This is a genomic window from Pseudomonas extremorientalis (assembly GCF_024584605.1).
Classification (GTDB): Bacteria; Pseudomonadota; Gammaproteobacteria; order Pseudomonadales; family Pseudomonadaceae; genus Aquipseudomonas; species Aquipseudomonas extremorientalis.
The window spans coordinates 1,086,210-1,201,552 of record NZ_CP089519.1 but is presented as its reverse complement, the minus strand read 5'-3'; the positions used below and the strand labels follow the sequence as shown (position 1 = coordinate 1,201,552).

At 60.1% G+C, this 115,343-nt stretch carries 84 protein-coding genes, 1 other RNA gene, 2 pseudogenes and 1 riboswitch (2 of these 88 cut by a window edge); of the genes and pseudogenes, 45 read left to right on the top strand and 42 right to left on the bottom strand.

Annotated elements, in window-relative coordinates; all coding sequences use genetic code 11:
• The 3 genes in view from LUU92_RS05215 to LUU92_RS05205 are tightly spaced (at most 23 nt apart) and all read left to right on the top strand, a layout consistent with a single transcriptional unit that may run on beyond the window.
• Positions 1 to 66: the 3' portion of a VOC family protein gene (locus tag LUU92_RS05215; RefSeq protein ID WP_257103256.1), read on the top strand. 348 nt of this gene lie to the left of the window's left edge; the window shows 66 of its 414 coding nt (coding positions 349-414); the start codon falls outside the window, past its left edge; its stop codon occupies positions 64 to 66.
• A 23-nt stretch (positions 67 to 89) separates the two neighbouring features.
• Complete coding sequence (locus tag LUU92_RS05210; RefSeq protein WP_257103255.1) at positions 90 to 1,241, top strand: efflux RND transporter periplasmic adaptor subunit; 1,152 nt, start codon at positions 90 to 92, stop codon at positions 1,239 to 1,241.
• The gene (locus LUU92_RS05205) at positions 1,238 to 4,300 is read left to right on the top strand and encodes a MexW/MexI family multidrug efflux RND transporter permease subunit (RefSeq protein WP_257103254.1); all 3,063 of its coding nucleotides are present in this window, start codon (positions 1,238 to 1,240) and stop codon (positions 4,298 to 4,300) included. The genes LUU92_RS05210 and LUU92_RS05205 overlap by 4 nt, the downstream gene beginning before the upstream one ends.
• A 51-nt stretch (positions 4,301 to 4,351) precedes the next feature.
• Here the strand turns inward: LUU92_RS05205 and LUU92_RS05200 are convergent, their stop codons facing one another.
• Entirely contained in the window at positions 4,352 to 5,746 is a 1,395-nt protein-coding gene (locus LUU92_RS05200) for a PhoH family protein (RefSeq protein WP_071488573.1), read from the bottom strand.
• A gap of 339 nt (positions 5,747 to 6,085) precedes the next feature.
• On the bottom strand, positions 6,086 to 7,210 hold the full coding sequence (locus LUU92_RS05195; protein WP_071488572.1) for a polysaccharide deacetylase family protein: 1,125 nt from the start codon (positions 7,208 to 7,210) through the stop codon (positions 6,086 to 6,088).
• Positions 7,211 to 7,329: 119 nt separating this feature from the next.
• Here LUU92_RS05195 and yaaA point away from each other — a divergent pair, with 119 nt between their 5' ends.
• The 13 genes from yaaA to LUU92_RS05130 all read left to right on the top strand — a co-directional run bounded on the left by yaaA (position 7,330) and on the right by LUU92_RS05130 (position 25,275).
• The gene (gene yaaA, locus LUU92_RS05190) at positions 7,330 to 8,109 is read left to right on the top strand and encodes a peroxide stress protein YaaA (RefSeq protein ID WP_257103253.1); all 780 of its coding nucleotides are present in this window, start codon (positions 7,330 to 7,332) and stop codon (positions 8,107 to 8,109) included.
• Between the two features lie 888 nt (positions 8,110 to 8,997).
• Entirely contained in the window at positions 8,998 to 10,314 is a 1,317-nt protein-coding gene (locus LUU92_RS05185; RefSeq protein ID WP_071488570.1) for a nucleotide sugar dehydrogenase, read from the top strand.
• A gap of 83 nt (positions 10,315 to 10,397) precedes the next feature.
• On the top strand, positions 10,398 to 11,879 hold the full coding sequence (gene alg8 / locus LUU92_RS05180) for a mannuronan synthase (protein WP_162276396.1): 1,482 nt from the start codon (positions 10,398 to 10,400) through the stop codon (positions 11,877 to 11,879).
• 38 nt (positions 11,880 to 11,917) lie between these two features.
• Positions 11,918 to 13,084 (top strand): alginate biosynthesis protein Alg44, encoded by a 1,167-nt coding sequence (locus LUU92_RS05175; protein WP_071488569.1) that lies wholly within the window; start codon positions 11,918 to 11,920, stop codon positions 13,082 to 13,084.
• Positions 13,085 to 13,086: 2 nt separating this feature from the next.
• A complete protein-coding gene (gene algK / locus LUU92_RS05170) occupies positions 13,087 to 14,481 on the top strand; it encodes an alginate biosynthesis TPR repeat lipoprotein AlgK (RefSeq protein ID WP_071488568.1) in 1,395 nt (464 codons plus the stop codon).
• Positions 14,478 to 15,965, top strand: coding sequence for an alginate export family protein (locus LUU92_RS05165; RefSeq protein ID WP_071488567.1), 1,488 nt, complete (start codon positions 14,478 to 14,480; stop codon positions 15,963 to 15,965). Before algK ends, LUU92_RS05165 begins: the two co-directional genes overlap by 4 nt.
• Positions 15,965 to 17,533: a mannuronan 5-epimerase AlgG gene (gene algG / locus LUU92_RS05160; RefSeq protein WP_222541018.1), complete on the top strand. Its 1,569-nt coding sequence runs from the start codon at positions 15,965 to 15,967 to the stop codon at positions 17,531 to 17,533. The genes LUU92_RS05165 and algG overlap by 1 nt, the downstream gene beginning before the upstream one ends.
• 11 nt (positions 17,534 to 17,544) lie before the next feature.
• The gene (locus LUU92_RS05155; protein ID WP_257103252.1) at positions 17,545 to 18,993 is read left to right on the top strand and encodes an alginate O-acetyltransferase; all 1,449 of its coding nucleotides are present in this window, start codon (positions 17,545 to 17,547) and stop codon (positions 18,991 to 18,993) included.
• A gap of 8 nt (positions 18,994 to 19,001) precedes the next feature.
• A complete protein-coding gene (locus LUU92_RS05150) occupies positions 19,002 to 20,111 on the top strand; it encodes a mannuronate-specific alginate lyase (protein WP_092240845.1) in 1,110 nt (369 codons plus the stop codon).
• 219 nt (positions 20,112 to 20,330) lie between these two features.
• On the top strand, positions 20,331 to 21,863 hold the full coding sequence (locus tag LUU92_RS05145; protein WP_034118206.1) for an MBOAT family O-acyltransferase: 1,533 nt from the start codon (positions 20,331 to 20,333) through the stop codon (positions 21,861 to 21,863).
• Positions 21,864 to 21,874: 11 nt separating this feature from the next.
• Positions 21,875 to 23,044 (top strand): alginate O-acetyltransferase, encoded by a 1,170-nt coding sequence (locus LUU92_RS05140; protein WP_071488564.1) that lies wholly within the window; start codon positions 21,875 to 21,877, stop codon positions 23,042 to 23,044.
• 16 nt (positions 23,045 to 23,060) lie between these two features.
• Entirely contained in the window at positions 23,061 to 23,717 is a 657-nt protein-coding gene (locus tag LUU92_RS05135) for an alginate O-acetyltransferase AlgF (protein WP_058422926.1), read from the top strand.
• A gap of 106 nt (positions 23,718 to 23,823) precedes the next feature.
• Positions 23,824 to 25,275: a mannose-1-phosphate guanylyltransferase/mannose-6-phosphate isomerase gene (locus LUU92_RS05130; RefSeq protein WP_071488563.1), complete on the top strand. Its 1,452-nt coding sequence runs from the start codon at positions 23,824 to 23,826 to the stop codon at positions 25,273 to 25,275.
• A 96-nt stretch (positions 25,276 to 25,371) separates the two neighbouring features.
• Here LUU92_RS05130 and LUU92_RS05125 read toward each other — a convergent pair whose 3' ends face one another.
• The gene (locus LUU92_RS05125; protein ID WP_257103251.1) at positions 25,372 to 25,860 is read right to left on the bottom strand and encodes a hypothetical protein; all 489 of its coding nucleotides are present in this window, start codon (positions 25,858 to 25,860) and stop codon (positions 25,372 to 25,374) included.
• Between the two features lie 133 nt (positions 25,861 to 25,993).
• Positions 25,994 to 26,428, bottom strand: coding sequence for a hypothetical protein (locus LUU92_RS05120; RefSeq protein ID WP_257103250.1), 435 nt, complete (start codon positions 26,426 to 26,428; stop codon positions 25,994 to 25,996).
• A gap of 177 nt (positions 26,429 to 26,605) precedes the next feature.
• Here LUU92_RS05120 and LUU92_RS05115 point away from each other — a divergent pair, with 177 nt between their 5' ends.
• Positions 26,606 to 27,070: a multidrug transporter gene (locus LUU92_RS05115; protein WP_257103249.1), complete on the top strand. Its 465-nt coding sequence runs from the start codon at positions 26,606 to 26,608 to the stop codon at positions 27,068 to 27,070.
• A 60-nt stretch (positions 27,071 to 27,130) separates the two neighbouring features.
• Here LUU92_RS05115 and LUU92_RS28995 read toward each other — a convergent pair whose 3' ends face one another.
• From LUU92_RS28995 to LUU92_RS05095, 3 genes are read right to left on the bottom strand one after another with little or no spacing between them, the layout of a single operon-like run.
• Positions 27,131 to 34,477: a SpvB/TcaC N-terminal domain-containing protein gene (locus tag LUU92_RS28995; RefSeq protein ID WP_306459260.1), complete on the bottom strand. Its 7,347-nt coding sequence runs from the start codon at positions 34,475 to 34,477 to the stop codon at positions 27,131 to 27,133.
• Between the two features lie 5 nt (positions 34,478 to 34,482).
• Positions 34,483 to 39,279: a Tc toxin subunit A-related protein gene (locus LUU92_RS05100; RefSeq protein WP_257103248.1), complete on the bottom strand. Its 4,797-nt coding sequence runs from the start codon at positions 39,277 to 39,279 to the stop codon at positions 34,483 to 34,485.
• A gap of 10 nt (positions 39,280 to 39,289) precedes the next feature.
• On the bottom strand, positions 39,290 to 43,324 hold the full coding sequence (locus LUU92_RS05095; RefSeq protein ID WP_257103247.1) for a Tc toxin subunit A: 4,035 nt from the start codon (positions 43,322 to 43,324) through the stop codon (positions 39,290 to 39,292).
• 191 nt (positions 43,325 to 43,515) lie between these two features.
• Between LUU92_RS05095 and LUU92_RS05090 the strand changes: the two genes are divergently transcribed.
• Positions 43,516 to 44,328, top strand: a complete 813-nt coding sequence (locus LUU92_RS05090; protein ID WP_071488556.1) for an SDR family oxidoreductase — start codon at positions 43,516 to 43,518, stop codon at positions 44,326 to 44,328.
• On the opposite strand, the gene LUU92_RS05085 is transcribed toward LUU92_RS05090, so the two are convergent.
• Positions 44,325 to 45,182, bottom strand: coding sequence for a LysR family transcriptional regulator (locus tag LUU92_RS05085; protein ID WP_257103246.1), 858 nt, complete (start codon positions 45,180 to 45,182; stop codon positions 44,325 to 44,327). The genes LUU92_RS05090 and LUU92_RS05085 overlap by 4 nt on opposite strands.
• A gap of 111 nt (positions 45,183 to 45,293) precedes the next feature.
• On the opposite strand from LUU92_RS05085, the gene LUU92_RS05080 reads away from it, so the two are divergent.
• The 4 genes from LUU92_RS05080 (at position 45,294) to LUU92_RS05065 (ending at position 48,372) form a co-directional block, all read left to right on the top strand.
• Positions 45,294 to 46,493, top strand: coding sequence for an MFS transporter (locus tag LUU92_RS05080; protein WP_257103245.1), 1,200 nt, complete (start codon positions 45,294 to 45,296; stop codon positions 46,491 to 46,493).
• Complete coding sequence (locus LUU92_RS05075; RefSeq protein WP_071488553.1) at positions 46,490 to 46,891, top strand: DUF4440 domain-containing protein; 402 nt, start codon at positions 46,490 to 46,492, stop codon at positions 46,889 to 46,891. The genes LUU92_RS05080 and LUU92_RS05075 overlap by 4 nt, the downstream gene beginning before the upstream one ends.
• 106 nt (positions 46,892 to 46,997) lie before the next feature.
• Positions 46,998 to 47,924, top strand: coding sequence for an Ssp4 family T6SS effector (ssp4, locus tag LUU92_RS05070; RefSeq protein ID WP_257103244.1), 927 nt, complete (start codon positions 46,998 to 47,000; stop codon positions 47,922 to 47,924).
• Positions 47,914 to 48,372: a hypothetical protein gene (locus tag LUU92_RS05065; RefSeq protein ID WP_257103243.1), complete on the top strand. Its 459-nt coding sequence runs from the start codon at positions 47,914 to 47,916 to the stop codon at positions 48,370 to 48,372. The genes ssp4 and LUU92_RS05065 overlap by 11 nt, the downstream gene beginning before the upstream one ends.
• A gap of 6 nt (positions 48,373 to 48,378) precedes the next feature.
• Here the strand turns inward: LUU92_RS05065 and LUU92_RS05060 are convergent, their stop codons facing one another.
• From LUU92_RS05060 to LUU92_RS05045, 4 genes are read right to left on the bottom strand one after another with little or no spacing between them, the layout of a single operon-like run.
• Positions 48,379 to 49,242 (bottom strand): efflux RND transporter periplasmic adaptor subunit, encoded by an 864-nt coding sequence (locus tag LUU92_RS05060; RefSeq protein WP_071488551.1) that lies wholly within the window; start codon positions 49,240 to 49,242, stop codon positions 48,379 to 48,381.
• A gap of 10 nt (positions 49,243 to 49,252) precedes the next feature.
• A complete protein-coding gene (locus LUU92_RS05055) occupies positions 49,253 to 49,453 on the bottom strand; it encodes a DUF1656 domain-containing protein (protein ID WP_071488550.1) in 201 nt (66 codons plus the stop codon).
• The gene (locus LUU92_RS05050) at positions 49,443 to 51,620 is read right to left on the bottom strand and encodes an FUSC family protein (protein WP_257103242.1); all 2,178 of its coding nucleotides are present in this window, start codon (positions 51,618 to 51,620) and stop codon (positions 49,443 to 49,445) included. The genes LUU92_RS05055 and LUU92_RS05050 overlap by 11 nt, the downstream gene beginning before the upstream one ends.
• Before the next feature lie 10 nt (positions 51,621 to 51,630).
• The gene (locus LUU92_RS05045; RefSeq protein ID WP_071488548.1) at positions 51,631 to 53,142 is read right to left on the bottom strand and encodes an efflux transporter outer membrane subunit; all 1,512 of its coding nucleotides are present in this window, start codon (positions 53,140 to 53,142) and stop codon (positions 51,631 to 51,633) included.
• 488 nt (positions 53,143 to 53,630) lie between these two features.
• Here LUU92_RS05045 and LUU92_RS05040 point away from each other — a divergent pair, with 488 nt between their 5' ends.
• The 8 genes and pseudogenes from LUU92_RS05040 (at position 53,631) to LUU92_RS05005 (ending at position 63,441) form a co-directional block, all read left to right on the top strand.
• Complete coding sequence (locus LUU92_RS05040) at positions 53,631 to 55,574, top strand: hypothetical protein (RefSeq protein WP_257103241.1); 1,944 nt, start codon at positions 53,631 to 53,633, stop codon at positions 55,572 to 55,574.
• A 97-nt stretch (positions 55,575 to 55,671) separates the two neighbouring features.
• Complete coding sequence (locus LUU92_RS05035) at positions 55,672 to 56,640, top strand: LysR family transcriptional regulator (RefSeq protein ID WP_058422937.1); 969 nt, start codon at positions 55,672 to 55,674, stop codon at positions 56,638 to 56,640.
• 295 nt (positions 56,641 to 56,935) lie between these two features.
• On the top strand, positions 56,936 to 59,257 hold the full coding sequence (locus LUU92_RS05030; RefSeq protein ID WP_071488546.1) for a YncE family protein: 2,322 nt from the start codon (positions 56,936 to 56,938) through the stop codon (positions 59,255 to 59,257).
• A gap of 211 nt (positions 59,258 to 59,468) precedes the next feature.
• Positions 59,469 to 59,930: pseudogene (locus LUU92_RS05025) on the top strand (LysR substrate-binding domain-containing protein); the annotation flags it as partial.
• A gap of 216 nt (positions 59,931 to 60,146) precedes the next feature.
• A complete protein-coding gene (locus LUU92_RS05020; protein ID WP_071491201.1) occupies positions 60,147 to 61,121 on the top strand; it encodes a 2-hydroxyacid dehydrogenase in 975 nt (324 codons plus the stop codon).
• Between the two features lie 86 nt (positions 61,122 to 61,207).
• The gene (locus LUU92_RS05015; protein ID WP_257103240.1) at positions 61,208 to 62,110 is read left to right on the top strand and encodes a chemotaxis protein CheV; all 903 of its coding nucleotides are present in this window, start codon (positions 61,208 to 61,210) and stop codon (positions 62,108 to 62,110) included.
• Entirely contained in the window at positions 62,107 to 62,589 is a 483-nt protein-coding gene (locus LUU92_RS05010; protein ID WP_257103239.1) for a GNAT family N-acetyltransferase, read from the top strand. Before LUU92_RS05015 ends, LUU92_RS05010 begins: the two co-directional genes overlap by 4 nt.
• 108 nt (positions 62,590 to 62,697) lie before the next feature.
• Positions 62,698 to 63,441, top strand: a complete 744-nt coding sequence (locus tag LUU92_RS05005) for a YkgJ family cysteine cluster protein (RefSeq protein WP_071491198.1) — start codon at positions 62,698 to 62,700, stop codon at positions 63,439 to 63,441.
• Here the strand turns inward: LUU92_RS05005 and LUU92_RS05000 are convergent.
• The 4 genes and pseudogenes from LUU92_RS05000 to LUU92_RS04990 all read right to left on the bottom strand — a co-directional run bounded on the left by LUU92_RS05000 (position 63,419) and on the right by LUU92_RS04990 (position 66,279).
• The gene (locus tag LUU92_RS05000; RefSeq protein WP_371322046.1) at positions 63,419 to 64,525 is read right to left on the bottom strand and encodes a methyl-accepting chemotaxis protein; all 1,107 of its coding nucleotides are present in this window, start codon (positions 64,523 to 64,525) and stop codon (positions 63,419 to 63,421) included. The genes LUU92_RS05005 and LUU92_RS05000 overlap by 23 nt on opposite strands.
• A 195-nt stretch (positions 64,526 to 64,720) precedes the next feature.
• Positions 64,721 to 65,002 (bottom strand): annotated as a pseudogene (locus LUU92_RS29130) (PAS domain-containing protein); the annotation flags it as partial.
• Between the two features lie 107 nt (positions 65,003 to 65,109).
• Positions 65,110 to 65,880, bottom strand: a complete 771-nt coding sequence (locus tag LUU92_RS04995) for a transporter substrate-binding domain-containing protein (RefSeq protein ID WP_222541005.1) — start codon at positions 65,878 to 65,880, stop codon at positions 65,110 to 65,112.
• A gap of 165 nt (positions 65,881 to 66,045) precedes the next feature.
• On the bottom strand, positions 66,046 to 66,279 hold the full coding sequence (locus tag LUU92_RS04990; protein WP_071491195.1) for a hypothetical protein: 234 nt from the start codon (positions 66,277 to 66,279) through the stop codon (positions 66,046 to 66,048).
• A 214-nt stretch (positions 66,280 to 66,493) separates the two neighbouring features.
• Here LUU92_RS04990 and LUU92_RS04985 point away from each other — a divergent pair, with 214 nt between their 5' ends.
• The 6 genes from LUU92_RS04985 to LUU92_RS04960 all read left to right on the top strand — a co-directional run bounded on the left by LUU92_RS04985 (position 66,494) and on the right by LUU92_RS04960 (position 75,975).
• Positions 66,494 to 67,660, top strand: a complete 1,167-nt coding sequence (locus tag LUU92_RS04985; protein ID WP_071491194.1) for an efflux RND transporter periplasmic adaptor subunit — start codon at positions 66,494 to 66,496, stop codon at positions 67,658 to 67,660.
• Positions 67,657 to 70,746, top strand: a complete 3,090-nt coding sequence (locus LUU92_RS04980) for a multidrug efflux RND transporter permease subunit (protein ID WP_071491193.1) — start codon at positions 67,657 to 67,659, stop codon at positions 70,744 to 70,746. Before LUU92_RS04985 ends, LUU92_RS04980 begins: the two co-directional genes overlap by 4 nt.
• A 25-nt stretch (positions 70,747 to 70,771) precedes the next feature.
• Positions 70,772 to 71,449 carry a heavy metal response regulator transcription factor gene (locus LUU92_RS04975; protein ID WP_222541004.1) on the top strand — a complete coding sequence of 226 codons (678 nt, stop codon included), beginning with the start codon at positions 70,772 to 70,774 and terminating at the stop codon, positions 71,447 to 71,449.
• Complete coding sequence (locus LUU92_RS04970) at positions 71,439 to 72,803, top strand: heavy metal sensor histidine kinase (protein ID WP_092240792.1); 1,365 nt, start codon at positions 71,439 to 71,441, stop codon at positions 72,801 to 72,803. The genes LUU92_RS04975 and LUU92_RS04970 overlap by 11 nt, the downstream gene beginning before the upstream one ends.
• A gap of 269 nt (positions 72,804 to 73,072) precedes the next feature.
• A complete protein-coding gene (locus LUU92_RS04965; protein ID WP_257103237.1) occupies positions 73,073 to 74,395 on the top strand; it encodes an OprD family porin in 1,323 nt (440 codons plus the stop codon).
• Between the two features lie 86 nt (positions 74,396 to 74,481).
• Complete coding sequence (locus tag LUU92_RS04960) at positions 74,482 to 75,975, top strand: GGDEF domain-containing protein (RefSeq protein ID WP_071491189.1); 1,494 nt, start codon at positions 74,482 to 74,484, stop codon at positions 75,973 to 75,975.
• Between the two features lie 134 nt (positions 75,976 to 76,109).
• Here the strand turns inward: LUU92_RS04960 and lpxC are convergent, their stop codons facing one another.
• From lpxC to rsmI, 18 genes are all read right to left on the bottom strand, one after another.
• Entirely contained in the window at positions 76,110 to 77,021 is a 912-nt protein-coding gene (gene lpxC, locus LUU92_RS04955) for a UDP-3-O-acyl-N-acetylglucosamine deacetylase (RefSeq protein ID WP_003171886.1), read from the bottom strand.
• Between the two features lie 112 nt (positions 77,022 to 77,133).
• Positions 77,134 to 78,339 carry a cell division protein FtsZ gene (ftsZ, locus tag LUU92_RS04950; protein WP_017526184.1) on the bottom strand — a complete coding sequence of 402 codons (1,206 nt, stop codon included), beginning with the start codon at positions 78,337 to 78,339 and terminating at the stop codon, positions 77,134 to 77,136.
• Positions 78,340 to 78,412: 73 nt separating this feature from the next.
• Positions 78,413 to 79,675, bottom strand: coding sequence for a cell division protein FtsA (ftsA, locus tag LUU92_RS04945; RefSeq protein ID WP_010213031.1), 1,263 nt, complete (start codon positions 79,673 to 79,675; stop codon positions 78,413 to 78,415).
• Between the two features lie 15 nt (positions 79,676 to 79,690).
• Positions 79,691 to 80,560, bottom strand: a complete 870-nt coding sequence (locus tag LUU92_RS04940; RefSeq protein WP_058422950.1) for a cell division protein FtsQ/DivIB — start codon at positions 80,558 to 80,560, stop codon at positions 79,691 to 79,693.
• A gap of 4 nt (positions 80,561 to 80,564) precedes the next feature.
• Positions 80,565 to 81,521, bottom strand: a complete 957-nt coding sequence (locus tag LUU92_RS04935) for a D-alanine--D-alanine ligase (RefSeq protein ID WP_071491187.1) — start codon at positions 81,519 to 81,521, stop codon at positions 80,565 to 80,567.
• The gene (gene murC / locus LUU92_RS04930) at positions 81,518 to 82,963 is read right to left on the bottom strand and encodes a UDP-N-acetylmuramate--L-alanine ligase (protein ID WP_071491186.1); all 1,446 of its coding nucleotides are present in this window, start codon (positions 82,961 to 82,963) and stop codon (positions 81,518 to 81,520) included. Before murC ends, LUU92_RS04935 begins: the two co-directional genes overlap by 4 nt.
• The gene (murG, locus tag LUU92_RS04925; protein ID WP_257103236.1) at positions 82,956 to 84,026 is read right to left on the bottom strand and encodes an undecaprenyldiphospho-muramoylpentapeptide beta-N-acetylglucosaminyltransferase; all 1,071 of its coding nucleotides are present in this window, start codon (positions 84,024 to 84,026) and stop codon (positions 82,956 to 82,958) included. Before murG ends, murC begins: the two co-directional genes overlap by 8 nt.
• Positions 84,016 to 85,233, bottom strand: coding sequence for a putative lipid II flippase FtsW (gene ftsW / locus LUU92_RS04920; protein ID WP_053254470.1), 1,218 nt, complete (start codon positions 85,231 to 85,233; stop codon positions 84,016 to 84,018). The genes murG and ftsW overlap by 11 nt, the downstream gene beginning before the upstream one ends.
• Positions 85,230 to 86,576 (bottom strand): UDP-N-acetylmuramoyl-L-alanine--D-glutamate ligase, encoded by a 1,347-nt coding sequence (murD, locus tag LUU92_RS04915; protein WP_257103235.1) that lies wholly within the window; start codon positions 86,574 to 86,576, stop codon positions 85,230 to 85,232. Before murD ends, ftsW begins: the two co-directional genes overlap by 4 nt.
• A 6-nt stretch (positions 86,577 to 86,582) precedes the next feature.
• Positions 86,583 to 87,665 carry a phospho-N-acetylmuramoyl-pentapeptide-transferase gene (gene mraY, locus LUU92_RS04910; RefSeq protein WP_071491183.1) on the bottom strand — a complete coding sequence of 361 codons (1,083 nt, stop codon included), beginning with the start codon at positions 87,663 to 87,665 and terminating at the stop codon, positions 86,583 to 86,585.
• Positions 87,665 to 89,035 carry a UDP-N-acetylmuramoyl-tripeptide--D-alanyl-D-alanine ligase gene (locus LUU92_RS04905; RefSeq protein WP_257103234.1) on the bottom strand — a complete coding sequence of 457 codons (1,371 nt, stop codon included), beginning with the start codon at positions 89,033 to 89,035 and terminating at the stop codon, positions 87,665 to 87,667. The genes mraY and LUU92_RS04905 overlap by 1 nt, the downstream gene beginning before the upstream one ends.
• Positions 89,028 to 90,491 (bottom strand): UDP-N-acetylmuramoyl-L-alanyl-D-glutamate--2,6-diaminopimelate ligase, encoded by a 1,464-nt coding sequence (locus LUU92_RS04900; RefSeq protein WP_071491181.1) that lies wholly within the window; start codon positions 90,489 to 90,491, stop codon positions 89,028 to 89,030. Before LUU92_RS04900 ends, LUU92_RS04905 begins: the two co-directional genes overlap by 8 nt.
• Positions 90,491 to 92,233, bottom strand: a complete 1,743-nt coding sequence (locus LUU92_RS04895) for a peptidoglycan D,D-transpeptidase FtsI family protein (RefSeq protein ID WP_165447909.1) — start codon at positions 92,231 to 92,233, stop codon at positions 90,491 to 90,493. The genes LUU92_RS04900 and LUU92_RS04895 overlap by 1 nt, the downstream gene beginning before the upstream one ends.
• Positions 92,233 to 92,526, bottom strand: a complete 294-nt coding sequence (gene ftsL / locus LUU92_RS04890; RefSeq protein ID WP_010213047.1) for a cell division protein FtsL — start codon at positions 92,524 to 92,526, stop codon at positions 92,233 to 92,235. Before ftsL ends, LUU92_RS04895 begins: the two co-directional genes overlap by 1 nt.
• A complete protein-coding gene (gene rsmH / locus LUU92_RS04885; RefSeq protein ID WP_371322034.1) occupies positions 92,523 to 93,470 on the bottom strand; it encodes a 16S rRNA (cytosine(1402)-N(4))-methyltransferase RsmH in 948 nt (315 codons plus the stop codon). The genes ftsL and rsmH overlap by 4 nt, the downstream gene beginning before the upstream one ends.
• Entirely contained in the window at positions 93,467 to 93,922 is a 456-nt protein-coding gene (mraZ, locus tag LUU92_RS04880; RefSeq protein WP_004371993.1) for a division/cell wall cluster transcriptional repressor MraZ, read from the bottom strand. Before mraZ ends, rsmH begins: the two co-directional genes overlap by 4 nt.
• A 354-nt stretch (positions 93,923 to 94,276) precedes the next feature.
• Positions 94,277 to 94,630, bottom strand: an RNA gene (rnpB, locus tag LUU92_RS04875) — RNase P RNA component class A.
• Between the two features lie 96 nt (positions 94,631 to 94,726).
• Positions 94,727 to 95,632 carry a 16S rRNA (cytidine(1402)-2'-O)-methyltransferase gene (gene rsmI / locus LUU92_RS04870; RefSeq protein WP_172963312.1) on the bottom strand — a complete coding sequence of 302 codons (906 nt, stop codon included), beginning with the start codon at positions 95,630 to 95,632 and terminating at the stop codon, positions 94,727 to 94,729.
• Between the two features lie 176 nt (positions 95,633 to 95,808).
• Between rsmI and LUU92_RS04865 the strand changes: the two genes are divergently transcribed.
• From LUU92_RS04865 to LUU92_RS04850, 4 genes are all read left to right on the top strand, one after another.
• A complete protein-coding gene (locus LUU92_RS04865; protein ID WP_071491180.1) occupies positions 95,809 to 97,620 on the top strand; it encodes a penicillin-binding protein activator in 1,812 nt (603 codons plus the stop codon).
• Positions 97,620 to 97,991 (top strand): YraN family protein, encoded by a 372-nt coding sequence (locus tag LUU92_RS04860; RefSeq protein ID WP_257103233.1) that lies wholly within the window; start codon positions 97,620 to 97,622, stop codon positions 97,989 to 97,991. The genes LUU92_RS04865 and LUU92_RS04860 overlap by 1 nt, the downstream gene beginning before the upstream one ends.
• 92 nt (positions 97,992 to 98,083) lie before the next feature.
• Positions 98,084 to 98,677, top strand: a complete 594-nt coding sequence (locus tag LUU92_RS04855; protein WP_007904374.1) for a phosphoheptose isomerase — start codon at positions 98,084 to 98,086, stop codon at positions 98,675 to 98,677.
• Positions 98,674 to 99,255: a BON domain-containing protein gene (locus tag LUU92_RS04850; RefSeq protein ID WP_012722284.1), complete on the top strand. Its 582-nt coding sequence runs from the start codon at positions 98,674 to 98,676 to the stop codon at positions 99,253 to 99,255. The genes LUU92_RS04855 and LUU92_RS04850 overlap by 4 nt, the downstream gene beginning before the upstream one ends.
• Positions 99,256 to 99,316: 61 nt before the next feature.
• Here LUU92_RS04850 and LUU92_RS04845 read toward each other — a convergent pair whose 3' ends face one another.
• Entirely contained in the window at positions 99,317 to 100,090 is a 774-nt protein-coding gene (locus tag LUU92_RS04845) for a YiaD family glycine zipper/OmpA-like lipoprotein (protein WP_058422961.1), read from the bottom strand.
• Between the two features lie 191 nt (positions 100,091 to 100,281).
• Complete coding sequence (locus LUU92_RS04840) at positions 100,282 to 100,926, bottom strand: MBL fold metallo-hydrolase (protein ID WP_071491178.1); 645 nt, start codon at positions 100,924 to 100,926, stop codon at positions 100,282 to 100,284.
• A 137-nt stretch (positions 100,927 to 101,063) separates the two neighbouring features.
• Here LUU92_RS04840 and LUU92_RS04835 point away from each other — a divergent pair, with 137 nt between their 5' ends.
• A complete protein-coding gene (locus LUU92_RS04835) occupies positions 101,064 to 101,531 on the top strand; it encodes a helix-turn-helix domain-containing protein (RefSeq protein WP_257103232.1) in 468 nt (155 codons plus the stop codon).
• A complete protein-coding gene (locus tag LUU92_RS04830; RefSeq protein ID WP_257103231.1) occupies positions 101,531 to 102,802 on the top strand; it encodes a type II toxin-antitoxin system HipA family toxin in 1,272 nt (423 codons plus the stop codon). The genes LUU92_RS04835 and LUU92_RS04830 overlap by 1 nt, the downstream gene beginning before the upstream one ends.
• Here the strand turns inward: LUU92_RS04830 and LUU92_RS04825 are convergent.
• The 5 genes from LUU92_RS04825 to LUU92_RS04805 form a co-directional block, all read right to left on the bottom strand.
• Positions 102,799 to 105,528: a winged helix-turn-helix domain-containing protein gene (locus LUU92_RS04825; protein ID WP_092240774.1), complete on the bottom strand. Its 2,730-nt coding sequence runs from the start codon at positions 105,526 to 105,528 to the stop codon at positions 102,799 to 102,801. The genes LUU92_RS04830 and LUU92_RS04825 overlap by 4 nt on opposite strands.
• A 240-nt stretch (positions 105,529 to 105,768) precedes the next feature.
• Positions 105,769 to 107,133, bottom strand: coding sequence for a DUF1329 domain-containing protein (locus tag LUU92_RS04820; RefSeq protein ID WP_025855569.1), 1,365 nt, complete (start codon positions 107,131 to 107,133; stop codon positions 105,769 to 105,771).
• Between the two features lie 28 nt (positions 107,134 to 107,161).
• Positions 107,162 to 109,021, bottom strand: a complete 1,860-nt coding sequence (locus LUU92_RS04815) for a DUF1302 domain-containing protein (protein ID WP_257103230.1) — start codon at positions 109,019 to 109,021, stop codon at positions 107,162 to 107,164.
• 332 nt (positions 109,022 to 109,353) lie between these two features.
• Complete coding sequence (locus LUU92_RS04810; protein WP_071491173.1) at positions 109,354 to 111,036, bottom strand: fatty acid--CoA ligase; 1,683 nt, start codon at positions 111,034 to 111,036, stop codon at positions 109,354 to 109,356.
• 131 nt (positions 111,037 to 111,167) lie between these two features.
• Positions 111,168 to 111,800, bottom strand: coding sequence for a LysE family translocator (locus LUU92_RS04805; RefSeq protein ID WP_058422966.1), 633 nt, complete (start codon positions 111,798 to 111,800; stop codon positions 111,168 to 111,170).
• A gap of 84 nt (positions 111,801 to 111,884) precedes the next feature.
• On the opposite strand from LUU92_RS04805, the gene LUU92_RS04800 reads away from it, so the two are divergent.
• From LUU92_RS04800 to LUU92_RS04790, 3 genes are all read left to right on the top strand, one after another.
• Positions 111,885 to 112,850, top strand: coding sequence for a 2-hydroxyacid dehydrogenase (locus LUU92_RS04800; RefSeq protein WP_071491172.1), 966 nt, complete (start codon positions 111,885 to 111,887; stop codon positions 112,848 to 112,850).
• Positions 112,851 to 112,880: 30 nt separating this feature from the next.
• A complete protein-coding gene (locus tag LUU92_RS04795) occupies positions 112,881 to 113,879 on the top strand; it encodes a methyltransferase (RefSeq protein ID WP_071491171.1) in 999 nt (332 codons plus the stop codon).
• Between the two features lie 50 nt (positions 113,880 to 113,929).
• A riboswitch (yybP-ykoY riboswitch) is annotated at positions 113,930 to 114,051 on the top strand.
• 88 nt (positions 114,052 to 114,139) lie between these two features.
• Positions 114,140 to 114,724 carry a TMEM165/GDT1 family protein gene (locus tag LUU92_RS04790; RefSeq protein WP_257103835.1) on the top strand — a complete coding sequence of 195 codons (585 nt, stop codon included), beginning with the start codon at positions 114,140 to 114,142 and terminating at the stop codon, positions 114,722 to 114,724.
• 53 nt (positions 114,725 to 114,777) lie between these two features.
• On the opposite strand, the gene LUU92_RS04785 is transcribed toward LUU92_RS04790, so the two are convergent.
• Positions 114,778 to 115,343, bottom strand: partial view of a M48 family metallopeptidase gene (locus tag LUU92_RS04785; RefSeq protein ID WP_071491170.1) — the 3' portion only. 253 nt of this gene lie beyond the right edge of the window; 566 of the gene's 819 nt are visible here — the last part of the coding sequence; its start codon lies beyond the right edge, outside the window — the gene reads right to left on this strand; it ends in the stop codon at positions 114,778 to 114,780.

The following is a 115,343-nucleotide window of genomic DNA, read 5'->3' as shown; positions in this document are numbered from 1 at the left end:
TATTTCCGCGATCCGGATGAGAACCTCGTCGAACTACTGACGCCGGGCTGCTGGCCCATTTACTGATTGCCGCTCAAGGAATGAAGCTTATGTCACACGTCAGTCGATCCGGACGTGCCGTCTCACGAACCAGCGTGGCGCTGTTGATCGCCGTGGTTGTCCTCATTGAGTTGGCGTGGGCATTGTGGCGTTGGAGCCATCCGGCTGCCGCGGCCTACGCGCCTGCGCCGATCAAAGTCGCGGTGGCGCCGGTCAGCGACGCCCCCTTCACCCGCTACCTGGAAGCCATCGGTGAGCTGGAAGCCGTGCAGCAGGTAAGCGTACCCGCCGAAGTCGGCGGACGTGTGGTGCAGTTGCCAGTGGAATCCGGCCAGCGCGTCGAGCGCGACCAAGTGCTGGTCAGGCTCAACGATGCGCCCCAACGCGGCAACCTGATGCGCCTGCAGGGCGAATTGGAAAATGCCAAGGTCAAACTGGAACGCTCGCGCACCCTGGTCAAGGTGAACGCCACGTCCCGCGAAGCCTTCGACAATGCCCAGACCGAATACACCACCGCTCAAGGCGCCCTGCAGGAACTGAAGGCGCAGATCGACCAATTGACCATACGTGCACCGTTCGCCGGCACCCTCGGGATCCGCAAGGTTCACCTGGGCCAATTTGTGAACCCCGGCGACAGCCTGATCAACCTGGTCGGCGACAAGGGCCTGTACGTGAACTTCAGCGTGCCGGAGCAAGCCCTGGCCCAACTGAAGGTCGGCAATACCCTGGATGTGCAACTCGACGCCCTGCCGGGGCAACGCTTCAGCGCACGTATCAGCAGTATCGACCCGTTCCTCGACCGCTCGCGCACCCTGAGCGTCCAGGCGCTACTGCAGGCCCCCACCGACGGCGCCCTGCCGCGCATGTTCGCCAAAGTGCGCCTGCCGCAGTCACTGCCCGGCAACACCTTGAGCGTGCCGGAAACCGCCATCACCTATAACGCCTACGGCGAAGATGTCTTCGTGGTGCAGCCATCGACCGATGCCAATACCCCACCCGTCGTCCGCCGCGTATTGGTCAAGACCAGCGAGCGGCGCAATGGCCGCGTGGTGATCGATGCGGGCCTGAATCCGGGTGACCGCGTGGTGATTTCCGGGCAGATCAAGCTCAGTGACGGTGCCGCTATCGAGCCCCTCGAACGTACGGTGTTGAACGATGCCGACCCGTCCTCGGGGATGACCATGGCCGGAGAAAACCCGTGAAATTCACCGACCTGTTCGTACGTCGCCCGGTACTGGCCCTGGTGGTCAGCCTGCTGATCGTACTGGCCGGGCTCAAGGCCTACCTCGACCTGCCTGTGCGCCAATACCCGCTGTTGGAAAGCTCGGTGATCAGCGTGACCACCGACTACCCCGGCGCCCCCGCCGAGCTGATGCAAGGCTTCGTAACCCAACCGATCAACCAGTCCCTGGCCTCGGTGGAAGGCGTGGACTATGTCAGTTCCTCATCGGTGCAGGGCCGCAGCCAGATCACCCTGCGCATGGCACTCAACCAGGACTCGGCCAAGGCGTTGAGCGATGTGATTGCCAAGGTCAACCAGGTCAAATACCGCCTGCCTGAACAGGCCTATGATCCGGTGATCGAACGTTCCGCCGGCGACGCGACAGCGGTGGCGTACGTGGGGTTTTCCAGTGACTCGCTGTCGGCCTCGGCCTTGAGCGATTACCTGAGTCGCGTGGTGCAGCCGTTGTTTTCCACGATCGACGGTGTGGCCAAGGTCGAGACCTTCGGCGGCCAGCGCCTGGCCATGCGCCTGTGGCTCGACCCGCAACGCATGGCAGGCCACGGCATCAGTGCCGCCCAGGTGGAACAGGCGATCCGCGACAACAACTTCCAGGCAGCACCGGGGCAGATCAAAGGCCACTATGTGATCTCCTCGATCCAGGTCAACACCGACCTGAGCAGCCTCGATGAGTTTCGCAACATGGTCATCCGCAACAACGGCGACCACCTGCTGCGCCTGCGCGATATCGCGACCGTCGAGCTGGGTTCGGCGGCCTATGAAACCAGTGCGCTGATGGACGCCAAGCCCGCGGTGCACCTGGGCCTCTACGCGACCCCCAAGGGCAACCCGCTGTTGATCGTCGCTGACATCAAGCGCCTGTTGCCGAACATCGAGAAAACCCTGCCGCCAGGGGTCAAGGTGGCGCTGGCGTTCGAGACCGCGCACTTTATCGAAGCCTCGATTATCGAAGTGATCGAAACGCTGATCGAGGCCATCCTGATCGTGGTGGTGATCATCTACCTGTGCCTGGGCTCGGTGCGCAGCGTGATCATCCCCATCGTCAGTATTCCATTGTCGATGCTCGGCGCCCTGGGCTTGATGACGTTGTTCGGCTTCAGCATCAACCTGCTGACGCTGCTCGCAATGGTGTTGGCGATCGGCCTGGTGGTGGATGACGCGATTGTGGTGATGGAGAACATCCACCGGCATGTCAAGGAAGGCCGCAGCGCGCTGCAGGCTGCCTTGTTCGGCGCGCGCGAGATCGCTTCGCCGGTGATCGCCATGACCATTACCCTGGCGGCGGTGTACATGCCCATCGGCCTGATGAACGGCCTGACAGGCGCGCTGTTCAAGGAATTCGCCCTGACCCTGGCCGGCGCCGTGCTGGTCTCCGGGGTGATCGCCCTGACCCTGACCCCGGTCATGTGCGCCAAGCTGCTACCGGGCCAGGAGCACGAAGGCACCATGAGCCGCCTGGCCGAGCGCTTCTTCCACCGCCTGGCACGCCTGTATCAGCGTGCGTTGCTGGGCTCGCTGCGCAAGCGCGTGCTGATCCTGTTGTTCGGCGCCGTGGTGCTGCTCAGCCTGCCCTGGCTGTATGGCCATGCCAGCAAGGAATTGGCGCCCAACGAAGACCAGGGCAACCTGCTGCTGGCGATCAAGTCACCGCAGCACGCCAACCTGGATTATGTAGAGCGCTACGCCTACCAGTTGAGCGGGATTCTCGGCCACTTGCCGGAGACCGTGAGCACCTGGATCATCAACGGCAATGACGGCGTCGCCGCGAGTTTTGCCGGGGTGAACTTCACCGAATGGTCGCAGCGTCAGCGCAGCGCAGCGACAATCCAGGCCGAGCTGCAACAAAGCGTCGACGCCGTGGAAGGCAACTCGATCTTTGTGTTTCAACTGCCGCCACTGCCCGCCTCCACTGGTGGCTTGCCGGTGCAAATGGTGATGCGCAGCACAGAAGACTACCGCTCGCTGTACCAGGCCATGGAAACGCTGAAAACCCAGGCGCGGGCCAGCGGGCTGTTTGCGGTGGTCGACAGTGACCTGGCGTTCAATAACCCGGTGACCCAAGTGCGCATCGACCGCAGCAAGGCCAACAGCCTGGGGATTCGCATGCAAGACATCGGCAGCACCCTGGCGGTATTGATCGGTGAGAACTACACCAACCGGTTCGCCCTGCAGGGCCGTTCCTACGACGTGATCCCCCAGAGCCAGGCCTCGCGGCGCCTCACGCCCCAGGACCTGAATGGCTTCTACGTCGACACCGACACCGGCCAGCAGGTGCCGCTGTCCACCGTGGTGAGCCTGCACAACGTGATCGAGCCGAACAAGCTCAAGCAGTTCAACCAGCAGAACAGCGCGACCTTCCAGGGTATTCCCGCGCCCGGCGTCAGCCTTGGCCAGGCAGTGGCCTTCTTGCAGGAACACAGCCGCCAGTTGCCCGCCAGTTTCAGCCATGACTGGCAGGCCGATTCGCGGCAGTTCATTCACGAGGGCAATGCGCTGATGCTGACCTTCCTGTTTGCGCTGATCGTGATCTACATGGTGCTGGCAGCGCAGTATGAAAGCCTGACCGACCCGCTGATCATCCTGATCACCGTGCCGCTGTCGATCTGCGGCGCGTTGATTCCCCTGGCGCTGGGGCTGGCGACCATCAATATCTACACGCAGATCGGCCTCGTCACCCTGATCGGTCTGATCAGCAAGCACGGGATCCTGATGGTCGAGTTCGCCAACGAGTTGCAGGTGCTGTACCGCTGCACGCCGGCCCAGGCGATCATGCGCGCGGCACGCATTCGGCTGCGGCCGATCCTGATGACCACGGCGGCCATGGTGGTGGGCCTGGTGCCGATGCTGTTCTCGTCAGGTGCCGGCGCCGGCAGCCGCTTCGGGTTGGGGCTGGTGATCGTGATCGGCATGCTGGTGGGCACGCTGTTTACCTTGTTTGTACTGCCGTCGGTATACACCCTGCTGTCCAGGGCACATAAACCGGCGATCGATTGGGCACAGGTCGAGCAATCGGCCTGAACACAAAAAACGGGCGTCCCATGGGACGCCCGTTTTGGTAGGTGCTGACGGTCAGAGATGGGATTCGGCGTATTCGGCCAGGATCGAACGTGGAACACCCTGCAGCGCAATGTGCACGCCGTTCGGGAAGTCTTTGAAGCGTTCAGTCAGGTACGTCAGCCCGGAGCTGGTCGCGGACAGGTAAGGAGTGTCGATCTGTGCCAGGTTGCCCAGGCACACCACTTTGGAACCAGCGCCGGCACGGGTGATGATGGTTTTCATCTGGTGCGGCGTGAGGTTCTGGCATTCATCGATCAGGATCAGGCTCTGCTGGAAGCTGCGACCTCGGATGTAGTTGAGGGATTTGAACTGCAACGGCACTTTGCTGAGGATGTAGTCGACACTGCCATGGGTGTTTTCATCATCCATGTGCAAGGCCTCGAGGTTGTCGGTGATCGCCCCCAGCCACGGCTCCATTTTTTCCGCTTCGGTACCGGGCAGGAAACCGATTTCCTGGTCCAGGCCCTGCACGCTGCGGGTGGCGATGATGCGGCGATAGCGTTTGGTCACCATGGTCTGTTCGATGGCGGCAGCCAGGGCGAGGATGGTTTTCCCCGAGCCTGCGGCGCCGGTCAGGTTGACCAGGTGGATGTCAGGATCGAGCAGCGCGTACAGCGCCAGGCTCTGGTAGATATCACGCGGTTTCAGGCCCCAGGCCTCCTGGTGCAACAGGGGTTCCTGATGCAGGTCGAGGATCAGCAACTTGTCGACCTGGATCTCTTTGATCCAGCCCACGAAGCCCTGTTCGTCGACGATGAACTCATTGATATGTACGGCCGGCAGGTTTTCGATCAGCTGCACCTGGTGCCAGGTACGGCCATGGTCCTGACGGGTTTCGACCTTGCTGACGCGGTCCCAGAACGAGCCGGTAATCATGTGATAACCACGGGACAGCATCGACACGTCGTCGACCAGTTGGTCGGTACTGTAGTCCTCGGCCGCGATCCCACACGCTCGGGCCTTGAGGCGCATATTGATGTCTTTGGTCACCAGCACTACGCGCAGGTCCTTGTCACGGGCGTGCAGGTCGATCAATTGGTTGATGATCTTGTTGTCGTTCAGGTTTTCCGGCAGCAGGCTGTTGGGCTCGCTGCGCTTGCTCATCAGAATCGACAGCAAGCCCTTGGGTCCGCTTTTGCCACGCTGGATCGGCACGCCGACTTCGACATCTTCTGGCGAAGCTTCGCCCAATGTCTTGTCGATCAGGCGGATGGCCTGGCGGCATTCGGCGGCCACGCTGTGGTGCCCGCTTTTGAGTTTATCGAGCTCCTCAAGCACGATCATCGGGATGGCGACGTGGTGTTCTTCGAAGTTGAGCAGTGCGTTTGGATCGTGGATCAATACGTTGGTATCAAGCACATAAAGGATTGGCTGGTCGGAAGAAGGGTTACGTCCATGATCATCCATACTCGGTCACCTTTGTGGGAGCCAGTCGACGCAATACCTGGGCGGTGCTGCGCCTCGATTCGACCACCGACTGCACCTGAGTGACGTCAAGCGCAGTGCCCACATGAGGAGTCTTGGAAGACGCCACCTGTGTTGCAGGTTTCGGCGATCTGACTTCGTAATACCGCAAAACGTGTGACAGGAAAAAGCACTTTGACGCTTTTTTGAAGTTTATTTTTCAGGATGACGAATAGCACTAGCCGAGTGCCACTTACCCCGCTAAAGTCGGAAGTCCGCCTGCATCGAAATGTCGCACAAAATTACCCCGAAGTCGCCCAAAACCCAACAGTTCCGGGCACTTCAGCGAAACGCCTCCCGGCAGTCCTGCCAACCCAGACCACTCTGCGCCGTCGCCTGCAACAGCATGGGCAAAGCGACCCGTGCCTTGTCCTGGGTGTCGTGGAACACAATCACGCCCTTGCGCCACAACAGCATCAAGGTCAGCACCCGTTGCGCCGACTCATCGGCCTTGAGCTTGCCCGGTTCATCCTGGGAATCGATGTCCCACAACGCCACCTGCAAGCCCTGGGCTTGAAAGAACCCCTGGCTGTCCGCGCGGCGCTGGCCATAGGGCGGACGGAACAGCGGCACGTAGTTTTCCGGCATCAGGTTTTGTGCCAGCGAAGCGCTGCGGGTAATCGAGCTCTGCCAGTCCACCCAATGGCTGTGGGAACGGTACTGCCAGCCCTGGGTGCCGACGCACTGGCCCTGGTACAGCGCCTGCACATCGGCAACCGAACTGCGCTCGACACGGGCCTGCAGGCTGCTGCCAAGGGTGAAGAAGGTCGCGCTCATCTTCTGCTTGCGCAAATAGTCGGCGAGCCAGTCGGTATTGCCGCTGACCGGCGCAGGGCCGCCGTCGAACGTCAGCAGGAACAGGCGGTCGTTGAACTCGTCGCCATTGCGCTCATGGTCGCCGAAACGTGCGACTTCGCTGCTGATCTGCGGAAACAGCGCGGCCTTGCGCAGCAATTCATCCAGGTAGCGCTCATGGAAGGTATGGCTCGGAGCGGCCCAGCCTATATAGAAGGAGTCTTCGCTCACCTCGAACTTGCCGGCCTGCTCGCGCAGGTCGTCCATGTTCTCCACCAGATAGCAGAACGAGGCGTCTTCCTCGCAGCTCTGCTGGGCGAAGGTGTAGTTCTCCAGCAGGCGCTGCCAGAGCTGGCGGCGCAGGTCGTCGATGGCGGCCAGGTTGATGATCTTCAGGCCCAGGCGCTGCTTGAGCGCGGTTTCGTCCTGGTTCTCGCTGGCCAGGAGGCTGTGGGCGAACATCAGGATTTCGGCGCGTGACGCCACGTCGAACAGCGCCGGGCTGCCGAGTTTTTCGGGCCAGGAGCCACGGTCCAGGCTGGCCACATCCACGGGCGCCGCCTGGGCATTCAGGCATAGCAGGCATGCCGACAATAAAAGCGCTATTCGCACACAGGGTCTCCCTCTCCAGAGTCACCGGCCATCATAGCGGATCACGCCTATCGCCATCATAGGTGGAGTCAAAACGCCCCAGCCCCTAGAATCGCCTCACGTTTAAAGGAGACGACTTCATGCTGATGGTGATTTCCCCCGCCAAGACCCTCGATTTCGAGACCGCGCCGGCGACCCAGCGCTTTACCCAGCCGCAGTACCTGGACCACTCCCAGGAGCTGATCGAGCAACTGCGCACCCTCAGCCCGGCGCAAATCAGCGAATTGATGCACGTATCCGACAAGATCGGCGGCCTCAATGCCGCCCGCTTCGGCAGCTGGACCCCGGCATTCACTCAGGAAAATGCCAAGCAGGCGCTACTGGCCTTCAAGGGCGATGTGTACACCGGCCTGAACGCCGAGACCTTCAGCGATGCCGACTTCAGCTACGCCCAGGACCACCTGCGCATGCTCTCGGGCCTGTATGGCCTGCTGCGCCCCCTGGACCTGATGATGCCGTACCGCCTGGAAATGGGCACCAAGCTGCCCAATGCCCGTGGCAAGGACCTGTACGCCTTCTGGGGCACGCGTATCAGTGAGTGGCTCAACCAAGCGCTGGCCGAACAAGGCGACGACGTGCTGCTAAACCTGGCCTCCAACGAATACTTCTCGGCGGTCAAGCGTACGGCCTTGAAGGCGCGGATCATCAACACCGAGTTCAAGGACCTGAAGAACGGCCAGTACAAGATCATCAGCTTCTACGCCAAAAAAGCCCGGGGGATGATGAGCCGCTTTGTGATCGAGGAACGCATCAACGACCCGGCGAAGCTCAAGCAGTTTGATGTGCAGGGCTATCGCTTCAACGCCGAGCAGTCCAAGCCGGATAACCTGGTGTTTTTGCGCGATCACGCACCAGAATAAAGCTCCCGAGAACACTGATGAACAAATGTGGGAGGGGGCTTGCCCCCGATGGCGATGGATCAGCCAGCTTATCTTTAGCTGACCCACCGTCTTCGGGGGCAAGTCCCCTCCCACATTTTTAACCGCATTTTAATTCGCGAATCGTCATTTTTTTGACGTCAAAAAATATCCCGACGCATCTCTAACAATTCTTTCACTCGACATTCGTCGATTTTTTTCGTAGTGGCACCACTTTTTTCAAACACTAGTGGCACAAAACTATCCCAGCGCGCCAACTCCCTATAACTACTGGCTCAAATAGCAAGTGCTATCAATATACTACCAGTGCCATCTTTCCTAATATTTCAAGAAATTTCAGGAAACAGGATGAGCGGCCCGGAACTTCGTCTAAACGCACGGCTCATACCACCGGTAACGAAATTCTCTGCTTCTGTAAGAGATGACTTACATGACGACCCAAGGAAGTAGCAAAGTTGCCCCATCAACTTTGACTCACGGGTCATATCATCAACTGATATGAGTTGAGGGCGGCGATAAGGATTAATTGCTATCCCCTATAGGCCAAGGCAGCGCTTACCCAAATGTGTCAGTGAAGACACCCAAGATGTTGATAAATAAGGGCTTAAAGCCCCCATCAGGATCTTGTGGCACTGGCGTCGGCACCTTTCCCCAGAAAGGCCGGCTGCATTTCAGGGCAAGCCCCAATAACAAGGCCAAGTTGCGCACAACTTGAGTGCAATTGTTAGTCACTCGCTAATTAACATGCCTGTACGCGGTAAGTTGGCGTCTATTCGCCTAACTTTCGCGGCATCAGTGACGCTTGCAAACATGAACTCCGCCATTAATTGGCATGATTAACACAGTCTTGAAGACAAAGAGGTAAATGCGATGCGCATCAGCATATTTGGTCTCGGTTACGTTGGCGCAGTCTGTGCCGGTTGCCTGTCTGCCCGTGGCCACGAAGTGGTCGGCGTAGACATCTCCAAGGATAAGATTGACCTGATCAATGCAGGCAAATCGCCCATCGTTGAGCCCGGTCTGGGCGAGCTGTTGAGCCAGGGTATCGAAACCGGCCGACTGCGCGGCACGACCAACTTCGCCGACGCCATCCGCGATACCGACCTGTCGATGATTTGCGTCGGCACGCCGAGCAAGAAAAACGGCGACCTGGAGCTCGATTACATCGAAGCCGTGTGCCGCGAGATCGGTTTTGTCCTGCGTGACAAAACCACCCGCCACACCGTGGTCGTGCGCAGCACCGTACTGCCGGGCACCGTGGCCAACGTGGTGATCCCGATCCTCGAAGACTGCTCCGGCAAAAAAGCCGGCGTCGACTTCGGTGTCGCGGTCAACCCGGAATTCCTGCGTGAATCCACCGCCATCGCCGACTACGACCAGCCACCGATGACGGTCATCGGCGAGTTCGACAAAGCCTCCGGCGATGTCCTGCAGTCGCTGTACGAAGAACTCGACGCACCGATCATCCGCAAGGACATCGCCGTTGCCGAAATGATCAAGTACACCTGCAACGTATGGCACGCCACCAAAGTGACGTTCGCCAACGAAATCGGCAACATCGCCAAGGCCGTCGGCGTCGACGGTCGCGAAGTGATGGAAGTGGTATGCCAGGACAAGACCCTCAACCTGTCCCAGTACTACATGCGCCCAGGCTTCGCCTTCGGTGGTTCGTGCCTGCCCAAAGACGTGCGTGCCCTGACCTACCGCGCCAGCTCCCTGGACGTGGAAGCGCCGCTGCTCAACTCGCTGATGCGCAGCAACGAGTCCCAGGTACAGAACGCCTTCGACATCGTCTCCAGCCACGACAAACGCAAAGTCGCCCTGCTGGGCCTGAGCTTCAAGGCCGGCACAGACGACCTGCGCGAAAGCCCGCTGGTTGAACTGGCCGAAATGCTGATCGGCAAGGGCTTCGACCTGAGCATCTACGACAGCAACGTCGAGTACGCCCGTGTCCACGGTGCAAACAAGGACTACATCGAAGGCAAGATCCCGCACGTGTCGTCCCTGCTCAACTCGGACTTCGACGATGTGATCAACAACTCCGACGTGATCATCCTGGGCAACCGTGATGAGAAGTTCCGTGCCCTGGCGCAGAACGCACCACACGGCAAGCAAGTGATCGACCTGGTGGGCTTCATGTCCAAGGCCACCTGTGCCACAGGCCGTACCGAAGGCATTTGCTGGTAACAGCAACGGCAAGTTCCGGGCTGCAAGCGTACCTATCCCCAGCGCTTGCAGCCGGGAGCCTTCTTCACCTTCGGATGACGCTTATGTCCAAGTTAAAACACGTACTGCTCCAATCCGCCGGCTGGCTGTTCTTTTTGAGCCTGCTGATGGGACTCGCCCTGCTCTTGCCGGCGAGTACGTTCGACTCCGAGTCGAAGAATTTTATTTTCCTGATTGGCGCCGTCGGCATCTGGCGCTACTCGATGGGTGCTACGCATTTCTTTCGCGGCATGCTGTTCCTGTACGTGGTCTACCCGCACCTGCGCCGCAAAGTGCGCAAGCTGGGCAAGGCCGCCGACCCGTCCCATGTGTTCCTGATGGTCACCAGTTTCCGTATCGACGCGCTGACCACCGCGCAGGTCTACAGCTCGGTGATCCGTGAAGCCATCGAATGTGGCTTCCCCACCACCGTGGTCTGCTCGCTGGTGGAAATGTCCGATGAGCTGCTGGTGAAGAGCCTGTGGGAACGCATGAATCCACCGGAACACGTGAAGCTCGACTTCGTGCGCATCGCCGGCACCGGCAAACGCGACGGCTTGGCTTTCGGTTTCCGCGCCATCTCCCGCCACCTGCCGGACGACCGTGCCGTGGTTGCCGTGATCGATGGCGACACCGTGCTCGCCGAGGGCGTGGTTCGCAAGACCGTGCCGTGGTTCCAACTGTTCGGCAACGTCGGCGGCCTGACCACCAACGAGTTCTGCGAAGTGCGCGGCGGCTACATCATGAGCGAGTGGCACAAGCTGCGTTTCGCCCAGCGTCACATCAACATGTGCTCCATGGCCCTGTCCAAACGCGTGCTGACCATGACCGGCCGCATGTCAGTGTTCCGTGCCAGCGTGGTCACCGACCCGGGCTTTATCGCCGACGTGGAAAGCGACTCGCTGCAACACTGGCGCCTGGGCCGCTTCAAGTTCCTCACCGGCGACGACAAGTCCAGCTGGTTCAGCCTGATGCGCCTGGGCTACGACACCTTCTACGTGCCGGACGCCGCGATCAACACCGTGGAACACCCGCCGGAAAAGAGCTTCATCAAGGCCAGCCGCAAGCTGATGTTCCGCTGGTACGGCAATAACCTGCGCCAGAATTCCCGTGCCCTGGGCCTGGGTGTGCGTCGGCTGGGCCTGTTCACCAGCATCGTGCTGTTCGACCAGCGCGTGTCGATGTGGACGTCCCTGCTCGGCCTGACCGTGGCGATCATCGCCACCTTCAAATACGGCGGCGCCTTCATCCTCGCGTACCTGCTGTGGATCGGCATCACTCGCCTGATTCTCACCCTGCTGCTGTCGTGCTCCGGCCACAAGATCGGCCCCGCGTACCCGGTGATTCTCTATTACAACCAGATCATGGGCGCGCTGGTGAAGATCTACGTGTTCTTCCGCCTCGATCAACAGTCCTGGACCCGCCAGGACACCAAACTGACCCGCGATTTGGCCAGCTTTCAACGTTGGTTCAACACCTGGTCGTCTCGGACCATGACCTTCTCCGCCGGCAGCATCTTCGTTGCCGTGTTGCTGATGATGGTCTGACCCTGCCAAGCCTGAATTAACTCTAGGAAATTGCCCTGATGAACAGCCAAGTAAATGCCAATGTTGTCCACGAATCCGAAGCCCAGCGCCAACATGCCCGCGTAAAAATCCCGGCCAAGCTGCGCTTCTTCAACACCGACCGCACCCAGACCGAAGCACGGGTGATCGACCTGTCCGCCGGCGGCCTGGCGTTCACCGCTACCCAGCCGTTGACCGTCGGCGAAGTGCACAAGGGCCGCCTGCAATTCGTCATCGATAACCTTGGCCTGGCCATGGACGTGGAACTGCAGATCCGCTCCTACGACCGCCAGACCGGCCGCACCGGTTGCCAGTTCCAGAACCTCGACGCCCAGGATATTTCCACCCTGCGCCATCTGATCACCTCGCACCTGTCCGGTGACATCGTGACCATGGGCGACGTGCTGGCGACCCTGCAACGTGACAACTTCACCAAGGCACGCAAGGTCAAGGACAGCGGCAGCAACATGAGCGCCGCCGGCCGCCTGCGCGCCGTGGTGTTCAGCGCGGGTATCTTCATCGTCGGCCTGGCGGCTTTCGGTTTCGTCTTCAAGTCGGTGTACGGCATGTACTTCGTCAGCCACGCCCAGGCCGGCCTGGTGAGCGTGCCCGGCATGAACGTGACCATGCCACGCGACGGCACCGTGCAGAGCCTGCTCAAGGGTGACGCGGTCGCCGCCAAAGGCGCGCCACTGGCGACCTTCAGCACCAGCATGCTCGACGTGCTCAAGGGCCACCTGGACGAAGACCAACTGCAACCGGCCAAGGTTGAAGAGCTGTTCGGCAAGCAAATGACCGGCACCCTGACTTCGCCGTGCGATTGCGTGGTGGCGCAGCAACTGGTGGCTGACGGTCAGTACGCCAGCAAGGGCGACGTGATCTTCCAACTGGTCCCACGCGGCAGCCAGGCCAACGTGGAAGCACGCTTCACCTATCGCCAGTTCGCCGATGTGCGTCCAGGTACCCCGGTGAGCTTCCAAGTGGCCGACGAGGAGCAGATCCGCACCGGCACCATCGTCAGCAGCACCAGCCTGAACAGCGCCGACCTGTCCTCCGACATCCGCGTGCAGATCAAGCCGGACGCACCGCTGGACAGCACCTACGCCGGTCGCCCGGTGGAAGTCACCAGCGACCGTGGCCCATCGCTGAACTGGCTGATCGATAAAGCCATGGCTGCGGGTCTTTAATCATGAGCGCCCTTCGAAACCTGCCGGTACCCCTGGCGCTGGCCATCGCCCTCGCCGGTTGCGCCGGCCTGCCCGACCAACGCCTGGCCAATGAAGCGCTCAAGCGTGGCGACACCGTCACCGCGCAGCAGAATTACCAGCAACTGGCGGACCTGGGCTACAGCGAGGCCCAGGTGGGCCTGGCTGACATCCAGGTAGGCACTCGCGATCCGGCGCAAATCAAACAGGCCGAAGCCACCTACCGTGCGGCAGCGGACACCTCGCCCCGCGCCCAGGCGCGCCTGGGTCGCCTGCTGGTGGCCAAGCCCGGCAGCACCGAGGCCGAACACCATGAAGCCGAAGGCCTGCTGAAAAAAGCCTTTGCCAATGGCGAAGGCAACACCCTGATTCCGCTGGCGATGCTGTACCTGCAATACCCGCACAGCTTCCCGAACGTGAATGCCCAGCGGCAGATCAGCCAATGGCAGGCCGCCGGTTACCCGGAAGCCGGCCTGGCCCAGGTGCTGCTGTATCGCACCCAGGACACCTACGACCAGCACTTGGATGACGTGGAGCGCATCTGCAAAGCCGCGCTGAACACCACCGACATTTGCTACGTCGAACTGGCCACGGTCTACCAGAAAAAAGCCGAGCCGGAAAAACAGGCCGAACTGCTCAAGCAAATGGAAGCCGGTTACAGCCGTGGCACCGTTACCGCACAGCGTGTCGACAGCGTGGCGCGTGTGCTGGGTGACGCCACCCTCGGCCAGCCGGACGAAAAAACCGCCCAGGCCCTGCTGGAAAAAATCGCCCCTGGCTACCCGGCTTCCTGGGTCAGCCTGGCGCAACTGCTCTATGACTTCCCGGAACTCGGTGACGTCGACCAGATGATGAAGTACCTGGACAACGGCCGCGCCGCCGACCAGCCGCGCGCCGAACTGTTGCTGGGCAAGCTCTACTACGAAGGCAAGTGGGTGCCGGCGGATGCCAAGGCAGCCGAAGCGCACTTCGAAAAAGCCGTGGGCAAGGAAGTGGCCGCCGATTACTACCTCGGCCAGATCTATCGCCGTGGCTACCTGGGCAAGGTCTACCCGCAAAAAGCCCTCGACCACTTGCTGACCGCTGCGCGCAACGGCCAGAACAGCGCCGACTTCGCCATCGCCCAGTTGTTTTCCCAAGGCAAGGGCACCAAGCCCGACCCATTGAACGCCTATGTCTTCAGCCAGTTGGCCAAAGCCCAGGACACCCCGGAAGCCAATGACCTGGCGGCCCAGCTTGAAGCGCCCTTGACGCCTGAACAACGCGCCCAGGGCCAACGCCTGGTGCAACAGGAACTGGCCGCCCGCGGCACCCTGGCCCAGAGCACGTTGCAACTGCACGCCCTGGATGAAGAAGACGACGGCGAGGAATCCCTATGAAGCTCAACCCATTCGTCAAGGCCGGCATCGGCCTGACCTTCGCCCTGCTGTGGTCGTGCCCGACCCTGGCCGCGCTGACCGAAGCCAAGAACTTCGGCCTGGAAGTCAAAGCCACCGCGCAGTCCGAAGATGACCGCGACCTCGGCACGCAAAAAGGCGGCGACGTCAACGGTATCGGCCTTGACCTGCGCCCGTGGATCTACGGCGAAAGCGGCGCGTGGAGCGCCTATGCCATGGGCCAGGCGGTGGCGTCCAGCGACATCATCGAGACCGACACGCTGCAACAGTCGGCCGATGACGCGAACCAGCAAACCACCAACAACGACCGCAAGGCCAAGAAAAACTACCTGGCCATGCGCGAGTTCTGGGTCGGCTACAGCGGCTTCACGCCCTACCCTGGCGAGATCCTCAAGCTGGGTCGCCAACGCCTGCGCAATGACGACGGCCAATGGCGCGACACCAACATCGAAGCGCTGAACTGGACTTTCGACACGACCCTGCTCAAGGCCAATGTCGGCGTCGCCGAACGTTTCAGCGAATACCGCACCGACCTCAAGGAACTGTCGCCCAAGGACAAGGACCGTCAGCACCTCTACGCCGACGCCGCCTACCAGTGGACGCCCGGTCAGTGGATCGGCCTGCGCGGTCACCACACCCATGACAACGGCAAGCTGGACTACCCGGAACCGGGCGTACCCACCGACTCGTTGGACAAGCGCGAAAACGGCGACCTGACCTGGCTCGGCATCGAAGCCAACAGCGACGCCTACAACTGGCGCAATACCAACACCGTCAACTACTGGGCCAGCATCACCGGCATGCAGGGCGACCGCGACACCGTCAACGCGTTGAAAGCCGACGGCAGCCGTCCCGACCAGGCCAAGCGCAGCGATGACGTGAATGGCTGGGCCACCGACCTGGGTATCCGCCTGCGCCTTGACCCGCAGTGGCAAGTGGGCGCGGCCTACTCCCGCGCCAGCGCCGAGTACGAGCAGAACGGCCTGCAAAGCAACCGTTCGAACTGGACCGGCACCCAGTCCCGCGTGCACCGCTTCGGTGAAGCCTTCCGTGGCGAAATGAACAACATGCAGGCCATGAGTCTGTTCGGTTCCTGGCAGCTGCGCGAGGACTACGACGCCAGCCTGGTGTACCACAAGTTCTGGCGTGTCGACGGCAACAAGCCGGTGGGCAGCAACGGTATCGATGCGGTGCAGAACAACACCGACGACGTCACCGGCGCGATCCTGTCCAGTACTTCCCTGCCCCTTGAAGATGGCAAGAAAGACCTGGGCCAGGAGATGGACCTGGTGGTCACCAAGTACTTCAAGACCGGCCTGTTGCCGGCTGCGCTCAGCCAGTCGATCGATGAGCCGTCAGCGCTGGTGCGTTTCCGTGCCGGCGTATTCAAACCGGGCGATGCCTATGGCAGCAACGTCGACTCGTACATGCATCGCGCGTTTGTCGACGTGATCTGGAAATTCTGATGGGAGCCCGCCCAATGAATGCTCAAAGCCTACTCGTCGCGGCAATGCTGTTGGCCAGTGCCACTGCGTTTGCCGACACGGCGGCCAAGGCGCCGACCATCGCCAAGGAACTGCAGCAGGCCAAGACCTACACCATTTCCAGCCCGCCTACCGCGCCGCTGGAAATGGCCAAGCCGACCCTGCCGGACCTGTCGGGCTACACCGCCGCGGCGATGGAAAAAAAGATCGTAAGGACCAAACCGGGCAAGATCAGCATCCGCCGCATGATGCAGGAAGACGCGCTCAAGGACTTCATCGGCGGTGACAACAAGATGGCCGAATGGGTGGTGCGCCAGCACGGTATTCCCCAGGCGATCTTTGTCGACGACGGCTACATGAACCTCAAGGACCTGCTGGGCAAGGTGCCCAAGCAGTACCTGAGCGAGACCTCGCCGGGTGTGTTCCTGGCCAAGTTGCCGATCGTGGTCGGGCGCAAGGGCATCCTGGAAATCGACAAGAAGACCCAGGAGCTGCGCCTGTCCCAGGAAGGCGGTTCGTTCCTGATCAACGACGGCCAGCTGTTTGTGCAGGACACCAAGGTCACCGGCTGGAGCGAAAAGGCCAACGGCCCGGCGCTGTTCAAGTCGCCCAAGGAATTCCGCCCGTTCCTGCTGGCCTGGGGCGGTACCGAAACCTACATTTCCAACACCAAGATGGCCAGTTTCGGCTACGCCAACAGTAAGTCGTACGGGGTGAGTATTTCCCAGTACACGCCGAACATGGCCAAGGTGCTCAAGCGTCCCGAGCCGACCGGCTGGATCATCGATTCCGAGTTCTCGGACATGTGGTACGGCTTCTACTGCTACGAGACCACGGGCTTTGTGATCAAGGGTAATACCTACAAAGACAACATCGTCTACGGCATTGACCCCCACGACCGTTCCCACGGCCTGATCATCGCGGACAACACCGTCTACGGCACCAAGAAGAAGCACGGCATCATCATTTCCCGTGAAGTGAACGACAGCTTCATCTTCAACAACCGCAGCTACGACAACAAGCTCTCGGGCCTGGTAATCGACCGTAACAGCGTGAACAACCTGATCGCCGACAACGAGATCTACCGCAACCACACCGACGGCATCACCCTCTATGAGAGCGGCGACAACCTGCTGTGGGGCAACAAGGTGATCAGCAACCGCCGCCACGGCATCCGCGTGCGCAACAGCGTGAACATCAAGCTCTACGAAAACACCGCGATGGCCAACGGCCTGACCGGTGTGTACGGCCACATCAAGGATTTGACCGACACCGACCGCGACATCGCCCTCGACCCGTTCGACGCCAAAGTCTCGCTGATCGTGGTGGGCGGTGAACTGGCGGGTAACGGCAGCGGGCCGCTGTCCATCGACTCGCCGTTGAGTATCGAGCTGTACCGCGTATCGATGCTGGCACCGACCAAATCCAGCGGCATCAGCTTCTCCGGCGTGCTTGGCGATCGCCAGGAAGAGATTCTCGACCTGCTGGTGCGCCAGCAGAAAGCCGTGCTGATCGACCCTGTCGAACGCCAGACCGAAATGCAGGACTGAGGATGACCCTTATGCACCCACACATGATCAAACTGCTGAGCCTCTCGGGTCTGACCCTCGGCCTGCTCGCGGCCAGCCAGGGCGTACGCGCCGACGACGTCAAGGCGCCGACCTTCACCGCCGAGCCATGCTGCAGCCTGTGCCCGGCCGCCCATGATGCGCGCAACTACACCACGCGCTATCAGCAGAACTTCACCACCCTGGTGCAAGCCCAGGGCGACTGGTTGTTCCGCACCCAGGAAGACCTGCGTACCGAATTCGACACCACCCCGTCCGGCTACAAGCGCATGCAACAGCTGCACGACGCGTTCAAGGCCAAGGGCGTGGAACTGGTGGTGGTCTACCAGCCGACCCGTGGGCTGGTGAACCGCAACAAGCTCAACCCGGAAGAAAAAGCCAAGTTCGACTTCGACAAGGCCCTGGGCAACTACAAGACCATGCTCGGTCGTTTCGCCAAGATGGGCTACGTGGTGCCGGACCTGTCGCCGCTGACCAACGAGCAACTGCCGGATGAGCTGCCGGCCCACGATTTCTACTTCCGTGGCGACCAGCACTGGACCCCGTACGGCGCCCAGCGCACTGCGAAAATCGTCGGTGCCAAAGTGCGTGCGATGCCCGAGTTCGCGGATATTCCCAAGCGTGAGTTCGAAACCAAGCGCTCCGGGCGCATGGGCAAGACCGGCACCCTGCACAACATGGCCGGGCAACTGTGCGGCACCAGCTACGCGATCCAGTACATGGACCAGTTCACCACCGAGCCCAAGGGCGAAGCGGGCGACGGCGACCTGTTCGGCGATTCGGGCAACCCGCAGATCACCCTGGTGGGCACCAGCCACAGCGGCAAGAACTACAACTTCGCCGGCTTCCTGGAACAGGAAATCGGTGCCGACATCCTCAACGTCGCCTTCCCCGGCGGCGGTCTGGAAGGTTCGATGATCCAGTACCTGGGCAGCGATGAATTCCAGAAGAACCCGCCGAAAATCCTCATTTGGGAGTTCTCGCCGCTGTATCGCCTGGACCAGGAGACCATCTACCGCCAGATGATGGCCCTGCTCGACAACGGCTGCGAAGGCAAGACCGCGCAGATGACCGCGAGCACCACCTTGAAACCCGGCAAGAACGAATTGCTGGTGAACAGTTCGAACAAAGACCTGCGTAATGCCAATCACCAGGTCGATATCCGCTTCGCCGATCCGTCGGTGAAAACCCTGCAAGCCACCCTCTGGTACATGAACGGGCGCCACGAGGACATCAAGATCGAGAAACCCGAGACATCCGATACAGACGGGCGTTTCGCCTTTGAACTGCGTACCGATGAAGACTGGGCCTCGCAGAACCTGCTGGCCGTGGAAGTGCAGGGTCCCGAAGCGGGCGCTGCTGCGCAGAAGGTCGAAGCGAAAATTTGCACACGCAACGTATTCCCGGCCGGTGGTCAACAGACCGCTTCAACTGGGAAATGAGGTTACCTATGCAGAAGTTACTGATCCCTACGCTGCTGGGCCTGGCGATGTTCGCAGGCTCCGTCAACGCCGCCGCACCGCTGCGTCCGCCACAAGGCTATTTCGCACCGATTGAAGCGTTCAAGACCGGCGACTTCAAGGAAAACTGCGACACCATGCCGGCGCCCTACACCGGGCCGCTGCAGTTTCGCAGCAAGTACGAAGGCTCGGACAAGGCGCGTTCAACCCTGAACGTGCAGTCGGAAAAAGCCTTTCGCGACAGCACCGCCGACATCACCAAGCTGGAAAAAGACACCAGCAAACGCGTGATGCAGTTCATGCGTGACGGCCGCCCCGAGCAGCTCGAATGCACCCTGAACTGGCTGGTGTCGTGGGCCAAGGCCGATGCATTGATGTCCAAGGACTTCAACCATACCGGCAAGTCCATGCGCAAGTGGGCGCTGGGCAGCATGGCCTCGGCCTATGTGCGCCTGAAGTTCTCCGACTCGCACCCGTTGGCCAATCACCAGCAGGAATCGCAACTGATCGAAGCCTGGTTCAACAAGCTCGCCGATCAAGTGGTCAGCGACTGGGACAACCTGCCCCTGGAAAAAACCAACAACCACTCCTACTGGGCCGCCTGGTCGGTGATGGCCACGTCCGTCGCCACCAACCGTCGCGACCTGTTTGATTGGGCGGTGAAGGAATACAAGGTCGGCGTGAACCAGGTCGACGACCAGGGCTTTCTGCCGAACGAATTGAAGCGTCAGCAACGCGCCCTGTCGTACCACAACTACGCCCTGCCGCCGCTGTCGATGATCGCCAGCTTTGCCCTGGTCAATGGCGTGGACTTGCGCCAGGAAAACAACGGCGCGCTCAAGCGCCTGGGCGACAAAGTGCTCGCCGGGGTCAAGGATCCCGAGATCTTCGAACAGAAGAACGGCAAGGAACAGGACATGAAGGATTTGAAGCAGGACATGAAATTCGCCTGGCTCGAACCCTTCTGCACCCTCTACACCTGCGCGCCGGATGTGCTCGAGCGCAAGCATGGGATGCAGCCGTTCAAGACCTTCCGCCTCGGGGGCGACCTGACCAAGGTCTATGACCCGACGCATGAGAAAGGCAACAAGGGTTCCTGACGAAACGCGGTAAAAAATGTGGGAGGGGGCTTGCCCCCGATAGCAGGGTGTCATTCAACACAGATGGCGACTGTTACACCGCCATCGGGGGCAAGCCCCCTCCCACAGTTCGAGTCGGTTTCGTCAGTTGGAATGTTGTACGGCCCGCCCCCGATTTTTCGTGGGGGGGTTTGGGGGGGCTCTGGCCCTTGACTGTTGGTTAAACATGGAGAGATCGGGATGGTTTTCTCGTCCAATGTGTTCCTGTTTCTGTTCTTGCCGATCTTTCTCGGCTTGTACTACTTGAGCGGGCAACGCTATCGCAACCTGCTGCTGCTGATTGCCAGCTACGTGTTCTACGCCTGGTGGCGAGTGGACTTCCTGGCGCTGTTCGCCGCCGTGACGCTGTGGAACTACTGGATCGGCCTGAAAGTCGGTGCCGCCGGTGTGCGCACCAAGCCGGCGCAGCGCTGGCTGCTGCTCGGCGTGGCGGTCGACCTGTGCATCCTCGGCTACTTCAAGTACGCCAACTTCGGCGTCGACAGCATCAACGTGATGATGAAGTCGGCGGGCCTTGAGCCGTTCATCCTGACCCACGTGCTGCTGCCGATCGGTATCTCGTTCTACATCTTCGAGTCGATCAGCTACATCATCGACGTGTACCGTGGCGATACCCCGGCGACCCGCAACCTGATCGACTTTGCGGCGTTCGTGGCGATCTTCCCGCACCTGATTGCCGGCCCGGTACTGCGCTTTCGCGACCTGGCCGACCAGTTCAACAACCGCACCCACACCCTCGACAAATTCTCCGAGGGCTGCACGCGGTTCATGCAGGGTTTCATCAAGAAGGTGTTCATTGCCGACACCCTGGCAGTCGTCGCCGACCACTGCTTCGCCCTGCAGAACCCCACCACCGGCGATGCCTGGCTCGGCGCGCTGGCCTACACCGCACAGCTGTACTTCGACTTCTCCGGCTACAGCGACATGGCCATCGGCCTGGGCTTGATGATGGGCTTCCGCTTCATGGAAAACTTCAAGCAGCCCTACATCAGCCAGTCGATCACCGAGTTCTGGCGGCGCTGGCACATCAGCCTGTCCACCTGGCTGCGTGACTACCTGTACATCACCCTGGGCGGCAACCGTAAAGGCACGCTGACCACCTACCGCAACCTGTTCCTGACCATGCTGCTCGGTGGCCTGTGGCACGGTGCGAACATCACCTACATCGTATGGGGCGCGTGGCACGGCATGTGGCTGGCGATTGAAAAAGCCATCGGCCTCAACACCGCGCCACGCAGCTTCAACGTCGTGCGCTGGGCCTTCACCTTCCTGCTGGTGGTGATGGGCTGGGTGATCTTCCGCGCCGAAAACCTGCACGTCGCCGGCCGTATGTACGGTGCGATGTTCAGCTTTGGCGAGTGGTCGCTGTCGGAACTCAACCGCGCCAACCTCACCGGCCTGCAAGTGGCAACCCTGGTGGTGGCCTACGCAACCCTGGCGTTCTTCGGCCTGCGCGATTTCTACACCAATCGCCCTGCCGAGAAGACCAAGCCGGCCGACCCGAGCCTGATCAAGGCCGTGCCGGGCGACAACCCCGGCAGCATCCACGAGCCCGGCTTCACCGTGGGCCAGGATGCCGCTGTGCAACCGGCCTACTGGACCGCTGACTGGCCACGCTACGCCATGCGCGCTGCGGTGCTGCTGCTGTTCGTGGCGTCGATTCTCAAACTGTCGGCGCAGAGTTTCTCGCCGTTCCTTTACTTCCAATTCTGAGGGAGCCGACCATGACCCGTTCATTACGCGTCCTCTATATCGGCCTGTTCCTGGTGGTGTTGCTCGCCCTGGGCGCCTGGTCGCTGCGCAGCTTCTTCGGCTTCAGCACCAATGCCGACGCCACCGTGCTCAACGGTCGCTGGACCAAGGCGGTCGAGACCCACTACGACGACCAGTTCCCGATCAAGCGCCTGGGCACCAACCTGTGGGCGGCGCTGGACTACAAGCTGTTCAATGAAGGCCGTCCCGGCGTGGTGCTGGGCCGCGATCACTGGTTGTACAGCGACGAGGAGTTCAACCCCGCCGTCAACGAAGACCAGAACCTGGAAGGTAACTACGCGCTGGTCGAAGGCGTACGCCAGAAGCTCAAGGCCCAGGGCATCCAACTGGTGATGGCGATCGTGCCGGCCAAGGTACGCCTGTACCCGGAACACCTGGGTGAAGTGAAGCCGGCGAGCATCCACGCCAACCTGTACCAGGACTTCCACGCCCGTGTCGCCGCCGACAAGATCATCGCCCCGGACCTGCTCGGCCCGCTGCAACAGGCCAAGCTCGGCGGCAAGCAGGTGTTCCTGCGCACCGACACCCACTGGACCCCGGACGGCGCTGAAATCGCGGCCAAGCAATTGGCCAAGACCATTGCCGCCAAGACCCCACTGAGCGGCGAGCCCCAGCGTTTTGTCACCGAGGCCGAGAGCACCACACCGCACAAAGGCGACCTGCGTCTGTTCCTGCCGCTGGACCCGCTGTTCGAAAACCTGATGCCGCCGCAAGAGCCGCTGCAAAAACGCGTCACGCACCTGGCCGAAACCAAAGGCGACGACGCGCTGTTCAGCGACAGCGAAACCCCGGTGGCGCTGGTGGGCACCAGCTACAGCGCCAACCCCAACTGGAATTTCGTCGGCGCCCTCAAGCAAGCCCTGGGCAGCGACGTGGTCAGCTACGCCGAAGACGGCCACGGCCCGATCCTGCCGATGCTCAGCTACCTGAAAAGCGATGACTTCAAGAACAGCCCGCCCCAGGTGCTGATCTGGGAGTTTCCTGAACGTTATCTGCCCGTGAACAACGAAATCGGTGATGCCGACCCCGCGTGGGTTGCGCAGCTTAAACAAGCCGGTTCGCGCCAACAGAACATGGCCATCAACACTAAATCCGAGACGCCCGACCGGGCGCAAAACTGAAAGAGAGGTAACTCACATGACTTTCACTACAACTCCTCGTCGTCTCGCTAAAACCCTGGCCATCGCAGCCGGTTTGAGCTTCGTATCGATGTCCGCCTTCGCCGGTGGCGACGCCGCCCTGTACGGCCCTACCGCGCCAAAAGGCTCGAGCTTCGTGCGCATCTACAACGCCAGCAACCAGGAAGTCAGCGCTACCGTCGGCGCCACCAACCTGAGCGACGTGGCCCCACTGGCCAGCAGCGACTTCAGCTTCATGCCCGGCGGTGACTACAGCGCCAAGGTCGGCAGCCAGACCGTACCGGTCAAGCTCGCTCCGGACCACTACTACACCCTGGTCAACAGCGGTAGCGGCCAGCCACAACTGATCGAAGAACCGCCGTTCAAGAACAAGCAGAAATCCCTGGTGCGCGTGCAGAACCTCAGCGACAAGGCCCTGACCCTGAAAACCGCCGATGGCAAGACCGATGTGGTCAAGTCAGTGGCAGCCAAGGGCCGTGGCGAGCGTGAGATCAACCCGGTGAAAGTAAGCCTGGCGTTGTATGACGGTGACAAGAAAGTCGGCGATGTGAAGCCGGTTGCCTTGGAACGCGGTGAAGCGGCGGTGCTGTATGTGACGGGCTCCGGTTCGAGCCTCTCGCCAGTCTGGGTCAAACGCCCAGTGTCGACCCGCTAAAGCATTTTTCCGGGTTGGTTGAGACCAACCCGGACCGAGACAAAAACAAGAGTGAAACGACAAACCTTCGTAGCTCTGACCCATATCGATTCAAGGAGAAACACCCATGATTCCAGTCATCCTTTCCGGTGGTAGCGGCTCACGTCTTTGGCCGCTTTCCCGTAAACAGTTCCCTAAACAGTTCCTGGCCCTGACCGGTGAACACACGCTGTTCCAGCAGACCCTGGAGCGCCTGGTGTTCGAAGGCATGGACACCCCGATCGTGGTCTGCAACAAGGACCACCGCTTTATCGTCAACGAACAACTGGCCGCCCGTAAGTTGGAAAGCCAACGCATCCTGATGGAGCCGTTCGGCCGCAACACCGCCCCGGCCGTGGCCCTCACCGCGATGATGCTGGTCAACGAAGGCCGTGACGAGCTGATGCTGGTGCTGCCCGCCGACCACGTGATCGACGACCAGAAAGCCCTGCAACGCGCCCTGGCCCTGGCCACCGTGGCCGCAGAGCGTGGCGAGATGGTGCTGTTTGGCGTGCCGGCCACCCGCCCGGAAACCGGTTATGGCTACATCAAGTCCACCAACGATTCGCTGCTGCCCGAAGGCGTGAGCCGCGTCGAGCAGTTCGTGGAAAAACCCAATGAAAAACGCGCCGTCGAGTTCGTCAAAAGCGGCGGTTACTTCTGGAACAGCGGCATGTTCCTGTTCCGCGCCAGCCGCTTCCTCGAAGAGCTGAAAAAGCACGACCCGGACATCTACGACACCTGCCTGCTGACCCTGGAACGCAGCGAACAGACCGCCGATACCGTGTCGTTCGACGAAGCCACCTTCGCCTGCTGCCCGGACAATTCCATCGACTACGCCGTGATGGAAAAAACCCAGCGCGCCTGTGTGGTGCCACTGAGTGCCGGTTGGAGCGACGTGGGCTGCTGGGCCTCGCTGTGGGCAGTCAACGACAAAGACGTCCACGGTAACGTCAGCAAAGGCGACGTGGTGATCCAGGACAGCCGCAACTGCATGATCCACGGCAACGGCAAACTGGTGTCGGTGATCGGCCTGGACAACATCGTAGTGGTGGAAACCAAGGACGCGATGATGATTGCCCACAAGGACAAGGTCCAGGGCGTCAAGCAGATGGTCAACACCCTCAACGACCAGGGCCGCAGCGAAACCCAGAACCACTGTGAAGTGTACCGTCCGTGGGGCTCCTACGATTCGGTGGACATGGGTGGCCGCTTCCAGGTCAAGCACATCTCGGTCAAGCCGGGCGCGTGCCTGTCGCTGCAGATGCACCACCATCGCGCCGAACACTGGATCGTGGTCAGTGGCACGGCCGAAGTCACCTGTGACGAGAACGTGTTCCTGCTCACCGAGAACCAGTCCACCTACATCCCGATCGCCTCGGTGCACCGCCTGCGCAACCCGGGCAAGATCCCATTGGAGATCATCGAAGTGCAATCGGGCAGCTACTTGGGTGAAGACGATATCGAGCGCTTTGAAGATATCTACGGTCGCTCGACGCCGGTTGAACGTGGCGTTTCAGTGAAAACTATCGCGCAGTAAAACAGTCGTACAAGAAGCCCTCGCCCAGCCGACTGCGTCCCCTATCCGCAGTGGGTTGGGTGGGGGCTTTTCTCGTTCACGGGTTCTCTACACCTATCAGCGGACGGCCCCATTGTGTCCCATCGAGTTGACGCCCCAATTTCTTGGGGAAAAGGCGTTGTAACTGCCGCTGGAGTGATCTTTCCCCGCATTTTTGAATTGATCTTTGCCAATTTTTTCAGTGGCCTTCCCTCCCCACATAAGCGCCCCACCTGCGGCTTTGGAGGCAAATCCCCCGGAGTTGGACACCGTCTTTCCGAGCACCTTTGCCATTCCCCCGACAACGGTCAGAGCGGCCCCCTGGGCTTTTTCCTTGTTATTGTTGTAGAGCGGTGGGAAGAAGTACGCATTCAGTTTTTCGTTGACGCCTTGCAGAACCGTTTGTCGCAGGTTTGTAAGCCCCATGTTTTGCATACGAGTGAATTGACGCGAGCTGACCTCCTCCCTGGGGGCTTGATCGATTGTTCCCAGCACGACAGGCGCTGATACAGATGCAGCTACTACAGGAGAAATCTGCGCAGGAGCGAGGATGTTTGGAATGGTCATGGTGGATCTCACTTCGTAAGATGACAGTTGGGTTACTGAAGGGCTGACAGAGCGTTTGCGTGCCCGGCTTTTTGTAAAAAGACTCCACACTGGTACGTGTCTCGAAGCCAATAAACACCTGGGGTGTTAGGGTTCAGCGGCGTCGGCAGCTCCACTCGGGCGAGTTCCCGAGGGTGATCGTCGGACGTCCTGCAAGATCGAATTTTTCGGCGCCATGTGCTTGGGCAACCTTGCCTCCCACAATCATCACTAGACCCAAGGCTTTGGAGAGAGGGCAACCGCTGGAAGCTAACTTTTGCCCAGCCTCCTGCACGGCCATGCCGCCCACGGCAATACCCACACCCTTGGCGCTCATGCCGCAGTTACGCGATTGCAGCAGGACTTGCCCCAGGTTTGTCAGCTTCTGAGGCTGCCTACGCGAAAACGGGCGTGCTCCTGCCGCGTCAATCGTTTGCGTGAGCGACGCAGGGAAGGGCTGCTCAGCCGCTTTTGAAGACGTCATAAGCGCGGTCGCCACCGACGCTAGGGAAGAGGTAACCTCAGGAGTAAGAAGGGCTGCAATAGTCATCGTTTATCTCACTTGATCAGACTGCGATGGGTACATCCTGGACAATCCGTACTTCCCTGTTATAGCTCTGTGGACAAAATGTGTGGGCCGGTTCCTTGCACAGGAAAACTGATCCTGCGTTAGGCATCCACACCCGCCCGCGAGTAGGATGTTTTATCCACATATGAGACTGTCATCATGTTCTTTGGCGTTCTACTGATCATCACTTGGCTGGTCCTGCTACTGCGCTACCCGGCCAGAGCCTTGCCGGTGTCGCTGGCCGCCGCCGTGGGCCTGGGATTCGTGGCGATCTGGGTGGTATGGCTGGACAACCGCGAAGCCTCGCAACTGGCGCGCCTGGAACTGCGCATCAACTACGCCCCGCAAGAGTGCCCGGCCGACCGCCCGCTCAAGTTGACCCTCAACAACGGCAACGATGTACCGCTGACCGAACTGCGCTGGCGCGTCGCCGCCTATGCACCGGGCGACTCGGTCAACCTGGCCGACAACGTCTACGCCGCCCCCCGCTATCGCGGCCCCGGCGAGTTGCAGGCCGGGGCGACATGGGATGACTGCCTGCCCACACCGCCGCTTCGCCCCGGCTACCGCCCGCAAACCCTGGAATTTCGTGCCGAGCACCTGCAAGGCAGTTTTGCTGACTAATCGTTCCAATATTGATGACACACGTGATTTTTCGTATCTATCATTATTCAACAACTTCAATCAACCCCAGAAATACCACCGCGAAAGCCGTCCCTGATTTTTTCTGTTATAAGTGTTTATATATGCACTGACACCACCGCCACTACCAGCCAATATAAAACGCTTATTCTTTTTATTTTTTGCATCTTTAGGTGAAACATCAGGGAATTTCTCCAGTGCGCCTCCCATCATAGAATCAAGTTTGGCTTTTCGATCCAAATCAATTTCAGCCTTGCCACCCAGATCCATCTGCTTATAATGAAATTTATCCGTATACGATAACCCCTTGTCTACCTCAGCCATTTGAATTTTCATATAACGCATCACACCCCGTTCTTGCATGCGCAAGTAACCCGTTCCTGCTTCAGCGTTAAACAAAACATTGTCAGCCCCATGTAAAATTTCAATCTCCTCAGGGCTCTTATCCGGAGCATCAGTAAAGCGCGAGACGATAGCCATCTTTACAACCTTGTCACTATTCATTTCCTTATAATACTCACTTACTAACTTATGTGCTCTGCTGATGCTGTTTCCGGTGACGGAAAAATCAATCATCACGATCGATTGCATGCCAGCATCTTTGCCGTCCATTGCCGACTTTATAAACTCACGTCTGTTTATCCGCTGCTGTTCGTCCAGCGTTGAGGCGTCGGCTATATTAGCTCTAGAAGCGCTCATCCCTGACAATTGTAACAATGCCGTTGTGTACCCCATATGTTCTATATAAGAGCCCAGCACCTGCGGGCTACGACCTACGATCAGATACAGTGTTTGTTTAGGATCGAGACCCTGAGCCATAAGACCCGATTTAATGGATGAAAAAACAGACGAAAACCCTTCAATATCTTTCTCATCAAAGTTATCTCGAGTGGACTCGGCGCCATTACTGTCATGCAGGCTCACTGGGTTATTTCTTACCATTGCATAAAGATTAAGTCCATCTACAAGACTAAACGAATCCGGGTTAAGCCATCGTTGAAAATGCGGTATGTAATATCTGAATCCATAGTAATAAAGCCCCGTCGCGTCCTTCTCCTTACCCGAGTAACCCAACGTGCGATAGCTCTTCTCACTCGAATCACCCCGTTTCCGAAGAGCTGTAGTGCCATACGGGTGATAACTTTCATGACTGACAACCTTTGCTATAGCATCCAACTCCACCAGCCATGATCCCAAATGACTATCCAGGTTGTAGCGGTACTGATCATTTGCCACTCGCTTGGGTCGCGCCGTTTCCCAGTGCAGCACCTGCACTTCACCCACAGTGATCACATGCAACACATTGCCGTGCACATTACGGATCTCCAACCCCGGTAAATAGCGTGTTTCAGTGGTGACAGCACGAGTGCGAGTATGGGCAATGCGCACCTTGCGTCGACGCGTACCGTTTGCGTCGTAGGCGTAACGCTCACTGTCGTTGTCGGTGGATTCGCGCATCACCGGCTCTACGCTGAGCAATTGGTTACGTAGATCCCAATTCAGCGGTCGGCCCCCCAGACTGCGCAGATTTCCGTTGGGGTCAAACTTGTCGTCGAAGTCAGCTGGGGTCAGCGGCCCCCCCTTACTTTCAGGCAAGCAGCGATTGCTGAAGGGAGCCGCTTTCAATATCCGCCCGTGGCTTTGCGGTCCATGGTGGATCAACTCCAGCAAATTACCGGCCCTGTCATAGCGGTATTTCTGATGGAAGTTGGCAATTGCGTGGGGGTCGACCACGTGATTCGGCCCTTGGCGCAAACTGCCCGCTTCAAAACCGGTTGCTTCAACCAGTTGACCGATGCTGTCGTAGTAGCAGCGACTGGTCGGATCGACACGCTGATTGTTAAAAAAACGCACCGCCAGCGTCGTGTCCTCAATACTGACGATGTTCCCCCCCGGTTCATACTCGTAATGAAGGTCCTGCAAGAGCGCGCCACTGCCGCGATAACTGGACAGCTGGCGTAATCGACCGTCTAGAGGACAGTAATCAAACTGCCTGACCACACCATTGCCCAGGGTTTTGCGTTCTACCTTGCCGTGCGCATCGTAGACAATGGCGCTCACCAGAGTCGTTTGCGCTGACGCCCCTTTGAGCCTGAGCCACGCCTCACGCAATTGGCCGTCGACCGTGTAGCGGGAGCCCTGGTGATTACCTGCCACATCGATCTGTTGCAGCACCCCGCCGAGTGCATCGAGGTAAACCTGAGTGCGCAACCCCTCACCAGGCTCCAACAGGGCATCGCGCAGATGCAGCGGTTCCGGCCAGTCCGGCATATCCAGGGTCTTCAGGAAATGCTGTACATGATCCAATACGGTACCGCCCATCGCGTACTCATTGAAATGACGAGTGCCCGCAGTGTCATCCTGCCGGATGACCTGCCCGCATAGGTTACTGTCGGCATGGACTGGCTCTGCACGCGCATAGGTAAAGCGCTCCGTGCACAAGCCTTGCTCAAACACTGCCAACAGTCGTATCAACTCATCAAATTCGACCTCACGCTGCGTACCCCGCCCATCCTGCGAATACACGTTTTGCCCAGCTTCACCAAAAACGTGGACACGCCACCCAGCGTCGACGCTTTGGGTACTCAGAACCTGGCCGCCCAAGGAGTAAGCGGTTGCCAGGTTTGCCGGCACCGTAGGGTCGCCTTCATGCAGTAAATGCAAGCGGGGGTCCCATTGGGCGACTGCCAAGCCTGCCTTGTTGTAAAGCGTGCGTGTGACTCTCAGGTCCGCCGAACCCTGCGGATCGCTGCGGCAATAGGCAACTGCGCGACAGGCCAGACCGCGCGGTTCAATCACCGTCAGGTCAGGCGTTTGGGTGTGCACCTTGGGATTGAATGACGGCGTGACACCCGCTTGCGCCCTGGCGGCCCGGACTTCTTCATAGGTGTCGTTTTCATCCTCATGGGTGGTGTGCCAGCAATGGTAAGTCTGGCGCCGCAGATAGCCTTCCTTGGCAAGAATAGTATTCGTCAGCCGCCCCAACGGGTCGTAGCGCTGTGTGTCGTAGTCGCCGTGCTGGCTGAAGCTGGCGTCGTTGATGCAATGCCAATCCGAGGCAAAGTACGGCCGATAAACCCTCACCGTGAGCCCCTTGTTGTTGTACTCAACCCGCTCGCTGACGCGCCAGCGCGGCACATCCGGCAGCGTAATCGGCTTGCTCTCGGAGTCCAGCGCCAGGGTGCCGTCCGACTGCACCTGATAGGCATAGCCATCGTCCACCTTATGCTTGGTCTGCAATGGACGGCCGAATCCATCCCAATAGCGGATCGTCATGCGAATCTGCCGGTCAGGGGCAGTTTGATCGTTATCCGCCCGGATGAGCACGCCATGCACTGGTTCGCGCCGCACGTTCACCAGGAGCGCACGCAGGCGCTGGCGTGCAGGCGTCAAGTCTTGCGTCGGTAAAAACGCATGTGCGCCAGCGCGTATGTGGCCACTGGGCAACAGGTCGCCTTGCTTAACGCACTCGTTAAACCAGACCAAGTCCAACCGGTCAACTTCGGGTATGCGGCCCATCCAACTGAACCGGTTTTCGAAATAAGCGGTGGCGGCACCTTGCAGTGCTTGCTCGGGCGCCTCGATCGCGTGGGCGGGGCTGTCGTCCTGTGGCCGTTGATAATCGTCAACGGGGTCGAATCCCACGGCCTCACCGCGCTCCACACCGTAACAGCTGGTAGCCAGCACCTCTCCGAAAGCGTCATGGAGGACTTCCTGGCTATTTTGATTGGGGTCGAGGATGCGGGCGGGTTGCATCAAGCGGTAATCAATTTTCTCGACCTGAGTCTTACAGCCATCAGGCAAGGTCACCGACGTATTCAGGCATTGGTGAGGGTCATAGCCCAGTAACGTCACGCCGTGGGCCTGGGTCTGCCGCACCGTCAAGACCTGATGAAAGCCGGACAATGGGGCGTAGGTGTAGAAGCCCCGCCTGATCGACCAAAGCAGCTCAGGTTCCAACTGCGGGCCGAGCAGCCAGGGCATGCGGCGGTAGCCGATCTCGGTCAGGCGCGCCTCCAGGTCAAATGGCATATCGCCGTGTTCATTCTTGAGCAGGTCATACGCCCGGAGCGCGGATTGATCGAGCTCAGCCGTCTCCACATAGTCCGGCAAAGCCTCGAAACCGGCCTGGCCGTCGGGCCATGGCGTATTACCGGGAAGTTTGCGATAACGCTGCAGGGATTGCCCGACCAACTGGCGCTGGATGCTGTCATTGAGCGGGTTGTCTGCGCTGTCGGACGTAAAGTATTCGTAGGTAATGTCTTGCGGCATCAGGCCTTTGGGGCCGGCGCCCTTGACCAGCACCATCGCATCGGTGCGTTGCACATACGGCAGGCCAAGGCGCCAGGCGTCAGGCTGGGTCAGGTGGATAAATTGCGCGCGGGTCTGCGTCAGGTAGTAACGCTGCTGTGCGTCATCATGGGCGTCGCACCACCAGCGTTTTTGCGGCGCAAGCATGTGAGGGTCCGATTGGCAAGCCGGATCACTCAGGGCGGTGAGACGCCGAGCGTAGTGGACGGTAACGCTGTTGGTCGGGTTGCCGAAAGCATCCCACTGCAAATTCAAGGTCTTCTGGCACACAGGGTCGGTGCTTTCGCGCTCGTAGCGGTAGGTGATGATTTCAACCGGCAATACGTGCAGCACATGATAGGGGGCATGTTTTCCACCGGTGGGACGCTGCAGCCTGCGCAGCAGGTAGCGATGCTGCTCGACCGAATACGGCGTGCCGTCCTCGTCACCAAAGTCAAAGAGTTCACTGCGCAGCACCTGCCCCACCAGTGCATTGCACAGTTGTGCCTGTTCCTTGGCATCGGGGATGACCAGCTGATCGCAGTCGTCCGCCTCGTGATAATAGCTGTAGAGCGTGCCCTTCAAATCGATAGCGTTACTATCCCCGTCGAAGTAGTCCTGGGTGGGTGGGTTCAAGACGCGACCGACGTGAAACCAGGTTTTGCGCAACACCGGCGCGCTGTAACCCTCCTCACGCTGCCCATGTGCCTGCTCCTCGCAGTCGCTCGACAGCTGCAAGGCGAACCCACGAAACTCACGCTCGACGCCATCGTAGAAGGCCTTTCGATAGCTGAACCGCTGGGTCAATTGGTTGCCGGTGATTTCATCATGCTGTATTTGGACGCTGACCAAGGGCAGCGCAAATGGCAGGTGGCACACCGCTGGTTGGTCGCGGGCCTGCAGGTATTTTTTTTCATCCAACCACTCCTGGGCCGAACTGCGGTACACGACAGTTGCGGCAGCACCGAGGTTATTGTTGGTGCCACACAACAGGTACGGCTTGGCGTGAACCAGGTCATAGCGCCAGTGCCGAGGGCTCATATGGGGCACGGTCAGCACCAGGCTCGAATACCCCTGCCCTTGCAGGTCCGCGGCGCTGACTTGGCAAAATCGGTCATAGTTCACACCGGGTGGCCAAGGCAGGCGCAGGGGGACTTCATCAAAACCGTTGCCACCACGGTTCATATAGATCAGCGCACAGTCCGGCCGCAAAAACACCAGGTCGACAGCACCAGAGCCGTCGAAATCGGCGAGCAGCACCCGTGACGCGTCGAACTCATCGTAGGTGAAAGGTAACTTGCACCACACAAAACCCTTGCCGAAACGCCCACGCCCCAGGTTAGGCCAGCATTTGAGCTGATCATGGCGCACTTCAATAAGATGCTGCTGGCCGGAACCCAGCACGTCACAGAACGCCACCAGTCGGTCATTCGCACGACTGAATAGCGGCAGGCGGTCCTCGTCGATACTGTGCGCCACTTCCTGGGCGGCTCGATATCCTTCTGCGCGACCGCTCGCATAAAAGCGCACACTGCGTGGACCGATCATTGCCAGGTCCTGCAGCCCTGCGCCCATCAGGTCCGCCAGTTGCGCCTGAGGGTGAAAGAACTCATTGGGCAGTGCCTTCAGCGAGATGAACTGATGCCAGCGGCCATCCGGCTGGTAGGTGAAAAAGCCGCTCCATCCCGGGTTGGCGATGATCCAATCCGGAGTGCCATCACCCGTAAGGTCCGCCAGGAATTGCTGCACAGGTTTTGTGCTATCGGCGACGGGAATGCGTTCGAGCTCGCGCCACTCGTCATAAATCACCTCATCGGGATGGGTCGGGACCTCGGCCCGTTTGGGCGCGCGGTAATACCAGCTTTTGTCGCTGCAATAGAGAATGCCTGCCATGCCTTCGCCCCGCAGATCGAACAGATGGTAGCGATCACCATCGTTCAAGCCAGGCATCGCATCGAAAGGTTGGTACCCCGCCACATCTTCAACCGGGGAGAACGCCTGATAAGTAAACTCAATAGGGGGACGGCTATGAAGCACGCCATTACCGTCACACGCCTGGGAATGGGCTGCGCTCAAGTGGCTGTAGCCCAGAGCGGTGGGGCGGTACTCGAATAACAAACGTTGCACCAGGACCGGCTCAGGTCCGAGCTGCGCAAAGTTGTGAAACATCAGGACTTGGTGGCACAAGCGTTGCGTCCGCAGTTCAAAGCCATAGCGGTAGTCGGAGTAGGCATCCGTTCGTGCAGTCCAATGTTCTGTTCCAGCATAGGCTGGGACCGCCTCGATCCCACAGGACCGCTCCCCGTAGTCAAACACCAGATGAAAGTGCCACGGCACATTGGCCCAGCCAGCAACTTTCCAGGCATAAAGGTGCCTATGCCCCTGGGCGTTACCGTAATACACCGTGCTCAAGTAACGCTGGGCACGGCCATCACGGGGCTGGTCGGGGCCTGGCGGGTCGGTATCACGTTTATATTCATAGGCCAGGTGCTGGCCATGGGGGTCAACTGTTTCATGAATCAACCAAGCGGCTACGTGTGTCTCATCGTCAGGACAAGCCAACCGTGAGTCCGCGGTCTTACCGTACATGTGAAGGCCGCCGTCTGCCGTATGCACCAGCCAGAACATGGTTTGATCGGCGTTTGAGGTCCAGCGCTCAATCAAGGCAAATGCGCCTTCGATGCGGGGCCAGTAACGTGTCACCTGGTGACTGCCGACGTCTAGCCCGCGGTAGTGGGTTTCGGTCCTCTGGACTAGTTGTCCCTCGCGGTCATCCCGTTCCGGCATCAACACTTCGCCGTCGGGGCCGAGAAACGAGTCCTCATCGGTGTAGGTAGGCACGCCCTGGGATGTGCGCCGACTGATGGCATTAACCGTCTTGCTCCAGCCCATACCGAAGTCGCTGTTGCCCGCATCGCTGCTATAGCTCAACGCAAGGTCCGGCGCAAAGCCGCGCCCAGGGGAAATAGGCAAGGGCAACGCGTATGACGCCGTTCCCCTCGCGCCTACGGCACCCAAGCCATCCCCAAGACTTCGAATCGCGCCACCGCCCTTCGGCAGGCTGGGTGGAATGATGTTCAGTGAGTCGTCATGGTTCATGAGGGCTACTCCTGGCCGGGTTTAGCGGTGTAACTCAGGTGCAGGATGATGTCTTGCAGCGATTCGATGTGCCGCTCACGTATCTGCGGATTTTGCTCGGTAAATGCAAGGTGCCACCGGGAGATCGAACCAGTGCCTTCGAAGGGGAGATAGCGCTCGTCGTCGCCGGTGAATTGGCCGTCGTCGTTATCCCCGTGAGATAAGACAATTTGCTGGCCGGGGCGCAGGTTCTCCAGTTTACTGCCGCCCATTTCCACTGCGTTGTAGCTTTGAGTCAGGATCGCACTGATGTTCTCGTACAGGCCTAGAGCCAACGGCAAAGACACACCCATGCGCTGGATTCGTCGCTGGGAGGTACCGGGGTAGTCATCTTCAAACATCTTCGCGCTCAGTTCGAAATTGATCGCATCCCCGTTTTTCAAGGCTTTGTGCATTGTTTCCCAGTCTTGATTGATCAACGCAGGATCGTCATCCATGGCCTTCAACTGTCTGAGTGACACGGTCTTGGTGATCTCCAGGAGTCGCTCGTTACGTACCAGGTAGGCAGAGCGCATTTTCAACAGTTGCAGCTTCAACGTCTCTCCCGCACCCAGCCCACGCCGACTGTCGTTCCAGCCGCCGGTCTGGATAAACCGGCTGGTAAAGTCGGCGATCTCAAATTGCCAACAGGTCTGCGCTGACAAGCACAGCGCCAAGGTGGCGTCATAGACCTGATAGTAGAACGTGGAGAACTGGCCATTGAGCCATTGATACAACTGCGCATTGCTAAAACGCCTGCCGAGAAATTCATACGTGAGCTTCGCCTGCTCCTGAGCGAACTCGGCCTGACGCAGCTGTATGCGATTCGCCGCAGATTGTTCATTCAGCACCGCCAGCTGAGCGTCGATCTGCGCGATCTCCAGGTCGGCCTGGTCACGGGCCTGTATCCATTCCTGATGGCGTCGACGAAACTGCTCGGTGCGGTCAAGGGATTCAGCGGTGGCATGGCTCAGCGTTGCCACGCCGTACGCGACGGCCGCGACCATTTGCGGTACTCCCTCCAGCCGCCAACCGCCTACGGAGGCATAAGCAAAAGCACCCGCGCTTGGAGTCGGTGGTATGCCCGGGCAAAGGCCCCCCACCCCACCGCCACCGCCACCGGCCCCGTTGGGCGGCAGTTTCAGCCCCGCACCCAGCGCATTTGCCACCGCTGCCACACCGTCGGCGATCCGACCCGCCAGGTGCAACCCCGCCGCCGCTTGTTCGCCGGTGTTCACCCCCTCATCCGCCAGTTTGCGATAAAACTCCAGGCGCCCTTGCACGATCGCTTTACTGGCCTCCAGCGCTTTGCGCTGTTCCTCATCGACCTTCAGCGCCTGAGTTTGCAACTCGATGCCAAAGCGAGCGAACTCCCACAGCTGTTGCTGTTGCAGCTCCTGGAACTGCGCTTGCTCTTTACGCTCGATCAGCGACAACAGGGTCTGGCCGAATTGAATCAGGGTATCCACCGCGTTGCTGGCCGCGGCATGCATCACATTGAAGCGATACGGCGGCACCCCTTGCGTCAGCAAACGCCCGGCGCCTCCCGCGGCAGCGCCTTGGCCAAAGGCCGCCAGCAGGTCACGGGGGTTCAGTGGTGCGGCGAACAACGGCAGCGACAAGGCCTTACCGTCCAGGGTGCGGTTGTTGCGCAGGTTGTTCAGGCGTGACTCGACCAGGTCCCAGGTATGCACCAGTTCCTGGTTGAACGCCAAGCGCAGGTGACCGCTGTCCAGATCACCGAGGGTCAGGTCGGGGGTAAAGGTGCGCAGGCGCAGCGCGGGCTCGGCAAAGTAATACGGCGCTTCGGGGGAGTTGTCATCGCGCAGTTGGTCCTGCTCGATCAGCCGTTGCTCGAAGTCGCGCAATTCTCGGCTGCTGCTGTTCGCCAAGGTTTGCAAGGTGATAGGGGTCCAGTGGTCCACCAGTTTCACGTCCGGACGCGGGCCCAACAGGTCCAGGATACGCACGTACCACAACTTGGCTTCGCCGAGGCTGTCGGGAGTCAGTTGCCGGTAGGCGGCATCGCCACGGCCCAGCAGGTTTTTCAGGTAGTGCAGGTAAACGGCCTTGCGGTAACGCACCGGATTGCTTTCGGCGATGCCATCCGCGTCGGCGGGGGCACGGCTCACCGCGTCCAGGTCCGGGTCTTCTATCAGGGACCGTACGTTCCAGTAGTCCGGGCGGCCCCATGAGTCTGACTTGCGTACCGGGTCAAAGATAAACCCCAACCAGCGCTCGGCCTCATCGAACTGTTGCTCCAGGTACATGCGCTGGCTGACCAAAAACGGCAGGTGCAGAAACAGCTCCCAGAAGTACTTGCCATTGGCACCGCGAAAATCCATGAGGTTATGGGCGGCCGGCGGATCGAGGGGTGGCTCCTCCAGCAATTGGGTGCGCCAGTCCAGCAGGTTTTCCAGGGCGATATTGGCTTTGTTGATCAACTCGCGGGCGAACAGGGTGTTCATACGGATGGGTTGGCGATTGACGGTGCTGCTACCGTCGGTTTTCTCGATGCCCGATCCGCGAAAATCGATGAACTCGGCGACGCCCAGGGTGGGGCTGGGGCGGGTGTTGAGGCGGGGGGCTATAAAAAGGGGAGCGACGTTAGGGAGGATTTCGAGCTCGACGTAAGTGACCTTGAGCACATTGCCGACGGTGGTCCAGTCAGTTCTGTTTACTTCGACACCATGAATGAAGGGTATTTTCTTTGAGTTAGCTGGCCAGTTAATCCCCCAGTCAGGTAATAGTGTTTGCACATCGATAGGTATCGACACGCGCTGCCTATCCGGAGGACTTCTATCAAACGACCAAGACGACGTTTTTAAATAAACTCTAGAGCCCGTCACAGCATTTAAATCTGACGGCCGCATAATATGATGGCGAAAGCGATGCACTATTACTGCGTTCGACGTCATCGCAAAAACTCTATAACTGTTCAAAAACCCCGTACTTATCTCTCTTACACCAACAGTCCAATCTAGCCCTATCGCTTCGAATGCAGGTCTTGAAACGTAGTTGCCGTGAAGAGGGAAAGTACCATAAGGCAACTCTGGAAATGAAATCATTCCATAGGGGTCGGGTCTCATTAAAAAACCATAAAATGGGCTTCCGCCATTTAAATCCAAATTAAACCCATACAGACCCGCCCTTAGAATAGGGCTGTTAGAGTACATTTCAATCCTTGATCCTTCCAGAAGAACTTCCCGTGAAACAGGTGAAGCATTAGAGATTTTCAACACCAACGCCCACTGACAAGAAGTGCCATAAGTCGTCAAACTTATAACCTTTTCAGTTGCAACACCGGGACCGGCGATCGAAAAGCCCTGCTTTATTGTTGACTCAAAAACCAGGCTCTGTGTTTCAATATCAACTTTTACATCCACACCTTTTAGCGGATCAACAATTTTCGTTGACTGCCAGCCCCCATAATTCCAGTCATTGTGGTTCGGATTCGGCGACTCCGTTTCAACAGATTTAACGCCGATTTTTGGCCTGGGCGACCTGAACTGTAAGCGGTCTTTGTTCTGCTCGGCAAACAGCCGACCCAGACTCAACACTATGGGCTTTTTCAGGTCCGGGATCGTTTCCATCCCAGGCACATAACCGACGCTGGGGAACGAGCGCACAGGTATAAGATTTCTATCAATAAACGCCGTCGCTAAAAATGCATATTTGTCCTGTGAACCATTAAGTGCCGCGCCCGCTTCATACCCCGCATACATCGCCACAAACATCGAGTCCGGTGAACTCGAACTGTCCTGCACCGCAATACTGTCAATCAACGCCATCACACCCGGTGCCTTGAACAACGCCGCCTCACTCCACGCCTCAATCACCGTGTGCGGCACACTCCAGCTGCCATCGTATTTCTCGTACACCATGTTCATGTGCAACATGGGTTTGACGTTGACTGTCGTCACAGATGTACCCGGCTCCGGCGGTTTACTGGTTTCAACCGTCAAGGCTTCAGGGTGGCGGTCAATCAACTCGACCCAAAATACAAACAACCGGTTATTGAAATACACCGGACGAATCGTGTGCTCGATGGCGCTGGCGGAAATCGGCAGACTTGCCTTGTGCCAATCCGACCAGGCTCCCGATTGTGGGAAGTCGACCTTGGGCCCGTCGGGTTGATTGATGTTCTTCAGTGAGCGTTGGGACATGTCCACCGAGCGCCAGTAATATTGGTTTTCGCCGCGGGACTTACCGATGAAGTAGTACCTACCGTTCTTGAAGTCATCGGTGGTGATATAGCCATTGATGATCGACAAATTGGCCACTTCTTCGAAGTTGTTCAGGTAATTCTTGACGGCCTCCTGAGCCGTGTCGAGGGTGATTTTGTTCTGGTTAAGGTCGATTTCCAGTTGCCGGAAGTACGTCGATTTGTTCATCCGCAACTGCGGGTGAATGTAGATCTCCGGGTAATAACGCAACTGCTGGTCAGCGGCCCAGATCGGGTACTGGCTCTGGATATCGCGCCACTGAGTAATCAGGTGTTGCTCCATCACCTTGATTTCATACCCAGGTTCCATGCTCATCAGTGCGGCATTGATGTACTGCTGCACGCTGGCAATGGCCGAAGCGACCGGGCTGCTTTTCACCACGTTATTGACCTGGTTATCGATCAACAAGTACTGGTACAGGTCGTTGGGGGTTTTGATTTGGCCGCTCAACCCGGCACTCACAAATTGCGCAGCGTTCGGCACCACTTCGTTTAACGTGTAGGCCACGAGGGCATCACGCAGGGCCTCGTTGAGTTGGCTTTCGATGGACGTCGTCAAGATCGTGTCCTCAAATACGTGCTACGCCGCGCTGGCCGGCGGCCACTGCGGCTTGCCCCACGACGGCCCAAGTTTCCTTGGTGCTTTCGGCATGCAACCGCGTGGCGTTCAGCAACTCGTCTGCCGTCAGACCACTATCGAAACAGGCCTGCTGACAACGCCGCACCCAATCCACCTGTGCCATTGAGGTGGCGCGCCCATCTGGCAACAGTTGAAAAAGCTGGCGGATGGATTGGGGATCCCAGTTCAATAAATTGGCCAGCACTGCGCTCGCATCTTCATTGATGGCATTGCGCATGGCTCGTGTACGCAACCGCTCCTTCGCCGGGTTTACCGTCAGGAAATACCCCAGCAACGCTTCTTCGGAGTGGTCCTGGCCGCGAAACCAATGGCTGTAGCGCTCAAGTAAATAAAAGCTCTCCAGAGTCAAACCAACACCACCCTCAGTCCCCAGGCATTCCGGCCGAGTCAAGAACAGACGCAGTGATCCCGTACTCAGTTGCAAATGCAAAGCTGCCTTGGCGTGGCGTAACACTGTTTTCAGTCTGTCGATCAAGGTGGGCGCGGTTGAAGAAACCAGCACGGTTGACAGCAACTGATAGACCGAATCTTTCGCCCATCGAACCACGACTTGAGTGCGATCCATTGGCAAGTTCACCCATTCTTGGGCCAACCCTTCGATAAGCCGCAACTGCCGGTCATGGCCGTTCAATAAAAGCCCGCTGAGTTTTTCCAGGCTGCTGGCGCGGTCTTGGGCTGAAAGGCTGAGTTTGGCAAGCTCTACGCCCAAGGCCACTTCCAATTGACCTTGAACGTTCTCGATCAATTCAAGCGGTAAGGCTTTCACCAACCCTTTGTTATCGAGCAAGGGCGATAACACCTGGGGCCAATTGATCGTGTCTCCAGGCGCGCGGCGCTTGCGCCCCTTGGGCAGTTGCTCATGGGTAGGCAAGTTGAGATTGAGAATGTCCTGAGGGGTGATCAGTGTCGCGCGAATATCCGTAGTCAGCTTGGCCAAGCGGTCATTCAAGTCCTGTGCGGGTACATATTCGGCCTCCTCCAGCCCCAGTAGGCGCAGCACATCGGAAACGTTTTGCCGAGAGTCTTTGAGGTAGTTATGGAACCAGTCCAAGTGCATGAGTACATCGAGGATATCGGGTGGGGGGCTTTCGCCAGTAATCAAGGATATACGAGCTATTGCCAACTCGACCCCTGCACTGTTACCAGACTTGACGTAAAAATATCCGAGTCTAGCTGGATCCATTTTTGAAATTTCAACCCACGCATCTCTAGTGATGGTTTTGCCTCCCAACTCCAGGATGTTGCCGGCGGAAACGGGATCGAGTGTCAAATCAGTACCGTCGGAATTTTTCAGAAACTTTTCAAGATCCGGAGCATTAGGTTGTCGTCTAAAACTAAAGATTCGCGGCGTCTGATCGGTATTGAATTGATTGCCCTGCAGCACCTCTAACCGCGACCCCGGCGACAACGTCAGCAGGTCGCCTGATTGCTGACTATCAGCGGCAAGTAGCAAGTTAATTTGCATTTTCGGGGATGTGTTAGGATCGTAAGCAACAAGCTCAATCAAATCGACAGGTGTCGGAGGTGGCAAAAGCAAATGGCCTCTACACAATACTCGTACATACTCTACATCCCCCAATAACCTAAGTACTCCCGAACACTCCCATACGGACCAGCCAAATAATTGAGCAACACGCGCTTGTCGATAAATGGACGAAACCGTGGTTAAGTCTCGCCGTAACGTAGAAGAAACATACTGCTTCGTTTGCCGGACCAAACACAGCAAAGAAACATCGGAGACTTCTAAGCCCAAGCCTGCCGCCAGTTGCGCCAACGTAGTTTTTGAACCCTCATCGGGGTTATCAACGGTGAACGACCCTTGATCCAATATAAAGGGTCTGCCGAATAACACCGGAAAGTTAAAGATTCGATCAAAAAGCGGTATCCCCTTGCCCGTCGTAAACGGTGTGATGTCATGCATGAGCGCCGCAAACTCTTCAGACTCGATGGAATAATGCTGATGTAGATGGCGAAACACTCCCAAGGCGCGCAGCGTATTAAGGTTGGGATCCAGCGTCAGGTTTTTTTCACTGCGCATAGCGGATATCACCAGCGTATCTAATTCGGCGTAGGCGATGCCAGTCCAGCGCTGTAAACGAATCATTCGCTGCAAACGGTCAAAGCGATTCAAGGAGGTTTTGGTCAAATACCAGGCAGGTCCCCTAGACTCCTGGACTTCCTTGAGACCCATGGCGTTGTCATATTTATCAGCCACGATTGACGCGGCAGTGGGTGGTTGCAGAGTGTCATAGCGGTCAGAACCATGACCATTGACGTAGCAGGAACCATAATAAGCGGCCATGCCACCTTTGAGCATTTGCACGTTAGTCGCCAAGCAGTTAGGCGATAATCGAGGATAATGAGTGCGCTGCGACAACAGCGCCTCTACCTGAGTAGAATTGAGTTCAGTCTGTTGTAGAAAGGTTGTGAGCGACACCAGTCGCTCGCTAACTTCAACACCAAAATACTCAAGGAAGAATGCATTCGACTCACCTGTCATATTATTGAAGTCGCCAAGTACGAGTGTGAAGCTTAACGTGGAAAGATACGTGGGATTCGCGTATTCGCCAGTCGCCAGGGTCAGATTGAAAGTCGTGTAATAACCTTCCCTATTTTCTGAAAGTGCAGAGGGCGGATTTATTCGTGGACCGATCGTGTAGGCGGTGGCTATATGACGAAAATTCAGCGCCCATGTATTCGTACTTTCTGGGGTGCTGCTTCGGAGAACAACGTCTGCTTCTAGCGATGGCGCGCTCTGTTTAGAAAATACAAGCGTTGCCTTATTGGTTGTGGTATGAGTGTTTACAAGTACCTGAGCAGGTTGAACGACCACCTTAACCGCAGGTTGACCCGGCAAAACCAAATACCCCACGTCCAGTGGCTTGTAAGGCGATAAATAAGCAGTACCAGGCCCCTGCCAAAACGGTGTCATCGACGATTCGCTCACATAGAACGTCGTAAACAACGAAGGCTCCGTCAATATTTTTTGCTGTTCCGCGCTTAAACCCGACAATAACCGTTGAGCCTCAAACCGCGAGTTTTGCACCGCACCATAAGCATTTCTTGACCATCGACCGAGCGGCAACTTCAAACTGATCCGATAATTCAGTTCGCCCAATGCAGGTTTCTTACCCCCCAGCCCCAACATGCATTGATGGTGCGCGAAGTTGTACGGAAAGATAAAGGGATGTTTGCGCTCGGCCAACACGTCATAGATGGGCTTGTCGGCGTCGGGCGTGCCTTGCAAATACTGTTTGATCCCGGCCTCCAGCACGCCGTTGACCAGTTCCAGCATGGGCCGTGGAGTGAATGTGCTGTGGTGGTCGATAAGCAGACTCTTAAGGTCGGGGCGGCGAGTGTCCAATAAAATCTTGGTCGAGGTGCCTTGCCCACCTGGCTCCAGTGTTTTCGTGGCTAAACGGTAGATCGACCGCAGATACGCGACAGGGGAGTCCATCGCCGCGAGGGCACCGACTTTGCAGAACTCGTGCCAGTTTTCATTGAACAGGTTGGTGTAGCTGGGACCGATATTGACCAGGCTGCGCACACCACTCGATTGGCTGAGCGGCTGAGACTTGCCGCTGGAGACCCGATGTTCGCGGTAGAGACTACCAATCTGCCCGGCGTAGCACAGCGCATTTCTATAAGCCAGAGTCCCATCGGCATCACACACTTTGCCTAAGCGCTCGACAAATACCGACTCGGGCTCGCGGATAATATCGAACACCGAAGTCATCCCCATCTTGGTCATGGCCTCGACAAAACTGACTTTGCCTTTCCTGGCCTCTTTCGACGATGCGTCAGTCACCAAGCCCTGTATCAAACGAGCGTTGAAAACCGGGTTGACAGCCGCCTTGGAGGACGCCTCGATCTGCCGTGCTTTTGCCGCGGCCTTGGGTTTAGCATTTGCTTTCACAGTAGCTGGCGGTTTGGACGCAGTCGTTTTTTTGTCTTTGGATTTCATTTTCAGCTCACCCGCATTGACCGAGGATCCTGAGATAACTCTAAGCGTCTTTACGCCATCACGAACCTGTGAAAGCTGACAGGTTGGCGCCCTCTTCCGTCGGCGTGCACAGCCAGGTCCTGGCTATTTTTGTTTGCACGACTGCTACAGTAGGGTGCCTATCCACTCTGAGATCGCCCAAGGACTGAGCAATGCCCAACGTACTCATCACCGGCTGCTCCAGCGGCATCGGCCGCGCCCTGGCAAATGCATTCAAATCAGCAGGCTATGACGTGTGGGCCAGCGCCCGTCGTGAAGAAGATGTCGCGACCCTCGGCGCGGCCGGTTTCAATGCTGTGCAACTGGATGTCAACGACAATGCCGCCTTGAAACACCTGGCCGAGCAATGGGGCGAGCTGGACGTGCTGATCAATAATGCCGGCTACGGTGCCATGGGCCCCTTGCTCGACGGCGGCACCGAGGCGATGCAACGCCAATTCGAAACCAATGTGTTTTCCATCATCGGCGTGACCCAAGCGCTGTTCCCGGCGTTGCGCAAACGCAAAGGCCTGGTGGTGAATATCGGCAGTGTGTCCGGTGTGCTGGTGACACCGTTTGCGGGTGCCTACTGCGCATCCAAAGCGGCCGTACATGCCTTGAGCGATGCCCTGCGCATGGAGTTAGCGCCGTTTGGCGTGCGGGTCATGGAAGTGCAGCCCGGCGCTATCAATACAAGCTTCGCAAAAAACGCCGGCGTCCAGGCTGAATTGTTGATCAACGAGCAATCGCCATGGTGGCCATTGCGCGACGGCATCCGCGCCCGCAGCCAGGCGTCGCAGGACAAGCCGACACCCGCCAATGAGTTTGCGGCGGATGTGCTCAAGGCCGTGCAACAGTCGCAACCGCCGCGCCTGCTGCGTTCGGGCAACGGCAGCCGCGCGTTGCCATTGATGGCGGCGCTGTTGCCCAAGGGGTTGTTGGAGAGGGTGTTGAAGAAGCGTTTTGGTCTGGCGGGCTCACTCTAGCCCTTCATGAAATCAATAAATGCCCGCACCTTAAGCGGCAAATGCCGAGTGTCCGGATACATCGCATAGACCCCTTGCGGAGCGAAGCGATGGTCCGGCAACAGGCGCACCAACCTCCCGCTGCTCAGATCGTCCTGCACCAACCACTGCGGCAACACTGCCACGCCATGCCCGCGCACGGCAAAGGCTTGCAGGACCGCCGCGCTATCGGCCACCAGAGAGGCATTGCCGGGACGGTACTGATGTTGGCCACCTTCGGGGTCGGTCAGGCTTAACTCAGTCAGACGGCCATGTGCCAATTTGGGCAACGGTTCCAATGCCTCCAGCGTGTCAACCCCGGCGAACTCCGGTGCCGCCACGACAAACACCTCGAAGGTGGACAACTGCACCGCGCGGTGATTGGAGTCCAGCAAGCGTCCCAACCGAATCGCCACGTCGAAACGCTCGGAGATCAGGTCCGCGTGAGTGGAGGATGTGGATAAGTGTATGTCCAGGTCCGGGTGCAGGCGGCGGAAGGCTTCGACCGCCGGGGCAACCACGGCCAATGCGTATTCGACGGTGGTGGTGATGCGCAACGTGCCTTTGAGTTGGGCATGCTCCGAGCGCGCCTCCTCCACCGCCAGTCGCGCCTCTTCGAGCATGCGTGTGCAGCGCAGGTAGAAGCGCTCGCCGGCATCGGTCAGCGCCAGTTGGCGGGTGTTGCGGGTCAGCAGAGTGACGCCCAGTTCTGCTTCCAGACGCTTGAGGTTGAAGCTGACCACGGCGCGAGTCTGGCCCAACAGGTCAGCGGCAGCGGTGAGAGAACCGGCCTCGACCACGGCCTTGAAGGTGTCGAATCGGTCTAGGCTGACCATCGGCGGCGCCCTCCTTTGTCAAAATATTTTTGACAAAGTAACAGGCAAATCGACGTATCCCAAACAGCATGACCCGCCTACCCTGCCCGCTTCACTCGCTGGATCACACCCATGACCTACCGCTCGAAAGTCGCCTGGATCTTTTTATTGGGTTTTGCCCTGGACCTGGTGAACATGTTTGTCGCCACGGTCGCCTACCCGGATATCGCCCACGAACTGCATGCCTCGGTCACACAACTGGCATGGATCAGCAACGCCTATCTGATCGGCCTGACCGTGATCATTCCGCTCAGTGTCTGGTTGGCTGCGGTGATGGGGGAGCGAACGCTGATCGCGGCAAGCCTGTTGCTGTTCGCCGGGGCGTCGGTGACGGTGGGCCAGGCGAGTTCGATTGAAACACTGATCGGCTGGCGTGCCCTGCAAGGGCTGGGCGGTGGCTTGCTGATTCCCGTCGGGCAGGCCATGGCTTACCGGCATTTCCCGGCGGCTGAACGCAGCCAACTGACAGCGCGAGTGATGTCGGTGGCATTGCTGGTGCCGGCGCTGTCTCCGGCTCTGGGTGGTTTGATTGTCGACAACGTGTCGTGGCGCTGGATCTTCTACGCCAATCTGCCACTGGCGTTGATGACCCTGCTGCTGACCGTTCTATGGATAAAACCTGACAGGCCGTCGAGCCGTCGTGAGCCACTGGACGTGGGCAGTATTTTCCAACAGCTGCGCAGCCCAATGCTGCGCAGCCCAATGCTGCGCACCGCGATGCTGATCTACCTGTGCATCCCCGGTGTGTTTATCGGTACCAGCCTCATCGCCATACTCTATCTTCGCGGCCTCGGGTACGACGCCACACAGACCGGCGCCTTGATGCTGCCGTGGGCACTGGCGTCGGCACTGGCGATTTTGCTCAGCAAAAAACTGTTCAACCGTTGTGGTCCGAAGCCGTTGTTGTTGGCGGGCATGCTGCTGCAATGCCTGGGCATCCTGTTGCTGAATGGCCCTGCACTGATCATTCCAGCCTATTTGTTGATGGGGTTGGGAGGCAGCCTGTGCAGCAGCACCGCGCAGACCCTGGCCTTTCTCGATATTCCCGCTGAACGCATGGGCCACGCCAGCGCCTTGTGGAACATCAATCGGCAAGTGAGCTTCTGCCTGGGCGCAGCCATACTCAGCGCACTGTTGTCGGCCTTGGATTCCTTCGCCATAACCTTCACGATGGCGGCAGCCCTGACCCTGCTGCCTCTTTTTGCGGTGCTGCGTCTGGATACGTCCCGAATACGCGCATTGCTTCACCCTGCCAGCGAGCCTCACCGATGATCGATTACAGCGATTTTTTTGACGAAGTGATCCAGACCCATGTCGAGATCGAACAATGGTTTGCCGGCGTTGCGCCCGAAGGCACCTTGCAGAACCTGCTCGCGCGCTTCTCCCCGGAATTCAGCATGGTTGCCCCGGCGACCGGCGCACGGGTGAATGCGGCCGGGGTCAATGCCCTGTTCACTCGCTTGGGCGGCATGCGCCCGGGATTGAAAATCACCTTGAGCGAGATGGCCGGTATCGATCGCCATGCACGTGGCGCGACGGTGACTTACCGCGAGCATCAGGTGGACGCCAGCGGCACGCAGACGGATCGCCGCGCAACCGTGGTGTTCGAGAAGCAGGCCAGTGGTGCACTGTTGTGGCGCCATTTGCATGAAACGTTTATCGCGCAATGACATAGCTACTCAGGCCGCGTCCTACAAAAAACAGCGAACGGCCTGACATCATTACAAGTAAACATTCCCCAGCCTCCTTCACCTCTGTCGACTCACAGGTGAAAGGATGCCCAGGGATTTTCTGCAAAGCGGTGTGCCGCAAGCGCATACCACTACTCGCCAGCGGCTGACCAGTCTGCTGGACCTGCCCAAGCTCTATCGAACCATAGACGCCGACCCGGCCATCGTCGGGGCCGCAGTGGTGCATATCGGCAGTGATTATCAGGTGACGGTACTGCGTGAGTTTGTGCCGCTGTGCAGTATCAGGCCCAAGCGCGTGATGTTGCGGGAAATGGCGGGGCCGATCAGGGCGGCAGAAGAATATGCGCAGCTGGCGGCAAGTTCGCCGCGTGAGTCGCAGGTGTGGAAAGAAGCATCGGGAGTCGTGAGTTCCTGCGGCGGGGCTGTAATAGGCATCATAATTGCGAAGGCAGGAATCGCGGCGGCACCGTTCAGCGCAGGTACCAGTCTTGCTTTGTCCTACGTTGCTTTGGCCGGCACGGCTGCAAGCGGCGTGCAATGCCTCAACAGTCTATGGCGGACCTACAATGAGTTCGTCAACCCCGCCGAGAACGACTACTACGACTCGTTAGGTTGGTACCAGACAATGACCGTCGCTCTAGACGGAATCTCACTCGTCGGTGCGGGAAGCACTACGTTTGCCACGGTAAAAACGATTATGGCGATCAAACATTCGACGGGGCGCGAAGTCACTGATGTCTTGAGGCATATGAGTCGTCAGGAACGCGCAAAGCTAACCACCGAAGTATTACGCCTGAAAAACCCTCGTCACCCCAGTGCAATGGTTCGCCTGAAACAGTTGTCTGGGCAGTTGCCCAGACGCTTCAGCAATTCCCAGATACGCCTAAGCATCATGACTCAGATCCAAGACCAAATCGGCGCCACTTTGGCTGTCGCGGGCAGCACTCTATCCGGAAACGTCAATCACGTGATCGTTGCACTCTACGAGGAGTTCGACAGCCATGAAATATAGCGTCGACCCCTTCCGGGAGTATTTAATTTGGCGACGTTATGCGTACCGTTTTTTACCGGTATGGGGTGGCGCCTTACTGCTTTGCTTGAATACGATTGCCGGCAACATGGCGCATAGCCTCTCGTACTACGCAGCGCTCTATCACCTATCGACCGAGTATTCTTTCGGAACCGGCGTAGCACTCTGCTTGATCTTCTACGTGGGCCAAGCGATGTTGTGGGAAGGATCCCGTCATGCATTTCGAGTACTTGTAACTGTGATCATCGCGAATATCTTGCTCTCGATCGCCTATCTGGGCAGCCACGCTGTGACATTGCTCAACCTATTGCCGCTATTCTCGGCTCTGCTTTACATCTTGGTTCTCAACTCAAAAAAACATCGCCGTTTTACCAGCATCTTGAGAGTGAAACGCCGTCGCAAAGTGAGGGCCAACGCACGCCGCCAATAGCCGACCTCAACCTCCCGACAACTCCCGCACAATCACCGTGCACGTAATCCCCGCCGCCAACAACACCCCCTGCGGCACTTCATCGATATGAATCCGCACCGGCACCCGCTGGGCCAGGCGCACCCAGTTGAAGGTCGGGTTCACATCGGCAATCAGCTCGCGGCTCTCGGGGTTGTCGCGGTCGTAGATGCCGCGGGAGATACTTTCTACGTGGCCCTTGAGGGTCTCACCGCTCATCAACTGCATATCGGCTTTGTCACCGACCTTCACATGGGGCAGTTTGGTTTCTTCGAAGAAGCCGTAGACCCAGAACGAATTCATATCCACCACCGCCATCTTGGCTTCGCCGATGCGTGCGTAGTCGCCTCGGTGCACGTTGAGGTTGGTGACATAGCCGTCCACCGCCGCCAGCACCCGGGTGCGTTTCAGGTTGAGTTCGGCGGCTTCCAGTTGCGCCAACGCATGCTGGTAATCGGCCAAGGCGGAGTCGGCGATGTTGCTGGCGTCGTCACGGTTTTCTTTCGAAATCACCAGCGCATCCAGGTCCGCCCGGCGATGAGCGTTGACCTTGCGCATTTCCCAAGTGGCTTTGCGCGACGCGACCAGCGATTGCGCCTGCTTGACCGCAATGCGGTAGTGCTCGGGATCGATCTGCATCAACAGATCGCCCTTTTTCACCAGTTGGTTGTCACGCACCGGCACGTCGACCACTTCGCCGGTGACGTCGGCCGCCACGTTGATGATGTCGGCGCGCACACGGCCGTCGCGGGTCCACGGGGTTTCCATGTAATGCACCCACAACGTGCGGCCAATCCAGATGGCCAAGGCCAGTACCAGCAAGGTCGCGAGCAGGCTGAAAAACTTTTTCATCGGGGCATTCTCAACGGTAGACGCTCAGCGCCAGGGCGCCGAACAGGCAGACGAACAGGCTCAGGCGCAGCAACGCCGGGTGCCAGAAAAAACGGTACAGGTCGAACCCGGCCAGGAAGCGATCCACACCCCAGGCCAGCCCCGCCGCGATCAGGAACATCAGGGTCATGGTCGGCATATAGATGCCGTGGAAGGCGATTTCACGGGGCATGCGCAGTTCCTTTAAAGGCAGCGAGTGGCGATTGCGGGTCGAGCAATGAAGTGCGGATAAAGTGCAGGTAGCTTTTCACCCGGCGCAGGGCCGACGTGTCGAAGTGCGGGGCGAAGGGTTCGTCGGTAGCCTGTACGCGGCTGATCGCATGGTCGACGGCGATGAGGCCGCGCTCCAGGTTGCTCGCGCTGGGTTGCAGGAACAGCCGCACCAGCGAGCGGCCCATCACGCGGATCGCCTGGCGCCACGGCTGGGACTCGGCGTATGCCGGGTGCACCGGCAGAATCGCCTGTTCCTTGCGCAGCTCAATGATCGCGTGACCGACTTCCAGCACCACGAACATCCAGCGCAGCAGGTCGCGCTGCACTTGCGGCTGGCCGACGGCGAGGCCGTAGGCCTGGTGCAGCAGGTCGCGGGTGCGGCTTTCAAAACTCGAGGCCAGGCCCTTGAGCTTGCCGCTGATCGCATACACCACCTGTTCGCGCAGGTCCTGCTCCAGGCGGCGCCACAACCAGCGGCTGTTGGGCGGCAGGATGATCGCCCCCGCCGCCGCGCACACCAGCATGCCGATGACCATGGCGATGTAGTCGTTGATAAAGGTGTAGGGGTTGTAGACCGTGAGGTTATCCGGCACCGAACCGGTGCTGAAGAAGATCAACAGGCCTACCCCGACACCCGCGTATTGCGGACGTGAAGCGAGAAACGCGCCGAAGATGATCACCGGCGCAAGCATCACGCACAGCAGCGGGAAACCGTCGATCCAGGGGAACACGAAGAACATTTCGACAAAGCCCACCACCGCACCGATCAACGTGCCGCAGGCCATCTGGAACGCCATGCGCTTCGGGTTCGGCGTGGCGGCGGACAGGCCCACGGTGGCGGCGGCGATCAGGGTCATGGTCGCACCGCTGGGCCAGGCGGTGGCGACCCAATAACTGCCGAGCACAACCAAGATAAACGACGCGCGAATCCCCGAGGCGGCGCAAGCCAACCAGTTGGTTTTCGGGATAAAGGTTTCGTCCCACTGCTCGCGCGCATGGCTGTGATCGGCCAGGGACGCGTGGGTTTGCGCGTAGTTGTGCAGGTCGTCGACGAAGCGGTAGAGCAGCTCGTAGGCGGTGTGGAAATCCAATTGTTCGGCTTCGGCGGGGTCGCCTTTCTGGAAGGCGGTGCGCAGGCTACGGACCTTGGCGGGCAAGCCGTCCTTGTAGGCGCTCAGTTGATTGACCAGGCGCGACGCGTCGGGGCTGGTGAGCGCACGGCCAGAAAAACCATCGAGCACTTCGGCCAGGTCTTGCAGGCCGGGTTTGATGGCCGCGACAACATGGTCGGCGGCATCGCTGCGCAGGCGCTCGAGCAACTGGTGCAAGGCATTGAAGCGCGTGGTAAGGCTCATGAACTCGCTGTTGAGGCGACTGAGCCGACCATTGCGCCGGCGCATGTGCGGGTCTTCAAACACCGTGACACTGCGCAGCCCTTCCAGGCCCACGGCTTCGGCGATGAAGCGCACGTTGCTGGCCTCGAACCCTTCACGCTGGCTGCGCCCGCGCAGGCCATCGGTGACGAACAGCGCGAACACCCCAAAGCGCTGGTACAAGGCATTGCGCATGGCGGCGCTGGAGGTTTGCGGCAGGATCGCGGCGCTGACCAGCGTGGCGCACAGAATCCCCAGGGAGATTTCCAGCACCCGCCACACCGCTGCCATGAAAGCACCGTCCGGATGCGCCAGCGCAGGCAGGCCGACCATCGCCGCCGTGTAGCCGGCCAGCACGAAACCATAGGCGCGAAAGTTACGATTGCGCGTGGCACCAGCGGTGCACATGCCCACCCAGATCGCCAAGGCACCAAGGAACAACTCGGTGTTCTGCGCAAACAAGGCGATCAGCAGCACCATCACCGCCGACCCCGCCAGAGTGCCGAGGAAGCGATAGAAGCTCTTGGCGAACACCTGGCCGCTTTGCGGTTGCATCACGATAAACACGGTGATCATCGCCGTGCGCGGTTGCGGCAACTCCAGGCGCATGGCCAACCACAGTGTGAGGAACGCGGCGGCCAGCACCTTGAAGATATACACCCAGGTCACGCCGTCGCTGCGTACCCAGTCGAAAAAACCACGGCGCCACTCAAGGGCATGCAGCCAGCGCAGCGGTGCAGGCAAGGGAGTCATCAAATCCTACTCAGTGATCGAACACGGCCAGTGCCGTCGGGGTCTTGCTCGGGAGGGTCTTGGCGTCTTGCGGTACGTCGCTGCCAGCACCGAGGCCGCCGCCCAGGGCGGTGACCAGTTCGGCGTGGGCACTCAGGCGGGCGGCCTGCACCTGTTGCTGCACCTGTTGCTGGCGGAACAGCAACGTCTGCGCATTCAGCACATTGAGGTAGTCGGTGAGGCCGCGCTGGTAGGCGATCATCGCGATGTCGTAGGTTTTCTGCGCCGAGGCCACCGACTGCGCGGCGAAGGACGCTTGTTTGTCCATGGACTCGCGACGGATCAACTGATCGCTGATGCCTTTGAGCGCGTTGACCAGCGTCTGGTTGTACTTGGCGACCGCGATGTCATAACCGGCGCTGGCTTCACCCAATTGCGCACGCAGGCGCCCGCCGTCGAAGATTGGCAAGGTGATCGCCGGACCGACGTTGTAGTTGAATTTCTTGCCCGCCAGGAACTCCAGCATGCCGCCACCGGTGGCCATGTAGCCGAGGCTGCCGACCAGGTCCACGTTGGGATAAAAACCGGCGTGGGCCACGTCGATGCCACGGGCCTGGGCCGCGACCTGCCAACGACTGGCGACCACATCCGGACGCTGGCCGAGCAACTGCGCCGGCAGGCTCGATGGCAACTTCAAGGGTGCGGCGAGGGACAGGCTCGGGCGCTGCAGTTGCGCACCCGCCCCTGGACCTTTGCCTGCCAGAGCCGCCAGCTGGTTGCGGCTCAGGGCGATGTCTTCGTCCAGGGCATCCAGTTGACGATGGGTTTCAGGAAGCGGGGTTTCGGCCTGGCTGACGTCGAAGTGGGTGCCGATCCCCGCGTCCAGGCGTTTGTTGGCCAGGTCGAGAATCTGCTGCTGTTGTGCCAGCGTGGCCGCGACGATATCGCGGTTGGCGTACTGCAACGACAGCTGGATATAGGCGCGCACCACGTTGTTCTGCAATTCGAGCTGAGCCTGGCGCGCCTCGGCGGCGCTCATGTGGGCCAAGTCGACGGCACGTTCGCTGGCATTGCTTTCACGGCCCCACAGGTCGAGGGCGTAGCTCAGGCCCAGGGACGCATTGTTGTCCCAGGTGTTGGCACCGCTCAGCTCACCGGGACCATAGAACTGATCCTTCGGCCAGTTGTGACGCTTGAGGGTCGTGTCGCTATTGATCTGCAACGACTCGGCCGACTCGGCAACCCCGGCCATCGCCCGTGCTTCACGCACCCGTGCAGCGGCCATGGCCATGCTTGGGCTGTTTTCGGTAGCGAGGGCGACCCAGCGGTTCAGTTGGGGATCGCCGTAGGCTTGCCACCAGTGTGCGGTGGGCCAGTGGGCGTCTTGCGCGGCGCTCTGGATGGCGTCGTCGGTAGCCAGGTTATTGGCGTTGAGGGACTGGCCTTGAGGGGCTACTCCTCCGGTTCCGATGCAGCCGCTGATTGCGAACGATAAAGCCCAAACACTGAGAGTCTTGAGCTCTCTGCTGATGCGACGCGGCACTGCTGTGAATTCCTGAGAGGGTGTTGCGGGGAGAGGTGGCGCAATTCTAGGCGGCGGCTTGGCGGACGATAAGCTGGCATTCCTGTGAATCTTTGTTACCGTTCAGGCGATAATCCGAGCTGGCGCCAAGGATGTAGGGCTATTTATCCCGGCACAGGGACATTCTCCCTACAGCGCGGTGCGCTGCCAGCAAGCACACTAACGAGCATTCCACCCTCTGGAGTGCCCGAATGTTTTCAGTCCTCAACGCACGCCCTTTCGAAGCAGCCATATCCGCCCCTGCACAACAGACCGCTGACGTTCTGCGCAGGCAGCTACACCTCTCGCCAGCACCACTGCAACCCGGTATGCGCCCCCTGGAGCGTGATGTGTGCTGGATTGCGGACAGAGTCCTGGAAAAGCTGGTCCCGCTCGCAGACTATCATCGCGATCGAGCGTCAATAGAGGCGCTTCACCACAAGCTGTCCAGCCGAGAGCCGAGCCTTGAGGTGTCGGTAGAGGCATTACCGGACTTTTACGCGTTTTTCAAAAAGGCCGAACACCTGCTTCGCCGGCACCGCACCTCCAGGGACCCGGACATCGAGGCCGACTATGCACTGTGTCGCGCCCTCAAATGGCAGTTCCGGGCAGCCGTCAGTGCTGGCAAACATCTGCGCCTGACGCAAAAGTTATTACCGGCACTCGCCTATGTCCGCAATGGCGGCGAACGCAGCAACCACCGTCATATCGGCTACAACGTTGCATTGGAACCAACGCAACAGACGCGTGCCGGGCCGCAGCTGGCAGCCGACTCCCGCCTGAAGGTCTGCGCCGACCAGCGCATCAGAAGCACGCGCACCATCAGCCTGCAGGCACAGTTGAAGTCATCGATCGAGAAGCAGTTCCAGACCCACAGCCAACTCGGTATCGGCTATGTTTCGGCTCGCGAATACGAAAACCTGGAACAGTACGCCGATGCGCGCAGCCATTCCGTTCGCACCTCGCTAAGCGAGAGTATCCGTCGCACTGCGAAGAACCTGCCCAGCTTGTTGCGTGATAGCTACAACCTGCAGAAACACTTGGCCTACTCAGCGCTGAGCCAACCCTATGTCAGGGCGGCATTGGCCGACGCAGGCCTGACCGATGTTGAGCTGCCCAGCGTGAGAAACACGTCCCAACCGGTGATCACCGAACGCGGCTTCGCGTTGACGGCCCATAACAAGTCGACGGTGAATGTCTTCAGTGCTCTGCAGGTGAAAACCACGATAAAGCCAACCCTGCAACGCACTCACCGACACATCACCCTGGATATCCTGAGCCTGTATGAAACAGCGCCGGAGTTGGCGCATCGTCGCCTGGCCTCGCACAAGCACTACAACGACGACCCTCTGGCACTGTTGGCCGACATGAAAAACCACATAGACGCCACCAGCAAACAATTCACCCGGCAGGTCTGCACACCCGTGCCAGCGTCCGAGCTGAACGCCACCCGCCACGCCAGCAACAAACAGGCCCAATCATTGCTGGAGCGCTATGTGCTGCTCAAGGCACAGTCGCGCATCGATAGGCCGCTGGAGAATGAAATGTACACGCTGATCCAGCGTCACCCTGCTCAGCTGCGCCCCGATGCGCTGAAAGTCTACAAGCTGACCGCCATCGCCCAGATACAGAGTTTCTCTGCCGGGGTAGCGGCCTCGTCACAGGGCGGGGCGGGCAAAGGCGTGACCATTGAAGTCAGCCAACGCAAGCTCGATGACCCGCACCTGAGCGGTGATTACCTGACAATCGATATTGCCCCTTCAGAATCCCGGCAAGTCGTCAAGGAAATGCTGGACCAAGCACTTGATACCATTGGCGAGCAGACATTCGGCTGGGGACACCTGGTCCGCTCGATCAGCGAATCGCTGCCTGATCCCGCCAGACCGTGGTCCACCCAAGTGCTGGTAAAGATAAAGCACGGCCAACCGGTGGTGCTCTATACCCGTCATACGGAGGACAAAGACCGCAATCTGGTACTGCCGCAACAGGTTGAACAGTTCAGCGGCATCGAGGCGCAGTCGTTGCGCACCCGGCAAACCTTGCACAAAGACCGGTTAGGCAGCGACTCACTGGATCATCTGCTGCCAATCGCCCTCCGCTACCTGGAAAACCCCGATGAGAAGCCGGGCTGGGACGATTACGTAGAGCGGCACGCCGATGACTTTCATGCATTGCTCGACACCCTGGGCCGGCAGGCCCACGGTACGTCGCTGACCGCGGAGATTGACGCACTCAAACGCATCAGCCCGGTACTCGCCCGGGCCGCCGAAACCCTGATACAGCGCGCCCACGCCGCCCTCGACGTGCCTACCGGTGAAAACCGCGCCCGCGCGCAGGCGGCATTCAATCACTTGCTACAGGAATACATGCCGCACTATAGGGCGAAAGTCAGTGAGGCCTGGACGTTGTCCTGACTCTTCGCCACCCATGTCGGGAGGGGACAGCGCCCAGCGGATACACACCTGCGCGCAACTTCATGTCACAATTTGGCATCTCCCTTGAGAACACTCCATGGACACTTTGCAAAACATGCGCGCCTTCAGTTGCGTGGCCGAAGCCGGCAGCTTCACCGCCGCCGCCGTGCAACTGGATACCACCACTGCCAATGTGTCGCGCGCGGTCTCCAACCTTGAGGCCCATCTGCAAACCCGCTTGTTGAACCGCACCACTCGGCGCATTGCACTGACCGAGGCGGGTAAACGTTACCTGTTGCGCTGCGAACAGATCCTGGCCTATGTCGAAGAAGCCGAAGCCGAGGCCAGTGACGCCCATGCGCGCCCCGCCGGGCAATTGAAAGTGCACACCATGACCGGCATCGGCCAGCATTTCGTCATCGACGCCATCGCTCGCTATCGCCGCACCCATCCGGACGTGACCTTCGACCTGACCCTGGCCAACCGTGTGCCGGACCTGCTCGACGAAGGCTATGACGTGTCCATCGTGCTGGCCAGCGAACTGCCGGACTCGGGCTTCGTGTCCCAGCGCCTGGGCATCACCTACAGCATCGCCTGTGCCTCGCCGGATTACGTCAAGGCCAAGGGCTGCGCCCATCGCCCCAATGACCTGCTCAACCATGCCTGCCTGCGCCTGGTCAGCCCGGTGATCCAGCTCGACAAGTGGACCTTCAACGGCCCCGAAGGCCAGGAAAGCGTGGCAATCAATACCTCGCCGTTCCTGGTGAACTCGGCCGACGCGATGAAAACCGCGATCACCAGCGGCATGGGCATTGGTCTGTTGCCGGTGTACGCGGCCATCGAGGGCCTGCGCAACGGCACCCTGGTGCGGGTCATGCCCAACTACCGTTCCCAGGAGTTGAACCTGTACGCCATCTATCCCTCGCGCCAATACCTGGATGCGAAAATCAAGACCTGGGTGGAATACCTGCGCGGCTCGCTGCCGGAGATTCTGGCGGCGCACCAGGCGGAACTGGTGGCGTATGAATTGAGTGGCAGCCTCAGCGGTGCGCGCCTGGCGAACTGATCTCTCCCAGGTGATATAGATCAAATGTGGGAGGGGGCTTGAACCCGATAGCGGTGCGTCAGTCAGCACATCATAGTGACTGAAACACCGCTCTCGGGGGCAAGCCCCCCGTTCCGATCACAAACCTGAGCAGACGCTCTTATCAATTCTCCCTTGATAACATGCCCTCTGATAACGCCACTCCACCGATCGGAACTGTTAACTTTCACAGTAGGCACACCTGACAGACAGCGATATTTAGTGTTCAACGTCAGCTATCAAGCTGATGTTGCTAATTACTGAATGGAGCCAACCCATGCCTACACAGTCCTCCAACAACCTGCTACCCCTGCTGGTGATAGAACGGGCAACCACCAACAACACTCTACCTCCCATGCTGGTGCAACAAGGTACCAACGCCGTTGTCACGTACCCCATGACACCCGAGCACCTCATCACCTTGCAGTGGATCGTCATCGACGGTGAAGGGCGCTACGACTTTACCGCTCAAGGCAGCGATAGCGGTCAGGTAGCCATTTTCATCCCGCCCTCAGTCATTGGCTTCAGTATCGGCTTGACGGTGCATATTATTTGCACCATTACATTGCAGGGGCAGCCTGTGCAGGAGGGGACACTTGATCTGACAGTCGAAGTCATCAGCTTGACGGATATGCCCCGGCCCGAACTACTTGATGTTGTGCAACAGGACGGTTCACCTTGGTTGGACATGCGCAGATTCTGGGGCAATGCCAGAGGAACGTTGAAGCTACCCCCTTTCATCGAGGCGGGAAATAGACTCTGGCTAGAGTACGTCGGCGAAGAACATTTGAACCCAAAAAGGTTGTACTGTGTTTTTGAGAACTACACGTTAACCGATAAAGATATTGAGAAGGGTTCTTTAGACTTCGAAGTCTCTCGAAATTGGCTCATTGACAACAGTGATTATTCATCTGTCACGGGCGCCGCAAAAGTGATCTATAGCAACGCTGAAGCGCTGCCCCCGTTGGACCCCTCTACCTCAGCACTACCCGCGAATGGGCAAGAATTTCATAGAAACACCAACAATCTGCGTCTGGGTAATCCTGACCTGAAACTGAATCCACCTTCAGTACGTCAAGCCAGTGGAAAGTTCTTGAATCCTCTTCATGCGCAGCAGGGAGCCACCATACGCATAGCGTACGAGATGCTCCCGACAGATCTTATATGTGCCGAGTGGATAGGCACAAACGATGAAATAGGATCGCCAGACCTTGACTGCATAAACGGCAACGACACTGGTATTTTGGAGGTTCACGTTCCTCCCTCTGCTGTCCGCGCCAACTTCGACAATATGGTCGCCGTTCGATACATCGTTCATCGAGACGGGAAAAAATGGAACTCCACCGACTTTGACTTGACTATTCTGCCTCTTACCGACTTACCCAGCCCAAATCTTGTTGGGTCCGAGGAGGGCGTTTTTGATCCAAGCGCCGGCAGTTGTGGAGCAACCGTACATGTCAAGATCTGGCCGTTTGCATTTGTCGGTCAACCCATCTGGGTTAATCTACATGAACAAGGTCAAGCACTGTACTGGCTGCGCTATGGAACACCTTTGACACCCCAAGAAAAAGACCAAAAGTTCATTGAGTGCTATGTACCTCCTGCGTACCTGAGCACACTGTCCGAGGGAAAATTGCTGCAGATTACGTGTAAAGCAAATTTCGATAATCAAATCGATGAAAGCACCAGCCTGCCATTTCCGACACAAGAGGTGTTAAGCAAACAAGCATACAAGGTCACTCAGAAAATTCGATTGGTCGGCTCACCCTGGGAGGTAACCGCCTCTCCTGACAACAAATGGTTATTTGTCGGAAAGTGGTATAAAGGCGGGCTGGATATTATCAATACCGACACTCAAGGGGTTGTCGCCAACCTTCCAACGGGAAATACACGCATGATCACCTTTAATCGCTCAGGCGAGTTGGCTTACGTCTGCGGCGAATCAGGGCTACATCTTGTAGACGTGCCGACTCACTCCATTATCAAGAAAATCACTACAAATCCGACGTTTGACTCAGCAGTGACGCCTGATGGGAAATACCTGTACGCCACTAACTTCGATAACCACAATGTGTACATCTTTAAAACCAGTGACTACACGCTCCACCATACGATTCCAGGCTTCAAACGTTCCAGAGGGATTGCAATCGAACCGAGCGGTGCCCGTGCATTTGTAGCAAACCTAGGCGCTAACACGGTGTCAGTGGTTGACTTAGCCACAAACGCTATTGCTCATACCCTTGAACATGGATTTTCGCAACCTAATGGTCTTGCTCTCAGCCCAGACGGATCGACATTATATGTTGCCAACTTCCTGTCGGCCTCATTAACCGTCATAAACACTCTAACGCTCAGTCTTATTACAGAAGTTTCCTGCTTCAAGAACCTGTATACCGTGATCGTGAGCTCAGACGGTAAAAAGGTGTACGCCTCTGACCCGGGTGAAGGCAAACTGGTCGTTATCGATGCGCAGTCAAATCGAGTCATTGGAAAAGCCGGCGGCTTTTCCAAACCCTATGGACTTGCCTTGTTGCCAGACCAATCAACGCTGTACCTGGCAGATACAGATCAACTCACGCGCATCAAACTCCCGACTTAAGAGTCGCCCCTTGAGAGCGCCCTCTAAAATCCGGGCATGGTGGTCGCAAGACAATCATGGCTTGGCGAGAGCACCGCGGAGAAGGGGCGCTGCCTTTTGGATGCGCCCTGATCTTTCAAATTCCAGCGCTTGCTCGACTGGCACGCCAACACGTCCTCCAATTGCATCGGCCAGCATTTCGTCATCGACACCATCGCTCGCTATCGCCGTACTGGATTACGTCAAGACTAAAGGTTGCGCACAGCGCCCACAGGATTTGCTCAACCATGCCTGCCTACACCTGGTCAGCCCGGTGATCCAGCTCGACAAGTGGACCTTCAACGGCCCCGAAGGCCAGGAAAGCGTGGCGATCAATACCTCGCCGTTCCTGGTGAATTCGGCCGACGCGATGAAAACCGCGATCACCAGCGGCATGGGCATTGGTCTGTTGCCGGTGTACGCGGCCATCGAGGGCCTGCGCAACGGCACCCTGGTGCGGGTCATGCCCAACTACCGTTCCCAGGAATTGAACCTGTACGCCATCTATCCCTCGCGCCAATACCTGGATGCGAAAATCAAGACCTGGGTGGAATACCTGCGCGGCTCGCTGCCGGAGATTCTGGCGGCGCACCAGGCGGAACTGGTGGCGTATGAATTGAGTGGCAGCCTCAGCGGTGCGCGCCTGGCGAACTGATCTCTCCCAGGTGATATAGATCAAATGTGGGAGGGAGCTTGCTCCCGATAGCGGTGCGTCAGTCACCAGATGTGTTGACCGGTCCACTGCCATCGGGGGCAAGCCCCCTCCCACACTTGGTCCGGTGCTCACTTGGATACATGTGACGTCCTGACAACTGTCGGCAGGAATGTTAGCGTGCTTGGCATTCTCCCGTAGTCGATGAGCCCGCCTGCAATGAAAAAGACTGTCCTCGCCTTCAGCCGCGTCACCCCGGCAATGATCGAACGCCTGCAACAGGATTTCGAGGTGATCGCGCCCAACCCCAAGCTGGGTGACATCAACGCTCAATTCAATGAAGCCCTGCCCCACGCCCACGGCCTGATCGGTGTGGGCCGCAAGCTGGGGCGCGAGCAGTTGCAAGGCGCAAGCAAGCTGGAAGTGGTGTCCAGCGTGTCGGTGGGTTACGACAACTACGACGTGGCGTACTTCAACGAGCGCGGAATCATGCTCACCAACACCCCGGATGTACTCACCGAAAGCACCGCCGACCTGGCCTTCGCCCTGCTGATGAGCAGCGCTCGCCGGGTGGCCGAGCTGGACGCCTGGACCAAGGCCGGCCAGTGGAAAGCCAGTGTCGGTGCGCCGTTGTTCGGTTGCGATGTGCACGGCAAGACCCTGGGCATCGTCGGCATGGGCAATATCGGCGCGGCCGTGGCCCGGCGTGGACGCCTGGGCTTCAACATGCCGATCCTGTACAGCGGCAACAGCCGCAAGCCGGTGCTGGAGCAGGAGTTGGGCGCACAGTTGCGCAGCCTGGACGCGCTGCTGGCCGAGGCGGATTTCGTGTGCCTGGTGGTGCCGTTGAGCGACAAGACCCGGCACCTGATCAGCACCCGCGAGTTGGGGCTGATGAAGTCCAGCGCGATCCTGATCAATATTTCCCGCGGCCCGGTGGTAGACGAACCGGCGCTGATCGAAGCCCTGCAAAGCCAGCGTATCCGTGGCGCCGGCCTGGATGTGTATGAGCAAGAGCCACTGGCCGAATCGCCGCTGTTCCAACTGAGCAATGCCGTGACGCTGCCGCACATCGGCTCGGCCACCCATGAAACCCGCGAAGCCATGGCCAACCGTGCCCTGGACAACCTGCGCAGCGCCCTGCTGGGCCAGCGTCCGCAGGACCTGGTGAACCCGCAGGTGTGGAAGGAATGATTTTAGCGGCCCATGCCCCTAAAGCATGGGCCGCTCAAGTCGATAACCTTCCATAGATCGTCATCCCTGATCCACAGAAGGTTTTTATGCCCACCACCAAAGCCCGCGCAGACTCACTCTCGCTTCTGCTCTTTACCTTGCGCAGCGGCAAGCTGATGGCGATCAACCTGCTGAAAGTCAGCGAAATCATCCCGTGCCCGCCGCTGACCAAGCTGCCGGAGTCCCACCCGCATGTGAAAGGCATCGCCACTCTGCGCGGCAACTCGCTGGCGGTGATCGACCTGAGCCGCGCCCTCGGCGAAATGCCCCTGGCAGACCCGGACGGTGGCTGCCTGATCGTCACCGACGTGAGCCGCTCCAAACAGGGGTTGCATGTGCAGGCGGTGAGCAAGATCGTGCATTGCCTGACCACCGACATCCGTCCGCCGCCCTACGGCTCCGGCGGTAACCGTGCGTTTATCACCGGGGTGACCCAGGTGGAAGGCGGCCTGGTGCAGGTGCTGGATATCGAAAAAGTCATCCATGGCATCGCACCGGCGCCAATCGAAGCGGCGCCCACCGACTTGACCATGGAAGAGGCCGAAGTGCTGGGCAATGCGCGCATCCTGGTGGTGGACGACAGCCAGGTCGCGCTGCAGCAATCGGTACACACCCTGCGCAACCTCGGCCTCACTTGCCATACCGCACGCAGCGCCAAGGAAGCCATCGATGTGCTGCTGGAGCTGCAAGGCACAGTTGAGCAGATCAATGTGGTGGTGTCGGACATCGAGATGTCGGAAATGGACGGCTACGCCCTCACCCGCACCCTGCGCGAAACCCCGGACTTCCAGCACCTCTATATCTTGCTGCACACCTCCCTGGACAGCGCGATGAACAGCGAAAAAGCCCGGCTGGCCGGCGCCGATGCGGTGCTCACCAAGTTCTCTTCGCCCGAGTTGACCAAGTGCCTGGTAGTGGCCGCTCAAACCGTGGCGCAAAAAGGCCTGTGAGCGAATACTTCCAACTGCTGCGCCGCGACCTCGCCGGCAGCCTGCCTGCCCCGCTGTGGCCCGCGGATACACAGTTGGATCATTATCGTGACGAGCTTGCACCAGCGATTCATGCGGTATTGCGCATGACCCAGGACCAGGGCGGCGGCCGCGTTCCCCACCTGGAAACCTGGCAGCGCCAATTCACCACCGACGCCGAGTTCGACCCCACTCTGTGCCTGGTGGCGAGCAACCACGAAGGCATTCTCGCCGTCGCGCAATGCTGGACCAGCGCATTCATCAAGAACCTCTCCGTTCACCCTTGCGCCCAGGGCCAGGGGCTGGGCCGCGCCTTGTTGCTGCACAGCTTCCAGGTGTTCAAGCAGCGCGGCGAGCCCTATGTGGACCTCAAGGTATTGGAAAGCAACCTGCGCGCTCGGCAGTTGTATGAGAGCGCAGGCATGAGATTTGTCCTACGCGATGTAGTGACAGAGGACTGACAGGCACTGGCGTGCAACTTGCTTCCACAGAGACAAAACGGTGAACAGAGGTAAAAACCCGTCACCGTTCTTGCGTGCCCTCTGACCTAGCCTGGTGACAGATCTGCCATGAACACTCAATTTTCCTGCGTAGGTTGCGGCAAATGCTGCTCCGATCATCACGTCCCCCTGACCCTCGAAGAAGCCCGCCAGTGGGCGGCCGACGGCGGCAGCGTCATCGTCCTGGTGGAAGGTTTCCTCGGTAATGGCCTGGGCCTGCCCCTGCAACAACGCGAACATGCCGAACGCCGTTCGGTGGTCGTGCCCAGCGGCAACACCGAGGCGTTTGTAGCAATCACCTTTGCCGCCTACAACGCCGGCCCCTGCCGGAATCTTGACGAGGACAACCGCTGCCGTATCTATGAGCGTCGCCCGCTGGTGTGCCGCATCTACCCGATGGAGATCAATCCGCATATCCCGTTGAACCCCGCCGCCAAGGATTGCCCACCGGAGTCCTGGGAACAGGGGCCGGAACTGATCGTGGGCGGCCAGCTGATGGACCCTGAACTGGCGCAGTTGATCCAGCGCTCACGTCAGGCCGACCGTGATGATGTGCAGACCAAAGAAGCGGTGTGCGCCTTGCTCGGCATTCGCACTACAGCGCTCAAGGGGGATGGGTTTACCGCTTACCTGCCGGACATGGGCGCGTTTGCCCAAGCGATCGAGTTGGCGGTGGGTCAGCCGTCCGTGGCCAATGAATGGGTGTTCCATGTGTCGGGGATGGACATCGCCGAGCAAGTGCTGGATGCCGGGGCGCAGATTGCCACCGAAGTGCCGGCCAACTATGCGTTTATCTCGTTACGCGCGGCCTAGACCAGAACTCCCGCGCCAACTGCCGTAGATCCTCCGCCAGTGCGGCCACATCGCTTGAACTGAGCTGGCTCTGCTGCCCAGCACTGACGGTGGCCTCCCCGGCATCACGGATGCCGACGATGTTGCGATTGATGTCCTCGCTCACCGTGCTCTGCTCCTCCACGGCGGTCGCAATCTGCTGGCTCATGGCGGTGATTTGCGTGACGCGCTGGCTGATGCCATCCAGTGCGGCGGCGGCCCGCTGCGCCTGTTTGACGCTGGCGTCGACATGCTCGCCACTGTGCGCCATGGCCTGCACCGCGTCCCGTGCGCCGCCTTGCAGGGTGCTGATCATGCGCTGGATTTCATCGGTCGATTGCTGAGTGCGCTGGGCCAGGCCGCGCACTTCATCGGCCACCACCGCGAACCCGCGCCCCTGCTCACCGGCCCGCGCCGCTTCGATAGCCGCGTTCAGGGCCAGCAGGTTGGTCTGCTCGGCAATCGTGCGGATCACTTCCAGCACGCTGCTGATTTCACCGCTGTGGTTTTCCAACTGGTGGATAACCTCCGTGGCCCGCGCCAGCTCCTGGGACAAGCGCAACACCGCATCACGACTTTCATCCACACGCAGGTGACCTTCACGGGTTTCGTTGCCGGCCTGGTCGGCCGCCTTGGACGCCTGCAGGGCATGGTTGGCCATTTCGGCCACGCTGGCGGCCATCTGGTGAATGGCTGCCGCCACCTGGTCGGTCCGGGTCTGCTGGCCCAGGCTGCTGGCGTGACTGTTGTCGAGGTGCTGCACCAACCGTGCAGCGTGGCCGGAGAGGCGCTGGGAGGCATCGTCTATACGCCCTACCACTGCGCCGACCTGGGCTTCGAGCATGTGCAGGGCGAACTCGATCTGCCCGCACTCGTCGCGGCGCCCGGTGTAGATCGCCTGGCTCAGCGGGTTGTCGGCCACCCGGCGCGCGCGCTTTTGCAGTTCAGCCAAGGGCCGCAACATCAGCCGCACGCCAGCCGCCCCCAACGCACACCCCGCCACCAACGCCAGTAACTGCCAGACCAGCGCGTAACCCGTCAGGCCCAAGCCCAAGACCCAGGTCACCGCGCAAGTGGCGATGACCCATGCCGACAGTTTCACGCCCATGCCAACGACCGGCCAGGACAGCCGCTTGCCCGCTCGCAAGCGCGCATACATCCGCTCCGCCACCGCGATCATGCGCGCATCCGGCTTGATACGCACCGATTGATACTCCACGGTCGCGCCCTCTCGGGTCACCGGCGTGGCATACGCGCTGACCCAATAGTGGTCACCGTTTTTGCAGCGGTTTTTCACCATGCCCATCCACGACCGGCCACTCTTGAGGGTTTGCCACATATGGGCGAATGCCTCGGCCGGCATGTCCGGATGCCGCAGGACGTTGTGCGGCGCACCCAACAGTTCGTCACGGCTGTAGCCGCTGATATCAATGAAGTCCTGGTTGGCGTAGGTAATCGCGCTGGTCAGGTCGGTGGTCGAAAGGATGTTGGCGTCGGGGGCAAAGTCCACATTCCGACCGGTGACCGGCAGATTGATCTTCATGGAGAAGCGCGCTCGTGATTGTTGGGGGAGTCGGCAGGGCGTCGACTCTAAGCGCACCGAGGGGGCAAATACTGATCCAGCTCATGTTCCGCGCAATTAATTAGCCATCACGGCCGGTCCAGATGATAAGGCGCGACGATCCGCTGGTATTCGCCATTGTGCTTGAGCTGTTCAAGCGCACGATTCAGCTCGACACGCAGCGCCGTGTCGGTATTGCGCAGCGCAATCGCAACACCATTGCCTAACAGCTCAGCACAAACGGCGGGCCCCAGAAAGTCGAAATCCTGGCCGGCAGCCGTGTCGAGCAGGGCCTCGCGAATTTCCACAGTGCCCTGCAGGGTCGCATCGATATCGCCTGCCACCAGGCTGCGGACCAGCTCGTCGTTGAGCCAGAAACTCTTGATAATCACGCCTTCGCGCGCCCATTGCGAACGAACAAAGGCTTCGCGATTACTGCCCAGCAATACGCCCACTCGCTTGCCCTTGAGCGACCTTGGTGTCGGCATCAGGCCCGAGCTTCGACGGGCGACAAGGCGCGTGGTAAAGGGGTAGAGGTTGTCGGTGAAACTGACCCAACGCCGGCGCAGGGGTGTAGGGGCAATGCCCATGATTGCATCGAATTGCCGCGCTTCAAGACGTCCGAAGTTTTCGACCAGCACCTGGTCGACCCAGGTACAGCGAACATTCAACTGCTGGCAAAGGGCGTTGCCCAACTCGATATTCAAGCCGACCAACTGCCCTTGCGGGTTGCGGCTCTGGAAGGGGGGAAATTGTGCGGCAACGGCGAAGCGGATTTCGCGTCGAGGTTGATCAAGGCCTGCAACGGCATCCACCGCAAGCAACAGGACAAACGCTACACAGAGGTGTATCAGGGCCACAGGAAACGTCCTTTTCCGGAAAGAGCGCCCTCCGCTGCTCCCTGTGGAAAAACCAGGGGTGCAGCGGAAGCTGTGCAAGCTTTCAAGAAATGGTCGCGGGCCTACAAGAAGAAATAGCGACTGGAGCTGTAGGCAACATCCCGCAAATATTACAGTGGATTAATCTTAACGTTTACCCATGGAACGGCGGGTGCCCGGTGGCGCCATGCCCGGGGTCTTGGTGTGGCCATTCTTGGCACCGTTCTTGTACCAGGGCTGGGCGGCATTCTTGGCCCCGACCAGCTCACCCGGCTTGAAGGGGAATTTGAACGCCGGGATCTCGGCTTTTTCAACGCCTTCGGCGCTGGCCGGATCGACGAGGTCGGCCGCTTCAACAGGGGGTTGTGTCGGGGAAGTCATGGAAGCTCCGGAGCGTGCAAGAAATGACGCGGGGCCGGCTTGCGGGCCACGCTGGCGCGCAGTATACCTGCCCGCCTCGGATCTTTAACCACCACCTGTACGAATGGTCTGCCTTTACTGACAGCGCCGTCAGTTAGCAGTCACCTTGCTGACCGGGTTGGCAGGCTATAAAGGCCTCACACACTTCCAATCCTTTGCCCTGGCGCCTCACCCCATGCACATTCAACGCAAAACCGCCCTGATCGTGGCTGTCCTCGTAGTGTTGGCTGTTGCAGCCTGGACCTTGACCCGTCCAGCCAAAGCCAGACTGGCGGCGCCCACGGCGATTCCGGTGCGGGTGGTGAGCGTGGCGCAACAGGATGTTCCGCGTTTTGTCAGCGGGATCGGTTCGGTGCTGTCACTGCACAGCGTGGTGATTCGCCCGCAGGTGGACGGCATCCTCACTAAATTGCTGGTCAAGGAAGGCCAACGGGTCAAGGCCGGCGACCTGCTGGCGACCATCGATGACCGCTCGATCCGCGCCAACCTCGACCAGGCCAAGGCGCAACTGGGCGAAAGCCAGGCGCAGTTGCAGGTGGCGCTGGTCAACCTCAAGCGCTACAAGGCATTGAGCGTCGATGACGGCGTGTCCAAGCAGACCTATGACCAGCAACAAGCATTGGTCAACCAGCTCAAGGCCACCGCCCAGGGCAACCAGGCCGCCATCGATTCGGCCCAGGTGCAACTTTCCTACACCCAGATTCGCTCACCGGTCAGCGGCCGCGTGGGTATTCGCACCGTGGATGAAGGCAACTTCCTGCGCACAGCCGATACCCAGGGCCTGTTTTCCGTGACCCAGATCGACCCGATTGCCGTCGAGTTCTCCCTGCCGCAACAGATGTTGCCCACCCTGCAAGGCCTGATCGCGGCGCCCACCCCGGCCAGCGTCGACGCCTACCTGGGCGCCGATACCGACGGCCAGACCGGCGATTTGCTCGGCGAAGGCCATTTGAGCCTGATCGACAACCAGATCAGCTCCACCACCGGCACCCTGCGCGCCAAGGCCGAGTTCAACAACGCTTCACAGCGCCTGTGGCCGGGGCAACTGGTGACCATCAAGATCCAGACCGCCCTCGACAAAAACGCCTTGGTCGTTCCACCGACCGTGGTGCAGCGCGGCCTGGATTCGCACTTCGTGTACCGGGTCAACGGCGACAAGGTCGAGGTGGTGCCGGTGCAGGTGACGTACCAGGACAGCGACCTCAATATCATCAAGGGCGTGCAGGCCGGGGATGTGCTGGTCAGTGACGGCCAGTCGCGGCTCAAGGCCGGCGCGCAGGTTGAGGTACTCAAGGACCCGCCGCAGGTCATCCAGACCGTCGATGCCAAGGTGCAGCCATGAGCCGTTCGCCGTCAGCCTGGTGTGTCGACCACCCGGTCGCCACCCTGCTGCTGACCTTCGCCCTGGTGCTGCTCGGGCTGATTGCCTTCCCGCGCCTGGCCATCGCCCCACTGCCTGAAGCGGAGTTTCCGACCATCCAGGTGACCGCCACCCTGCCCGGCGCCAGCCCGGACACCATGGCCTCGTCCGTGGCCACGCCATTGGAGGTGCAATTCAGCGCCATCCCCGGCATGACCCAGATGACCTCCAGCAGTGCCTTGGGCTCCAGCCTGCTGACCCTGCAATTCACCCTGGACAAGAGCATCGACACCGCCGCCCAGGAAGTGCAGGCGGCGATCAACACCGCGTCCGGCAAGCTGCCCAGCGATATGCCGAGCCTGCCGACATGGAAAAAGGTCAACCCGGCGGACAGCCCGGTACTGATCCTCAGCGTCAGTTCCAACAGCATGCCCAGCACCGAGCTGAGCGACTACGTGGAAACCCTGTTGGCCCGACAGATCAGCCAGATTGACGGCGTTGGCCAGATCAACATCACCGGCCAGCAACGCCCGGCGATCCGCGTGCAGGCGTCGCCGGACAAACTCGCCGCCATCGGCCTGACCCTCGCCGATATCCGCCTGGCTATCCAGCAATCGAGCCTCAACCTGGCCAAGGGCGCGATCTACGGCGAGAACAGCGTGTCGACCCTGTCGACCAACGACCAGTTGTTCCACCCGGAGGACTACGCGCAGTTGATCGTGTCCTACAAGGACGGCGCACCGGTTCAACTGCGCGATATCGCCAAAGTCATCAATGGCTCGGAAAACGCCTACGTGCAGGCCTGGTCCGGCGACACGCCTGGGGTCAACCTGGTGATTTCGCGCCAGCCGGGCGCAAACATCGTCGAGACCGTCGACCGTATCCAGGCCGAGCTGCCGCGCCTGCAAGCCATGCTGCCGGCGTCGGTGCAGGTCAGCGTGTTGACCGACCGCACCAAGACCATCCGCGCCTCCTTGCACGAAGTGGAAGTCACCTTGCTGATCGCCATCCTGCTGGTGGTGGCGGTGATGGCGCTGTTCCTGCGCCAGTTGTCGGCGACGCTGATTGTGTCCAGTGTGCTGGGCGTGTCGCTGGTCGCCAGTTTTGCGCTGATGTACCTGATGGGCTTCAGCCTGAACAACCTCACACTGGTGGCAATCGTGATTGCCGTGGGCTTTGTGGTGGACGATGCGATCGTGGTGGTGGAGAACATTCACCGTCATCTGGAGGCGGGCCTCGACAAGCGCGAAGCGGCGATCAAGGGCGCCGGTGAAATCGGCTTTACCGTGGTGTCCATCAGCTTCTCGCTGGTGGCGGCATTCATTCCGCTGCTGTTCATGGGCGGTGTGGTCGGACGGCTGTTCAAGGAATTCGCGCTGACAGCCACCTCGACCATCCTGATTTCGGTGGTGGTATCACTGACCCTGGCGCCGACCCTCGCCGCGCTGTTCATGCGCGCGCCCACCCATCACGCCCACGACAAACCAGGTTTCAGCGAGCGCCTGTTGGCCGGCTATGCGCGCAACCTGCGCCGCGCCCTGGCCCATCAACGCACCATGGCAGCGATCTTTGTGATAACCCTGGCCCTGGCCGTGGTCGGCTATGTGTTTATCCCCAAGGGTTTCTTCCCGGTGCAGGACACCGGCTTTGTACTCGGCACCAGCGAAGCGGCGGCCGACGTGTCGTACCCGGACATGGTCGCCAAGCACAAGGCCCTGGCCGAGATCGTCAAGGCCGACCCGGCGGTGCAAGCGTTCTCGCATTCAGTGGGGGTGACCGGCAGCAACCAGACCATTGCCAACGGGCGTTTCTGGATCGCCTTGAAGGATCGCGGTGATCGCGATGTGTCCGCCAGCCAGTTCATTGATCGCATCCGCCCGAAACTGGCCAAGGTGCCCGGCATCGTGCTGTACCTGCGTGCCGGTCAGGACATCAACTTGAGTTCCGGCCCCAGCCGCGCCCAGTACCAATACGTGCTCAAGAGTAATGACGGCGCGACGCTGAATACCTGGACCCAGCGCCTCACCGAAAAACTGCGCGCCAACCCGGCCTTTCGCGACCTGTCCAACGACCTGCAACTGGGCGGCAGCATCACCCACATCAGCATCGACCGTCAGGCCGCCGCACGCTTTGGCCTGACCGCCACCGATGTGGACCAGGCGCTGTACGACGCCTTCGGCCAACGCCAGATCAACGAGTTCCAGACCGAAATCAACCAGTACCAGGTGGTGCTGGAACTGGACACGCAACAACGCGGCAAGGCCGAAAGCCTGAACTATTTCTACCTGCGCTCGCCGCTGACCAACGAGATGGTGCCGCTGTCGGCGCTGGCCAAAGTCGATCCACCGACGGTGGGGCCGCTTTCCATCAGCCATGACGGCATGTTCCCGGCCGCCAACCTGTCGTTCAACCTGGCGCCGGGCGTGGCGCTGGGCGATGCGGTGATCATGCTCAACCAGGCCAAGAATGAAATCGGCATGCCAACTACCATCATCGGCAACTTCCAGGGCGCGGCCCAGGCGTTCCAGAGCTCCCTGGCCAGCCAACCGTGGCTGATCCTGGCGGCGCTGGTGGCGGTCTACATCATCCTCGGCGTGTTGTACGAGAGTTTCGTGCACCCGCTGACGATCATCTCGACCTTGCCATCCGCCGGGTTGGGCGCACTGATCATGCTGTCACTGATGGGCCAGGACTTTTCGATCATGGCCTTGATCGGCCTGGTGCTATTGATCGGTATCGTGAAGAAGAACGGCATCCTGATGATCGACTTCGCCCTTGACGCCCAACGCGTGCGCGGGCTGGCGCCTGAAGAAGCGATCTACGAAGCCTGCGTCACGCGGTTCCGGCCGATCATCATGACCACCCTCGCCGCCCTGCTCGGCGCGGTGCCGCTGATGCTCGGCGCCGGCCCCGGTGCGGAAATGCGCCAGCCGCTGGGGATCGCGGTGGTCGGCGGCTTGCTGGTGAGCCAGGCGCTGACGCTGTTCACCACGCCGGTCATATACTTGTACCTCGAGAAGTTTTTCCACCGGCCCATACCAACCCCTGCGTTGGCGACCACAGATTGAGGCCCGGCCCTGGAGCAAAAGACTCATGCGCGTCCTGATTATTGAAGATGAAGAGAAAACCGCGGACTACCTGCATCGCGGTCTGACCGAGCAAGGCTATACGGTCGATGTCGCCCGCGAAGGTGTCGAGGGTCTGCACCTGGCGCTGGAGAACGACTATGCGGTGATCGTGCTCGACGTGATGCTGCCCGGCCTCGATGGCTTCGGCGTGTTGCGCGCCTTGCGTGCACGCAAACAGACGCCGGTGATCATGCTGACCGCTCGTGAGCGCGTGGAAGACCGCATTCGCGGCCTGCGCGAAGGCGCCGACGATTACCTGGGCAAGCCGTTTTCCTTCCTGGAACTGGTGGCACGCCTGCAAGCCCTGACCCGCCGCAGCGGCGGGCACGAACCGGTGCAAGTCACCGTCGCCGACCTATGGATCGATCTGATCAGCCGCAAGGCCAGCCGCAACGGCCAGCGCCTGGACCTGACCGCCAAGGAGTTCTCGCTGCTCAGCGTATTGGCGCGACGCCAGGGCGAAATCCTTTCCAAGACGGCGATTGCGGAAATGGTCTGGGACATCAATTTCGACAGCGACGCCAATGTAGTGGAAGTCGCGATCAAGCGCCTGCGCGCCAAGCTCGACGGGCCGTTCGACACCAAGCTGCTGCACACCATCCGGGGCATGGGGTATGTGCTGGAGAGTCGCAATGTCGGCTAACTCCATTGCCTTGCGCCTGAGCGGCATGTTCAGCCTGGTGGCGTTGCTGATCTTCCTGTTGATTGGCGGCGCGCTCTATCAACAGGTGGACCGCAGCCTTGGGCTGCTGCCGGGCGCCGAGCTGGATGCGCGCTACAGCGTGCTCGAATCGTCGGTGAACCGCTTCGGTACGCCGGACCATTGGGTGAAGATCAAGGCCAAGCTCAAGCTGCTGGGTGAGGAAGACAAACGCATCCGCTTCTGGGTGGTGAGCAGCGACCCGAACTACGAGTATGGCAACCCCGATGCGCAGATCCGCGCCTTCGCCGAAGGGCGCACAGGCAAGCGCGACTTGCACCTGGCGGGCTACAAGCACCCGTTCAAGGTGTTGGTGAGTCAGTTCCCGGCCAAGGACCAGCGCCCGCCGCTGCGCTTCATGATCGCCATCGACACCGAGAACTTCCGCGCCACCCAGCATCATTTGCTGGTGGCATTGATCAGCCTGGCCCTGGTAGGGGTGGTGCTGGCGTCGTTGCTGGGGTTCTGGGTGGCGCGCATCGGCCTCAAACCGCTGGGCAAACTCTCGGACGAGGCGCAGAAACTCGCGCCACCGAAGCTCTCCGGGCGCCTGCAACTGTCGCCGTTGCCGCCGGAGTTGAGTCAGTTCGTCAACTCGTTCAACTCCACCCTGGACCGCGTCGAGCAAGCCTATTCGCGCCTGGAGTCGTTCAACGCCGATGTGGCCCATGAACTGCGTTCGCCGCTGACCAACCTGATCGGCCAGACCCAGGTGGCGCTGACCCGTGGGCGCTCGGCCGAGCATTATTTCGAAGTGCTGCAATCGAACCTCGAAGAGCTGGAGCGCCTGCGCTCGATCATCAACGACATGCTGTTCCTCGCCAGCGCCGACCAGGGCAGCAAGGCTACCAAGCTGATCGAAAGCTCCCTGGCTGACGAGGTGGCCACCACTCTCGACTACCTGGACTTCATTCTCGAAGACGCCCAGGTCCAGGTGCAGGTCCACGGGGATGCCGTGGTGCAGATCGAGAAGGCCCACCTGCGCCGCGCACTGATCAACCTGCTGAGCAATGCGGTGCAACACACCGCGCCCGGGCAGGTCATCGCAGTGAACATAGAGGTGCAGGAGCATCAGGTCTCGATTGGTGTGACCAACCCCGGCGAAGTGATTGCCAGCGAGCACCTGCCGCGTCTGTTCGAACGCTTTTATCGGGTGGACGCGTCGCGCAGCAACAGCGGGGCCAATCACGGGTTGGGCCTGGCTATCGTCAAGGCGATTGCGTTGATGCATGGCGGCGATGTGTTCGTGCGCAGTGACGGCGGTGGGAATACCTTTGGTATTAGCCTGCCGGTCTAGCACCATGACTGTTGCGATTTGGGCAACAGTCATTATCTTGTTACACTCTGTATCGCACCGCTCACCTGCGTTAATTTGACGCATCGATGAGCGCGACGGCAAAGACAGCTTTCCCGCTTACCCGCATTTCCCTCGACTTATTTCCAGGGCTCTACACTGGGAATCTGTCTTAAAGCCGCTGACGTTCAGCGGCTTTTTTTTGCCGTCAAAAAAGGCCAGGCACCCCCAACGACACTGGCCGTTTCCGATTGACCAAAGGAGCTCCACCGGTGAAGAACTCGCTGACGTTCACCCCGTTATTCCTCGCAATAGCCGCAACGATTCCCCCCCTTGCCCACGCGGCAGACACTACCCCCGCCGACGGTTTCGTCGAAGGCGCCCACCTCACTATCAACACCCGCAACTACTACATGAACCGCGACCGGCGCGACATTCACACCGATGACAGCAAGGAGTGGGGCCAGGGTTTCATCGGTATCTTCGAATCCGGCTACACCCAGGGCACCGTCGGCTTCGGCCTGGACGCCCATGCCATGCTCGGCCTCAAGCTCGACGGCGGTGGCGGCACCGATGGTTCCAGCATCCTTCCGTATGGCAGTGGCAACGGCAAGGCACCCGGCTCGTTCTCCACCGCGGGTGGCACCTTGAAAATGCGCGCATTCGATACCGAGCTGAAGGCCGGCGACCTGTTCCTCAATAACCCGGTGATCGCCGGCGGCGCGACACGCATGCTGCCGCAGACCTTCCGTGGCGTGAGCCTGACCAACCACAGTCTCGACGGCTGGATGTTCGAAGGCGGCCAGGCCAGTTTCACCAAGCTCTACAACCAGAGCGGCCATCGCCGCATCGGCACCAGCTACGGCGCGCTGCCCAACACGGCGGACAGCCAGCACCTGAACTGGGCCGGCGTATCGTTCAGCGGCATCGCCGGGCTGACCAGCAACCTCTACGCCGCCGAACTCAAGGACGTCTGGAACCAGTACTACTACGACCTGGACTACACCTACGCGCTGAATGATCTGGTCAGCCTCAACCCGGGCCTGCACTACTACCACACCCAGGACACCGGCCAGTCGCTGCTCGGCGCCATCGACAACAACACCTACAGCCTGCATTTCACCGTGGGCGTGGGCAACCACAGCGTCACCGCCACCTACCAGCGGGTCAACGGCAACACGCCATTCGACTACATCGCCCAGGGCGACAGCATCTACCTGGACAACTCCCAGCAGTACTCCGACTTCAACGGCCCCAACGAACGCTCATGGAAGCTCAAGTACGCCTATGACTTCGTCGGCCTCGGCATGCCGGGCCTGACCTCGGCGGTGTCCTACATCAGCGGCAAGACCGACCTGACCAAGGTTGATCCGCAAAGCCGTGGCTACAGCGCCTGGTACAGCGCCGATGGCAAAGATGCCAAGCACTGGGAACGCGACATCGACGTGAAATACGTGGTGCAGGGCGGCAAGGCCAAGGACTTGGCGGTGCGCCTGCAATGGGCGACCAACCGCGGTGGCAATGGCTACGCGGCGGTGGATCGGGATGTGGACGAGTACCGCGTGATCGTCGACTATCCGATCAACGTGTTCTGAGGGGTGATTTTTTCTTTTTAACCAAGTATTTAATTTTCATCGGGTAGAACTAAACTGCCAGCATCCTCACCGCTGAAGTCTGCCCGATGAGTCCACGCCCTGTTCGTACCTCACCCGCACACCCTGAGTTGTTACTGATCCTGGGCAGCGGGCTCAGCGTCGCCCTGATTGTGATCATTGTCGCGGTGCTGTTGATGCGCGAACACGCCAGCACGCTCGAAGCGGCCAAGCGGTCTACCACCAACATCGCCCAATTGATCAATGCCGACGTGCTGCGTAACGTCGAACTGTATGACATGGCGCTCAACGGTCTGATTGCGGCCACGCAACGCGAAGACCTGTCCCAGGTTGCCGCCAATATCCAGCACCTGGTGCAGTTTGATTTGTCCACGGCGGCGCCTTTCAAAGGCGAGGTCCTGCTGCTGGACACCACCGGTACGGTTATCGCCGACTCCTCCACGCTGCGGCCCACGCCGCGTAATTTTGCCAGCCGCGATTATTTCCAGGTGCATGCCAAGGACGCCAACGCCGGCTTGTTTATCAGTCGGCCGTTCAAGGTCCGTTGCGACTGCGACCAGGTCTGGCGCATGGCATTCAGTCGACGTGTGTCGGGCCCCAAGGGAGAGTTTGCCGGGGTGGCGGTTGCGACCATGCGCCTGGCGTATTTCGATCAGCTCTTCAACACCCTGACCATCGGCAACGGCAGCAGCGTCAACCTGCTGAGCAGGAATGGCATTCTCCTGGCCCAGCAGCCGCTGCTCGAACGCGACATGATCGACAAGGACCTCAGTGACCGGCCCAACTTCAAGCGAATACTGCGTGACGGAAGCGGCAGCTTTCAGGCGATCTCTGCCATCAGTGGCAAAGAGCGCCTGTATACCTTTACCAATGTCGGTGAACTGCCGCTGATCGTGGTCGTGGCGCTGTCCAGCGAGGACGTATTCGCGCCCTGGAGTCGCGTGGCACTGCTGACCAGTAGTGCAACCGGAGTGCTCTGTGCCGGTTTGTTGTGGCTGACCTGGATGCTACGCCGGGAACTGCGACGGCGGCGGCGCGCTGAACGGGTACTGTCAGAACTGGCAGCCACCGATGCGTTGACGGGCCTGGCCAACCGCCGCGTGCTGGACGAACGCCTGCGCCTGGAGTGGGACCGCGCCCAACGCTCGACCGAGCCGCTCACGGTGCTGATGATCGATGTGGACCACTTCAAGGCGTTCAACGATCGTCATGGTCATCATGGCGGCGATGAGGCACTACGTAACGTGGCCCAAGTGATCGGTACCAACATCCGCCGCCCGGCCGACTTGGCGGCACGCTATGGCGGTGAAGAGTTTGCGGTGGTGTTGCCGTTGACCGATGCCAAGGGTGCCTGGGTGATCGCCGAGCATATCCGCAGCGGCGTCGAGCACTTGCCGCGGGTGGCCGGGGACGAACAGCCGATTACGGTGAGTATTGGCATGAGTACGTGGGACAAGCGCAGTCGCCAGTCGCTGGAGGCATTGCTGTTGAGTGCGGACCAGGCGCTGTATGAGGCCAAGCACAGCGGAAGAAACCGCATTGCCGATTCAGCAACCCTCTGAATAGTGAAGCGGATCTAATGTGGGAGGTGGCTTGCCCCCTCCCACACTTGAACAGTGGCAGAGTCAGAAAAAGTGGGTATAAAAAAAGGCCACCCGAAGGCAGCCTTTCAAAACTAAAGAAAGAGAGTTGTTACTTACACCGCCGCAACGGGACGCATGTAAGAGATCGGTGCGGTGCTGGCATCTTCGAAGGTCACAACTTCCCAAGCGTCTGTCTGCTCAATCAATTTGCGCAGCAGCTGGTTGTTAAGGGCGTGGCCCGACTTGAAGCCTTTGAACTCGCCTATCAGGCTATTGCCCAGCAGGTAGAGGTCACCGATTGCATCGAGGATCTTGTGCTTCACGAATTCGTCTTCGTAGCGAAGGCCGTCTTCGTTCAGTACACCATCCGCGTCGACCACAATGGCGTTTTCAACGCTGCCGCCGAGTGCGAGGTTGTGCTTGCGCAGGTACTCGATGTCACTCATGAAACCAAAGGTACGGGCGCGGCTGACTTCTTTTACGAACGAAGTGCTGGAAAAATCCACGCTTGCACTTTGGGTGCGGTCACGAAATACCGGGTGATCGAAATCGATCTCAAAGCTCACTTTAAAGCCTTCGAACGGGACGAAGGTGGCGCGCTTGTCGCCGTCTTCTACTGTCACTTCCCGCAGAATACGAATGAACTTCTTGGCTGCGTCCTGTTCTTCCAGGCCGGCAGATTGAATCAAGAATACGAAGGGTCCAGCGCTGCCATCCATGATCGGGACTTCGGACGCGGAGAGCTCGACGTAGGCGTTATCGATGCCCAAACCGGCCATGGCCGAGAGCAAGTGCTCCACCGTGTCCACCTTGACGTCACCGTTGACCAATGTGGTCGACATCGTGGTTTCGCCAACGTTTTCCGCGCGAGCAGGAATCTGCACCACAGGGTCCAGGTCGGCACGCACAAACACGATGCCGGTGTCGACAGGTGCAGGCTTGAGGGTCAGGTATACCTTTTCCCCGGAGTGCAGACCTACACCTGTGGCACGAATAATATTCTTCAGGGTGCGTTGTTTAATCATGGCTTGGACCGCTTCAGCGCAAATTGCGAACTGGTATCAACAAAGGCTGGCGATAATAGCAGACCAGACCTTTGCTGAACACCAATCACCTTCATAGCCCTGATACATTCCATCAATCGGCCTGACGACGCAGGAATGCCGGGATGTCCAGGTAGTCCAGATCATCTTGCGGATTCGGGCTACGGGACGCCGCAGCACCGGCCTGAGCCTGGTTGCGCATCACGGTCGGACGGTCCAGGTCACGGTAGTTCACCGACGGCAGTTCCTGGCGCGAAGGCGCTGGAGCAGCAGCCGCCTGGCTGGCGTGGCTGGCCTGGCTGTTGTGCAGGGTGTTGTCGATGACCTTCACAGGCTTCTCGATTTTCGCGCCCAGGCCGGTCGCAACCACGGTCACGTGCAGCTCGTCGCGCATGTCCGGATCGATAACGGTACCGACCTTGACCATGGCGTGCTCGGAAGCGAAGGCTTCGATGATGCTACCCACGTCGGAGTACTCACCCAGGGACAGGTCAGGACCGGCGGTGATGTTCACCAGGATGCCGCGTGCACCTTGCAGGTTCACGTCTTCCAGCAGCGGGTTGCGGATGGCCGCTTCAGTGGCTTCACGTGCACGGTTCGGACCGCTGGCGCAGCCAGTGCCCATCATCGCCATGCCCATTTCGCTCATCACGGTACGGACGTCGGCAAAGTCGACGTTGATCATGCCTGGGCGCTTGATGATGTCGGAGATACCGCGAACGGCACCGGCCAGTACATCGTCAGCCTTGGCGAATGCGGACAGCAGGCTCGCGTCCTTGCCCAGGATGGTCAGCAGCTTCTCGTTGGGGATGGTGATCAACGAGTCGACGCTTTCAGACAGCAGACGGATGCCTTCGTCGGCGATCTGCATGCGCTTGCGACCTTCGAACGGGAACGGACGGGTCACCACAGCGACCGTCAGAATGCCCATTTCCTTGGCCACTTCGGCAATGATCGGCGCAGCACCGGTACCGGTACCGCCGCCCATGCCGGTGGTGATGAACACCATGTTGGTGCCTTGCAGCACTTCAGCGATACGCTCGCGGTCTTCCAGCGCGGCTTGACGGCCGACTTCCGGGTTGGCGCCAGCGCCGAGGCCCTTGGTCACCGCAGTACCCAATTGCAGGATGGTCCGCGCGCCGATGCTTTTCAGCGCCTGGGCATCAGTGTTGGCGCAAATGAATTCAACGCCTTCAATGTTGCTCTTGACCATATGGTTGACAGCGTTGCCGCCGCCACCGCCGACACCGATCACTTTGATGACCGGGCTTGCGGGGATGTTGTCTACGAGTTCGAACATGTTCCCTCTCCTTTCATTTCTCTAGTTTTTTCGCCTACTGCTTACAACGGTGTTGCGGTGTCGCGGTAAATCGTTAGAAGTTGCCCTTGACCCATGCCTGCAACCGCTCGAACAACGGCGCCTTGGCCTCGTCGTCGCTGCGGTAACTGTCACGGTTGCTCGGGCCCGACAGGGAAATGCCGTCGGTCTGCTTTTGCAGCCCGTACAACAGCAAGCCCACGCCGGTGGAATAAATCGGGTTGCGTACCACGTCGCCCAGACCCTTCACGCCATGGGGCACGCCCAGGCGGACCGGCATGTGGAAGATTTCCTCGGCCAGCTCGACCGCGCCTTCCATCTTCGAGGTACCACCGGTCAGCACGATGCCGGCCGGGATCAAATCTTCGTAGCCGCTGCGGCGCAGTTCAGCCTGGATCAGGGTGAACAGCTCGTCGTAGCGTGGCTCGACCACTTCGGCCAGGGCCTGGCGCGACAGTTCGCGCGGTGGACGATCACCCACGCTCGGCACCTTGATGGTCTCGCCGGCACCGGCCAGCTTGGCCAGGGCGCAGGCGTAGCGGATCTTGATTTCTTCGGCGTACTGGGTCGGTGTACGCAGCGCCATGGCGATGTCGTTGGTCACCTGGTCACCGGCAATCGGGATCACGGCGGTGTGACGGATCGCACCCTCGGTGAAGATCGCGATGTCGGTGGTGCCGCCGCCGATGTCGACCAGGCACACACCCAGTTCTTTTTCGTCGTCGGTCAGAACCGAGTAGGCCGAAGCCAACTGCTCGAGAATGATGTCGTCGATTTCCAGGCCGCAGCGACGCACGCATTTTTCAATATTCTGTGCGGCGTTGACGGCACAGGTCACCACGTGGACCTTGGCTTCCAGGCGTACGCCCGACATGCCCAGGGGCTCACGTACGCCTTCCTGGTTGTCGATCACGTAGTCCTGCGGCAGGGTGTGCAACACCCGCTGGTCAGCCGGGATTGCCACGGCCTGGGCAGCGTCGAGCACGCGCTCGAGGTCGGCCGAGCTGACTTCGCGGTCACGGATCGCCACGATGCCGTGGGAGTTCAGGCTGCGGATATGGTTGCCCGCCACGCCGACGAACGCCGAGTGGATCCGGCAACCGGCCATCAGCTGCGCTTCTTCGATGGCGCGCTGGATCGATTGCACGGTGGACTCGATGTTCACCACCACGCCCTTCTTCAGGCCCCGGGACGGATGCGTGCCAATACCGACGATTTCGATGACACCGTCTTCCCCGACCTCGCCCACCAGCGCCACCACCTTGGAGGTGCCGATATCGAGACCGACGATCATTTTGCCGCTTTGCACGTTTGCCATGGGTCCTGCCTCTTCTTAATTCTTCGCGACAGCGGGTTGCGCTGCCGTGGGCGCTGCCGGTTCACGCCAGCCGACGGCAAGGCCGTTGGCGTAACGCAGGTCGACGCTCGCAATGTTCGTAATCTGTTCTTTCAAGGTCTTGTCGTAGATGGCAATGAAGCGGCGCATCTTTTCCACCAAGCGGTCGCGTCCCAGCAACAACTGGATGCCCGGGCCGGAACTGCCTGCCCCGGTCGTCAAAAACCAGCTGCCCCGTTCACGCAGTTCCAGGCGTGCAATGGAGAAGCCCAGTGGCCGCAGCATCTGGCTCAAGGCCTGGTACTGCTGCATCACTTGCTGCTGAGCCCGCTGCGGCCCGAACAGCTGCGGCAGGTGCTCGTAGTTGGCCAGCTCACGCGGGGTGAACGCCTGGCCCTGGTTGTTCAACAGCGCTTCGTCACCCCAACGGGCCACGGGCAGTTGTTCTTCCAGGCGGATCGTCACCTGGTCCGGCCATACGCGGCGGACTTCGGCGTGGGCGATCCACGGCATCTGTTCCAGCTCCGAGCGCATGCCGGCCAGGTCGATGGTAAAGAAGCTCGCCGCCAGGTACGGGCCGATGCGCTGCTGTACCGCTTGCTGGCTGATGTAGCTCAAGTCGCCCTGCACGCTGATCTTGGTGATCGGCCGGTCGGCATACGGCAACAGACGCTGCGCGCCTTCGTAGGTTCCGAAGCCCAGCACCACCAGCAATACCGGCCAGTACAACGCCTTGAGGAAACCAAAGTTGGCTTTCGGCAGGCGCGCCGACATCGGCTCTTTAGCCACCATTCGGCTGGCACCCCGTGGCACCGGCTTGCGGCTCGGTGCTTGAGGGGGCTGATGACGAAGCGATGCGCCTTTCATGTCCTTAGCCTCGTGGCTCAATGCTTGCGGCCAGGATCGCCAGCACCAGTTGCTGGAAATCCAGGCCCGCAGCGCGAGCGGCCATAGGTACCAGGCTGTGGTCGGTCATGCCCGGTGCGGTGTTGACTTCCAGGAACCAGAAATTCCCTTGGTCATCCTGCATCACGTCTGCCCGCGCCCAACCGGCGATACCCAGCGCCTCACAGGCTTTCGCCGTGAGGTCCATCAATTCCTGTTCCTTGGCTGCGTCAAGGCCGCACGGGATCCGGTACTGGGTATCGGAAGCCAGGTACTTGGCGTCGTAGTCGTAAAAGGTGTGGGGCGTGCCCAATGCGATGGGCGGCAATACCTGGCCACGCAGGGTGGCGATGGTGTACTCGGGACCCTGGATCCACTGTTCCACCAACACTTGCGAATCGTAGGTACTTGCCGCTTTCCATGCGTCGATCAATTCGGCGGCCGAGTTCACTTTGGCCATGCCGATACTGGAGCCTTCATGGGCAGGTTTGACGATCAAAGGCAGGCCCAGTTCCTTGGCTGCAGAAATACAATCGTCTTCGCTGCACAGCACACTGTGACGCGGGGTCGGAATGCCCAGGCTGTGCCACACCTGCTTGGTGCGCAACTTGTCCATCGCCAGCGCGGACGCGAGGATGCCGCTGCCCGTGTAAGGGATGCCGGCACACTCCAGCAGGCCTTGCATGCTGCCGTCTTCACCGCCACGGCCATGCAGGATGATGAAGGCGCGGTCGATCTTCTCGGCCTGCAGGCGGGCGAGGAAGTCATCGCCCACGTCGATACCGAAGGCGTTCACGCCGGCACTTTGCAAGGCTTCGAGCACGGCGTTGCCGGACTTGAGCGACACTTCGCGCTCGGCGCTCTTGCCGCCGAACAATACGGCTACGCGACCGAAGTCGGCAGGCGTGATCGTGGAAAACAGGGAGGCGTAGTCAGTGATCATTTCGCCGCTCCCTTTTTTGCCGCAAACAGCGGGCTCGCCAGCAATTTCGGCGCAAGGCCACCAATGTCACCGGCGCCCTGGCACAGCAGGATGTCGCCGGCACGCAGCAGCGGCTTGACGATTGGCGCCAGGTCTACGCCACGTTCGATGTAGATCGGGTCCAACTGGCCGCGCTGACGGATGCTGTTGCACAGCTTGCGGCTGTCGGCGCCCGGGATCGGCTCTTCGCCGGCCGGGTAGACTTCCATCAACAGCAGCACGTTGGCATCGGCCAGTACATTGACGAAATCGTCGTACAGGTCGCGGGTACGGCTGTAGCGGTGCGGCTGGTACACCATCACCAGGCGACGCTCCGGCCAGCCACCACGCACGGCCTTGATCACTGCGGCGACTTCGGTCGGGTGGTGACCGTAGTCGTCCACCAGCATCACGTCACCGCCCTCTACCGGCAACTGGCCGTAGACCTGGAAGCGACGGCCCACGCCGGCAAAGCGCGACAGGCCTTCGACGATGGCTTCATCGCTGACGCCCTCGTCGGTGGCGATGCAGATGGTCGCCAGGGAATTGAGTACGTTGTGGTTGCCCGGCATGTTCACCGAGACATCCAAGGGCTCACGGTCCGGACGCAGCACGGTGAAGAAGGTTTGCATGCCTTCCTGGCGCACATTGATGGCGCGCACGTCGGCGTCTTCGCTGAAGCCGTAGGTCACGGTCGGACGCTTGACCAGCGGCAGGATTTCGCGCACCACCGGATCGTCCAGGCACACCACCGCCAGACCGTAGAACGGCAGGTTGTGCAGGAACTCGACGAAGGTTTTCTTAAGTTTGTTGAAGTCACCGTCGTAGGTCGCCATATGGTCGGCGTCGATGTTGGTGACCACAGCCACCAGCGGTTGCAAATGCAGGAAGCTCGCATCGCTTTCATCGGCTTCGGCGATCAGGTAACGACTGGTGCCGAGCTGGGCATTGGTGCCAGCGGCATTCAGGCGGCCACCAATGACAAACGTCGGGTCCAGGCCTCCGGCGGCGAACACCGAGGCAATCAGGCTGGTAGTAGTGGTTTTGCCATGGGTGCCGGCTACGGCGATGCCGTGGCGATAGCGCATCAGCTCGGCCAGCATCTCGGCGCGAGGCACCACGGGAATGCGGCGCTCAAGGGCGGTGGCCACTTCCGGGTTGGAGGTGTTCACGGCGCTGGACACCACCAGCACATCGGCCTCGGCGGCGTTCTCGGCACGGTGGCCGATAAAGATCTGCGCGCCGAACGACTTCAGGCGGTCGGTGACCGGCGACTCTTTCAAGTCGGAGCCGGACACCTGGTAGCCCAGGTTCAGCAGTACTTCGGCAATGCCGCACATGCCCACGCCGCCGATACCGACGAAGTGGATGCGACGGATGCGGCGCATTTCCGGTTGCGGCATGGCTTTCTGATTCTCAACCATGGGCCACCTCCAGGCAGATATCGACCACGGTGCGGGTTGCGTCAGGTTTGGCCAGGCGGCTTGCGGTGCTCGCCATGCTGTTGAGTCGTTCCGGTTGCATCAATACCTCGGTCAGGCGTGCGGCCAAGTCGGCGGCGCCAGTCGTTCTTTGCGGCAGCAGGAAGGCAGCGCCCTCCCCGGCCAAATATTCAGCGTTGCGGGTCTGGTGATCGTCGATCGCGTGGGGCAAAGGCACCAGCAACGACGGCAGACCGGCGGCGGCCAGTTCACTGACGGTCAGCGCACCGGAGCGGCAGACCACCAGGTCGGCCCAGCCATAGGCATGGGCCATGTCTTTGATGAAGGGCTGTACATTCGCCTCCACACCGGCCTCGCGATAGCGCGTGGCGGTGACTTCACCATGATCTTTGCCCGCCTGGTGGAAGATCTCAGGGCGCAACTCCACAGGAAGTTGCGCCAGGGCTTGCGGCAGCAATTTGTTCAAAGGCTCGGAGCCCAGGCTGCCGCCCATGACCAGCAGGTGCGCCTTGCGCCCGGCCAAGGCTTCACGGGCGATGCCCATGAACAGTTCGGTGCGCACCGGGTTGCCAGTGGTGCGCAGCTTGTCCGATGCACCAAAGGTCTTCGGAAAGGCCTCGCACACCCGCGCCGCCAAGGGCACCAGCAGGCGGTTGGCGGTGCCGGCGACGGCGTTCTGTTCGTGCACAATCACCGGCACACCGGCGAGCCTGGCCGCGACGCCACCAGGGCCGGTCACATAGCCACCAAAACCGAGCACACACACCGGCTTCAGTTCACGAATGATCTTGCGCGCCTGCCACACCGCCTTGAGCAACACGAACGGCGCCTTGAGCAGGGACAACTTGCCCTTGCCGCGCAGGCCGGTGACGTTGATCAGGTGCAGCGGCAAGCCGGCATTCGGCACCAATTCGTTTTCGATACCGCGCGACGTGCCCAACCAGTGCACGGTGTAGCCACGGTTCTGGAATTCCCGTGCGCAGGCCAGGGCCGGGAACACGTGGCCCCCGGTGCCGCCCGCCATGATCAGCACGTTAGCGCCCATGGGTCGGCTCCTCGGCGAAATCGCTTTCGCTGAACTCCATCTCTTCGCTGCCCAGGTGGGTTCGACTCTCCCACTCGATGCGCAGCAACAAGCCCAGGCACGCGCAGCAGATCACCAACGAACTGCCGCCATAACTGAGGAACGGCAAGGTCAGGCCCTTGGTCGGCAACAGGCCGACGTTCACACCGATATTGATCAGGAACTGGCCGATCCACAGGAACGACAAGCCGTACGCCACATAGGCGGCGAAATACTGTTTGGCCTTCTCGGCCCACAGGCCGATGTACATGCCGCGTACACACACGAACACGAACAGCGCGACGGTGCATAGCGAACCCACCACACCGAGCTCTTCGGCCAGTACCGAGAACACGAAGTCGGTGTGCGCTTCCGGCAGGTAGAACTGCTTCTGCACACTGTTGCCCAGGCCCACGCCCAGCCACTCGCCGCGACCGAAGGCGATCAGCGCCTGGGTCAACTGGTAGCCGGAGCCGAACTGGTCGGACCAGGGGTCGGTAAAGGTGATCAGACGCGCCATCCGGTAGGGTTGTGCCTGCACCAGGACCGTCACGGCAGCCACGGCCAACACCACCATCAGGGTGAAGCGGAACAGCCCCACGCCGCCGAGGAACAGCATCGCCGCAGCAGCGCCCATCATCACGACGGTGGCGCCGAAGTCGGGCTCCATCAGCAGCAGGCCAGCCATGGGCAGCAGCACGATGAACGGCTTGAAGAACCCCATCCAGCTTTCGCGCACTTCTTTCTGGCGACGTACCAGGTAGCCGGCCAGGTAGATCACCACGAACACCTTGGCGATTTCCGACGGCTGCACGTTGAACGCGCCGAAACCGATCCAGCGCATCGAACCATTCACCTCGCGGCCGATGCCGGGCAGGATCACCATGACCAGCAAGCCGAACGCCCCGATCAGCATCAACCAGCCCAGGCGTTGCCAGGTGGCGATGGGGATCATCATGGTGACGATGCAGGCGCCGAGGCCGATCACCAGGTACACCAGGTGACGGATCATCATGTACAGGGTGTTGCCCGACTGCACGGCAGCCACTTCGGACGACGCCGAGGTGATCATCACCAGGCCCAGGCCCAACAAGGCGAGGCAACCGGCGAGCATCGGGAAATCGAGGTCGATACCGCGCCCGGTAATGATCGGCGATGGGTACGGCTTGATGATATTCCGGAAATTCATGCCAAGGCCTCCACGGCGCGGGCGAACAGCTGGCCGCGCTCTTCGTAGTTCTTGAACATGTCGAAACTGGCGCAGGCTGGCGACAGCAGCACCGCATCGCCGGACTGGGCCAGGGCCTTGCAACGGGCGATGGCGTCGTCCAGGGACGTGGCGCGCACTTGCGGCACCGCGTCACCGAGGGCGGCGGCGATCAGATCGGAATCGCGGCCCATCAGCACCACGGCGCGGCAATGCTCAGCCACCGGGCCTTTAAGGTCCTTGAAGTCGGCACCCTTGCCGTCGCCACCGGCGATCAACACCAGCTTGCCGTCGATATCGGCCCCAAGGCCTTCGATGGCTGCCAGGGCTGCACCCACGTTGGTGGCCTTGGAATCGTTGTAATAGCTGACGCCATCAAGGTCGCGCACCCACTGGCAGCGATGCTCAAGGCCGCCAAAGCTGCGCAGCGCCGAGAGCATGGCGTCAAACGGCAGGCCGACGGCATGCCCCAGCGCCAACGCCGCCAGGGCATTGGACTGGTTATGGGCGCCACGGATTTTCAGCTCGCGCACCGGCATCAGGTTCTGGAATTCGAAGGCCAGGTATTTCTCGCCGTTCTCTTCGCGGATGCCGAAGGCTTTGAAATCGGGTTTGCCGAGGCCGAAGGTCCAGCAGGGCAGGCCCTCGCCCATCAGCGGACGGCTCAGGGCATCCTGGCGGTTGACCACGACTTGCCGCGCACCCCGGAAGATCCGGTGCTTGGCCAGGTGGTACGCCGGCAGGCCGCTGTAGCGGTCCATGTGGTCCTCGCTCACGTTCAACACGGTCGCCACTTCGGCGCCGAGGTCGTGGGTAGTTTCCAGCTGGAAGCTCGACAGCTCCATCACGTACAACTCGATGTCGTCACTGAGCAGGTCCAGCGCGGGTGTACCGAGGTTGCCGCCCACGGCCACGCGCTTGCCGGCCGCAGCCGCCATCTCGCCGACCAGGGTGGTCACAGTGCTTTTCGCGTTGGAGCCGCTGATGGCCACGATCGGCGCCTTCGCATTACGGGCGAACAGGTCGATATCGCCGGACAGCTTCACGCCACGGGCAGCGGCGGCTTGCAGGGCCGGGGTCGCCAGGGCCAGGCCGGGGCTCACGTAGAGCTCATCGGCACGGCACAGAAACTCGACATCCAGCTCGCCACAACGCACTTCCACGTGCGGGTAGTCACGGCGCAGCGTGACCAGCTCCGGTGGATTTTCCCGCGTATCGGCCACGGCAAACGACGTGCCCCGGTTCGCCAGGAAGCGAACCAGGGACATGCCGCTCTTGCCGAGGCCGAAAACGATGCGGAAGTGGTCTGAAGCGATCAGGGACACTCGTTTCTACCTCAGTTTCAGGGTGGCAAGGCCGATCAGCACCAGGATCACCGTGATGATCCAGAAGCGGACGATCACGCGTGGCTCGGGCCAGCCCTTGAGTTCAAAGTGGTGGTGAATCGGCGCCATGCGGAACACACGACGCCCGGTCAATTTGAAGGACGCCACCTGGATGACCACCGACAGGGTTTCCATCACGAACACACCGCCCATGATGAACAGCACGATTTCCTGGCGCACGATCACCGCGATGGTGCCGAGGGCCGCGCCCAGCGCCAGGGCGCCGACGTCGCCCATGAACACTTGCGCCGGGTAGGTGTTGAACCACAGGAAGCCCAGGCCGGCACCGATCAGCGCGCCGCAGAACACAATCAGTTCACCCGCGCCCGGTACATAAGGAATCAGCAGGTATTCAGCGAATTTCACGTTACCCGACAGGTAGCAGAAGATGCCGAGCGCGCCGCCCACCATCACCGTCGGCATGATCGCCAGGCCGTCGAGGCCGTCGGTGAGGTTCACTGCGTTGCTGGAGCCGACAATCACGAAGTAGGTCAGCACCACGAAGCCGATGCCCAACGGAATGCTGGCGTCCTTGAGCATCGGGATGATCAGGGTCGTCTCCACCGCGCTTGGCGCAGTGGTGTAAAGGAAGATCGCCGCAGCGAGGCCAAACACCGACTGCCAGAAATACTTCCAGCGGCTTGGCAGCCCCTTGGAGTTTTTCTCGATCACCTTGCGGTAGTCGTCCACCCAACCGATGGCGCCGAACAACAGGGTCACCAAGAGCACCACCCACACATAGCGGTTGTGCAGGTCAGCCCACAGCAAGGTGCTGATGCCGATGGACGACAGGATCAGCGCACCGCCCATGGTCGGGGTGCCGGACTTGGACAGGTGCGACTGCGGGCCGTCATTACGAACCGATTGACCAATTTGCAGGTTCTGCAGGGTGCGGATCATCCACGGCCCCAGGAACAGCGACAAACACAACGCGGTCAGCACACCCAGGATCCCGCGCAGGGTCAGGTACTGGAAGACCGCGAAGCCTTTGTGGAACTGTTGCAGATACTCAGCCAGCAGCAGCAGCATTAATGTTTCTCCGTACTTGAGCCACACAAGGCCGCGACGACGTTTTCCATCACCGCGCTGCGCGATCCCTTGATCAAAATGGTTGTGTGTTTGTCGTGTTCAGCCGCCGCCAGCGCCTGGATCAGCTCGGCCTGGGTCGCGAAATGCAGCGCGCCGGGGCCGAACGCGTTGACAGCGTGAGCCATGTTCGGGCCGACGGCGTACAGCGCGTCGACTTTGCCGGCCGCGTAGGCACCGACTTCACGGTGGGACTGTTCGGCCCAGTCGCCCAGCTCGGCGATGTCGCCCAGCACCAGTACCTTGCGGCCGTCGAAGCCTTTGAGCAGGTCGATGGCGGCGCAGACCGAGGACTGGTTGGCGTTGTAAGTGTCATCGATCACGCGCATGCCATTGGTTGCCAGCTGCGCCACGGTACGGCCCTTGACCGGCTGCACCGCGCCAAGCCCGGTGGCGATACCGAACAGCGACACGCCCAGGGCGTAGGCGGCAGCGGCCGCGGCCAGGGCATTGGCGACGTTATGGTTGCCCAGCAGGTTCAACTGCACGTGCTCATTGCCTTGCGGGGTGTGCAAGGTAAAAGACGGGCAGCCACGGGCATCAACGGTGATGTTGGATGCGTGGAAATCAGCCGCAGCATTGAGCACGGCAAACGTCAGGACCTTGCGACCGGCGGCGCGTACACGCCAGGTCTCGAAGGCCTTGTCATCGAGATTCAAGACAGCGGTGCCGGATGCATCGAGGCCTTCGAGGATTTCACCCTTGGCTTCGACGATCTTTTCCGGGCCGCCGAACTCGCCGACGTGGGCGGTTCCGGCATTGTTGATGATCGCCACGTGGGGCTTGGTCAGCGCCACGGTGTAGGCGATTTCGCCGATGCGCGATGCGCCCAGCTCGATCACCGCCGCCGTATGTTCAGGGGCCAGTTCGAGCAGGGTCAACGGTGCGCCGAAATCATTGTTCAGGTTGCCACGGGTGGCAAGCACCGGGCCGCGCGTGCGCAATACCCCGGCAAGCAACTCCTTGACCGTGGTCTTGCCGCTGGATCCCGTGATGGCCGCAACGGGGTTGGTGAACCCGGCACGGTTCAACGCACCCAATTGGCCAAGGGCCAGACGGGTGTCGGCGACCAGCAGTTGCGGCAGTGTGGAATCCGCGACTTCGCGCTGCACCAAGGCACCCACGGCGCCTTTGGCGGCAACTTCATTCAGGTAGTCGTGACCATCGAAACGCGGGCCCGCCAGGGCGACAAACAGTTGCCCCGGCTTGATGTTGCGGCTGTCGATACTCACGCCGTCGAAGCGGCAATCGCTCGACAGCATACGGGCCGACAAGGCCTGGACCAGTTCGCTGAATGTCATCGGTTTAAGCATGGGCAACCTCCCAGGCGGTCAAGGCGTGATCGGCCTCAACCAGATCGGAGAAGGCATGGCGCTCGCCGTTGATTTCCTGATAGTCCTCGTGACCTTTACCGGCCAGCACCACCACGTCGTCAGCACTGGCGCCGGCGATCAATTGGGCAATGGCTGCGCCGCGACCGGCGACGAACGTCGCCTTGGACACGTCTTTGAAGCCGACGCGGATGTCGTCGAAAATCTGGCTCGGGTCTTCACTGCGTGGGTTGTCGTCGGTGACGAGCACGCCATCGGCCAAGCGCTCGACAATCTCAGCCATCAACGGGCGCTTGCCGCGATCACGATCACCGCCGCAACCAAACAGGCACAACAACTTGCCCTTGGCGTGGGGACGCAGGGCCACCAGGACTTTTTCCAGGGCATCCGGCGTGTGGGCGTAATCGACCACCACCAACGGCTGTTTGCCGCCACCCAGGCGCTGCATGCGACCGACCGGGCCTTCCAGCTTCGGCAGCACACGCAGGATTTCGTCGAGGGCGTAATCCAGGCCGAGCAATGCGCCGACGGCCGCCAGGGTGTTGCTCAGGTTGAAACGACCGAGCAAGGTGCTGCGCAAATGATGTTCGCCCTGGGGCGTCACCAGCGTCGCGCGCACGCCTTCGTCATTGAATTGCGCGTCGCGGCAGTACAGGTACGCGCTGGAATCTTCCAGGCTGTAGCTGATCAGGCGCGACTCACGCTCTTCGGCGGCCAGTTGGCGACCGAACTCGTCGTCCAGGTTCACCACGCGGCACTTCAAGTCGTTCCAGGCGAACAGCTTGGCCTTCTCGGCCGCGTAGGCTTCCATGGTGCCGTGGTAGTCGAGGTGATCGCGGGACAGGTTGGTCATCACCGCCACATCAAACGCCAGGGCAGCAACCCGGCCCTGGTGCAAACCGTGGGACGACACTTCCATGGCAACCGCCTTGGCGCCGGCCTTTTTCAGGTCGGCCAGGGTCGCTTGCACGGCAATCGGGTTCGGCGTGGTGTGCAGGCCGCTTTGCAGCGCGCCGTAGAAACCAGTGCCCAGGGTGCCGACGATGCCGCAGTGTTGCCCCAGCAGGTCAAGGGCCTGGGCAATCAATTGGGTCACGCTGGTCTTGCCGTTGGTGCCGGTAACGCCAACCAGGTTGAGATGTCGACTTGGCTCGCCATAGAAACGCCCGGCGATGTCCGAGAGCTGTTTGGCCAGCCCCTTGACCGGAATCAGCGGGACATCGGTGATCGGCAACACGGTGGCGCCTTCCACTTCGTAGGCCACGGCAGCCGCGCCACGTTGCAGGGCGTCCGCAATATGTGCACGGCCATCGAACTTGCCCCCCGGCACCGCCAGGAACAGGTCACCGGCGCGCACATTGCGACTGTCCAGGCTCAATTCACGGATCAGCAGATCGCGGCCGGCGTGGGCAAAAATCTTGTTCAGGCTAAGAGACATCAGCCGCGCCCTCCATTGGCTTTTACAGCAGCGGCCGGTGGACCGGCGTTCGCTTGTTGGGTCGGCGGCAGGTTGTCCGGTGTGATGTTCATCAGGCGCAGGGTGCCGGACATCACTTTGCTGAACACCGGCGCCGAGACCAGGCCACCGAAGTAACCGGCTTTGCTCGGCTCATCGATCACCACCACGATGGCGTAGCGTGGATCGCTCATCGGGCCGAAACCGGCGAACAACGAACGGTACGAATTTTCCGCGTAGCCCTTGGTACCCACCGACGTTTTACGCGCAGTACCCGACTTGCCGGCTACGTGATACGCCGGCACCTGGGCACGGAATACGCCGCGTGGCGCTTCGATCACTTGTTGCAGCATGCCTTGCATGGTCTTGGCGACGTTTTCCGGAATCACCTGGGTGGCTTTCGGCGCTTCGTCGACATGGATCAGGCTCAGCGGAACCATGCGCCCATTATTTGCCAATACAGAGAAAGCATGGGCCAGTTGGATCGCCGTCACCGACAAGCCGTAGCCGTAGGAAAGCGTGGCGGTCTCGGCCTTTTTCCAGTCGCGGTAGTTCGGCAGGTTGCCGACGCGCTCACCGGGGAAATCCAGGCCGGTGGGCTGGCCCAGACCGATCTTCTGCGCCAGGTGATAAATGGTCTCGCCGCCGATATCGAAGGCGACCTTGCTCATGCCTACGTTACTGGAGTTGATCAGGATACCTGTCAGATCCAGCACCGGGCCTTCGGTACGGGATACGTCACGAATGGTGTACTTGCCCAGCTGCAACGTACCCGGATACACCTCGACCTTGTCGCTGGGTTTCCAGCGTCCGGTTTCGAGGGCGGCACTCATGGAGATGGCCTTCATGGTCGAACCCGGCTCGAACACGTCGATCATGGCGCGGTTGCGCATCATCGCCGGTTGCAGGTTGCGACGGTTGTTGGGGTTGTAGGTCGGCTGGTTGACCATGGCGAGGATCTCGCCGGTCTTGACGTCCATGATCACCAGGCTGCCGGCCTTGGCGCCGTTCTCGATGATCGCGTTACGCAACTCGCGGTTGGCCAGGTATTGCAGGCGCAGGTCAATCGACAACGCCAAGGGCTTACCGGCCTTGGCGTTTTTGGTGACTTGGACATCCTTGATCAGTCTGCCGCGCCGATCCTTGATGACTTGTCGTTTACCGGGAACCCCGGCGAGCCATTCATCGTAGGCGAGTTCCACACCCTCACGGCCGTGGTCGTCGATGTCGGTAAAGCCGACCATATGCGCGGTGGTTTCACCGGCCGGGTAGAAACGACGGAACTCCTCGATGCCGTAGACACCGGGGACTTTAAGGTCGAGCACCTGCTGGCCTTGTTCGGGGGTAAGGCCGCGAACCAGGTAGATGAATTCTTTATTGGCCTGGGCTTCCAGGCGTTCAGCCAAGGCTTTCGGGTCTTGCCCCAGCGCGGCGGCAAGCGCCGGCCAGCGATCCTTGGCGACCTGCAACTCCTTGGCGTTGGCCCACAGGGTGGTGACCGGCGTACTGACGGCCAGCGGTTCGCCGTTACGGTCGGTGATCAGGCCGCGGTGTGCAGGAATCGGGATGTGACGCAGGCTACGGGCATCGCCCTGGCCGATCAGGAAGTCACGGTCGACCACTTGCAGGTCGATGATCCGCCAGGCGATCGCACCCACCATCAATGCCAGCAAGCCGAGCATCAGGCGGAAGCGCCATGGATAGAGTGCGCCTTCGAGTTTCATCATGGCGCCACCATGCGGACTTCGGCCGCGCCCGGGATGTGCATTTTCAGTTGTTCAGTCGCCAGCACTTCAATACGGCTGTGGGCTGTCCAGGTGCTTTGCTCCAGGATCAACCGGCCCCATTCCGCCTGGGCTTTGTCGCGCACACTCAATTCCCCGTACAGGGTATTGAGCAACTGGCGGTTGTAGTGGGCGCTGTAGGACACCGCAATCGCGGAAATCAGCACGCCGACAAACAGCAGCAACATAAAGAAGCTGCCGCCCGGGAGGGGCTTGGCGAAAAGCTTGCTCACCGCAACTTCTCCGCGACACGCATGACAGCGCTACGGGAACGTGGGTTGGCCCTGAGCTCGGCTTCGGACGCGAACTGCGCCTTGCCATGGATTTTGATTTTCGGCACAAAGGCTTCGAAACGTACCGGCAGGTTGCGCGGCAGGTTGTCGGACTCACCCTTGACCAGGCGACGCATGAACAACTTGACGATGCGGTCTTCCAGAGAGTGGAAGCTGATCACCACCAGGCGACCGCCCACTTCCAGCGCCTCGAGAGCAGCCTCGAGGCCGGCCTCCAGGTCTCCCAACTCGTTGTTGACGTGAATACGCAGGCCCTGGAACGCACGGGTCGCCGGGTTCTTGCCCTTTTCCCACGCAGGGTTGGCGGCTTTCAGTACTTCGGCCAGGTCGGCAGTGCGCTCGAACGGCTGGATTTCACGACGCTCGACCACGGCGCGGGCCATGCGGCCAGCGAAGCGCTCCTCACCGTATTCCTTGAACACACGGGCGATTTCTTCCACTGGCGCGGTGGCGATGAACTGCGCAGCGCTGACGCCACGGGTCGGGTCCATGCGCATGTCGAGCGGACCGTCGTTCATGAAGCTGAAGCCGCGCTCCGGGTCGTCGAGCTGCGGCGAGGACACGCCCAGGTCGAGCAAAACCCCGGCTACCTTGCCCGCCATGCCGCGCTCGGCCACTTCGGCACCCAGCTCGGCAAAGCTGCGCTGCACAACGACAAAGCGGCCGTCTTCGGCCGCTAGCGCTTGCCCGGTGGCAATCGCTTGGGGGTCCTTGTCGAACCCGAGGAGTTTGCCGTCGGGCCCGAGCTGGCTGAGTATCAACCGGCTATGCCCGCCCCTGCCGAACGTGCCGTCCAGATAGCAGCCATCCGCGCGTACGGCGAGAGCCTCAACGGCTTCGTCAAGCAGTACGGTGATGTGGTTAAAGCCGCTATCAATAGTCACAGGATCAAATCACGCAGTTCATCAGGCATGGCGCCCGGTTGTTGAATAGCAGCCAGGTCAGCTGCAGAAACAGCATCCCAGGCATCTTCGTCCCACAATTGGAACTTGTTCAGTTGGCCGACCAGCATTGCGCGCTTGTCGAGCCTGGCGTACTCACGCAAGCGCGGCGGCACCAGGAAACGACCGCTGCCATCGAGCTCGAGGTCGACTGCGTTACCAATCAGCAAACGCTGCAGGCGACGGTTCTCTTCACGCAATGAAGGCAGGGCGCGCAATTTGGTTTCAATCAACTCCCACTCATCGAGCGGGTAAACACACAAACAAGGGTCAACGGCATCGATAGTGATGATCAACTGCCCGGAACTTCGCGAAATGAGCTCGTCACGATACCGGCTCGGCATGGCGAGACGGCCTTTTGCATCGAGACTGATAGCGTTAGCTCCGCGAAACACAGATGCGTTTCTCCAAATTTTAGCGTTTTACGTTCAAAAAACCCACTTTGTGCCACTTTCCGCCACTTGCGCACACTATAGGAATGCGCCCACCACACCGTCAAGGCGCGGATTCAAGGAAAAGCCTTACAGAACGGAGATTTAGGAGCGTAAAGGGAGGAGAAAACAGAGTTCGGGGATGTTTTTGGCCCAACAAGCGCAAATAGCTCAAAGAGCTATAGGCTAAAGTTAAAGTAATTTATTAAGAGTAAGATTTTTTTGGTATTACGAAGACGCATCTGCCAATGATTTGGCAGGGAGGGATTCTTGCGTTACTACCGGGTTTCTGCTCGAGATTCGGACAGAAGGAAAAAGGTGGAGAGTCGATCTATAAGCCGGGTTCTGTCTTGAACAGTCATTCGTCTACGATGGCCATCACTGGACATCTTTAGCAACCTACCCGGTCCCAGCGCGGGCCACGCCTTGGGACCCTATTTGGTCTTGCTCCAAGTGGGGTTTACCTAGCCACGAACTGTTGCCAGTCGTGCGGTGCGCTCTTACCGCACCTTTTCACCCTTACCGGCACCGAAGTGCTTAGGCGGTTATTTTCTGTGGCACTTTCCGTAGGCTCACGCCTCCCAGGCATTACCTGGCACTTCGCCCTATGGAGCCCGGACTTTCCTCCCCCCCCTAATTTTCATAGAGGGCAGCGACTGTCCAATCGACTCTCCGCCGCGCAGGTTAACGGCACGACGGACTTAGGACAAGTAATAAAAGTTCAGAATTGCCATCACGTTCAGACGGAATACCGCTTTAACCCTGGAACTATTCGCCTTTTTGTTTATCCAGCGCCGCTTGATACAAGAGGTTCTTGCGCACCCCTGTGATTTCCGCCGCCAGGGCGGCCGCACGCTTGAGGGGCATCTCCTTGAGCAGCAGGTCCAGGATGCGCATGGCCTCGCTGCCCACCGCATCTTCGTCCTCAGGCGCGGTCCAGCCTGCGACAAGCACCACACACTCGCCGCGCTGCTGATTGCTGTCGCCTTCGACAAACGCACGCAACTCTTCCAGCGGCAGACCCTTGAGGGTTTCGAAGGTCTTGGTCAGCTCACGGGCCAGCAGTGCCAGGCGCGCGCCGCCAAATACCAGCTCCATGTCCTGCAGGCATTCGAGGATGCGATGGGGGGCTTCATAGAAGATCAAGGTGCGCGGCTCTTCCTTTAACGCTTGCAGCCGCGCACGTCGCCCAACGGCCTTGGCCGGCAGGAAACCCTCGAAAATAAAACGGTCGGACGGCAGACCCGCCGCCGACAATGCCGCAATCAGCGCGCACGCTCCCGGAACAGGCACTACATTGATACCAGCGGCCCGCGCCTGGCGCACCAGATGGTAGCCAGGGTCGGAGATCAGGGGTGTACCCGCGTCGGAGATCAGCGCCACATCATCGCCGGCCAGCAGCCGCACGATAAAACGGCTGCCTTCTTCGCGCTCGTTGTGTTCGTGGCACGCGGCTAATGGCGTGCTGATACCAAAATGCTGCATCAAACGCTGGGAGTGCCGTGTGTCCTCCGCCGCGATCAATTTAACCTCGCGCAACACTTTCAGTGCCCGCGCACTGATGTCGTCCAGGTTGCCAATGGGCGTCGCCACGACAAAAAGCGAGCCTGCAGTGGAATTCAAAGGACCTGGAGCAGTCAAAACGCACACCTCGATGATTGGCAAAAGCGACATTGTAGCGCGTAGGCGCCTTGAAAATATGCCATCACCGCCGACGCCTTTTCAGCCGTTTAACGCCAGTTGCAACATTTGCACGACCTAATTCGACGGTTTCACGCCAGTAACATCGCGCCTGGGCCAGTGCTTGGGTACAATTCCACGCTAATTTGATCGGTATCAGGAACACTTACATGATCGCTTGCCTGCGGCTGCTCTCCGCCCTCTGCCTCGCTGCCTTATTGGCCGCGTGCGCCAGCTCGCCCTCGTCCAGCCTTGGCGACCTTCCACGGACCCCGGACGCCAGTATCGAGCAACTGCTCGAACAGGCCACTACCGCCAAGACGCCAGAAAAGGCCGCGTTGCTGCGCCTGAGTGCGGCAGACATGGCCTACAAGCAGAACAACCCTGGGCGTTCGTCGCAGATTCTTGCGCAAGTGCCCCTGGATGTCCTCAAGCCCGCCGCGCAAGTATTTGCCAGCACCCTGGCTGCCGAACTGGCCATGACGCGCAACCAGCCCAAGGCGGCGCTGACTGCCTTGAGCCACCCGAGCCTGCAAAACCTGAAGGACCTGCCGCCTGAACAGCAGATCCGCACCGCCAGCGTGCACGCCCGCGCTTATGAAGCCGACGGCCAGACCCTGGCTGCCGCCCGGGAACGTGTCGCCATGGCCCCACTGCTCACGGGTGATGCCGCCAACAACAACCACGAAGCCATCTGGGCGTTGATTGCCGCCGTGCCGGCCGAACAGCTGCAAGCCAGCGGCAATCCGGTGCTGGATGGTTGGATCACCCTGGCGCAGTCGGTCAAGGGCGCCGGTACGCTGGAGCAGCAACAGGCGGCCATCGACACCTGGCGCGCACAGAATCCGGGCCACCCGGCTGCCGTGCAATTGCCAACGCCGCTGACCAAGCTCAAGGAACTGGCCAGCCAGCCTCTGAACAAGATCGCCCTGCTGCTGCCACAGGACGGCCCGCTGGCCTCCGTCGGCAAAGCGCTGCGTGAAGGTTTCATGGCGGCGCACTACCAGGCCGAACAAGCGGGGCAGAAGCCGCCGGTCATCGAGTTCTATGACAGCTCACGCCTGACCTCCCTCGACGACTTCTACGCCAAGGCCCAGGCCGCCGGTGTGCAATTGGTGGTCGGCCCGCTGGAGAAGCCCCTGGTCAAACAGCTCAGTGCCCGCCCGCAATTGCCGATCACCACCCTGGCGTTGAACTACAGCGAGACTGATCGCAGCCCGGCGCAACTGTTCCAGTTCGGCCTGGCCGCTGAAGACGAAGCCCGCGAAGTGTCACGCCGCGCCCGTGCCGACGGCCTGCATCGCGCCGCTGCCATGGTTCCGCGTGGCGAATGGGGTGAGCGTGTCTACAAAGCCTTCCGCCAGGACTGGGAAGCCAATGGCGGCCAGGTCATGGGGGTTGAGTATGTCGATCAGCCCGTCGCCCTCGCCCAGCAAATTGCCGATCTGTTCCAGCTGCGCAAAAGCGAAGGCCGCGCCAAGAGCCTGCAAAGCACCGTCGGCACCGATGTCGCCGCGCAGCCGTCGCGTCGCCAGGACATCGAGTTCATCTTCCTGGCCGTGACACCGCAACTGGCCCAGCAGATCAAGCCGACCCTGAACTTCCAATATGCCGGCGACGTGCCGGTATACGCCACGTCCCACGTGTTCAGCGCCAGCGGCGACAAGAACCAGTACCTGGACATGACCAACGTGATGTTTTGCGAAACACCGTGGTTGCTCAACACTACCGACCCACTGCGCAACCAGGTAGCCGCACAATGGCCACAAGCCAATGGCAGCCTCGGCCGCCTGTACGCGATGGGCGTCGACGCCTACCGCCTGGCGCCGCGCCTGGGGCAACTCAAGGCGCTGCCAGACACCCGTGTCGACGGCCTGTCGGGCAACCTGGGGATCAGCGCCAACCAGCGCGTTGATCGCCAGATGCCTTGGGCCAAGTTTGTCGGTGGCGAGATCCAGCGCCTGCCGGACACTCCGCGCTGATGCCCGAGCGGTCCACTGCACAAAGCGGCAAGGACGCCGAACTGCAAGCCCTGAAGTATTTGCAACAACAAGGTCTGCGCCTGCTGGCGCAGAACTGGTTATGTAAACGCGGTGAGCTTGATCTGGTCATGCTTGACGGCGATACAGTAGTATTCGTCGAAGTCCGCTACAGAAAACACGCACAATGGGGTGGCGCGCTCGCCAGTATCGACGGGCGCAAGCGTCAGAAGCTGATACTCGCCGCGCAGTTTTTCCTGCAAAAAGAGCATCGCTGGGCCGACACCCCCTGCCGTTTCGATGTGGTTGCCATAGAAAGCACACCGTCTGGTCAGGCTGATCTGAACTGGCTCAAGAATGCCTTCGACAGCTGATTCGCCGGACATCTTCACCACACACTTTTGCTCTTTGCTTTGCGGGCTGCACATTCCTGTGCCAAACAGCCGCGCTACTTAAGGTCACACAGATGGACATGCAATCCCGAATTCGCCAGCTTTTCCAGGCCAGTATCGACACCAAGCAACAGGCGATGGACGTACTTGCACCGCACATCGAGCAAGCCAGTCAGGTCATGGTCAACGCCTTGCTCAACGAGGGCAAAATGCTTTCGTGCGGCAACGGCGGTTCGGCCGGCGATGCCCAGCATTTTTCGTCCGAACTGCTCAACCGCTTCGAGCGTGAGCGCCCAAGCCTGCCAGCCATTGCCTTGACCACCGACTCGTCGACGATCACCTCGATTGCCAACGACTACAGCTACAACGAAATCTTCTCCAAGCAGATTCGCGCCCTGGGTCAACCGGGTGACGTGCTGCTGGCGATTTCCACCAGCGGCAACTCGGCGAATATTATTCAAGCGATCCAGGCCGCACATGATCGCGAAATGATTGTCGTAGCATTGACCGGGCGCGATGGCGGCGGCATGGCCTCACTGCTGTTGCCTGAAGACGTGGAAATTCGTGTCCCGGCCAATGTCACCGCACGTATCCAGGAAGTCCACCTGCTGGCGATCCATTGCCTGTGCGATCTGATCGACAGCCAACTGTTTGGGAGTGAAGAATGACCGTTAACCGCCTCAGCCTTTTGGCCATCACCCTGTGCCTCGCTATCAGCGGCTGCAGCACGGCCATCACCGCGACACGTGACACCCCTATTCAGGATGACAAGGGCACCCGCACTTTCGGCAGCAAGATCGATGACTCGCTGATCGAAACCAAGGTCGAGGTCAACGTTGCCAAGGCCGCGCCAGACCTGGGCAATGGCGCTTCGCGCATCGTCGTGACCAGCTTCAACGGCGTCGTACTGCTCGCTGGCCAGACGCCACGCGCCGACCTCAAGGCCCAGGCCGAGCAAGCCGCAGCTGCCGTGCAGCGCGTGAAGAAAGTGCATAACGAATTGCAGGTGATGGACCCGATCACCCTGCTGGCCATCAGCAACGACGCCCTGCTGACCACCAAGATCAAGGCGCAGATGCTCACCGATAACGCGATCCCTGGTTCGCGCATCAAGGTCGTGACCGACAATGGTATCGTCTACCTGATGGGCCTGCTGACCCAGGCCGAAGCCACTCGCGCAGCCAACCTGGTGCAAGGTGTGTCCGGCGTGCAGAAAATCGTGAAGGTGTTCGAATACATCGATTGATGTAATCACGCAGCCACAAAAAAGGGCGCCTTTCACAGGCGCCCTTTTTATTAGCGAATGTTTACTGGTACTGCGAGTACGGGTTGCCCTGGAACTGGTTGTTCTGCTGCGGCGCCTGTTGCTGAGCACCTGGCTGGCCGTACTGCTGGCCCGGGATCGGACCGAGGTTGACTTCCACACGACGGTTCTGGGCGCGGCCGTTGACGTCGGCGTTGCTGGCAATCGGGTTATCCGGGCCGGCACCGCGTGCGCTCAGGTTGGCACCGTTGACGCCCTGGGACGTCAGGTAGTTGGCCACGCTCTGCGCACGACGCTGGGACAGGTCCATGTTCAACTGACGGCTGCCCGTACTGTCGGTGTAACCGACGATCTGGATCGTGTTCTGGTTGAACTGCTTGAGCGAGTTGGCCAAGTTGTTCAACGGCTGGTAGAAGCTGCTGGAGATCGCGTCCGAGTTGGTGGCGAAGGTGATGTTGCCCGGCATGATCAGCTTGATCTGGTCGCCCTGGCGCTGAACTTCAACCCCGGTATTGGCCATGCTCTCGCGCAGTTTCTTTTCCTGCTGATCGGCGTAGTAGCCGTAACCTGCTGCGCCGGCACCTGCAACCACGGCACCGATCAGCGCGCCCTTGCCACGGTTATTATGGTCGATGGCCGCACCCGCCAGTGCACCGGCCAGGGCACCCAGGCCGCCGTACTTGGCGGTCTTGCTCATACCGCCGGATTCATTACTCGCCTGTCCCTGGCTGCTGCCGTCATAAGGATTAGGTGATGCGCAGCCGGACAACAGGGCTACGGCGGTAGCAACAACAAGCAGACGACGCGAAGTGAACATGAAGGAAGCTCCTACTTTTGCATTCTATGGTGCAAAGGACATTGGCAATGGACCTGTGCCGAGTTTGGAACACGACAAACGGCAAAAATTCCGTCGCTACAGCAACCGTAGCAGACGCACGCTGAACACGACCTGAGTTTTTGCTGCAACGTTTGCCTCTGACAGAACAGCCCTACCCGGCAATTAATCTGTCACGCCCGTACAAAAGGGTTCTCACGCATTTCATCACCCAGTCGAGTATCCGGGCCGTGCCCGGTCACCACGGTCGCCCCCTCATCCAGCGTGTATAGCCGCTGCTTGATCGAACGCACGATAGTCGCCTGGTCGCCGCCCCACAAATCCGTACGCCCGATACCACGTCGGAACAGGGTGTCGCCAGCAATCAGCAGCTTGGCATCGGCAAACCAGAAGCTCATCGAGCCCGGCGTATGCCCCGGGGTGTGCAGTGCCACGCCACACCCGCAGGCCAACTCTTCATCATGTTCCAGCCAGCGGTCTGGCGAAGGCACCGGGGTGTAGGGCACGCGAAACATCTGGCATTGCATTTCCAGATTATCCCAAAGGAATTGATCCTCTTTGTGCAAGTGCAAGGTGGCACCGGTCTTCTCCTTCAACTGGCCGGACGCCAGGAAGTGATCCAAATGGGCATGGGTATGGATGATACTGACCACCTTGAGGCCCAGGGCATCGAGCCGCGCCAGGATCAGCTCATGGTTGCCGCCCGGGTCGACCACGATGGCCTTTTTGCTGATGGGGTCGCCGATGATGGTGCAGTTGCACTGCAAGGGGCCTACGGGGAAGGTTTCGCGAATCAGCGTGGGAGCCGTGAGCGTCATGGGTGAGCCTCTGAATCGTGATCAATGCAATTAAACTATAGTTTCGAGCCCTGTATCGCCAGAATAATTGCACTTTACAAAAAAATAGAAGTGCTATTATTTTTGCACTTCGCATTAAAAAGTGCAGGAATAATAGCATGGCAAAAAAAATCGCCCCATTGCTACCCACTACCGAGCACCTGCTTTCGGATTTCGGCGAGCGGATCAAACTTGCGCGCCTGCGCCGAAAAATCACTGCCAAGCAAGCAGCTGAGCGCGCCGGCATGTCCCAGATGACACTTCGAGCCTTGGAGCGCGGCTCTTCAGGAAGCACGATGGGTGCTTACCTGGCGATATTGCAGGTGCTGGGCCTCGAAAAAGACCTGAACGCCGTCGCAGCGGACGATGAACTGGGTCGACATCTGCAGGATGCAACACTGCTAACGGGCAAGGCATCAGCGTCGCGCAGGAATAAGCCGATGGAGTCAGAGAAAGTTACAAGAAACAAAGCCATCGCCCGCAAGAAGCCACTACCGTCAAAGCCTACGCCCCCTCCCGACAACGGCACGATCAGCAGCGACGCACTGGCCGCACTGATCCCACCACGGCAAAGGACAGACACGTAATGACCATGATTGGGGTTTATGCCGACTGGGAAGGTATCGACGGCCCCCGGCGCCTTGGTTGGCTGCACGCAAGAAAAACCCGGATGACCGAAAAGTTCGAGTACGAAAGCGACCCTCTGGCATTGCAAGACCGGGCGCTGAACGCCGTTCGGATCGACCCGGGCATCGGCCCCTATGCAGGCGCTCAGTTCCCTGTTGAGGGGCGAAACATGTTTGGTGTCTTCAGCGACTCCTGCCCGGATCGCTGGGGGCGATTGCTGATGAAACGACGCCTGGAACGCGACATCCGCGACGGACTATACGACGCGAATACTCGGCTCGGCGAGTCGGACTATCTGCTTGGCGTACACGATCTCTTTCGCGCCGGCGCCCTACGCTACCGGCTGAACGATACCGGCAGTTTTCTCGATGATCAGGACACCATTGCCGCGCCGCCTTTTGTCGAGCTGCATACGCTGGAAAGAGCCAGTCGCGAGCTGGAAAACGACCCGGATAATCGGGCCCCAGAAGGCCGGCAATGGCTACGCATGTTGATTGCACCCGGCGGCTCCCTCGGCGGTGCACGCCCGAAGGCCAGCGTCGCCGACCACGACAACCATCTATGGATCGCCAAATTTCCCTCGACCCGCGACACCTACGATGTGGGCGGCTGGGAGCTGGTCGTCAACGCCCTGGCCAAGGCCTGCGGCCTGAAGGTCGCCTCTGCGATCGGCAAGCGCTATGCCAGCGAGTTTCATTGCTTCATGGTCAAACGTTTCGACCGGACGGCTGCAGGCGGCCGCCTGCACTTTGCATCCGCCATGACGCTCACTGGCCGAGTCGATGGTGACGACGCCAGCTCGGGCGCTAGCTACCTGGAGCTGGCTGAAGTGCTGATGCGCAGCGGCTCGAATACCGACCAGGATCTGCAAGAGCTGTGGACGCGCATCGTGTTCAATATCCTGGTTTCAAACACCGACGACCACTTGCGTAATCATGGCTTTATCCTGGAGCCAGGCAACGGATGGCGCCTTTCGGATGCGTATGACTTGAATCCCACGCCACTGGGAGATGGCCTGAAACTCAATATTACCGAATACGACAATGCGCTGGATCTGGAACTGGCGAGAGAAGTCGCCGGTTTCTTCCGTGTGAACCTCGGGAAGGCGGATGAAATCATCGCTGACTGCATCAACTCAGTCAGCCATTGGAGGACCGTGGCTCAGGCGGTTGGTCTTTCACTGCGAGAACAAGACTACATGGCTGCGGCTTTCGCAAAAGCCCAGGCCTAGCCGATCAACCTCAGCTCCTGCGCCCGTGCCACCGCCTGAGTGCGCCGCTCAACACCCAGCTTGCTGTTGATGTGGCTGGCGTGGGTCTTGACCGTGTGCAGGGAGATAAACAGCCGATTACTGATCTCCTGATTGGAACAGCCCTGAGCGATCAGTTGCAGCACCGCCAGCTCCCGTGCGCTCAAGGCTTCATGGATCGACACTGTCTCCACCACCGAGGCGACGGGCAACAGCGCCAGCAGGCTCTCGTTCAAGAGGCCGTGGGGATCTCTGGCGAGTTGCTCGCGCATCCAGTCCGGGTGGTTTTCCAGCAGACGCTGGAAGGGTTGCAACGCGCCACCGGCCCCCGCCTCCAGCGCCTGTGCCAGCAGCGGACGCGCCTTGGCCTCCTGGCCGCTCTCCAACAGTAAATGCGCCTGCTGGGTCAGTGCCATGAGGGCGATCATCTGGCGCCCGCTGTTATGCGCCTGCTGCGCCAGTTCATCAAGGCGTTGCAGCGCCGCAGCGGGCTGGTGGCGCGTGGCGTCCAACGCAGCCTGTTGCAACCCGATATGCTGGGGCAGGTGCGGATGGAATTCTGGCGCGGCGGCGGCGTGTTCGCCGTTATAGGTCTGCCCCAGGCGGGTCAGCCAGGCGTCAGCCAGGTCGGTGCGGCCCTGGGCCAACCACAGCTCGCACTTGATCAGGGTAATCATCGCCAGGTAGTAGATCGGTGGCACGTCCCAGATATGCATCAGGCGCTCCGCCTCGGCAAGCTCGGCGAACGCCGTGGCGAATTGACCCCGACGCCCTTCGAAACTGGCGATCACGCAATGACCGATCAACACGCTGATATCGCGGCAAGCCCGGGCTTCGGCGAGACCGGCGCGCAAGCGAGCGAGACCGGCTTCAGGCTGGAGGCGCACCAACAGCAAAAAACCTTCGTAGAGCGACAACCGCGCACGCACCGCGTACAAGCGCTGCGGCGCCAGGCCATGCAGGCGCTGCAAGCCCTGGCGCACTTCATCCAGGGAACGCAGGATTTCACCGCGCGCCTGCAACACCCGCGCACGGTCATAATGGGCCAGGGCCTCGAACAACGGGTTGCCGACCCGCTGCGCCAGTTCCAGGGATTCGCGATTCAAACCACGGGCGCGCCATAGGTCGGCATCGACGATGGCCAGGTTGGAGAGCGTCGACAGGCACATCAAGCGCTGGCCGTAACGCCGTTGCGGCAGGCTTTCCAACGCTTCGCTGCAATAGCGTTGGGTCAACTCACGATCCCCCCTGCCTCGGGCGATGATCCCGCTAAGCGCCAGCCACTGGGCCAGCATCGACTTTTGCGCGGTGGCCGATGGTGCCGGCAGGAAGCGACTGAGGTAACTGGACAATTCTTCCGCCGCGTCCAACTGGCAAGCCAGGCCCAACGCCCAGCTGTACAGCACGATCAAACGCGGCGTGCTGATCAGCAGACTGTCGGGCAGGTCCATTTTCCAGCGCAGCAACATGCCCACGTTTTGCTCGGCCAGCAGTTGTTCTTCGGACAGGTTCTGTACCAGGTTGGCCGCCACATCCAGGTGGCCGGCGCGCAACGCCTGTTCCACCGCCTCATCGATCAAGCCCTGGGCGTTGAACCAGCGGCACGCACGCAGGTGCAAGCTGGCGGCCGGCAGTACATGGCTGCTGGCGCGCCGTGTGCGCAGCAGGTCGGAAAACAGATGGTGATAACGGTACCAGTGGCCCTGCTCGTCCAGCGGCACCAGAAAGACTTGGTGGGCTTGCAGGTAACGCAGGATTTCGGCGCTGTCGTGGGCTTCACGCACAGCATCACAGAGTTCGCTGCAAAAACGATCCTGCGGGGCTGTATCGTACAAAAACGCCTGTACTTCGGCCGGCAGACAGTCGATCACTTCTTCAAGCAGATAGTCGCGGATCAGCCCTTCCCCGCCATTCAGGCTTTGCGGCAAGGTGCCGTCGCTACCGGCCTCGGAGGCGGCCAGCAACCAGAAGCGCAGGCCGGCGACCCAGCCTTCGCTGCGGCGAATCAGGTTGTCGAGGGCTTCGCCGCGCAGGGAGTTGCTGTGGCGATCCAGCACCGCCAGGGATTCGTCGTGCGTCAAGCGCAGGTCCTGTTCATTCAGTTCCAGCAGGTGGCGCGATAGACGCAGGCGCGCCAGATGCCAGTCCGGACGTTGGCGACTGGTGACCATCACCACCAGGCCATCGGGCAGATGATTGAGGAAAAACTGCAGGCAGCGGTCAAGCACCGGCCCCTGGGCCAGGTGATAGTCATCCAGTACCAGCAACAGCGGCGCACGGGTGGACAGGTGCACGGCCAGCTCGTCGAGCAGGCCGTCCAACCATTCTTCAAAGGCAAAGGGTTGGTGACGCTGGCGCATTTTCAGCAAGCCCAGGGACTGGGCGCCGAGTTGCGTGAAGAATTGCTGCAAACCATCGAGCAGACGCTCGAGGAAACGACCGGGGTCGTTGTCCCGCGGACTCAGGCCCAGCCACAGGCTTTGCCAATGGGCCGGCAGGCTCTGGCAGAACTCCACCGCCAACGAACTCTTGCCGAACCCGGCCGGCGCGCTGACCAGCAACAGGCGCCCGTCCAGCCCGGCGCTCAGGCGTTCGCACAAGCGCGGTCGCAGCACGTAGCCGTCAGGCAGGGGTGGCCTGTAGAAGCGACCTTCCAGGGTCGGGATTACCGCACTGGCAGGCCCTTGGATTCGGGACAGATCAGTCATCGCCGGGCTCTTGTAGAAGGCTGTGGTCGGCATTGCAGATGTCCGCAGACTAGCGGTAAAAGCGGCGGGTTTGTAGATCTTTGCTACAAATGACTGAAAAAGAACTGCGACAAAAAATGTGGGAGGAAGCTTGCCCCCGATGGCGGCGGATCAGTCAATGCACTGTTTGACTGTCACACCGCTATCGGGGGCAAGTCGAATCGTCGCACCGCCCCTCCCACATTGAGTTACGCGTGCAGCTTAGCGAACACCATCCTGGCGCAGGGCCGCCGGGGTGAAGTCGCTGGTGGTCGCAGTGAAGCCGAAGTCATACGCCTGCTTCTCTTCGTTCTTCATGCCCAGTGCCAGGTAGCGGCCGGACTGCAGATCGTAGAGGGTTTCCAGGGCGTACCACGGCACTTGCTTGTCGTAGTAGTTCTCGGCATGGGCTTCGGCGACACGCCACAGTTGGCCACGGCCGTCGTAGTGGTCAATGACCGCTGCTTGCCAGGTGTCTTCGTCGATGAAGAAGTCACGCTTGGCGTAAATGTGGCGCTGGCCTTCCTTCAAGGTCGCGACCACGTGCCAGACACGGCGCAGCTCGTAGCGAGCCAGGTCCTGGTTGATGTGGCCGGCCTTGATGATGTCGGCGTACTTGAGCTTGGGATCGTCGATCTTGTAGCTGTTGGAGGCGATGTAGATTTCTTTCTTGCCCTCCAGCTTCCAGTCGTAGCGATCCGGTGCACCGTTGTACATGTCGAGGTTGTCGGAGGTACGCAGGCCGTCGGCGGCAGTACCCGGACCGTCATAGGACACTTGTGGCGCCCGACGCACGCGGCGCTGGCCGGCGTTGTAGACCCACGCCGAACGCGGTTCCTTCACCTGGTCCAGGGTTTCGTGCACCAGCAGCACACCACCGGCCAGACGCGCTGGCGCGGTCACTTGTTGCTTGAAGTAGAACAGCACGTTGCCCGGGTTTTTCGGGTCGAAGTCTTTCATCTTGTCGCGGAACACAAATTGGTCGCGGAAGTACACCAGGCTGTAGGAACCGTTGGTTTGCGGCGTGGCCTGGGTCACCAGGCGGGTCACGCTGCCACCGCGATAGCGGGTGATGTGGTTCCAGATCACCTCGACGCCGCTTTTGGGAATCGGAAACGGCACGGCGGTTTCAAAGTTTTCCAGGCCGTTGCCGCCGGACACCAGGTTGGTGGTGGTGGCGTTCTTCTTGATGGCCGCAAACACATCCGCCGGCACTGTGGCGCCGCGATGGGTCGGGTAGACCGGCATCTTGAAGGTTTCCGGGTAGCGCTTGAACATCGCGTACTGCCCCGGCGCCAGCTTGTCCTTGTATTGCTCGACGTTCGCTGCAGTGATGGTGAATTGCGGTTGCTCACTGGCGTACGGGTTAGCCAGGAACCCACGGGCGTCGACGGCGCCGGCGTTGGTGGGCAGTGGCGACCACTTTGGAATGGTGCCGGCAGCGTTGCCGGCCATTTCGGCGCCCATCGGGGTCAGGGTCGTGCCCAGCTTGGCAGCTTCATCCGCCGAGACTGCCGCCATGACGTTGCTCGCCAGGATCGACAGCCCAAGCACACCCACGTGCAACAGACTTTTGGTTATTTTCATGTTCTGGTCTTCCTGAAATGCAGTGTGCTTAGAAGTTGGCGCCGAAGCTCAAAGCGACAAAGTCGCGGTCATCCACCGTACTGAACTTGCCACCAAAGAAGTTGGTGTAGGCCAGGCTGGCGGTGTAGGTGTTCTGATATTCGGCGTCCAGGCCCAGGCTGACCGCCTTGCGACCTTCTTCGAAGTTACCGCCAGGGCCTGGCGAGTAACCTTTGACGTCGTGGGACCACGCCACGTTTGGCTTGAGGTTGACGCCGGCGAACACGTCCGGGTATTCCCAGATGGCGCGGGCGCGGTAGCCCCAGGAGGTGGCGGTGGTGTAACCGTCGTTGTTGCAGTTGGTGTTCAAACCTGCCGCATTGGGAAGACCGGCGCCGGTGGCCGTCGAGTTGTTGAGGGCGTTGCAAAACCCACCTGGCAGAGTACCTGGGCCAAACACCGGATCACGACCGTAACGGGCCTCGGATTTGCTTTCCAGGCCGCCCACATGGGTCACACCAATCTCACCGACGGTTGTCAAGCGGCTGGCGCCCATCACCTGATCGAAGAAATGCGTGAAAGTCGTCTGGAACTGAGTCACTTCCTTGCGGTTATAGCCATGCAAATCCTGGCCAGGCGTCCCTTTCAGCACGGACGCATTGCCAAAGCCAGGAATGGGCGTGACACCGGCATACAGGATATCGGTCGTGCTCAGTTGCACAGGCGCATTCGGCCGGTAGCTCAACTCACCGCTCCAGGCCGTGCCCGTAGGTAGCGTGGTGGAGAAGCTCAGGCCGTAGAGGCGGATATCTTCCGGGTACTCGACGAAGTAGTTCGAGCTACCGGCTACGATCAGCGGACGCAGCGCAGCCAGCGGCCCCAGCGGGCGGGTATAAGCGGACGACGGTGCACCTTGAGCACTGAAGATCGGTGCACGGCTGTGATAGTTCATGAAGTACGCGCCGAACTCGGTATCCAGCGGCTCGAAGTTGTAATGCATGGCCACGCCAAATTGGCCACTGTCCCGCGCATCGCGGTCGGGACCACGACGTACCAGTACACCTTCGTTATTGACGTCTACACCCAGGGCATTCAAGGTCGGTAAAGCGGCACCCGGAATGGTCGAGCGCTTGTTGAGCACTCGCAGATTATCGCTGCAACCGTCGGATATCACATCAGGCTGAGAGAAGAACGTGCCGCAGTTGTCGGTAACGGTCTGGTCCCACTCCAACTGATAGAACGCTTCCGCCGACAGGTTATCGGTCAGGGTTTGCGACACGTAGAACATGTTGACCGGAATCAAGCCTTCCTTGATCTCGGCGCCCGGACGCCGGAATGCGGACACATCGATCGGGTTGATGGAGTTGATGCCGCCGCCGATGAAGGTACTTTCCCCCCAGCTCACCACCTGCTTGCCGAAGCGCACGTTCCCCGGCAAATCGGCAATGTTGTAGTTGTGGTAGATGAAGGCATCTAGAATCTGCCCACCGGAGGACTTGGCGCCCTCCTTGCGATTGCTGTCGCTGATGTCCTTGAACTCACGGCTTTCGTCTTTCAACTCAAAGTCATACCAGTACTTGCCACGTACAAATACACCGGTATCGCCGTACTTCAGTTCCAGGTCATGAATGCCTTTGAAGATCTTCGAGAAGGTCTCACCGCGCTTGAAGTTAAGGTGACCGTCATCGGAAGTCTGGGACAGGCCACGACCACCGTTGTTCGCACCAATGAGATCTTTGTTGGGCTTGGCCGTCGACCAGCTCGCCCCCACGGAAAGCGACGAGTCAAAGCTCCCTTCGATTTCACCAATGTTGAAACTGACGCCGAATGCGGGCCCGGCGAGCGTAGAAGCGAGACTGACGGCCAGGGGCAGTCTTGCCCGGCGCCAGAACTGGTTTACTGAGGTCATCGACGCTACTCCATGTGCATTTTATTGTTATGGCAGTGAGTTCTTTCTGTGATGCGTGTAACGGCCGGAATACAACGATTCCAATGCCGCTCGGCAGCCGAGCCCCCATGGCCCGAAGCGGAACATCCGTGAAAAACTCTGGAAGGGACTATAGCCAGCAGGGGGTAGTGCTTGATCCCTCTAAAGTGTGATTTGCATCACCGACCCGTCTGCCACGACCCTTTCGCCACGTCGGCGAAGGCCGACGCGGCAAGGATGGCTGAAAATCGGCAAATCACAAGTCAAGGCGCGAGATAGAGCATTGCCGTGCCACAAGGGCGCGGCGAATCAGCTCACAGGGTGGACAGGAACGTGCTGTTGTTGGCCTGCCATTCGATGATGTCGATACGGATACGTTTTTTGTCGAGTTTTCCTACGCTCGTCTTGGGAATTTCAGTAACAACGGCAATCTGGCTCGGAATCGCCCACTTGCTCAAGTGGCCCAGTTCCACGAACGGCTTGAGGTGTTCCTTGAGCTCACGAGCGCCTATCACATGGCCATCACGCACCACCAGCAAGGCAAATGGGCGTTCGCCCCACTGCGGGTCGGCAATGCCCACCACCGCTACTTCGCGTACCGCCGGGTGACGGCTGACCAGGTCTTCGAGCGCCAGGGACGAGATCCATTCGCCGCCGGTCTTGATCACGTCCTTGATGCGGTCGCGGATATCAATCACCCCAAAGGCATCCAGGGTCGCCACGTCGCCGGTGTGCATCCAACCGCCGGCCCACAGCTCGGCGCCCTTTTGCGGCTCGTTGAAATAACCCTCGCTGAGCCACGGTGCACGCAATACCAGCTCGCCCTGGGACTCGCCATCGGCGGGCAGGAAGTTGCCGTCGCCGTCGATGATCGCCGCTTCTACCAACGGCCCGGGCACGCCGGCCTTGATGCGGTACGTGGTGCGCTCATCCTCGTTGCCCGCCATCAATTCTTCGTTGAGGTGGGCGCAGGACACCAGCGGCCCGGTCTCGGACATCCCATAGGCCGCAGTCAACTGAATGCCACGGGCCTTGGACGCTTCGTACAGCGAACGGTTGAGCGCACTGCCGCCGATGACGATTTTCCAGCCACCGAAATCCACGTCCTGGGCGGCCTTGGCGTTGAGCACCATCTGCAGGATGGTCGGCACGCAGTGGGAGAAGGTGACCTTTTCCTTGCGCCACAGCTCCACCAGGTATTCCGGGTCGTATCGACCGGGGTAGACCTGTTTCAGGCCGAGCATGGTCGCCACATACGGCAGGCCCCAGGCGTGCACGTGGAACATCGGCGTGATTGGCATGTACACATCGTTGGTGCCCAGCAGGCGCACACTGTCGACGCTGCCCATGATGGTCGCCACGCCCATGGTGTGCAGCACCAGTTGGCGATGGGTGAAATACACGCCCTTGGGGTTGCCGGTGGTGCCGGTGGTGTAGAAGGTGGTGGCGACAGAATTTTCGTCGAAGTCCTGGAAGTCGTACTTCGGGCTGGCGGCGGCCAGCAGGGTTTCGTACTCGCCCACCAGGTTGGGCAGCTCGGCAGTCTTGGCCTCGCCATCGGTGAGCAGCAGGGTCTTGTCGACGGTGGTGAGCTGCCCGGCAATCGCCTGGTAAAGCCCCACGAACTCGCTGTTGACCAGCACGAAGCGGTCCTCGGCGTGGTTCATGGTGTAGAGGATCTGTTCCGGCGACAGGCGCACGTTGATGGTGTGGATCACCGCGCCGATCATCGGGATGGCGAACATGCATTCAAGGTATCGGTGGCTGTCCCAGTCCATCACCGCCACGGTATCACCGGCCTTGACCCCGGCTTCAGTCAGCACGTTGGCCAGGCGCGCAACGCGCTCGATCAGGGTCGGGTAGGTGTAACGCAGTCTGTCGCGGTAGATGATCTCCCGGGTCTTTTCATAGCGGGTGCCGGACATCAGCAGGCGTTTGATCAACAGCGGGTATTGGTACGCACCTTCGGCGGGCGGGATAACACGGGTCTGCAACATACGAATCCCTTTTCTGACTGCACGGTCTTGGCTTGAAGACCTGCACTTTAGAGACCTTATGTTTCAGCCAAATCAGCCAAAGGAATGATTTGCAGACCCCAGCGAATGCTAGCTTTGCGCCAGCATCCGGCTTATTTCATGCTGGTGAAGGCCAGCTTGACTCCAATCGCAATCAACACCGCGCCCATGGTCCGATCGAACCAATGCCCCATCCGCGCAAACCCCGCACGCACGCGCTGCTGGCTGAACAACATCGCCACCAGGCAGAACCACAGCGCCGTCGCCACCGCCAGGTACACACCGTAACCGGCCTGGATCGCCAGCGGGGTGTGCGGGTTGATCACCACGGTGAACAACGACAGGAAGAACAAGGTGGCCTTGGGATTCAAACCGTTGGTCACAAAACCAGCAGTGAACGCCCCACGCGGGGTGCGTTCGCCCGCCTCGCGGTGCAACTCGCCTTCAACAGGTGGCTTGGCCGGCTGCGCGCGCAGGGCCTTGAAGCCGATGTACAGCAGGTAGGCCGCCGCCGCCCACTTGAGTGCGTTGAACAGCACGATGGACTGGGACACGATCAAGCCGATGCCGAGCAACGAGTAGCCCACGTGCAGGAAAATCGCCGAGCCCACGCCCAGTGCGGTCCAGGTACCGGCGCGGCGGCCGTGGGTCACGCTTTCACGCACCACCACCGCGAAATCCGGGCCGGGGCTGGCCACCGCCAACAAGTGAATCAGAGCTACGGTCAAGAACTCGGCGGCGTACATACTCACTCCATTAAGTAACGGATTATTTCATCTGATAGGCTCGGCAGATTACGCCTTCGAACCCTGTCGCAAAAGGTACAGTTGATGACGAACAATCGCCGCGCCGTCTTCCTTGATCACCCGTCCCTGGACCTGGGGGATCTTGACCTCAGCGAATTGCGCAACAGCTTCAGCGAGTTGCAGTTGTTTACCGACACCACACCGCAGAACGTGGTTGAACGCGTGCAAGGCGCCCACGTGGTGATCAGTAACAAAATCGCCCTCAATACCGAGACCCTGGCGGCCTGCCCGGAGCTCAAGCTGATCCTGGTTTCAGCCACCGGCACCAACAACGTCGACCTCGACGCCGCCCGCGCCCACGGCATCACCGTGAGCAACTGCCAGGGCTACGGCACGCCGTCGGTGGCCCAGCACACGATCATGCTGTTGCTCAACCTGGCGACGCGCTTGAAGGATTATCAACGGGATGTGAGCGCCGGCAAATGGCAACAGGCCAGGCAGTTCTGCCTGCTGGACCACCCGATTGTCGAACTCGAAGGCAAGACCCTCGGCCTGCTCGGCCACGGTGAACTGGGCGGCGCCGTGGCGCGCCTCGCCGAAGCCTTCGGCATGCGTGTGGTGCTGGGTGCGATTCCGGGGCGCCCTGCCCGCGCCGACCGCGTGCCACTGGATGAACTGCTGGCGCAGGTCGACGCGCTCACCCTGCACTGCCCGCTCAACGAACACACCCGCGACTTTATCGGCGCCCGCGAACTGGCGCTGCTCAAGCCCGGCGCGTTTGTGGTCAACACCGCGCGCGGTGGTTTGATCAACGAACAGGCCCTGGCCGATGCGTTGCGCAGTGGTCATTTGGGCGGCGCAGCGACCGATGTACTGAGTGTGGAGCCGCCGGTGAATGGCAACCCACTGCTGGCCGGCGATATTCCACGCCTGATCGTCACCCCGCACAACGCCTGGGGCAGTCGCGAAGCGCGGCAGCGCATCGTCGGCCAACTGGCGGAAAACGCCCGGGGCTTTTTCAGTGGGGCCCCGCTGCGCGTCGTCAGTTGATAAACTGCGCCCCTTTTCAAGGAGCAGACCATGGATCCGCGCAGTGAAGTACTGCTTCGCCAGGCCGAACTTTTTCAAGGCAACCTGCTATTGGTGGGCTTGCCCGCCGACGACCTGCTCGGTCGCCTGCCCAACGCCCACGGCTGGAGCTGGCACGCCGGGGACCAGGCGGCACTCGACGCACGTTTCCCTGAGCGCAGCCAGTTTGGCGTGAACGTGCCTGACAGGGCGTTTGATACGGCGGTGATCTTCCTGCCCAAGTCCAAGGACCTGACCGACTACCTGCTCAACGCCGTGGCCGCCCGTTTGCCCGGCGCCGAGCTGTTCCTGGTCGGCGAGAAAAAGGCCGGTATCGAAAGCGCCGCCAAACAGCTAATCCCCTTCGGCAAACCGCGCAAACTCGACAGCGCGCGGCATTGCCAACTGTGGCAGATCACCGTGGTCAACGCCCCCCAAGCGGTCGAGCTGGAGAGCCTGGCGCAGGTCTTCGAAGTGCCATTGACCGAAGGCCCGCTGAAGGTAGTGAGCTTGCCGGGTGTGTTCAGCCACGGCCGTCTGGATCGCGGCACCGAGCTGCTGCTGGAGCACCTGGACAAACTGCCGAGCGGACATCTGCTGGACTTTGGTTGCGGCGCTGGGGTGCTGGGGGCTGCGGTCAAACGGCGCTATCCGCACAACACGGTGACGATGCTCGATGTGGACGCCTTCGCCGCCGCCAGCAGTCGCTTGACCCTGGCCGCCAATGGTCTGGAAGCCGAGGTATTGACCGGCGATGGCATCGACGCGGCACCGATGGGTTTGAACGCGATTCTGAGCAACCCGCCGTTCCATGTCGGCGTGCACACCGATTATTTCGCCACCGAGAATCTGCTGCGAAAAGCGGCGAAACACTTGGCAAAAGGTGGCGAACTGCGCCTGGTTGCCAACAGCTTCCTGAAGTACCAGCCGCTGATCGAGGAGCATCTGGGTGTGTGTGCAGTGAAGGCCGAAGGCAACGGTTTTCGCATCTACCGCGCCAAGCGCGGCTGACGGGCGTTTGAAAAAGAAGGCTTGCCGAATGGATTTTGCCTAGGCAGAATCCGCAGCGTCCTAGGGGAGTAGTCTCCCACGAGCGCCACGCTCGTCCGGCATACGTCAACATACTTGGTCAGCAGACCATGGCGTATGCGACCCAGGAGTCCGCACAGACGGACCGGGGTTTGACAAGACCTATGACACGCACACCTTACCCGGGGCGGGAAGGCTGTACGTGTCATAGCCGTGTCGACCCGCCCCTGGAAACCTACCTGATGCTGGATTCATTGCTCGTACCTACCGCAATCGTTGCCTTGGCCGAAATCGGCGACAAGACGCAACTGCTCGCGCTCATCCTTGCCGCACGCTTTCGCAAACCCTGGCCGATCATCGCCGGCATCGTTGCCGCGACCCTGGCCAACCATGCGGCCGCCGGTGCCGTGGGGGCGTGGTTCGGAAGTTTCTTCTCGGATGCGGTGTTGCACTGGATCCTGGCGGCAAGCTTCTGCGCCACGGCGCTGTGGACCCTGGTGCCGGACAAACTCGACGATGACGAAGCCAGCACCACAAGCAAATTCGGGCCGTTCCTGACTACGCTGATCGCGTTCTTCCTGGCGGAAATCGGTGACAAGACGCAGATCGCCACGGTGATGCTGGCGGCTCAGTATCCGGAGCTGTGGCTGGTGATCATCGGCACCACCCTGGGCATGCTGATTGCCAACGTGCCGGTGGTTTTGGCGGGGAATTTCGCGGCGGAGAAACTGCCGTTGACGTTGATTCGTCGCTTGGCCGCTACAGCGTTTTTCATCCTGGCCATTGTGGCCGTGTACAAAGCCATGCAAAGCAGCGGGTGGATCTAAGGGTTCCCTGTGGGAGGGGGCTTGCCCCCTTCCACATTTAGATCTTCAAAAGGTCAGGATTTCTTGGCCTGCTGGTACAACGGCATCACCTTCGGAATCGCCGCCTGCAACGAGGCGATTCGGCTGTCGGAAGCCGGGTGGGTACTCATGAACTCCGGTGGTGCGCCTTCCGAAGCCTTGGCCATCTTGTTCCACAGCGTAATCGCCGCGTTCGGGTTGTAGCCCGCACGGGCTGCCAGCTCCAGGCCGATCAGGTCCGCTTCGTTTTCATTGCTGCGGCTGTTGGGCAAGGTCATGCCGTAGTTGGCCACGGTATCAGCCAGGGCCAGGCTGTCCTGGCCGAGGCCGAACAACGCACCGGCCCCCTGCTTGGCCATCTCGATCCCGTAGGCCTTGGACATGGCTTCGCGGCCATGCTCACGCAAGGCGTGGGCGATTTCATGGCCCATCACGGCGGCCAGTTCGTCATCGGTGAGCTTGAGGTTGTCGATCAACGCGCTGTACACGAAGATTTTGCCGCCAGGCCCGCAGTTGGCGTTCATCTCATCGCTCTTGATCAGGTTCACTTCCCACTTCCACTGCGCCGCATCCGCACGGAACGTCGGCGCCTGGGCGATCA

What these genes read in the sequence shown, in the direction of transcription:
- LUU92_RS05210 (WP_257103255.1), top strand. Translation starts at nt 90, where the DNA reads ATGTCACACGTCAGTCGATCCGGACGTGCCGTCTCACGAACCAGCGTG.
- LUU92_RS05200 (WP_071488573.1), bottom strand. Translation starts at nt 5,746, where the DNA reads ATGGATGATCATGGACGTAACCCTTCTTCCGACCAGCCAATCCTTTAT.
- yaaA (WP_257103253.1), top strand. Translation starts at nt 7,330, where the DNA reads ATGCTGATGGTGATTTCCCCCGCCAAGACCCTCGATTTCGAGACCGCG.
- LUU92_RS05185 (WP_071488570.1), top strand. Translation starts at nt 8,998, where the DNA reads ATGCGCATCAGCATATTTGGTCTCGGTTACGTTGGCGCAGTCTGTGCC.
- alg8 (WP_162276396.1), top strand. Translation starts at nt 10,398, where the DNA reads ATGTCCAAGTTAAAACACGTACTGCTCCAATCCGCCGGCTGGCTGTTC.
- LUU92_RS05175 (WP_071488569.1), top strand. Translation starts at nt 11,918, where the DNA reads ATGAACAGCCAAGTAAATGCCAATGTTGTCCACGAATCCGAAGCCCAG.
- algK (WP_071488568.1), top strand. Translation starts at nt 13,087, where the DNA reads ATGAGCGCCCTTCGAAACCTGCCGGTACCCCTGGCGCTGGCCATCGCC.
- LUU92_RS05165 (WP_071488567.1), top strand. Translation starts at nt 14,478, where the DNA reads ATGAAGCTCAACCCATTCGTCAAGGCCGGCATCGGCCTGACCTTCGCC.
- algG (WP_222541018.1), top strand. Translation starts at nt 15,965, where the DNA reads ATGGGAGCCCGCCCAATGAATGCTCAAAGCCTACTCGTCGCGGCAATG.
- LUU92_RS05155 (WP_257103252.1), top strand. Translation starts at nt 17,545, where the DNA reads ATGCACCCACACATGATCAAACTGCTGAGCCTCTCGGGTCTGACCCTC.
- LUU92_RS05150 (WP_092240845.1), top strand. Translation starts at nt 19,002, where the DNA reads ATGCAGAAGTTACTGATCCCTACGCTGCTGGGCCTGGCGATGTTCGCA.
- LUU92_RS05145 (WP_034118206.1), top strand. Translation starts at nt 20,331, where the DNA reads ATGGTTTTCTCGTCCAATGTGTTCCTGTTTCTGTTCTTGCCGATCTTT.
- LUU92_RS05140 (WP_071488564.1), top strand. Translation starts at nt 21,875, where the DNA reads ATGACCCGTTCATTACGCGTCCTCTATATCGGCCTGTTCCTGGTGGTG.
- LUU92_RS05135 (WP_058422926.1), top strand. Translation starts at nt 23,061, where the DNA reads ATGACTTTCACTACAACTCCTCGTCGTCTCGCTAAAACCCTGGCCATC.
- LUU92_RS05130 (WP_071488563.1), top strand. Translation starts at nt 23,824, where the DNA reads ATGATTCCAGTCATCCTTTCCGGTGGTAGCGGCTCACGTCTTTGGCCG.
- LUU92_RS05125 (WP_257103251.1), bottom strand. Translation starts at nt 25,860, where the DNA reads ATGACCATTCCAAACATCCTCGCTCCTGCGCAGATTTCTCCTGTAGTA.
- LUU92_RS05120 (WP_257103250.1), bottom strand. Translation starts at nt 26,428, where the DNA reads ATGACTATTGCAGCCCTTCTTACTCCTGAGGTTACCTCTTCCCTAGCG.
- LUU92_RS05115 (WP_257103249.1), top strand. Translation starts at nt 26,606, where the DNA reads ATGTTCTTTGGCGTTCTACTGATCATCACTTGGCTGGTCCTGCTACTG.
- LUU92_RS28995 (WP_306459260.1), bottom strand. Translation starts at nt 34,477, where the DNA reads ATGAACCATGACGACTCACTGAACATCATTCCACCCAGCCTGCCGAAG.
- LUU92_RS05095 (WP_257103247.1), bottom strand. Translation starts at nt 43,324, where the DNA reads ATGAAATCCAAAGACAAAAAAACGACTGCGTCCAAACCGCCAGCTACT.
- LUU92_RS05090 (WP_071488556.1), top strand. Translation starts at nt 43,516, where the DNA reads ATGCCCAACGTACTCATCACCGGCTGCTCCAGCGGCATCGGCCGCGCC.
- LUU92_RS05085 (WP_257103246.1), bottom strand. Translation starts at nt 45,182, where the DNA reads ATGGTCAGCCTAGACCGATTCGACACCTTCAAGGCCGTGGTCGAGGCC.
- LUU92_RS05080 (WP_257103245.1), top strand. Translation starts at nt 45,294, where the DNA reads ATGACCTACCGCTCGAAAGTCGCCTGGATCTTTTTATTGGGTTTTGCC.
- LUU92_RS05075 (WP_071488553.1), top strand. Translation starts at nt 46,490, where the DNA reads ATGATCGATTACAGCGATTTTTTTGACGAAGTGATCCAGACCCATGTC.
- ssp4 (WP_257103244.1), top strand. Translation starts at nt 46,998, where the DNA reads ATGCCCAGGGATTTTCTGCAAAGCGGTGTGCCGCAAGCGCATACCACT.
- LUU92_RS05065 (WP_257103243.1), top strand. Translation starts at nt 47,914, where the DNA reads ATGAAATATAGCGTCGACCCCTTCCGGGAGTATTTAATTTGGCGACGT.
- LUU92_RS05060 (WP_071488551.1), bottom strand. Translation starts at nt 49,242, where the DNA reads ATGAAAAAGTTTTTCAGCCTGCTCGCGACCTTGCTGGTACTGGCCTTG.
- LUU92_RS05055 (WP_071488550.1), bottom strand. Translation starts at nt 49,453, where the DNA reads ATGCCCCGTGAAATCGCCTTCCACGGCATCTATATGCCGACCATGACC.
- LUU92_RS05050 (WP_257103242.1), bottom strand. Translation starts at nt 51,620, where the DNA reads ATGACTCCCTTGCCTGCACCGCTGCGCTGGCTGCATGCCCTTGAGTGG.
- LUU92_RS05035 (WP_058422937.1), top strand. Translation starts at nt 55,672, where the DNA reads ATGGACACTTTGCAAAACATGCGCGCCTTCAGTTGCGTGGCCGAAGCC.
- LUU92_RS05030 (WP_071488546.1), top strand. Translation starts at nt 56,936, where the DNA reads ATGCCTACACAGTCCTCCAACAACCTGCTACCCCTGCTGGTGATAGAA.
- LUU92_RS05020 (WP_071491201.1), top strand. Translation starts at nt 60,147, where the DNA reads ATGAAAAAGACTGTCCTCGCCTTCAGCCGCGTCACCCCGGCAATGATC.
- LUU92_RS05015 (WP_257103240.1), top strand. Translation starts at nt 61,208, where the DNA reads ATGCCCACCACCAAAGCCCGCGCAGACTCACTCTCGCTTCTGCTCTTT.
- LUU92_RS05005 (WP_071491198.1), top strand. Translation starts at nt 62,698, where the DNA reads ATGAACACTCAATTTTCCTGCGTAGGTTGCGGCAAATGCTGCTCCGAT.
- LUU92_RS04990 (WP_071491195.1), bottom strand. Translation starts at nt 66,279, where the DNA reads ATGACTTCCCCGACACAACCCCCTGTTGAAGCGGCCGACCTCGTCGAT.
- LUU92_RS04985 (WP_071491194.1), top strand. Translation starts at nt 66,494, where the DNA reads ATGCACATTCAACGCAAAACCGCCCTGATCGTGGCTGTCCTCGTAGTG.
- LUU92_RS04980 (WP_071491193.1), top strand. Translation starts at nt 67,657, where the DNA reads ATGAGCCGTTCGCCGTCAGCCTGGTGTGTCGACCACCCGGTCGCCACC.
- LUU92_RS04975 (WP_222541004.1), top strand. Translation starts at nt 70,772, where the DNA reads ATGCGCGTCCTGATTATTGAAGATGAAGAGAAAACCGCGGACTACCTG.
- LUU92_RS04970 (WP_092240792.1), top strand. Translation starts at nt 71,439, where the DNA reads ATGTCGGCTAACTCCATTGCCTTGCGCCTGAGCGGCATGTTCAGCCTG.
- LUU92_RS04960 (WP_071491189.1), top strand. Translation starts at nt 74,482, where the DNA reads ATGAGTCCACGCCCTGTTCGTACCTCACCCGCACACCCTGAGTTGTTA.
- lpxC (WP_003171886.1), bottom strand. Translation starts at nt 77,021, where the DNA reads ATGATTAAACAACGCACCCTGAAGAATATTATTCGTGCCACAGGTGTA.
- ftsZ (WP_017526184.1), bottom strand. Translation starts at nt 78,339, where the DNA reads ATGTTCGAACTCGTAGACAACATCCCCGCAAGCCCGGTCATCAAAGTG.
- ftsA (WP_010213031.1), bottom strand. Translation starts at nt 79,675, where the DNA reads ATGGCAAACGTGCAAAGCGGCAAAATGATCGTCGGTCTCGATATCGGC.
- LUU92_RS04940 (WP_058422950.1), bottom strand. Translation starts at nt 80,560, where the DNA reads ATGAAAGGCGCATCGCTTCGTCATCAGCCCCCTCAAGCACCGAGCCGC.
- LUU92_RS04935 (WP_071491187.1), bottom strand. Translation starts at nt 81,521, where the DNA reads ATGATCACTGACTACGCCTCCCTGTTTTCCACGATCACGCCTGCCGAC.
- murC (WP_071491186.1), bottom strand. Translation starts at nt 82,963, where the DNA reads ATGGTTGAGAATCAGAAAGCCATGCCGCAACCGGAAATGCGCCGCATC.
- murG (WP_257103236.1), bottom strand. Translation starts at nt 84,026, where the DNA reads ATGGGCGCTAACGTGCTGATCATGGCGGGCGGCACCGGGGGCCACGTG.
- ftsW (WP_053254470.1), bottom strand. Translation starts at nt 85,233, where the DNA reads ATGAATTTCCGGAATATCATCAAGCCGTACCCATCGCCGATCATTACC.
- mraY (WP_071491183.1), bottom strand. Translation starts at nt 87,665, where the DNA reads ATGCTGCTGCTGCTGGCTGAGTATCTGCAACAGTTCCACAAAGGCTTC.
- LUU92_RS04905 (WP_257103234.1), bottom strand. Translation starts at nt 89,035, where the DNA reads ATGCTTAAACCGATGACATTCAGCGAACTGGTCCAGGCCTTGTCGGCC.
- LUU92_RS04900 (WP_071491181.1), bottom strand. Translation starts at nt 90,491, where the DNA reads ATGTCTCTTAGCCTGAACAAGATTTTTGCCCACGCCGGCCGCGATCTG.
- LUU92_RS04895 (WP_165447909.1), bottom strand. Translation starts at nt 92,233, where the DNA reads ATGAAACTCGAAGGCGCACTCTATCCATGGCGCTTCCGCCTGATGCTC.
- rsmI (WP_172963312.1), bottom strand. Translation starts at nt 95,632, where the DNA reads ATGTCGCTTTTGCCAATCATCGAGGTGTGCGTTTTGACTGCTCCAGGT.
- LUU92_RS04865 (WP_071491180.1), top strand. Translation starts at nt 95,809, where the DNA reads ATGATCGCTTGCCTGCGGCTGCTCTCCGCCCTCTGCCTCGCTGCCTTA.
- LUU92_RS04860 (WP_257103233.1), top strand. Translation starts at nt 97,620, where the DNA reads ATGCCCGAGCGGTCCACTGCACAAAGCGGCAAGGACGCCGAACTGCAA.
- LUU92_RS04855 (WP_007904374.1), top strand. Translation starts at nt 98,084, where the DNA reads ATGGACATGCAATCCCGAATTCGCCAGCTTTTCCAGGCCAGTATCGAC.
- LUU92_RS04850 (WP_012722284.1), top strand. Translation starts at nt 98,674, where the DNA reads ATGACCGTTAACCGCCTCAGCCTTTTGGCCATCACCCTGTGCCTCGCT.
- LUU92_RS04845 (WP_058422961.1), bottom strand. Translation starts at nt 100,090, where the DNA reads ATGTTCACTTCGCGTCGTCTGCTTGTTGTTGCTACCGCCGTAGCCCTG.
- LUU92_RS04840 (WP_071491178.1), bottom strand. Translation starts at nt 100,926, where the DNA reads ATGACGCTCACGGCTCCCACGCTGATTCGCGAAACCTTCCCCGTAGGC.
- LUU92_RS04835 (WP_257103232.1), top strand. Translation starts at nt 101,064, where the DNA reads ATGGCAAAAAAAATCGCCCCATTGCTACCCACTACCGAGCACCTGCTT.
- LUU92_RS04830 (WP_257103231.1), top strand. Translation starts at nt 101,531, where the DNA reads ATGACCATGATTGGGGTTTATGCCGACTGGGAAGGTATCGACGGCCCC.
- LUU92_RS04825 (WP_092240774.1), bottom strand. Translation starts at nt 105,528, where the DNA reads ATGACTGATCTGTCCCGAATCCAAGGGCCTGCCAGTGCGGTAATCCCG.
- LUU92_RS04820 (WP_025855569.1), bottom strand. Translation starts at nt 107,133, where the DNA reads ATGAAAATAACCAAAAGTCTGTTGCACGTGGGTGTGCTTGGGCTGTCG.
- LUU92_RS04815 (WP_257103230.1), bottom strand. Translation starts at nt 109,021, where the DNA reads ATGACCTCAGTAAACCAGTTCTGGCGCCGGGCAAGACTGCCCCTGGCC.
- LUU92_RS04810 (WP_071491173.1), bottom strand. Translation starts at nt 111,036, where the DNA reads ATGTTGCAGACCCGTGTTATCCCGCCCGCCGAAGGTGCGTACCAATAC.
- LUU92_RS04805 (WP_058422966.1), bottom strand. Translation starts at nt 111,800, where the DNA reads ATGTACGCCGCCGAGTTCTTGACCGTAGCTCTGATTCACTTGTTGGCG.
- LUU92_RS04800 (WP_071491172.1), top strand. Translation starts at nt 111,885, where the DNA reads ATGACGAACAATCGCCGCGCCGTCTTCCTTGATCACCCGTCCCTGGAC.
- LUU92_RS04795 (WP_071491171.1), top strand. Translation starts at nt 112,881, where the DNA reads ATGGATCCGCGCAGTGAAGTACTGCTTCGCCAGGCCGAACTTTTTCAA.
- LUU92_RS04790 (WP_257103835.1), top strand. Translation starts at nt 114,140, where the DNA reads ATGCTGGATTCATTGCTCGTACCTACCGCAATCGTTGCCTTGGCCGAA.